This is a genomic window from Tenacibaculum piscium (genome assembly GCF_021390755.1).
GTDB classification, from domain to species: Bacteria; Bacteroidota; Bacteroidia; order Flavobacteriales; family Flavobacteriaceae; genus Polaribacter; species Polaribacter piscius.
Window position 1 is genome coordinate 1 of sequence record NZ_JAJGWR010000003.1, and the last position, 115,343, is coordinate 115,343.

Genomic DNA, 115,343 nt, shown 5'->3' on the forward strand with positions numbered 1-115,343 from the left:
TAGTATTTCCTTTTGATTTTTCATCAGAAATTGTTAAAGCTACCGACGTTTGAACTGCTTGCCTTGAACTTGATGATTGTTGATGTAATAACATCGCTGGCGTAAAATTAACAACACCATTTGTCGTTGCCATTTGCACAAAAAATCCTTGTCCTGGTTTTAATCGACTTGGTGAACTTGTATTATTTACAACATCATAATTTTTTGTGGTATCATTCCAAAAATACAATGCAGCATTCGTACTTTTTAAATTTGATGAATTTTCAGATAAAATACTATTTGCTCCACTATTAGCATTAAGATATGCCGTGTATGGATTCGAAATCATTTCAAATGTATTATTTGCGTTTCCTGTTGCGCTATATTGAACATTATCAGTAGTTATTGTTCCTGTAAAATCAACTGTTCCTGCCGTAGTTTTTTTGATGGCATACGCTTTTGCAGTATCAAAATTTCCCCACGATAACGTATTTTTATAATATGTCCAAGGAGCAGCATTTGCATTTTCATAAATTCCTAATCCTTTATGATTCGGGTTTACCGTTCCGCTTACCAATGAACTATTTGTTACAAAAGATGCAACATCTTGCCCAACAACTGGCGAACCTATTAAATGCCATTTATCCGAAACATAACTTTTATAGGTTGCTTTTCCTGTTACAGAATTGGTAACTTTTAAACTTCCATAATTATTTACATCAGATTCAATGGTTAATTTATCATTTGTAATAATATTTTCAGCCGTTAAATTTGCCGATGGCGAAATTGTTAAACTTGCTGAATTTTCAATAGTAATATCTTTAGCATTCGCACTATTTGAAATTACAGGATAATTTGTTGCTCCGTTAAAAATAAATGCATCTAAAGTATTTGTTGGTGCGCCGTTATTCCAGTTAGAAGGAAGTCCCCAGTTATTATCAGTAGCACCCGTCCAAGCTGTAGAAGTTATCGCTCCTGATAAAAATTCATATGCTCCTAAATCGATAACGCCGTTATAAACACGGTCATTTCCTGCTAAATCTTTGGTTAAATTACTTGGTAATTTACTGTTTGAACCAGCATTTAAAGCACTTAACGAAGTTGCTTGTAATTTAAAATCAGCATCTAAGTTAGGATTTGTATTACTTGTATTTGTAGTTCCTATTAGGTTTGAAAAATTATCTTCATCAATTGAATTAGAAATTAAACTACCTGCGATACTAACATAAGAATTATGTGGTTTATTCCCTATTGCTTTTGAGGTTGCTCCATTACTTATATTTCCCCAAAAAATATTATTAGCAACTACGCCATTTAAAACTCCAGGGTTTCTTCTAGATATTATTAAACTAGCATACTCTCCTCCTCCTGTACCATTATTCATACTATTTACAAAAGTATTGTTAACAATAACAACACTTATTGTTCCTTGAGTCATTGACTCTATATAACCATTACTACTTCCAATAGCTTTTTTTGTAAGATAATCTACTGTTTTATTGCTATCAAATAATGAGTTTGTTATTGATAAATTAATAGTATTTGCTGTATTAATATAAGGAGAAACATGTAACGCTGAAGCTGATTGTGCTAAATTATTTTTAAAAACACATTTATCAATTGTATAAACAGCATTTTTAATAGCTTCTTGATACGCATCATATTTTAACATAAGCCCAGCCGCTGATTGTGCTACGTTATTTTCAATAATAGTATTTCTCATCGTAAAGGCTCTTACTTTAAAAGCTTTAAAAATTCCAGCACCATAAGTATTATCTCCAGATGCAGCTACGAAATCTCCCTGACCGTCAGAAATAATTAAACCATCTAACATGGTATTTTCTTTTGATACTTCAACAACATGATAACTATTTTCCGTTCTATTTGCTGCTGCAAAAGAAAGACCAGTATCATCATTATTTAAATCTCCTGATAAAATGGTCGCATTATCCGTATGAATTTTGGTCATATCTCTTTGTGATAATTGCGTTTCAGTTCCTGCAAAACCTCCGTAAACTTTTAATTTATCTTTATTGATATAAAAAGAAGTGTTTCTATTAGAGGCGTGAGGTGTATATGTTCCTTTTGCAATCCAAATTTCATCTCCATAAACCCCTGCAACATTTATTGCTTCTTGAATCGTAGCAAAAGCATTTGCCCAAGAACTACCATCGTTATTTCCGCCAGTTACATTTTTATTTACGTAAAAAGTTGTTGGGGTAAATGAAAAATTTGCCGTAATATTAGTATCCGAATTAATTGTTATATTTAATGGATTTGTAGTTCCCGTAGCATCGCCACTCCAACCTGTAAATTGATGACTTGCTGATGCTGGATTTGGAGTTAATGCAACAGCTGTAGCATAAGTATAGGTACTATCTGCTGATATGGGATTGATTGTTATACTACCATCACCAACAACATTTGTTATTAATTTTGGAAAACAAGTATCACTATAAGAAGCCGTAGCGTCTTTTAACCAAGATGCCGTTGGTGTAAAACCAGCATCAGGATTGATACAAACTAAATTAGCATTTGTTGTTGTATTTAATATTGTTAAATTAGCATTATTAGTATTCGCAACATTAAGTGTTATCACATTATTATTACTAATATTAAATAATATTAATGCTTTATTTTTACTTACATCTATATTTCCTGTAATTTGATTTGCACTACAATCAACAGTTGTTAAAGCGATATTTCTACTTAAATCTAAACTTATTAAATTATTATTTGAACAATTTAAATTTGTTACTTTTCTGAAAGCTTCAATTCCTGTTAAATCAGCAATATTTTTACCATTTACATTAATTACACCTGTATAACTTGCTGCTTCTGAAACTTGTATTTCTCCATCAAAGTTATTATCTACTAAATTTATTAATTCATTTTTAAAATTAGCATCAGGAATAGTTACTGTAGAACTATATAACGTTGTAACTTCCGCTTGTGTTAAAATACCATTATAAACAGATATATCATCAACAATATCTTCATAATTTCTACCGATATTAAAAGAAGAAGGTGTATTAAATCCATAGCCATAAGGTGGTGTAGGAGAAGCTCCTGTTACATAAAAACTTGCTGTATGATATTGTTGTGTTTCATGAACACCGTCTATATAAAAATCATATAAATAAGTTAATGTTCTGTAGTTAGATGCAATACTAGGTACATGTACTTCTAAATTCACAACAATATGATGCCAATTACCATCATCAATAGTTCTTGTTGATGCTTTTGAAATAGCTACCGTAGTTTTTGATTTTCCAGTTGCTTTATGATACCCTGAAATATGTGCTCCTATTTTACCGTCTCTTAAATAAACCATCGCAGTATGGTTGTTTACAATATGTCTAGAAGTATTATCATTCGTACTTGTTTTCATCCAAAAACTAAATGATTTTTTTCTTGCTCCTCCAACAGGTGTCGCTGTTAATTGAGAATACGAAGTAGTAGGATAGTTACTAAATTGCACGGCATCATTTGGAACTCCGTGCCTATCTGGAACTAAAGTTACTGTTGATTGTGCTCCTTGCACTAAATCAACTCCGTTTTTAGTATCTGTTAAACTTCCATTTACAAACTCATACGAACGCTCAAGATTGTTTTGAACAGGGTTCGTAATTTGTGAAAAAGTAATATTACTTATAAAGAGTAATACTAAAAATAGTTTTGTTTTCATAGTTAAATAATTTAAATTCTTACAACAAAACTACTTTAATTGCTGTTTTAAGCAGTCTCATAAAAAATTTATACATATCAAAATCAAGTAATTAAACTTCTATTTGTGTCAAAACCTTTTAATAGTGTCATCTTACAGAAATAGCAACTTTTTTTAATATTTTTAAGTTGCTATCTTTTATATTTGATTAAATATTTAAATAGCATTTTAATTTATTTTTATGAAATTATATACTAGTTTAGTAAATATTGGTGTTGAAAAAGTTAGTTCTGTCAAAGAAAAAAAGCGGGTACGCGTTCTTAATTTAGCTAGTTATATTTCTTCTATTGATGCTATTTTCTTTTTATTTTTTGATTATTTCACTAATTCTTTAAATACAGAAAAAACAATTACGTTACTTTTTGAGATAACAATTTATATCGCTATTGTTTTTTTTCAACACAAAGGATACTCTAAAATATCCAGAATCATTTTTACATTAAGTGTTTTTTCAGTACTCTTTTATCATTGTAATTATGCTTTTATAGGGTATTATGGCGAATATCAATATATTGTAATTCCATTGTTTACACTTTTCTTTTTTGATAATAAGTACATTCATTATGGATCCTTAATTCTATCTGTAATGGCTTTTTACTTGCCTAATCTTTATTGGAAGTTATATCCTGATCAATATTTTGGTTATCTAAATGCGTTGGTATTATTTTTGGGAGTTTTTTTGATTGTTCAATTTTTCAAAAAATTAAATAACAAAAACGAACGATTACTTGAAATTGAAAAAAATAAGGTTTTAGAAGATAAAGTTTTATTAGAAGAGCAACAAATAGCATTAAAAGAATTAGAGCAATTTAAATCTCATTTTTTTGTAAATCTTTCACACGAAATACGCACGCCTTTAACGCTTATAAAAGGCTATGCTTCTCACATTGTTTTTAAAAATGATGATACCGAGAATAAGCAAATGATGGAAAAAATACAACATCAAACACAATATATTCAGAATATTGTAGATAACATTTTAGATTTAAGTAAACTAGAAGAAAATAAATTAGTTTTAAATACAAAATTTGTTTCGGTATCACTTTTGATAACTAAATTATATACCGATTATCAGGTTTTGTTTCAAAAGAAAGATATTTCATTTGAAATTTCTCAAGAAATACCCCAAATAAGCATCCAAATAGATGAAGAATTATTTACCAGTTCATTAAATAATTTACTACATAATGCTTTGAAGTTTACTCCAAAAAACGGAAACGTTCGCATTAATATTATTTATGATAAAAATTTATCTATTGAAATTATAGATACTGGAATTGGTATTCCTACGGAAGATATCGCTAAAATTTTCACTCGATTTTATCAATCTAAAAATCATATTACAAAAAGTCAAGGAAGTGGTATTGGCTTATCATTTACAAAAAATCTGCTAGAAGCACACGGGTTTTTATTAGATGTAACAAGTATTCCTGAAAAAGAAACTATTTTTAAAATAACGATTCCAACTATTTTTATTCAAGAAAGTGTACCAAATGACGATATATTGTTCATCGAGCATAATAAAAATAATGAAAATTTCAAACATAATAATAATAATAGCTCTTTAAAAGTTAGTCCAAAAAGCAAAAAATCTATTTTAATTGTGGAAGATAATGAAGATATGCGCGATTATTTAAAGTTAGTTTTAAAAAAACACACTATAACCGAAGCCACCAACGGACAAGAAGCGCTAGAAATTTTAAAAACCGCCACTTTTAACACAATTATTACCGATTATATGATGCCTGTAATGGACGGTTTGGAATTTGTAAAAGCAGTAAAAAAACGAGGTTTAAAAACGCCTGTAATAGTTATAACAGCAAGAAAAGATGACACAGGAAAATTAAATATGCTCCGTTTAGGTATTGATGATTATATAACAAAACCTTTTCTAGAGGAACAATTACGTATTACCATAACACGTTCTATCGCTTTATATGACCAAATTAATGTACTTGAAGCTAAAATAGCTCCAGAAGACAAAATGTTTTTAGAAGATAATTCACTTATTTTTGATAAACAGTTAAAAAACTATATTTGGGATAATATTGAAAATAAGAATTTTGGTGTCGATGATTTGGCTAGCTTAATGAATTTATCAAGAAGTAGTGTTTTTCGAAAAACAAAGCTTATTTTGGGGCAAACTCCCAATGAAGTAATTAACGAAGCACGACTTCAAAAAGCACGGGTTCTTTTAGATGAAAATCCAAGTATCCGTAAAAAAGAACTAGCCGATGCAGTGGGTGTTTACAATGCCACTTATTTTTATAAAAAACTAGAAGAACGCTTTTTTATAGAAAATTAAGCACTGATTTATAATACTTTTTAGGCTAACAAATCATCGTAAATAAACGTATATTTTAAATGATTTTGTACTTTTTTAGAGTTGATAATTTTATATTTTAATGGTAAGGAATCATCAAAAATTGGTGATTCTTTTTGCATTGTTTTTCGTGCATTTATATAATATTCTTCGCGTGTAGGATGATGATTTGAACAGGCATTAAAAGTTTCATTCCAAGCATTTTGAACAATTATTTCGGTTATAATATTGATACAATCTTGTTGATGAATCATATTTACAAACCCTTTTGGATGCGGAATTTTCTTATTTTGAAACCAATTTCCTGCTTGTCGTTCTTGCCCGAATAATCCTGCAAAACGGAGTATTGTGGTATCAAAATGATTGTTTTCTTTAAAATAATTTTCAATTTCGACTAAAGGAGAATTTAGTGTTTGTTCTTTTTCGTCCATCGATTTATTTAAACTCGGATACACAGAAGTTGAACTAATAAAAATTACTTTTTGAATGCTTGATTTTTCAATTTGTTGGATAAAATTTTGAAATCCTGCCACATTTTTTGAAGTAATTGCGACAATAAGTATTTCAGAAGTCAAAAATTTCTGAATATTTTCATCAGAATTATTATTAAATTCTTCTTTAAGATTATTATCTAAATTATCAATATCAATTAAAAAAGGCGAAATTCCTGTATCTTTTAAAATTGGGAGTTTATCCAACGAGGTTGTTGAACCTTTCACAATAAACCCTTTATTTATCAAAGATAATGCTAAAGGTTTTCCAAGCCAACCACACCCTAAAATACTTGTATTTTTCATTTTAATACTATTAATTCCGAAATATATTTTTTCATCATGCAAATATCTACTAAAAAAACGAAATATATTTTTCTATTTATTATTTTGATAAAACAAATAGTAATTTTGCCAAATGAAAAAATCAATAGCCATTATTGGCGGAGGTGCTTCGGCACTTTTTGCCAGTGCATTTTTAGATACAACTAAATTTAACGTTACTATTTATGAGCAAAAAAAATCAGTAGGACGCAAATTTTTAGTCGCTGGTGATGGTGGTTTCAACCTTAGTCACGGCGAAAATATCAATAAGATGATTGGCAAGTATACACCCGATTTTTTTCTTAAAAACGCTTTATTACATTTTTCAAATGATGATTTACGAGATTGGTTATTAGAATTAAAAATCCCGACTTTTAAGGGAAGTAGCAACCGAATTTATCCTGAAAAAGGTATAAAACCGATTACTGTTTTATCAAAAATAAAACAATTTTCTGCGGATAAAGGCGTTCAATTTTTATGTGATTATAAGTGGAAAGGTTGGAATATTACTAATGATTTGATTTTTACGCATCAAAATAAAGAGTGTATTATTTCAGCCGATTATACTATTTTTTCGATGGGAGGCGGAAGTTGGAAAATTACAGGTTCTGATGGAAATTGGAAACCTATTTTTGAAAATAAAAATATTAAAACACATCCTTTTTTACCTGCAAATTGTGCTTATAAAATTCCATGGAAATCCGATTTTATTTTAAAAAATGAAGGAAAACCTTTAAAAAATATCGCACTTTCTTCTTCGGATAAAACCCAGAAAGGAGAACTGGTCATCACCAAATTTGGCTTGGAAGGAAATGCAATTTACGCCCTAAGCCCACAAATACAAACGCAACTTTCAAACATTTCAACTAATTTATCTAAGAAAAAAGCTAGTATTTTTATCGATTTAAAACCGATGTTTACTTTAGAAGAAATCTTCAAAAAAATAAATACATCAAATTATAGCATTACTGATATTCTTAAAAAAATCTTGAAATTAAGCTCCGTTCAAATTGATTTAGTAAAAACTATTTTATCTAAAAAAGAATATCTAAATAAACAAATTTTATCACAAAAAATAAAAGCCTTGCCACTTATTATAGAGGATTCTGCACAATTAGATGAAGCGATTTCTACAACTGGCGGAATTGCTTTAGAAGAAGTTGATGAAAATTTTGAACTTCATCAACTTAAAAATACTTTTTGCATCGGTGAAATGCTCGATTGGAACGCTCCAACTGGCGGTTATTTATTGCAAGGCTGTTTTAGTATGGGCGTTTTTGTTGCTGATTATCTAAATGATAAAAAATAATAAATTTTAGAGCCTATTTAAAAATTAAATAAACTGTCAGTTCGAGTGTTTTTTTCCTTCAAAAAAATTGCATCGAGAACTTTTTTAATCATCAAAATCACTCGAATTGACAAGAATTATCAAAAAAAGCTAAAAATACAGCAAATCTATCAACCTGAAAATAAATTCAGGTTGATAGATTCTATTTCTTATTTTCTGTCTTTTTTCAGATGAAATTTAAACAAGTTCTTAATTAAAACTTTTTAAGTTGAATTAATTTTAGTTTATCTAAAACAATCATTATCATATAAGTTACATCAACTTCATGCCATCGTACGCCACCAAAATTGGCACGTCCGCCGTGTGCATGGTGATTATTATGATAGCCCTCGCCCATCATTAAAAAATCAAAAGGCAATAAATTTTTAGACGTATCGCTTACTTTAAAATTTACATATCCGTAAATATGTGCAAACCAATTAATGATAACTCCGTGGATTGGTGCCATAAAAAAAGCCACAGGCAATAATAACCACTGCCACCAAGAAGTTGCGAAAAAAGCAAAAAATGTGATGTATAATAAAGCCCACGTTAATCGTGAAAACTTAGAACTTGCAAAAGTATCGAAGCTTTTCCATTGCGGTACATTTTTAGTGAATTTAGGAGCAATTTCTATACGTTGATTGTTAATATCTTGATAAATATTCTTGGTACGCCACATCATTTTAAAAAGATTTTCATCATATTTCGGTGAATGTGGGTCTTTTTCGGTATCGGCATACGCATGATGCATTCGGTGCATTACGCCATATCCGTAGGCACTTAAATAATTTGAACCCTGAAAAAACCACGTAAGTATAAAACATACTTTTTCACCAATTTTTGACATCGTAAAACTCTGATGTGCAGCATATCTATGTAAAAAAAAGGTTTGAAAAAATAAGCCCGAATACCATAAAAAAATTATAAAAAGTACTATTGTCATTCTTGTTAATTTAGACGACAAAGAACCAATTTTTATAGCAAAAAAAAAATGAACCCAAGTTAAGTAATTCGCCGTCTGATACGGCTTAAAGCCTGTGCAGTTACGCCAATATAAGACGCAATATATTTTAACGGAATTTCTTTGATAAGCTTCGGACGTTCATCAAATAATTTCAAATAACGTTCCTCCGCAGTTTCATTTAATAAAGATTGTTCTCGTTTGGATTTTATCAAAAATAAACGTTCCGAAGAAATTCGCCCTAAAGTATTTCCGATACTCGTTTTTTGATATACTTCCTGTAAATCAGCATACGACATACTCCACATCTCCACATCGGTAAGGGTTTCTAACTCATAAAGTGTAGGAGATTGTGTTAAAAAAGAATCATAAGCACTTACAAATTCGTTACTAAAACAAAATCCAAATGTAATTTCTTTGTCTTTATCTTCTTTAGGAATAAAAAAACGTATAATTCCTTTATCAATAAAAGAAATATACTCTTCTATTTCGCCAATTTCTAAAAGTTTAGTACGTTTTTTTACTTTTCTAAATTGCAATCGGGCTGTAAAAAAATTCCAATCAGTGTCATTAATTAATAGCGATTTCTCTAAATAAGTTCTAATATTTACAATACTCATAGTACGTTATCAGCCGTTTTAATTCAAGCTATAATTTCAGGCAAGATACTACTGTTTTTATCCAAAGGAAAATAAATTTATCCACAAAAAAACACCATAAAAATAAATTTATGGTGCCTGATTTAAAAATTATTGCGGAATTATTTAAAAATCAACTAAAAAGAATACAATGACAATGTAAACTATTCATTTAAAAGAAGTAAAAACACTTCTTCTTTTCGTTTTCGATACTCTTTAATATGTTTTGCGTATAATGATCTTGCTTTTTCGTGTTCATTTAAATAAAATAAATCACAAGCGACATCATCACATTCATTTAATTTTTCGGTTTCATTTCTAGTATGATGAAGTGTTATTAAAAGTTCTGAATTATTTTTAATAATCGATAATAATTCATCTCTTAAACTTTTATTTTTTAAGATATTAGATGCTAATTTTGCCAAACGATCACCTTCATCAGCAATATAATTTACATGAGAAATCCACATATCTAATTCCCTGAAGCTTCTACTTTGGATTATTTGTGTTTCAGCATCGTAATCGGTGTAGGTATTTGATTCCATACTCTTTTATGTTTTATATTTCTTGTTTTTTTACCTAGATATACAACCTGTTATCAGCGATTTATGGAAAAATTCCACGTTGTACATAGGCTGTTTCAATGCGTTCTATTGCCAATACATAAGCTGCTGATCGCATGTCTAATTTTCTAGTTTCACACATTTTCAGCACTCTATTGAAGACTTCTTTCATTTTTTTATCGAGCCTAGCCATAATTTCATCAAGTTCCCATAATTCGCCATTTCGATTTTGTAACCATTCGAAATAACTTCCAATAACTCCTCCAGAATTACATAAAATATCAGGAATAATAGTAACTCCTCGTTCTAATAATAATTTTTCAGCGTCAACAGTTGTAGGTCCATTCGCACCTTCGGCAATTAAAAAAGCTTTTATTTCTGATTGATTTTCTTTTGTAATTTGATTTCCTAAAGCTGCAGGAATACAGATATCACAAGCTAATCCGAAGAAATCTTCTTTATTTACTGCGGTTGTATTTGCAAAACCAACAATACTTCCTTTATTAAACTTGGTGTATTCGAATAAATCTTCTACTTTAATTCCTTCAGGATTACTGATTGTTCCAAAAGCATCTTGTACAGCGACCATTTTCGCACCTTCTTTCTCTAGGAAATGTGCTGCCCAAAAACCAACATTTCCAAAACCTTGAACGATAAACTTTTTATCTTTAAGGGGAACATTTTTTTGTGCTGCCCAGAATTTAATATTTAAAAATACGCCGTATCCTGTAGCTCTATCACGTCCTTCTAAACCTCCTGAACCGATTGGTTTCCCTGTAACAACGTGTTGATTTTTAGATCTTTCTGCAGGAGCTTTTGTCGACATATAAGTATCTGCAATCCATGCCATTGTTTGTGCATTGGTATTTACATCTGGTGCAGGAATATCGTGTTCTGGTCCTATATTATCACCTAAAGCAAAGGTAAAACGCCTTGTAATGCGTTCTAATTCTGATTTTGAATATTTTTTAGGATCCATTTGAATACCTCCTTTTGCACCTCCATACGGCAATCCTGTTAAAGAAGTTTTCCAAGTCATCCACATTGCTAATGCTTTTACGGCATCAATATCAATTGTTGGATGATATCGTAATCCTCCTTTATAAGGTCCTAAAGCATTGTTATGTTGCACGCGATATCCTTTAAAAATTTCAACATCGCCATTATCCATACGAACTGGAAAATGAATAATTAACTCATTATTTGTAATTCCTAATATTTTTTTGATATTCGGATTTAAGTTTACCAAATCGGATGCGGTATTGAATTGCTTCATTACATTTTCCAACATTCCTTGTTTTGGTGCTTCTTTTTGCTGTTTTAATTCTTTTATTACTGTCATTTTTTTTAATTAAATAAGTGCAAATTCTTTTTTACTTTTGATGTTTTCAAAACCTATATTTTCAACAGTTTTTCTGGTTCTTTTTATTTCTGATAGCTGTTTTATTTCTGATATTTGTTTTTTTTCTGATACTTGTTTTTCATCAAATTCACTACAAGACCAAATAAAAATTTTATTAGACGTTAGGCTACAAGAATCGACTTCAATACAAGTAGCACACAAACTTTTTTTATAAGTATTCATAAATAATAATATTTGATTACGTTTTGATAATTGCAACAGCTGTACCAAAAAAAATAAACGCACAAAAAAAACACTAAAAATTACTCATATCTACTGATAATCAAATTATTAGTGTTTTATAAATTGATTTTATAAAATTATCAAATTGGGTATTATTTCCCCGTATAGGTAATTTTTACTCGTTTTTAGGTATTGTTTCTTTTAATTTCTCTCGAAGTGTTTTTCTATCTATTTTCAGAATTGCAGCGGCTTTGGTTTTATTATTATTAGTTGCTACTAAAACTTGGGTAATATATTTTTTTTCAAATTCTTTTAAAGATATTAATTCATCGTTTTGCGTAAAATTTATTTGATATTTCACATAGGCTGGTAAATGCTCTATTTCAATAGATTTATCACACATAATTACGGCACGTTGCATCACATTTTCTAGTTCTCTAATATTGCCTGGCCAATGATATCTTTGTAGTATTTCAACGGCTTCTGGGCTTATTTTTATAAATTTATCTTTGTATTCGATTCCGTATTTAAAAAGGAATTTCTCTATTAATAGAGGAATATCTGTAACACGTTCTTTTAAGGTAGGAACTTCTATTTGAACAACGGTTAATCGGTAATATAAATCTTCTCTAAAGCGTCCTTTTTTTATCAATTCTTTCAAATCGATATTTGTGGCAGCAATGACACGAACATCAATTTTTTCTACTTTTTGTGAGCCAACTCTTACAATTTCTTTTTCTTGTAAAACTCTTAGTAAACGTAATTGTGTTGCTAGCGATGCGTTTCCTATTTCGTCTAGAAACAACGTTCCGTTATTGGCTGCTTGAAAAAACCCTGCTCTATTGGTGTCTGCTCCTGTAAAAGCTCCTTTTATGTATCCAAAAAGTTCCGATTCTAACAAATTTTCAGGAATTGCGCCACAATTTACGGCGATAAATGGTGCTGCGGAAAATTTCCCCATATAGTGAATAGAACGTGCGACCAACTCTTTTCCTGTACCACTTTCACCAGAAATAAATACCGTTGCTTTGTTATTTTTAAGTCGTTCAATGATATCGGTAACTTTTTTTATAGCCGATGACGTACCAATCATTTCTCCATAAGAAGTGCTATTTTTTGTGTTTTCAGTGTTTTTTGCAGTATTATTTGCGGTGTTATTTTGAGAATTATTTGTGCGACTATTTTTTTGTTTAGAACTATTTTCTAATGATTTTAAAATCGCTGTTTTTAATTCTTGCTTGGTAAATGGTTTTGTAATATAATCAACTGCGCCAGATTTCATAACCTCTAATGCACCATCAATAGAAGGAAATCCTGTTACTACTAATTTTGGAATTTTCGGAAAATGTTCAGACGCATATTTTAATAATTCGAGTCCATCTACGCCTGGCATTTGCAAATCTGTAATTAACAAATCGATAGCTTCATCTTTTAATATTTGCAATGCTTCTTTTACAGAAATAGCTTTATACGTATGATAATTTAATGATTGTAAATGACGTTGAATCAGTTCAAGAATATGAATATCATCATCAACAATTAAGATATTTTCTTGTTCTAACATATTTATTTCTTGTTTAATTTCGCTTGTTTTTTTTATGTTTTCTGTCTTGGGAAACGAAGAATAAATATCGCTCCTGTTGGTTTATTTGATTTGTATTTTATAGTTCCTCCATGACTTTTCACAATTCCATGAACAACGCTTAATCCTAATCCAGAGCCTTCTCCTGTTGGTTTTGTTGTAAAAAACGGATTGAAAATATTTTCTTTTACTGTTGCTGAAATTCCTGTTCCTTTATCAGATATTTTTAACTTTACAGTGCTTTTGGTTTGTTCAATTTCGATTTCAATTTCTCCATCAATCGGTGAAAAATAAATAGCATTAATTACCAAGTTAAAAATTACTTGTGTTAATTGTATTTTATCTACTTTTAGTGGAATATTTTTTTTGTTGAAATGTAATTGAGCAGTAATATTTTTTTTTCTGAAGTTAGGACGCAATAAACTAATGGCTTGTTTTATGATAGGCACACAATTTATCACTTCCATTTGTTGTGGCATTTCGCAGGAGAAAAACATCAATTTTTTAACGACTTCTCTGGAATAAATAGCACTATTGATTACTTTTTTTAAATCTTTAGCTCCTATTTTATCTTCTTTAAAACGTTCTTGAAGCAATTCTGTAAATCCTAAAATATTTGCCAAAGGCGTGTTTAGTTCGTGTGCTATTCCTGCGGTTATTTCGCCTAGAATAGCCAATCTATCGACACGTTCCATTTGTCTTTTTGATAAAATTTCTCGTTCTTTGAGTTGTTTTCGTTCAAAAAAATCACCTATTTCGGAAGCTACTTTATTTAACAGTAATTTTTCTTCTTCTAAAAAAGCATTTTCAGAAAATTTTGCTCTTGCGTATCCTACTTTTATAGTTCCTATTATATCGCCAAAAACTTTTATCGCATCAAGAATAAAGATTGCATCTAAATCTTCTTTTCCTGCTACTACATGATATTTTTGCGTTTCTATTGCTACAAAAGCCGATACAGGATATCGAATAGAAGCGACAACATTGGAAGCGATTCCTTTGAGTAATATTTCAATATTTGAGAAATCGGTATTTCGCACCAAAGAACTAACATTGTACAGACACGTTAGTTCTTTAATACGTTCTTTTAATTTTTCTTCTGTAGATATAAATTCCATGAAAACATCGCTATATAACTTATATAATTAAAACAAACTTAGTTATAATAAAATAATTTTCACTTAAAAAAAGTTATTTTGTAGGTCGCATTACAATCTGTTATCAATAATATTTTGCACTACTTCAGGGTTTAAGAGGGTGGAAACATCGCCTAAATTATCTAATTCGTTGTGTGCGATTTTTCGTAAAATACGACGCATAATTTTACCTGAACGTGTTTTTGGCAATCCGATGGTAAATTGAATTTTATTTAATTTTGCGATAGGTCCAATATGTTCTGTTATAATTTGATTGATTTCTTTGCGTAAATTATCGTGATCTCTGCCTTGTCCGACATCTTTTAAAATAACGTATCCGTACAATGCATTTCCTTTTATCGGATGCGGAAAACCAACAATCGCACTTTCTGCTACCGCAGGATGTTCATTGATAACATCTTCAATTGGTGCAGTTCCTAAATTATGTCCAGAAACAATAATAACATCATCAACTCGCCCTGTTATTCTGTAATAACCAACCTCATCACGCAATGCACCATCGCCTGTAAAGTATTTATTTTCAAAGGCTGAAAAATAGGTTTCTTTATATCGCTGATGATTTCCCCAAACAGTTCTTGCCATACTTGGCCACGGAAATTTGATACATAAGCGTCCATCGACTTGATTTCCTTTTAATTCGATACCATTTTCATCCATTAAAACGGGTTGAATCCCGATAAAAGGAAGTGTTGCATAGGTAGGTTTTATGGGAGTTACATACGGAATTGGTGCAATCATAATTCCTCCAGTTTCGGTTTGCCACCAAGTATCAACAATAGGACTTTTTTTCTTTCCGACATTATCATTATACCAGTGCCAAGCTTCTTCGTTAATCGGTTCACCGACACTTCCTAATACTTTTAAAGAGGATAAATCATGAGAATCTACAAATGATAATTTTTCTTTTGCCAAGGCTCTAATTGCGGTTGGAGCGGTATAAAATTGGGTAATTTTATGTTTTTCGATGATTTCCCAAAAGCGTCCAAAATCGGGATAACTTGGTACGCCTTCAAACAATACCGTTGTTGCCCCATTTGCCAACGGACCATAGACAATATAGCTGTGCCCTGTAATCCAGCCGATATCGGCAGTACACCAATACACATCATTTTCTTTATAATTAAAAATATTTTTAAACGTATATGCCGTATACACCATGTATCCTGCTGTGGTGTGCAACATTCCTTTGGGCGTACCTGTTGAACCTGACGTATATAAAATAAATAATGGATCTTCAGCATTCATAATTTCGGGTTCACAAACTTCGGATGCCTGGTCTAATAAAGGTTGTAACCAAGTATCTCGCCCTTGTATCATCTCGATATTTGCCTGTGTTCTTTTAACGACGAGTACTTTTTCAACGGTTTGACACTCTTGCAATGCTTCATCTACAATTCCTTTTAAATCGATGATTTTTTTCCCACGAAAAGAGCCATCCGAAGTAATAACCATTTTAGCTTGACAATCATTGATTCTGGTTGCTACGGCTGTTGCAGAAAATCCTGCAAAAATTACGGAATGTACTGCACCAATTCTGGCACAAGCGAGTAATGAGATGGCTAATTCAGGAATCATTGGTAAATAAATACAGACTCTATCGCCTTTTTTGATACCATTTTCTTTTAAAACATTAGCAAATTTACAAACTCGCTGATGCAATTCTTTATACGAAATATGTTGTGCTTTTTCATCAGGATTATTGGGTTCAAATAAAATAGCTGTTTTTTCACCTCGTGTTCGTAAATGTCGGTCGATACAATTTTCTGTAATATTTAATTGTCCGCCTTCAAACCATGTTACTTCGGGTTTTGAAAAATCGTATTTTAAAACGGTGTCCCATTTTTTACGCCACATAAAATGTTCTTCGGCTATTTCTTGCCAAAAATTTTCTGGCTCTCGAATTGATTTTCTGTAAACCTGATAATATTCCTCTAAGTTTTTGATATGATAATTACTCATAATGTTCGTAAATTTTTATGGATGGTTATTTCCTGTTTGCTTTGTATTTGATTGAATTATTTAATGATTTTTTAATGAAGATAGCTTTGCGTTCTAAAACGTATCTAAAAGTAGGATTTTTTATTATAAAAAGCTAACGGTTTTAAAATCTTGCTTTTACTCTTTTTTTTGATAAAATTTAAACAGGCTCTAAACAGGCTCTTAATAAAAAAACTCAATAAAAATTTTAACAAAATATTTAGAAAAAAATAATAAAAAATTTAGTATTTAAACCGATTTATTAACAATAAGGAAACCATGTTATTAAATATAATAACGAAATTAGGATATACAAAATATACCCTTCATGATTCCAATAATTAACGAACACATTAAAGCTAGAAAATTAACAACACTTATTGAAAATAGAACAAAATACGCTTCGGAATATGCCGAATTAACTATTTTTGAAACCTTTGAAACCACGAAAAATATTTTTTTTAATTTTGATACAACTGTTATTGCCAGTATGATAACAGGTAAAAAAATAATGCATTTTGATAAGACAAAACCTTTTTCATTTGTTCCAGGAGAATCTTTGGTAATTCCAAAGGCGAACAGTATGAATATTGATTTTCCTGAAGCATCTTTAACGAATCCGACTTCTTGTTTAGGATTGATTATTGATCAGCATAAAATAAATGAAGTCGTGTATGATTTCAATGAAAAAACCGTTATTGAACGAGAAAATAACGATTGGGATTTCAAAAAAAAATCATCGCATCTCAATAATAACGAGGATATTAATTTACTAATTTCCAGACTTACAAATACCTATATTAAAAATTCAAAATCGAAAGATGCCTTACTAAATTTAATGATTCCTGAATTAATTATTCGTTTATTACAAAGTAAAGCTCGAAAAATTATATTAAATGACGTGAATTATTCTTTTTGCGATACTCGGATTGGTTATGCGGTAAAATATATCAAAGAAAACATCACTAAAAACGATTTAAGTTTAGCTATTATTGCCGAAAAAGCGTGTATGAGTAAATCTCATTTTTTCAAAAAATTTAAAAATACGCTAGGAATTACGCCTGTAGATTATATCAATTATGAAAAAATTAAATTTGCCAAGCAATTGCTTAAAAATAATCCTGACCAAAATATAGCGGATATCGCTTATAAAACGGGTTTTAATAATGTTACGTATTTCAATCGATTATTTAAAAGAAATGAATGTGTTACACCTCAACAATTTAAAGTATCTTTAAAAAATATAATTTCGTATAGTAATTGATATTTTAATGTTTTTGAGTCATTTTTCCACTGTTTTTTCTTTTTTTGATATTCTTATTTTTTTTGATATTTTTTTAGCGAATTGGCATATTATTTTGCTTTTTTTCATCATTTCGATACTCTATTCTTCGGTAGGTTTTGGCGGAGGCTCTAGTTATTTGGCGGTTTTGGCGTTAACAGGATTTATATTTACTCAAATCAGAGCAACTTCATTACTTTGTAATATTGTGGTTGTTATTGGGAATGTTTTTTATTTTCATCGACAAAAAGTGTATGATTTTAAAAAAGTAATTCCGTTGGTATTTTGTAGTATTCCCTTTGCTTTTATCGGCGGATATTTAAGAATACATCAAACATTTTTTTTTATTTTACTAGGAATTACGCTTTTATTTGGTGCAATTACGATGTGGATTTCTAAAAATGGGCAAAAAAACAGAGAAAAAATCAAGAAGCAAAACAAGAATATTGACACGAATATTATAGCTAAAAAATCAAGATTTCCATTTTTAAAAGATGCGAGTTACGGAGGTTTTATAGGATTTATTTCTGGAATGGTCGGTATTGGCGGTGGTATTTTTTTAGCCCCATTATTGCATCTAACGAATTGGGATACGCCTAAAAGAATTTCAGCAACGGCGAGTTTATTTATTTTAGTAAATTCAATTTCGGGATTGGGCGGTCAGTATTTGAATCCTGAATTTTCAATTAATTGGAATATTACGCTTCTTTTATTGTGTACGGTTTTTTTGGGCGGTCAAATAGGAAGCCGATTGAGTCATCAATTTTTAAATCCGATACAATTAAAAAAGGCAACCGCTATTTTGATTGCCTTTGTTGGTATTCGTATTTTGATAAAATATTTATTTTAAGTAAGAAACTGTTTAAGATTACTCATTATTTTCATCGCTTAGTGTTTTCATAAAATCGATAACTTGTAGTACTTCTTTTTTTGATAAACTTAAACTATCAAATGGCAAGGTTTGATATTCATTATGAATCCCTAAACCAACACCGCCTCCTTTGTTATAAAAATCCATCACTTCGGCTAATGTTTGATATACGCCATTATGCATATACGGTGCAGTTTTATTGATATTTCTGATCGTTGGTGTTTTAAAAAAGTGTTTTCGTTCTTCGGTTTTATATAAATTATAGCGTCCTAAATCGGAAGATAATACAGGATTTTTTGTGTCGATTGTTTCAGGAACGCCTATAAACTCGAGTTCTGTATCGTTGTAATTTGGCGGTACCGTTCCGTTAAAAACAGGCGGAAAATGACAAGTTGCACACAAGGCTTTTCCCATAAATAGATTAAAACCTCGTTGTTCATCGGCAGTTAATGTTTTTTCTTCACCTCGGATATTTTTATCAAACTTTGAATTGAACGAATTTAAAGTTCTGATATAAGAAGCAATAGCGTGTCGTATATTGCGACCATTATTTTGATTTTTTTGATATAAAGTCGCCAATGATTTTTGATACTTTTGATTTTTCAAAACTCGTTGTATCACAGAATCCATGGTCATATTAAATTCATTATGATTTTCAACAACACCAATAATTTGTCCTTCTAAACTTCCTGCTCTAGCATCCATAAAAAAATCTCGTTGATACGATGCGTACGTTAATGTTGGCGTATTTCGTTGTTGTGCATCATTAAATTTTTTTCGACCATCGGTAAATGCTAAATCTTTAACATGACAGGTTGCACACGCCATATCGTACTTTTTAGAAAGTGATGGATCATTAAATAATTGCTTTCCAAAAATTATTTTTTCTGCTAATTGTGTCGTATCGCTTAAATGGTCTGAAAAATAATCTAAATTCAATGTTTTATCAGAAAAAAGTGTTGCCATATTGTTGGATAATGCCATTTCAAAAGGATATTTTACGTTCCAATCTTTTTGAATTTCAAGCAATAATTTTAACTGCGGATTTGTATGTTTTTGTATAAATGTGAATCGGTCAAAAGTATCGAAATCATGATTTAAATCTTTTTGAGCATTTTTAACGGTTGTTTCTAATTTGGTCAATAATTTTTTATTGCTAAATTTCTGTTGATGCACTTGCAGAATTTCTAAAATTGTTCCATAAGTATATGAACTTTCTTGCAATGATTGATTTAAAACTGGTGAATCAAATCCTGTAATTCCTGTGGTAGCGATTCGTGTAATTTGGTCTCTAATCAGCCACATCACATGGTATGATTTTAAGTTTAACGCGACATTTTTTCGGATTAATTTTAAACGATTTCTTGTAACGGTTACCGCTCTTTTCAACAATACGGTATCGATATTTTTTTGATAAATTGCTTCTTCTATCACTTGAAAACCGATAGGTTGCATAACGCGTGTATCGTTACTTGCTTCTCCTTTTACGCTTACAATATTGGGTGCGTTTAGCGATTTGTAATTATTTTTATCAGAAAAAGCTAAGATTGGTTCTAAGCGTTTAAAATATTTACGAGCGATGCCATAGTATGCTTGTTTTTTCTTTATATCAATTTCTTTTATTTCGATGCTATCTAAATTTTTGATAGTAATATTCAGATTTTCGACATATATTTTTTGAATACTATCTGAAAAATAGGTATCTGAAGAATTTGATGAATTTAAAGAATTGTTAACAGCTTGGTATTTTGTTGATTTTTGATTACAAGCGACTAATAAAAGCAAAAGACATACACGAATGTATGTCTTAGCTTTACAGAATGCTTGACTGTATAAGTCTTTCATTTTGATAGTATTCTATAATAATTTTTTATAATTTTCTATAATTTTTGATAATATTTTATCTTTCTAATCCTGTAATTAAATGTAAAACAGAACCTTCTTTTCTATTCGCTAAATCGGTATTTGCGTTTGGATCAGTAAAAGAAGTTCCATCAGCAGGTTCCCATCCGTGGTTTTGTGTGATTACTAAAAATGATGATTTTCCATTATTTACGATATCAGTAACATCAATCATTCCAGTAATTTCCCAATATTTAGACATTTTTCCATATCCTAAAGTTTCACCTCTTTCTTGGTCGCATTCTAATACTGTTTTCACAACTCCAGTTGCTAAATTGTATTGATATAATTTAGAATATCCAACAATAGCAGAATTTTCAGAGGCATATCCGTTAGGATCTTCTTGAATATACGCATAGTTTTCAGTAACTACGATATTATCAGGAGAATGGAAACCATCTGCTTTTCCTCCTTTGATATCACCATCTAATACACAGGTAATTTTGGCTTTTCCTGTTGGATCGTTTTCATTTAAAACTACTTTGTAAACACGTCCTAAAATAGATCCTTTTCCTACTAAACCTGGTTTATTACGTCCTGTTACAGCAAAATAAATTTCTCTATTATTGGCAGCAGAACCTCTTCTCCAGTCAATATCTTCTAACCTAGAGAAGCCCATAACACCTTTAGTTTTACATTCGGCATCTAAAGCGTTGATTTCTTTTTCGGCTAATTCTACAAATTCCACATCATATTGTGTTCCTTGTTTCATATCTACTTCGTAAGTTACGCCAGGAGTTGTTACTTTTAAACCGTATAATTTTCCAGTTTCTAAATCACCTCTATTTCCAACATACATTCCTAATTGTCCTGATGGCACGTTGTTATCAGCATTATCATCACCAATAAAAGCGACTGTTTTATCTGCATACGCATCTTTACCAATAACTACCGCATTTTCTGTAGACCATTGTCCCATTGCGGTTAGCATTTTTCCAGTACTTGCTGTTTTTGAATCTTTATAAGGATCGGTAGCAAAAACTCCTTTTGAAGCACCACCCCATTCACCTCCTGATAAATATAAAGGACCGAAACCGTGTTCTTGTGGTGTAATCATAGAACCAGAACATTGTGCTGTTTCTCCTGTTGCTTTTGCATTTAAAATATATTCTGCTGATACTGGTCTTAAATTTTTATTTAATTTAATTCTAGCGATTGAATAATCAGCTTCAATATTATTGATTAATGTATAAGTACCATCTGCTTCTGGTAATAAACCAGCACCATCAGCCATAGAACCGTATATAAAGTCTGGCGAATTTGGAATTACATCTTCTGATGATAAGATTGGCGTAATTTTTAAGCCGATAAATTCATTTTTAACTTTTAAAAAGTTGGGTGTTTTAGAAGCCGTTAAATAGGTTGTTGCATCATCTCCTTGATCTCCGTTAGTTCCATCTTTTCCGTCTTTTCCATTTTCACCGTTGATTCCATCAATACCATTGGTACCGTCTACTCCATCGGCACAAGAAGTAAATGTCGCAACACTTAAAGAGATCGTTAATAAAGCAATTACACTTAATTTTAAATTTTTCATTGTAGTTAGGTAGTTATATTTAAGTTTTATTTGATAATTTATGATTCGCTATCGTTTTTTTGATGTTACAAATTAAAGGCTCGTTTGTAAAACTTACGGTGATGCTAGTTTAAGAACAGGTCATTAAAATGTAAATTTTATTAAGAGAACTTAAATAATTGGATTGATTCTAAATTATAGAGCTATTAATATGTTAAGAGCTTGTTTAAATTTCATCTGAAAAAAATATAGTGGTAAAAAATGACGGCAAGGGGTTAAAATTCCTTGTTAAAAAGAGCTAAAAACTGTGGCAAATCAGGATGAGAAACTGAAATAAATTCAGTTTGACGCATTTTTATTTTTAAAACAAGGGGTTTTAACCCCTTGTCATGCCTATTTTGACGTTACAAAAATTTTTGGAATAAAATTTAAACAGGCTCATAATTTTTAAATTATTTTAGCCTTGTTTATTAATATCTTTGACGCTTTAAAAATCATCTAAAACAAACATAAACCACACTAATTAATTTAAATTATTATGCTAGGAATCCTTTTTACCTTATTAATGTTAATTTTATTACAAGCTGTTTTAGGCTTTGATAATTTATTATATATTTCTTTAGAATCTAAAAAAGCCCCGATAGCTGCTCAAAAAAAAGTACGAAAAACGGGTATTTTAATCGCTATTATTTTAAGAATCGTATTGCTTTTTGTGTTAGTTTCTATTATTGATTTTTTTCAAGAACCTTTTTCATTTTTAAGCGGCGGCATTAAAAATGTTATTCATTTTGCTTTTAACGGACACAGTATTATTGTGTTATTGGGCGGTGCATTTATTTTATATACGGCGATAAAAGAAATTTGGCACATGATTGGTAAAAATAATTTATCACATGATATCGATGGAAATTCAAGTTCAAAAAGGACAAAATCATCAAATGCGGTCATTGCGAGTATTGTTTTAATGAATTTAGTTTTTTCTTTTGATTCTATTTTAGCGGCAATCGGTCTAACGAGCGATTTAAAAAATAGCACTACCGCCTTTATTGTTATGGCAATTGCGATTGTAATTAGCGGATTATTGATGCTTATTTTAGCCGATAAAATCGCTACTTTTTTGGCAAAAAACCGAATGTATGAAGTCTTAGGATTATTTATTCTTTTTATCGTAGGAATTATGCTGATTACCGAAGGCGGACATTTGGCACATATCAAATTATTTGGCAATGAAATTGTACCGATGAGCAAAACGACCTTTTATTTTATATTGGCAATTTTAATTATTGTTGATGTTGTTCAGGGAAGTTATCAGAAGAAAATACTTGCGGAGAACACGATAAATTCAGTTCAAGAAGCTGATACTTCTCAAAAATAATTTTGAATTATTTAAAACCAAAAAAAGGCAATTTTTAATAAATTGCCTTTTTTATTTTTAATTATTTTGATTTATTTTGAAATTATAAGATTTTATAATTTCGATAAAAAACATAAGATATCTTTAAGATGATTTTAAGATAACCATGCGTTTAACATCCAAATTGTTTTTTCTTGTTCGGCGATAAAGTCACTCATCATTGAATTTGTACCTTCATCATTTGCTTGGTCGGCGATTTCCAAAATAGTTCGTTCAATTTTTAATAATTCTGATAAAGAATCAACAATTAATTGTACAGCTTCTACATCTTTATTGATGTTTTTGCCTACAGAAACAGTTGCTGTTTTGGTGTAATCTTCGAAAGTATGCAACGGCGTTGCTTGTAATGTTAAGATTCGTTCGGCAATCATATCGACTTTTACTTGTGCATCGGTATATAATTCTTCAAATTTAACGTGTAATTCAAAGAAGTTTTTTCCTTTGATATTCCAATGTAATCCTCTTGCATTTTGATAATACACTTGAAAATTAGCTAATAAAACATTTAATTCTTTGGCTAATTTTTTTGATTTTTTACTGTCTAATCCTAAAGCTGTTGTGTTCATAGTGTTGTTTTTTAAGTATTATTTTTAAAAAATTGTTATTTACATTCTTTTTTCTGATATATCAAAAGTACGTTCAAATAACTGATAAAAACTATAATTGTTATTGATAGTTTTAATATCTTTATCAAAAAAACTGATACCATGACCATTACACAATTAAAATATACGTTAGCGGTTGCTGAGCATCAAAATTTCACCATCGCTGCTGAACATTGTTTTGTTACACAACCTACTTTGAGTATGCAAATTCAAAAATTAGAAGATGAATTAGAGGCTAAAATATTTAATCGTTCTAAAAAGCCAATTCAATTAACGGAAATTGGCAAAAAAATCTTGGAACAAGCGAAAGTTATTGTTGATGAAAGCAATCGTCTTTTAGATATTGTACATCAGCAAAAAGGTTTTATTGGTGGTGAATTTAAACTTGGAATTATCCCTACGGTGATGCCCACGCTTTTACCGATGTTTTTAAAAACTTTTAACAAAAAGTATCCAAAAGTTCAATTAATTATTGAAGAATTAACCACGGAAGAAATCATCAGAAAACTAACTGATGGTCATATTGATGCAGGTTTGGCAGCGACTCCTTTAGAAAATGATTTTATAAAAGAGCGTGTTTTGTATTACGAACCTTTTGTAGGATTAATTCCTGATAAGCATCGTTTATTTCAAAAAAACAAAATTAAAGTTGATGATTTAGAGCTTGACGATATTCTATTATTGGAGGATGGTCATTGTTTTAAAAACAGTATTTTGAATTTATGTAAAACATCAAAAAAGAGTTCGACACATCGTTTTCAATTAGAAAGTGGCAGTTTTGATACGTTGATAAAATTATCAAAAGATGGTTTAGGAATGACATTATTGCCTTATTTAAACACCCTTGATTTAAATGATGCTGATAAACAAAATTTAAGAGAATTTGAAACACCTTCACCTGCTAGAGAAGTGAGTTTAATTTATCATAAATCGCAACTTAAAATGCAGTTAATAAACGCTTTAAAAACAACGATTGATAGCGTAATACGAGGTGCAATTACTTTTAATGATATTAAAGTTATCAGTCCGATACAAAAAAATAACATCTAATTTGATAAAAAAATCCCGCAATTACTTGCGGGATTTTTTAGCTTTATTTTTAGTAAACACTTAAAACTTATATTCTGATAACGGTTTTGGAAATGCTTCAGGATTTTCGGCTAAATGATAGCGAGGATCATCAACATCTTCAATGATTACATTTTTAAAGGTATCACTTGCTTTGTACATCAACACTTTACAATCTTGGCTTAGGTGTTTTAGTTTAATTATTTTTCCTGCTGTTTGATATTTTTCAACCAATAAAAACACGGCTTCTAACGCCGAATGATCTGAAATTCGAGATTCAACAAAATCAATTTCTACATTTTGAGGATCGTTTTTAATATCAAATTTATCGTTAAATTCGGTGATACTTCCAAAGAATAAAGGACCCCAAATTTCATAAACTTTCGTACCGTCTGATTTTACACGTTTTCTGGCTCTAATTTTCTTAGCGCTCGACCAAGCAAATGATAATGCAGAGATAATAACTCCAACAAATACGGCAATTGCTAAATCAAAAAACACGGTTACCGCCGATACAATAATTAAAACAAAGGCATCTGAGGCTGGAATTTTTTTCATAATTCGAAAACTCGACCATGCAAAAGTTTCGATAACCATCATAAACATAACGCCAACTAAGGCGGCAATTGGCACTTGTTCGATATATTTATCAGCAAATAAAATAAACGTTAGTAAGGTTAACGACATCATTACGCCTGATAAACGTCCACGTCCTCCTGCATTGATATTAATTACCGTTTGTCCAATCATACCGCAACCTCCAGTTCCTCCAAAAAATCCACTTAACATATTTCCAGCACCTTGTGCGATACATTCTTTATTTCCGTTTCCTCTAGTTTCTGTTAATTCATCGACTAAATTCATGGTCATTAAAGTTTCGATTAAACCAACCGAAGCCGCTAAAAACGCATACGGAGCAATGAATTTTAGGGTATCTAAATTGAATGGTAGATTACTCCAAAGTTCTAAAACGTTTAGTTTTTTTGATAATTCATCAATTCCATTTAAACCTGCACCGCCTCCATCTCGAATAAAATCACCAACATTTATTGATGAAATTCCACTAAAAATCGAAATTAAGGTAACAATCAAAATAGCGGTTAAAGCCGCAGGAATTTTGGTGGTTATTTTTGGCAATCCCCAAACGATAAGCATGGTTAATAAAACCAAACCAATCATTATATAAAGTTTTTCGCCTTGCATTGCCGATTTTACAACACCAACATCTTTTACCGAATAAAAACCGTCTTCTTTTACATTGAAAATAACTTTTTTAGTTATCGGATTAAAAACTTGCCCATCAGAAATAATAAAATCTGCTGATTTCGTTTGATGATTAATTACTGATTTTTCATTAATTGTATATAAAACAGTTCCTGATAACACATCTTTTACTTGATTATCAACAACAGTATACACCAATTCTTTGGTTTGTGTGTTTCGTTTATTTTGTCCGAAAAAATCTTTGGTATTTTCTGTAAACATTCCTAATTGTGCCATAAAAATAACAATCGCCAATCCGTTTACAAATCCCATCATTACTGGATGTGGGATTAATCGTACAAATTTTCCGAGCTTAAAAACACCCGCAAATATTTGTATAATCCCCATTAAAACCACGGCGGATAACAAATAAAAATATCCCATATTTTCCACAGGATTTTCGAACAATAATCCTTTGGCGTGTCCTTCTTGAATCATGTTTACAAAAATTACAGCAACTGCCCCTGCAGCTCCTGAAATAAGTCCTGGTCTTCCGCCAAAAATAGCCGATACAATCCCGACTACAAACGCTCCAAACAAGGCTACAATTGGGCTGATTTGAGCCACGAAAGCAAAAGCAACCACTTCGGGAATCATCGCTAAAGAAACCGTAATACCTGCTAACGTATCATCTTTAATGTTAATATTCTTATTTTTAAGGTATTTCATCATCATAAATTACATTTTGGTAAAAGTTGGCAAATGTAAAGATAATTTTATTGATATAATTTCAGGATAATCCAAGTTTAAGATTCTGATTTATTATTTAGAGTTTAATTTTGCGTACTAATTTTTTTGGTTTATTTTTGACCCTCGAATTTACCAAGCCAATTTGAGCGCAAATTATGAGCAGGAAAACACTACTTACTTCAAAGGAAATTGAAATTATTCTGCATCGTTTAGCTTGTCAGTTAATCGAGAATCATACTGATTTTTCGAATACCGTTTTAATAGGACTTCAACCAAGAGGAACGTATTTAGCCAACCGACTTGCAACACTATTAACCGATGAATATCAGATTAAAAATTTACAATTAGGTTTTTTAGACATTACTTTTTATCGAGATGATTTTCGTAGAAGAAACGAACCTTTAGAGGCAACATCAACGAATATTGATTTTTTAATTGAAGGAAAAAAAGTAGTCTTAATTGATGATGTACTTTATTCAGGAAGAAGCGTGCGAAGTGCTTTAACGGCACTTGAATCGTACGGAAGACCCGAAAATATTGAATTATTAGTTTTAATCGACCGCCGTTTTAGCCGACATTTACCAATACAACCCAATTATAGAGGACGACAAGTAGATGCTATTAATCAAGAAAAAGTAGTGGTTAATTGGTTGGAAAATTACAAAGAAGACACGATTTATATAGAAACCAAGCCCACAAAGCTTGTTTAATTATGATTATAAAAAACAACTAAAAATGAAGCAGTTAAGCGTTGAGAATTTACTAGGTATTAAATACCTTAACAAAACCGATTTAGAGCTTATTTTTGAAACTGCTTCTCATTTTAAAGAAGTTATCAATAGACCGATAAAAAAAGTTCCTTCTCTTAGAGATATTACGATTGCAAATTTATTTTTTGAAAATAGTACCCGTACTAAATTATCTTTCGAACTTGCAGAAAAACGTTTATCTGCCGATGTTATTAATTTTTCCGCTGGACAATCATCCGTAAAAAAAGGAGAAACATTAATTGACACGGTAAACAATATTTTAGCCATGAAAGTGGATATTGTAGTGATGCGTCATGCAAGTGTAGGTGCAGGAATTTTTCTATCAAGACATGTAGATGCGAAAATTATTAATGCTGGTGATGGAACACATGAACATCCAACCCAAGCATTATTAGATAGTTTTTCAATGCGTGAAGCATTAAATAGCAACTTAAAAGGCAAAAAAATCGTAATTGTTGGCGATGTTTTACACTCAAGAGTAGCCTTATCAAATATTTTTGCGTTGCAATTACAAGGCGCAGAAGTAAAAGTTTGTGGTCCAACGACACTAATTCCTCGATATATTTCAAGTTTAGGCGTTCAAGTTGAAACCGATTTGAAAAAAGCCCTTGCTTGGTGCGATGTTGCCAATGTTTTACGAGTGCAACACGAACGAATGGATATTAAATATTTTCCATCAACTAGAGAATATACACAACTTTTTGGGATTAATCGTGAAATTTTAGACAGCCTACATAAAGATATTGTAATTATGCACCCTGGCCCTATAAATCGTGGCGTAGAATTAACCAGTGATGTTGCCGATAGTAAACAAGCAATTATTTTAAATCAGGTAGAAAATGGTGTTGCCGTACGTATGGCAGTTATCTATTTATTAGCACAGCAAATAAAAAGAGCCTAAATTTCCCTCATTATTTATCATGAAAATTCAAGACAAAACAAATTATATATTCATTAGTTCTCAAGAAAATAATTGTACTGATTTTTTCTTATCTTTTGAAAAAGAATACGTTAAATATCAAAACAATCATATTATTGTTGAAACTTTAGCTGATTTTAGCCCATCTAAAGAAAATATTTTGTTATTTTTGAAATACGCTGAATTACATCAACAAAATGGTACGTCTTTTGTGATAGTAGTAAAAAATATAGCTATTGACGATTTTCCAGAAATACTCAATATTGTTCCCACTTTAGAGGAAGCACAAGATGTAATCGATATGGAAAATATGCAACGTGAATTAGGTTTTTAACCTAAAAATTTAATGCTTTTATTAACACTTTAAAAGGAACATCTATGGTAAAAAAACTACTTTTTATATTCTTATTAACAACATTTTCTAGTTTTTCTAGTTTCTCTCAAAAGAAATTTGAACAAAAATCTATTGATAAATTAATAGCCTCGCCAAATCCTTTTGTTAATAAAACAACCATTTTTATCGATGCTAAAAACAATCAAAATAGTACGTTAACCGTTCGAAATATACTCGGTAAAACAGTGTATTCCAAACAAATTAACCTGCAAAATGGACGCAATGCCATTCCTTTTGAACGTAACGATTTAAAATCAGGAATGTATATTTATGCAATTCAAAGCAATAAAGATGTGCTTTCAAAACGATTTATAATTAAATAAAATTATAAAATAACAAAATTATAAATTATCCATTATAAATGAGTTTACAAGTAACTGTTTTAGGATGTCATTCGGCAACGCCAAGAGTAAATGCACACCCGACCTCTCAATATTTAGAAATCAATAATCGACATTTTTTAATCGATTGTGGCGAAGGTACGCAAAGACAATTACGAAAATATAAAATTGGTTTTTCTAAAATCAATCATATCTTTATTTCTCATTTACATGGCGATCATTTCTTTGGATTAATCGGACTTATTGCAACTTTCGGAATTTTAAACCGAGAAAAAGAACTCCATATTTATGGACCAAAAGGAATTAAAGAAATTACCGTTCTCCAATTAAAATTAACAAAATCATGGACACGATATGCTATTGTTTTTCATGAATTAACGTCCAAAGAAAGTGAGCTTATTTTTGAAGATGATAAAGTTACCGTACATACAATTCCTTTAAATCATCGGGTTTATACCAACGGTTTCTTATTCAAAGAAAAAGAAAAACCACGAAAATTACATATCGGAAATATCGAATTATATGACGGCGAAATAAATACTGCCGATTATCATCATATAAAAGCAGGAAAAGATATTACATTATCGACAGGCGAAATTGTGCCAAATTCGGAATTGACAATTGATCCGCCAAAACCAAAAAGCTACGCTTTTTGTAGCGATACTGCGTACAAACCAGCTATCGTACCTATTATTAAAAATGTAGATTTACTGTATCATGAAGCTACATTTTTAAAAGATAGAGAAGATTTATGCGACAAAACAAAACATTCTACTGCCGAACAAGCAGGAAATATCGCCAAATTAGCAAATGTAAAAAAACTAATTATTGGACATTATTCTAGCAGATATGCAAATATTCAAGACTTTAAAGATGAAGCACAAACTGTTTTTGAAAATGTCGAATTAGCAAAAGCTGGCGAGCAATATTCCTATAAAAATTAAAATTGATTTGTAGCTAATAAAACCAAAGTACAGGCAATCTCATAGTCAATTTTATTGGCTGATAAAAGGGCGTAAAACTCCTTATTCTCTGTTCCTGGATTAAAAATAACACGCCTAGGTTTTAATGAAATTATATAAGAATAATACCCTTTTTGACGTTCGGGATTTAAATATAAAGTAACTATATCAACAGCAGTAAATGCTATTTTTTCTGTTTCAATAATCACTCCAGCTACGCTCCCACTTCTTAAACCAATAGCAACCGTTTTAATTTGAGCAGCAACCAATCTTTCAATCGCTTTATTTGAATACCTTACAGGATTTAAAGAAGCTCCTAATACTAATGTTTTTTTATTCATAATTGTTAATCTTTTGTTAAACAAGGCTCAACTCTGTAACAAAAACACCTTATTACGAGTCTAGTAAGTATCAAAAATAAATTAGAAAATAATAACAAGCAACCAAAAATTAACAAAACTTACAAAATGAAAAAATTATTTCTATTGATTTTTATGATTTTTACAGCATTTAATAACCCTTTATTTGCTCAAAAAAATCAAACTAAAATACCCAAAATAGGCGTTATTTCTGGAAAAATAATCGACCAAGCATCAAAAGAACCCTTGCCATATGTAAATATTATTATCAAAAATACTGCCAATAAAATTATAACAGGAGGCATCACCAATGACGCTGGAAATTTCCTTATCAAAAGTATTCCCGCTGGAAAAAATATCGTAGAAATTCAATTTATCGGATACAAAACAATTTCTAAATCCATTCTGATTAACAGAAAAAATAATAACATCAATTTAAAAACAATCACACTTTCTGAAGATAGTACCGCTTTAGATGAAATCGAAATTAGAGCAGAAACATCAACCGTAACTCAAAAAGTAGATAGAAAAGTAATTAACGTTGGAAAAGACCTAACCTCATCAGGAGCAACTGCTTCAGAACTTTTAAACAATGTACAATCGGTAAGTGTTGATAGCCAATCAGGAGAATTAAGCCTACGTGGAAACGCAAATGTACGTGTTTTAGTTGATGGAAAACCAACCAATATGAGCACCGCTCAATTATTAGAGCAAATTCCATCAACATCTATTAAAAGTATTGAACTAATTACCAATCCATCAGCAAAATACAACCCTGAAGGAATGAGTGGAATTATCAATATAATACTGCATAAAAGCGCAAATATCGGATTTAATGGCGCTATAAATACAGGAATTACACAAGGCGAAAATACCCGATACAACGGTTCTTTAAACATGAATTATAAAACGGGAAAAGTTAATTTCTATACCAATTTAGGATACAATAACGGAAAACGACACAATCATGGAGAAATCTCGAGAAGAGGGAATAATCCATCTTCACAAAAATTTATATCCGATAGCGAAAAAACCGCTTATTTAATAAAATTTGGTGCCGATATTTATATCAATGATAAAAATACCCTGTCTTTTTATACCACACAAAATAAAGCAGATTCTTTTAAAGATGGTATCGCAAAAGTATATGACGCTACAAATATACTCACCACAAATGCTCCAAATACTTCTGATAATGAAAATAATACAGGAAGTTATAACATGAATTATAAAATTGACTTTCAGAAAAAAGGACATAATTTAGAATTTGAAGCAACCTATTCAAACAGCAAAAACACCGATAAATTAATCAATAAAGAAACATTTATCGCCAATACAAATCCTAAATATCAATTTCTGAATTATTTTAATACGATTCAAAATGATAGAAATAATACCTTATTAAATCTTGATTATACCAATCCTATTTCAGAAAATGGAAAACTAGAACTTGGCGTTGAATACAGAAGCAACGAAACCGAAAATACAAATAAAACCAATCAAGATGGTTATAAAACAGATGCTACAGGAAATTTAGTACTCGACACAAATAATAAACCAATCATAGAAACTCTCGGCAACGGTTCTTTTAAGTATCAAAGAGATATTATTTCAGGATATGTGAACTACGGACACACTTTTAATAAAATAACCATGCAGTTAGGAGCACGTTTAGAACAGTATGACGTAACAGGAAAATTTACCAATAAAAATCAAACAAAACCATATTCTGATAACCTTTTTAATATCTATCCTTCGGCATTTTTCACGTTTAATCCATCAGAAAAAAATCAATACCAACTAAGCTACAGCCGTAGAGTTGATCGACCTTTTATAGGACAAGTAAACCCAATTAGAGAATGGAGTACTCCCCTAATTACATCTGTGGGAAATGCTACTTTAAAACCTCAATTCACCAACTCTTTTGAAGTGAATTATAGCCGAAGAATTAAAAAAGGGTCGCTTACTTTTGGTTCTTTTTATAGAAAAGTTACCGACGAAATCGCAACCGTTCTATATAAAGATCCAGCCGATAATACCGATACAAGACAAATAAAATCATACCAAAATTTTAATGGAAATAACCGTTACGGTTTTGAAATGTCGAGCAATTATAGCTTCACAAATTGGTGGAGAGCAAACGCAAGTGTAGACCTATACGCACAAACATTAAAAGGAATCGTGGCTGGAAGTGAAAAATCAGTAAAAAATAATGCCTTTAACGCTCGATTAAGTAACAGTTTTACCGCATCAAAAAAATTAAGATTCCAATTATTTGCCATGTACAGAGGTGCCAATAAAAGCTTACAATTTGATATTAAACCAATGTGGATGCTAAACACAGGCGCAAGTTATAAAGTGCTAAAAGGAAAAGGAAATATTTCACTAAAAGTAAATGATATCTTTAAAGGAATGAAATTTAGTTTCGATTCTACAGCGCCCTACAACCAAACAGGAACTTTTAACTGGGAAAGTAGAACCGCTTATATCGGTTTTAATTACAGATTTGGTGGCGGAAAAAATAAAGCCAAACGTAGAAGAAATAGAGATAATAACGAGAAAAATGGCGGAGGAGGTTTTATGTAATCCGCATTTATTTTTTTGATTTTTATCAAAAATATCATACAGAAATCAATTAATCAATTAATCAATCAATAGAGGGCAGACACATAGGTCTGCCCCTACGATTATTATTTGATAATTACCAACGAATAATAACAGAACCCCAAGTAAATCCGCTTCCAAAAGCCGCTAAAACTACGACATCATTATCTTTAATTTTGCCTTTTTCCCACGCTTCCGTTAAAGCAATAATTACAGATGCAGCCGTAGTATTTCCGTATTTCATAATATTATTATACACCTTATCATCCGATAATTGAAATTTCTGCTGGATAAATTGTGCAATACGTAAATTAGCTTGATGCGGAATTAACATATCAATATCTTCTTTTTGTAAATTATTTGCTTCCAAACCTTCTACAATCGCTTCTGAAAAACGACCAATCGCATGTTTAAATACAAACTGCCCATTCATATATGGATAATAGGAAACATCTTCAGGATTATTATTAGCGATAAGTTCAGGAACCCAACGACTTGTTGAAGGTCCTTCTAACATCAGCTCCTTAGCGTGTTTCCCCTCTGAATGTAAATGTGTCGATAAAATTCCTTTGCCCTTTTCTTCACTTCTTGATAAAACCGCTGCTCCTGCTCCATCTCCAAAAATTACCGAAACATTTCTTCCTCGGGTTGATTTGTCTAATCCGCCAGAATGATTTTCCGAACCAATGACCAAAATATTTTTGTACATACCAGTTTTAATAAACTGATCGGCAACTGACATCGCATAAATAAAACCCGAACATTGATTGCGAATATCTAACGCACCAATTGTTGGTAAATCTAACATTTCTTGCACCTGTACACCTCCACCTGGAAAATACATATCTGGGCTTAAGGTTGCAAAAACAATAAAATCAATGTCCTCTTTTTGTAAGCCCGAACGCTCAATCGCTATTTTTGATGCCTTAAAACCCATTACCGCTGTCGTATCTCCTGATTTTGGATCTATCCAACGACGTTCTTCAATTCCTGTACGCTCCTGAATCCACTCATCAGAAGTATCCATAAATTCCTTTAAATCATCATTTGTAACTACATTTTCTGGCACATAATAACCTAATCCTGTTATTTTTGAATTATACATATTAACTTTTTAGTATTTAACTGTTGTTTTGCGTACCTACAAAAATAGCCATTTTAACATAAAAAATAGTAAAAACGTCATTTTGTCATAAAATATGTTCCAAATATCTTCCAAACATCTTTTGGTATTTTTTTTGTTATATAAGATCAGTAAATAAACTGTAAATCAAACAAAATATATAATTATGAGCAAAGGAAGTATTAATGTGTCGGTAGAAAATATATTTCCACTGATTAAAAAATTCTTGTATTCTGATCACGAAATTTTTTTACGTGAGTTAATTTCTAACGGAACAGATGCAACGACTAAATTAAAACACTTAATTTCTATCGGGGAAGCAAAAACCGAATTAGGCGATGCTAAAATTGAAATTAGTATCGATAAAGAAGCAAAAACCATCACCATAAAAGACCAAGGTTTAGGAATGACTGCCGATGAAGTTGAAAAATATATCAACCAAATTGCGTTTTCTGGAGCCGAAGAATTTTTAGAAAAATATAAAGACGATAAAAATGAAACGGGTGTTATCGGACACTTTGGTTTAGGTTTTTATTCGGCTTTTATGGTGGCTCATAAAGTAGATTTAATTTCTAAATCATTTAAAGACGAACCAGCAGCACATTGGACGTGCGACGGTTCTCCTGAATATACCTTAGTTCCTCACGACAAAACTGACCGAGGAACAGAAATTATTTTGCATATCGCTGAAGATTCTTTAGAGTTTTTAGAAGAAAGTAAAATCGGTGGTTTGTTGAATAAATACAACCGTTTTAATCAAGTGCCAATTAAATTTGGAACGAAGAAAATAAACGACCCTGAATTTACACCTCAAACAACAACAGACGAAGAAGGAAAAGAAACCACTGAACCACACAAACAAATTGAAGTTGATAATATCATCAACAATACAAACCCAGCTTGGACAAAAGCACCTGCCGATTTAAATGATGAAGATTATACCAACTTTTACAGAGAATTGTATCCAATGCAATTTGAAGAATCGTTATTTCATATTCACTTAAATGTAGATTATCCGTTTAACTTAACTGGTATTTTATTCTTCCCGAAACTTACACAAAACTTAGATATGCAAAAGGATAAAATCCAATTGTATCAAAACCAAGTGTATGTTACCGATAACGTAGAAGGAATTGTTCCTGACTTTTTACAAATGCTAAAAGGTGTTATTGATTCGCCAGATATTCCTTTAAATGTTTCTCGTTCTGGATTACAAGCCGATGGCGCTGTTAAAAAAATATCAGGATATATCACCAAAAAAGTAGGTGATAAATTAGCATCATTATTCAAAAAAGATAGAGCCGATTTTGAACAAAAATGGAACGATATCAAAGTAATTATCGAATACGGAATGTTATCCGAAGATAAATTCTTTGATAAAGCCAAAAAATTTGCCCTATATCCAACGGTAAGCGATAGCTATTTTACGTTTGATGAATTAATCGAAAAAACTAAAGATAATCAAACCGATAAAGACGGAAATCATATCGTTTTATACGCCTCTAACAAAGACGCACAACACAGTTATATTCAAGAAGCAACCGCAAAAGGATACGAAGTTGTCGTTTTAGATTCGCCAATTGTATCGCATTTAATGCAAAAACTAGAAACTGCAGGTGAAACAAAAGTGCAGTTTGTTCGTGTAGATGCTGATTTTATCGATAACTTAATCAAAAAAGACGATGCGGTTATTTCTAAATTATCAGAAGAAGAAGTTGCTACTTTAAAACCTGTTATTGAAGGCGTAATTGCTTCACAAACATATACCGTACAATTAGAAGCAATGGATTCTAATTCATCGCCATTTTTAATTACTGTCCCTGAATTTATGAGACGTATGAAAGAAATGCAAGCCTCTGGTGGTGGCGGTGGAATGATGGGAATGGGGAATTTACCTGAAATGTATAATTTAGTGGTAAATACAAATTCTCCATTAGTTTCTGAAATCTTAAATGCTGATGATAACAAGAAAAAAGAACTCATTACACAAGCTTTTGATTTAGCAAAACTTTCTCAAAATCTTTTACATGGTGAAGCTTTAACAAACTTTATCAAACGTTCGTACGAACTTATTAAATAGTCGCAAATCGCTACAAATAAATACTTAAAACCTCTTTGTATAACAAAGAGGTTTTTACATCTTTAAATAACACAAATATCCCCTAATTATGAAAAAATTACTGTTACTTTTAATCAGCTCTTTAACAATCTTAATAATATTTTCTTGTAGTGAAGATACTATTATTAATAAAGCAGAGGAATCTGAAATTTCTGAAACTAATAAAGTAGAGGAATCTGAAACTTCTGAAACTGATAAAACAGACGAATCCGAAACTTCTGAAACTGATAAAACAGACGAATCTGAAACTTCTGAAACTGATAAAACCCTGAGTAATGAACAACTAGAGTTTATGCAAGAATATGAAACTATTGTTGATGATTTAAAATGGACTAAAGAAATTGCAATCTTTTTAGATGGAAATATTACCAAAGAATACAAAAAAATCGTAAATAAAGTTTTAGATACCTATAATCCATTATTTTCTGATGGAACAAAAATTAAACTCGTAAAAACAGCAAAGGAATCAAATGTACATTTATACAATGCTACGAAAAATGAATTAGCTTCTTTTTGGTCAGATATTTATAGCTATGTTGGCGGTGCTATTGGATACGGAACTACCTCTTGGTCATCAAGCTCTTATGGCGGAGAAAAAATTATTAATGAAGGTAGAATCTGGGTAGAAACAGGTAGCGATATTTCATTATTATTTCATGAATTAGGACACGTTTTAGGATTAGGACATAGTAGCCAAAAATATTGTACAACTTCTGTAATGTGCGGTGTGCCAAGCGCTAAAACATTATCCGCTTTTGATAAAGCAATGATACAAATACGTTATCATTCTGATGTAAAATCAGATACTTCATTCGATGAAATGAAACCTATTATTGAAAAATTATTACTTACAAAAGAAGTTGTAATCAAAAAATAACAATTCGTTTATAACGAAATTTAACTATTTCTCTTATCAAAAATAAAATACTTAAAAACCTCTTTGTAAAAATCAAAGAGGTTTTTTTAATTCCCATTTATATAGATTAATTTCACCAATTAATTATATCAATTATCAAAAAAAATCGTTTATTATTAGAGCCTGTTTAAATTTCATCTGAAAAAAATATAGTGGCAAAAAATAACGGCAAGGGGTTAAAACCCCTTGTTAAAAAAAGCTGAAAACTGTGGCAAATCAGGATGGGAAACTGAAATAAATTCAGTTTGACGCATTTTTATTTAAAAAAAAGGGGTTTTAACCCCTTGTCATGCCTATTTTGATGTTACAAAAAATTTTGGAATAAAATTTAAACAGGCTCTTAAATAAAAAACAATAATATCAAACTAAGAGCCTGTTTAAATTTCATCTGAAAAAAAAATAGTGGCAAAAAATAACGGCAAGGGGTTAAAACCCCTTGTTAAAAAAAGCTGAAAACTGTGGCAAATCAGGATGGGAAACTGAAATAAATTCAGTTTGACGCATTTTTATTTTTAAAACAAGGGGTTTTAACCCCTTGTCATGCCTATTTTGATGTTACAAAAAATTTTGGAATAAAATTTAAACAGGCTCTTAAATAAAAAACAATAATATCAAACTAAGAGCCTGTTTAAATTTCATCTGAAAAAAAATAGTGGCAAAAAATAACGGCAAGGGGTTAAAACCCCTTGTTAAAAAAAGCTAAAAACTGTGGCAAATCAGGATGGGAAACTGAAATAAATTCAGTTTGACGCATTTTTATTTTTAAAACAAGGGGTTTTAACCCCTTGCCATACTATTTTGATGTTACAAAAATTTTTGGAATAAAATTTAAACAAGCTCTTAATTAAGAACAATAATATCAAACTAAGAGCCTGTTTAAATTTCATCTGAAAAAAAATAGTGGCAAAAAATAACGGCAAGGGGTTAAAACCCCTTGTTAAAAAAAGCTAAAAACTGTGGCAAATCAGGATGGGAAACTGAAATAAATTCAGTTTGACGCATTTTTATTTTTAAAACAAGGGGTTTTAACCCCTTGTCATGCCTATTTTGATGTTACAAAAAATTTTGGAATAAAATTTAAACAAGCTCTTAAATTAAGAACAATAATATCAAACTAATAAAAAAGCAAAAACATGAAAATTATAACAAAAATTATACTCAAAATAGCAATCATTTTATTGATAAGTTCTTGTAATAAAGGAACTATTTTTAGTAAAATTGATGAAAATGAAATTAATCAAAATAAATTAAACCAAAAACAAAACGAACTAATAAAAGAATATCAAAAAGTCGCTATTGATACAGAAAATCTGAAATGGAAAAAAGAAATACGACTCTTCTTAGACGGAAATATCACTAAAGAATACAAAGAAAATATACAAAAAATAATCGGAAATTATAATAAACTATTCAGCGATGGAATGAATATTAAAATCGTAAACGATTTTGAAAACGCAAATGTACACCTACTTATAACCAATAAAAAAAATGTCGGAAAAACATGGAAAGATATCCCAAGATATATAACCGACCAAAATACCAAAGGATACGCTACAACTACTTGGAAACAAGAAAATCCGCAAAATGAAAAAATTATTACTAAAGGTAGAATTTGGATAGAAAATACGAATATCGAATTAACATATCATGAAATAGGACACCTTTTAGGTTTAGGACATAGTAGCCTAAAATATTGCCCTAAGTCCGTAATGTGTGCCGTAACAACTGCCAATGAATTATCCGATTTCGATAAAGCAATCATTAAAATAAAATATCATCAAAAAATAAAATCAGGCGATGATTTCAATAAAATAAAACCAATTATTTTAGAATTATTACAAAACAAAGAAATTCAACTCTAACTATAAAAAAAACCTCTTTGATTTTAACAAAGAGGTTTTTTAAAAAATTTTAGCTATAAACCCTCCACAATAGCAACCTCATCAGCCGTTAAACCATATAATTTATAAACCATTTGGTCTATCTGTTTTTCTAAAACGCTCGTATCCGATTCAGGATTTTCCTTTTTTATCGATAATATTTTATCTACTTTTTCTATAAATGGCGTTTGCTCTTTTTCTGATATTTCTTTTATTGGAAATTGTCTAAAAACTTTAACACCAATATCAACTCCGATTCCTCTTTTTTTACCATTTGAATTAAACCAATATTCTCCTAATTTTGAATTCATTAACATTAAAAGATACTTTAAATCATAATTTTTATCTTTTTGCCAAATTACAGAAAAAGAAAAACCTACATAATAATTTTCTTCATCATAAGTAAAATTAGGTTTTTTAAACATTCCTGGACAAATTAATTTGGGAGCGTCAAAAGGATTAAATTTTGAACTTCTATCTCTATGTAAACCATAAGGTAAATTTGAAGAAGTTATAAAAGGAGACATTTTATCTAAATGCTTTTTTAAATTAGGATATTTATTTTCTTTAATTTGTTCTCTAATTATTTTATCTGAAAAAATTAAATATTCATCTGAAAAATTAACGCTATATTTATTTACATTGTGAGTATTTAAATACGGTTTTAATATTTTTAATTCATCTTCATTTAACTTTAAAAGCTCTAACTCTTTTTTATTGATGACAAAAACACCATCGCCAATATTAAAAGAATTTAATAAATCATCGGTTAATTTACTTTTAGCTACTTTATCAGAAGCTTCAACAACTCCTTGTGAAACAAAATAAAACTCACCTAATTCAACACAATCTTTAAATATTGTATTTAAACTTACATCTAAATTAATAGAAGTACTTTCTATAACTTCTGTATTATCTAATTCTACTTTTTTTTCGTCATTAATATTTTTTGTGAAATTTTCTTTATCAACATTAATTAATTGAACTTTATAATTATCATCATTTAATGAATTAATATAAGAATGAATCATATGTTTTCCTGAAACTTCATCAAAAATTGGATAATCATCAAAATAAACAATTTCATATAACGTTTTTTCAGTGTTAATTCTATTAATTAAAACTTTAGCTCCATCACTTTTAACCCAATATGAATTTGTTATATAAGAAATATGAGCATCTTTTTTTGCAACATTAAATGCTTGATGTAAAAAGAAATACCATAAATCCATTTTTCCTTGAAGATAATCTTTCCATTTAGGACTTTTTCTAATTGGCGAAAAAATATCTTTAGCATCACGTTCTTTAATATACGGCGGATTCCCAATAACGGCATCAAAACCGATATAATTTCCATCTTCGGATAATACTTCAGGAAACTCAAAACGCCATTCAAAAGCGTTATGATATATTGCATTATTGGTAATTTCTTCTTTTTCTTGGAATGCTTTTTGGGCTTTTATTTGTAATTTTTTAAGTTCGTCTTTTTCGGATTTTTTAATTTTTTCGCCAAAATTGATTAAGTTTTTTTGTCTTTCTTGTTCGTTAATTAAAGTTCCTTGTATTTTCTGATATTTTTGAATAAAGCTGTTATCGAGTGTACTTTTAAAGTTATTTTTAACTTGTTCAATAATTTGTAGCACTTCTTTTTTACGATTTTTGTCGTTTGTATCTTTGTATTCGGCTACGGCATTTTTGTAATCTATAAATGAATAGTTAAGTTCTTTATTATTAAAGGCCTCTTTTAAATCATCATTTAAATTAAAACGGCTAATTAGTGAGTTTCCGCATTTAATATTAATGTCGATATTTGGTAGTGTTTGTAAGGTATTTTTTGGTGTATAATAGGCATTTTTGAGCAGTTCAATCCACAAACGTAAACGGCAAATTTTAACGGAATTTGGGTTAATATCTACGCCAAACAAGCAATTTTCAATAAGAGTTTGTTTTTGATGAAATAGGGTATGTTGTATTTTGGTACTTTCTTTACTTTTCGGATTGTATTCAAATAAGAGTCCATTATTTTGGTTTGTGATATACAATTCATCATTTACAATTTCGATATCACAATTTAATAAAATTCCTTTAGCATCGGTTAAAATACGGAGTTCATTTTTGATAACAATTAATTCATTTAAAGCACTAACCAAGAAGTGTCCTGATCCTACGGCAGGGTCGCAAATTTTGATACTATTTACGATATTATTTAATCGTTTTAAATCATCAACTTTAAAAAATTGGCTACAATATGCTTGTAAATCTTCAAAAGTTTCAATGCTATTTTTTTCTTGTTCTTTAAATTTTTGTACTACTGCCCTTCTGATGGTTTCTTTACACATATACATTGTTATATATGCTGGAGTATAGAATGAGCCTTCTTTGTATCCGTTTATTTTTTCAAAAATCAGTCCAAGTACGGATGCGTTAATTAATGTTTTGGTTTCAATTTCATCGGTAATTCCTTCATTTCCGTCAGTTGCGAAGTCGTATGCGTCAAGGAATTGGAATAAATAATCAAGAGTTGGTAATTTTCCTTGTTGTTTTTTTCCTTTGGAATTTTTTAAAACGGTGTTATTGTATATTTGAATTTCATCGTTATTTAACGCTGATATTTCAAAAGCTTCATTCTCTAGGGTATTTTTTTCAAATAGGGAACTATTTAAATAGGGAATTTCTTGATATTTGTCTTTATATTTTGGGTGTCTTTGTTCTATTGGTTTTGCTAAAGCGGAAAAGAAAAGGTCGTTTAAGTCATCAAATCCGTTTATAAATTTGGTATGTAAGAATCGATATTTTTGATTATTTTGATGATAGGTTACTAATTGCGATTCTAATAATTTAAGGAATAATATTCGATTAATCCAAGTTAAGCAAAGTTCGAGTCCTGCGTTAAATTGTTTATCGCTATTATTTGGAATACTTTTTATTTTTGATAGATAATCTCTATCTTCAATATGGAATATTGTATTTTCTAAAAGGGAGGCATAATCTCTATTTTCTTGTTTTTTTCTATTGATTATTTTTTTACCTTTTTCTTTAATTTCTTCTAATCCGATAATGTGTAATAATTCATTATAGAATGCTTTATTAAGTTGATTACTATCATTTCCGAATGTTTTTCCAAGAATATGTACATCAGAAAATATTTTATAGAGTGTATTTAAGTGTGCATCGCTTAGTTTTTGGAAATTTGTTTGAGCAAAATTCAGATATACAAAAGGCAATTTATCTTGAATTTCGCCGATATATTTTTGAGCTATTTCGTTGTAGAATAGTTCATTTTTAGAGGAATCTTTTAGTCCGTCTCTAAAGTTTTGATATTCTTTTAGTAAGGCTTTATTTTTGAAGAAATAGGTATAAAAATCTTCTGCTTTAAAGAGATACCATTCGTATCCGTTTGTAGCGATAAGGTGTTTTATACTGTTATTATTATTGTCTATTCGTTCACGCAGATAGTATAATAAAAGTTCTTGTAATGCTTTTTTATTAAGATTATCTTCTTTTAGAAATTCGTTTTTATTGCTTGGTTTTTTGGCTTCAATAAGTACGCTAACCTCCGATTTTGGGTTATTTTCAGTATAGATTGCTAAATCAATTCTATCTTTAGTATTGATGTAATTATTGGCGTAGAACGTATTTTTAAAGAACGTTGTAAAGTGATATTTTATATGTTCTTCACTTTCGTTATTTTCATCGCTTAATTTTACGGCATTGATACAGGTTTGTAATTCTGTTATAAAATTGGTTACTTCTTTTCTTAGCGGTTTGTGTTTTCTGTACGCAGGATTAAGAGCTTTTCTGGTATTGATTTTATTCATCTTCTTTTTTAGCTTTTTTAAACTTTTTTTGAAGTTTTTTTTAAGGCTAAAGATACATGAAAAATAAGAAAAATATGTCTTCTTGTTGGAGCGAACCTATGTGTTCGCCCTCTTTTTTGATGTGTATTTTTGTTATCTATTAATTTTTGATATTAATCGGCTCATTAAATCATTCATTTGTGTTGATATTGATAATTTAACGACTACAAATAAATAGATAGAAATAATTAAAATACTTTTTAGGCTGATATTAATAATTGGGTCAATTCTGATACTTTTTATTGAAAATTCAGGGATAGAAAAGTTCCAGAAATAGAAAGTTAAAAACAGGATTATAATTATCAGAATCATTTGTAATGTTTTCATTGTATATGGAAACATTTTCAATTTACGATGTACAAACCAAAGTTTAAAGGCGTTAAAAGTTACGACTGCTAATAGGGTTGCTAGTGCTAAACCTTCTGTTCCCATTCCAATATCATTATAAAAGAATACATTTAAGTAGGTAACCATAAGTGCCATTCCTATTCCGATTGGCATGGTAATTCTATAAAATTTTGAATTTTGAATAATCGCTCCGTTATTTCCTAAAGACATCATAAATAATTTTGCTCCTGAAATTAATAAAACCACTAAACCACCTCCAGCATAGTTTTTATTGGGCATTATTTTGAACAGCTCTGCAACATTACAATTCACTAAAATAAAAAATAAGCCACCAATTAATAATAAATTAATCGCACTTTTATGATACAAACTATTGGTTTCTTTATCGTTATTTTCGTTGATAGCTTTTGATGTTAATGGTTGTAAAATTTGTCCCATTGCTCGGCTTGGCGCTTCGATAAAACTTCCAATAAACAACGCTACGCCGTAATATGCGGCGGTTGCAAAACCTTCTTTTCCAGGAATCATTATTTTATCGATATCCAAAACCAATGCCCCCGCACTTCCTGCTAAAACAATATAAAATGAATAACGTAACACTTCCTTAAAGTTATAAGGCAAGGTAAAAGTTAGCTTAGGCGTGTACAATTTAAAAGCATAAATAAGCATCAAAAAAGTTCTTATAATATATGCAATGGTCATATAATATAAAAATTCTTGTTTGGTTATGATATCAAAATTTACAGCAAATAATAAGGTCATAATAGCGACTCTGTTGTAAAGTTCTTTTAAAACATTCCCAAAAACCGATTGCATTTGTACTTTTGCCCACGAATAAAAAACTTCGAAATACGCACAGCAAACGGCAATTATATAAATATAAATCGTATAATTTTCGATAATTAAATTACCTTCAATATTACTTTTTGATATGTAACTCATAATTAAATTATGAAAAACATCCCAACAAAAACCGATCGGCAAGGCTATTAATAAGGGTAAAAAAAGTATGGAACTTAAAAAGCTATCTTTTTCTTTTTTAGTTTTATAGGCGGAAAAAAATTTAACAATCGTAAATTGAATTCCTAACGCCATAACGGGCATTAATAAATTGGATGCGGCAAATACATAAGTTGCCAACCCATAATATTCATCTTTTAAAAAACGAGCATATAAAAATATGGTATTTATTCCACCAATTAAAAATCCTAAATAGATAATTATGGTGTTTTTAATTGATTGTCTTAATACGATTCCCAATTTATGAATTTATTAATTTGATGATTGATTGATATATTTTTTCGCCAACATTATTCCCGTATAATGCTTCTTTAAAGCTTTTTTTAGTCTTCAAAAACTTCTGAAATGCCTTGTTTATTTCCTTCGGATTTGTTGCCGTAATTTTAGCATATCCGTTGCTTACAAGCTCTGTCCATTCGGTTTCTTCTCTTGCAATAATGCAATATTTTTTATTAAAAAATGCTTCTTTTTGAAGTCCTCCACTATCGGTAACGACCAAATTACAATTTTTTAAAAGTTCGAGCATATCAAAATAACCAACAGGATTTATAAAGGTGATTTTCGGTTTTAATCCGTATAAATCGAGCATTTTTTTTGTCCGAGGATGCAACGGCATGACCACTTTTTTTGTTTTATTGATTTCTTCTAACCCTAAAAAAACATTGGTCAATTTTTGTTTATCATCCGTATTTTCTTGTCTGTGAATAGTTGCTAATACAAACTCATTTTTTGTCAAGTTTAAATCAGCAATAACTGTTGATTTTTCTTCGGAAAAAGCACCGTAAAACTCCACAGCATCTTTCATAATATCGCCATGTTGCTCAATTTTAATAGCTAGATTATCAAAACCTTCTTGTTTTAAATTATCGATAGCAACTTGTGTCGGACAACTTAATAAATCGGCAATTCTATCGGTTATAATTCGATTTATTTCTTCGGGCATTTGCATATTATACGAACGTAATCCCGCTTCTATATGCACTACTTTTACATGTAATTTCTTTGCTGATAAAGCCCCTGCAACCGTAGAATTTGTATCGCCATAAACCACAATTGCATCGGGTTTTTCTACTAGTAAAATTTCTTCAATTTTTTCGAGCATTTGCCCAGTCATCGCACCATGATTTAAACCATTGATGTTTAAATTATATTTTGGCTTCGGAATTTGCATTTCATCAAAAAAAACAGCGCTCATATTGGCATCAAAATGCTGCCCTGTATGCACAATTATTTCTTCAATTTCTTGATGATTTTTTATGACTCTGCTTAACACCGCACCTTTTACAAACTGAGGCCTGGCTCCTAATATGGTTACTATTTTTTTCAAGGATTTACTACTTGTTTAAGTATTACTGATAATTGTTTGGTTAACTCCTTTCGATGATATTGTTCTATATTTTTTGATGAAACTTGCAACCTATTTTCTTTGTAGCTTTTATACAAATTTAAAACCGATTTTTTAATCGCTTCTTTATTATCAAAATCAACAATAATTCCTGAATTGGTGTTTTTTAAGATTTCTGCTAAATCGCCATCTTCAGGACCGATTGCTAAGATAGGGCGTTTTGCTTGTAAATATTCAAAAATTTTACCTGTTATAATTCCTTTAGCACTAGGAACTTTATTTACAGCAAGCAATAAAACTTGTGAATTACACTGATATTTTTGTACTTCTTTGTGTGGAACGTAATTTATTTTTTCAACTTTTTTAAATTGATACTTTTCTAAATCAGCAACTACATCATCCGATAATTTACCGATTAATTTTATCTCTAAATCATTTTTAAAAGCGTTATTTTCTTCGGATAATTCAGCCAAAGCCCTCCATAAAATGGTCGGATTTCTATCTGAATTCATTAATCCGATATGTGTTATTGAAAATTTATCATCTAAAATAACCTTGTTTTTTTCATTTTCTGATGAATCGTATCCGTTGGTTATTACATGAATATTTTTTGAAAATTTTTTATAATTTTCTTTCATAGTTTCACCAACTACAAGCGTTGCATCCGCATTTTTTAAAACTTGCTGTTCTAATTGATGATGTTTTTTAATGGCTTTTTTAGTTAATGGTAACTGATGAAAATAATCAATATCCGTCCACGGGTCACGAAAATCTGCAATCCATTTTATGTTTAATTTTTGCTTTAATTTCAAGCCGATTAAATGCAAACTATGCGGAGGACCTGTGGTAATAATGGCATCAATATTATTTTCTGATAAATATTTTTCTAAATATTTTACGGATGGTTTAATCCAAAATTTACGAGCATCAGGAATAAAATAATTTGCTCTTATATATTGTAATATTTTTCCAAAAAAAGTTGGATTCGGATTTAAAAAACCCGCACTTGTTTTAGTTTCCTTCTTTTTAAATATTGCTAAAAAATCGTTCGGTTCATAAATTGATTTTTTGATAACTTCAATATTTTTTGGCACATCATTTTCGAGAGAAGCATCAATAATTGGATACTTAGCTTCATCAACAGTGTAAACAACGGGTTCAATATTAAAATCTCGTAAATATTTTACAAATTTCAACCAACGTTGTACGCCCGAACCGCCCGAAGGAACCCAATAATAAGTAATAATTAGTACTTTCAAATTATAAATTAGCGTATAAATTAATTAATTCTTCTGATGTTTTATCCCAAGTAAAACGATTGTTTACAAACTCTTTTCCGTTAATTGCTAACGTTTCTCTTAAAGAAGTATTATGGTATAATTCCAAAACTTTTGCTGTAAAATCGGCTATATTTTCGGCTTCATGTACCAAGCCAGAATTTACATGTTTTACTAAATTTTCTTGAGCTGTTGCATTGCTTACCAACAAAGGTATTCCTAAACTCATATATTGAAATAATTTATTTGCGTAGGTTGTATCGTGATGAATATTTCTGTGTAAAGGCGATAAACAAACGTCACTATTAACAATATAATTCTGAAAAGTACTTTCATTTTGCCATCCTTCAAAAATAACTACTTTATTTAAGGCTAACTTATTTACACTATTTTCAAGTTCTGAACTTACTTTTCCAACAATTACAAATCGTATATTTTTAATACTTTTTTGTAATTCTGGTAAACTTTCTATAACAGTTTTTAAACCTCTTCTTTCGCCTGTATCACCGATATATAATAAATTGAAAGTTGTATCTTTTTTAGCTGATGTTTCAATATTCTGATAAAAAGATTTTCGAACCGTATTAGGAACAACGGCAATATTTGTAGCTTTTATTTGAGTTCTGGTTAATACTTCTTTTTTAGCTTCCTCGGTTACAACAATCAGTTTTGATGCTTTATTTATTAATTCGGCTTCTTTACGTTGCCATTTTTTTACGGAGATTAAAACATTGGCAGGAAACTTTTTTAAATGCGGATAAAACTTCATTATCTGCGGACGATTTTCGTGCAAATCTAACACTACAGGAAGTTTCTTTTTATTCGCTAAAAAAACAGCTTCGGCAACTACCATATCGTGTACATGAATTACATCGATTTTATAAATAGCTAAAAAATCAGCAATTTTATTTTTCATCAAATAAGAATAAAACGGAATTGTATAGGCCAATGCCGACAATTTATACTCTATTTTATTTGATGAATATCTGACTACTTCAATGCCACTTATAAGCTCTTTTTTTTGATTTCCGTAAGTTAAGCAAAACAAAAACACTTGATGTCGTTGTTTTTGAAGCTCAATTGCTTCGTTTTCAACTCTAGGATCAGGCGGAAATGTTTTATCTAAAATCATTCCTATCCTCTTGCCTATTTTGATGTCTTTTTTCATTTTTTCACGACTGTTTTTCTGCGTAAACAGCGTAATATCTTGGCGTAAACTTTCTTAAAATGGGTCTAATTCCTATTTGATTTATAGGACTTGTCCATTTATTAGTATCTAAAATTTTCCAGCCCGATTTTTCTAATAACCAATCATATTGCCAATCTTCAAATTCATGATAATGCCTATCCCACATATCAGTTTTACTTCTGTACGCATCTACAAACCATAATTTTAAAGGTACAGTTGTTACAATTTTTGTAGTTTCTATCGCTCTTAAAACATTAAAAGGCGCTATTAAATGCTCAAAAATTTCAAAAGCCGTTACAACATCAACTTTATAATTTTTAACAATTTCTGGCAACAAATCTAAATCATCGCCTTCGGTGTTATAAACCGTATAACCATTTTCTTCCATTATTTCAGAAAAAGGATTCCGAACACCTAAATCTAAAATAACTGCAGGTGCAGGCACATTTTTCTTTAAAAATTCTAGCGTATGATGATATCTTTTTTTAGGAAGTTTTTTGTACATTTTTAATATTTAAACAACAATTTTAAGTTTAGTTTTTAGTTTTTTTCTTTCGGATAAAAAACCAACCCATCGGAATCAATAATAATAAAGCGTATGAAAATAACGTAATTTTATTTCCTGTTTGTATTATTTTCGGCTCGTATTTAAAGACAATTTCATGGTTTCCTTTTGGTATTTCCATACCTCTAAGTACATAATTAACTTGATAATGTTCAGTTTTAACGCCATCTAAATAAGCATTCCAACCATCTTTATAATAAATTTCTGAAAACACAGCAAACTGATTTTCTTGCGTATCAGTTTTATAAACTAGCGTTGTAACATCATTTTTGATTAATGATATTGTAGCTGTTGAATCTCTTTTAAATTTATTAGCTTTCGTATAATTTTTCGCATTAATTACAGCTGATGTTTTAGTATTTAAACTATCTAAAGCAACTATTTCTTCATCTGCCGATGTAACAATTTTTAAATTATTTACAAACCATGCATTTCCATTTGCGTCAGTATTTTCTTGTAATTTATCATCACCAACAATAAAGTATTTTGCATTTAGCATATTTAATACTTCAATATTATTTTTAGAAATTTGATAATCAAATAATTCTTGATATCGCTTCATTTTAGCCGCATGATATCCTCCTATCGAATTATGAAAATAAGATGTTCTTCCATCTTGCATTGGGTTTACACTAAAATTTGCTACACGATAATGGCTCTTATCTTTTAAAATTTCTTTATCAGTTTCGGTTGCCGTAAATGGTTTTAAAACTTTTCTTGCTGATGTAAAATCTTCTTTATTTACGTATTTAATATCAACAGAAACTAAATCAAAAATAATTAAAGCTCCTAAAATTATTATAACAGGTACTTGTTTTAATTTCCCTTTCAGATAAAACCACAATAATATAGCTGATGCTAAAATCAATAAAAAAGAACGAACACTATCATTAAATAACATGGCTTTTCTATCAGCAATTAAGGCATCAATTAAAGTTGGTAATTCTTGATATTGAGCATCTCTTAATCCTTCAAAAGCAAATAAACTAGATCCGAAAAGTGCAAATAATAAAGTAATTCCTCCTAAAACATAAAAAGCATTTTTTAAGGCATTTTCTTTTTCTTCGGATGTAACTTTTGATGAAAACAAATCACGTAAAGCAATAATTCCTAATAATGGAACGCATAATTCTGCAATTACTTGAATTGATGAAACTGCTCTAAATTTATTATACAACGGAACATAATCAATAAAAAAATTAGTGATTCCAGCAAAATTTTTCCCCCAACTTAATACTATTGAAAAAATAGTTGCCGATACTAACCAATATTTTAAACGTCCTTTTACTAAGAAAACACCTAAAAAGAACAAGAAAAATAAAATTGCTCCAATATATGCGGGCGCTTCTACAATTGGTTGTATTCCCCAATAAGTTAAAACTTGCTTTGAATACTCTTTAGCAACATTTCTACCTGCATTTTTTTCTAAAGTTTGATAAAAATTAGAATCTGAATTTAATTCTTCAACAGTTCCACCGCCCATAAAACGAGGAATTATCAAATTAAAAGTTTCAGCAATTCCGTAACTATATTCTGTGATATACGATTTATCTAAACCTGTTGATTTTTCTTTTGGAGAGCCATCTGGATTAATCGTTAATGCCGATTTTCCTCGAGTACTAAAATCGCTATATTCTTTCATCGATAATAATCGAGTTGAATTTACACCCAAACCAATCGCCATCGCTGCAACTAAAACAGCTGCTTGCTTTGCAAATACCGATAAATTTTTAGTTTTAAAAGCTTCAATAAATTCAACAATTGCCAAAATTAATAAGCAAAAACCTAAATAATAGGTCATTTGTGGATGATTTGTGTACACTTCTAACGCCATCGCCAAAGAAGTTAAGACAAATCCTAACAAATATTTTTTTCTAAAGATGTATAAAACACCTGCAATTACCATCGGCATATAACCGATTGCGTGGGCTTTTGCATTGTGTCCTGCTCCAAAAATAATGATTAAATACGTAGAAAACCCGAAGGATAAACTTCCTAAAATGGCTAATTTCCAATCTACTTTTAAAGCCGTTAATAAGATAAAAAATCCGAAGAAATATAAAAACAAATAATCGGCCGGGCGTGGTAAAAAACGAATTACTTTATCAATATAACGCACAAAATCGTTCGGATAATACGCACTAACCTGATATGCAGGCATTCCGCTAAACGCATTTCCTAGCCAATATGGTTCTTCATTTTTTTCAATTCGATACTCTTTTACCTGTTTAGACATTCCTATAAACTGCGTAATATCGCCTTGTTTGAGCTGTTTTCCGCTTAAAACAGGATTGAAATACAACAACGATATAATCGCAAAAACAACCAATGTTATTGCATAGGGAATCAATTTTTTATAATTCATAAGATATGAATGCTTATTTTTTTGTCGTGTTATTTTAGTGTTTTACTAATCTATTTCTTCGAAATCAACATATTCACCCACCGAATCATTACTTTTTCTGATGTTTTTTGAGGAATTTTCTGGCTTTTTATCAACCACCGTTTTTCCTATTTCAACATCGTTTTGTTGTTGATTATATGATCGGTTTTGCTGATTTTGTTGCTGATTGTTAAACTGTTGCTCCGCTTTTTTCTGAACTTTATCAACCGCCTTTTTAAGGAGATAAGGTCCAAATAATTTCATTAGAAATTTACCCGTATAATAAATTAGTACTAGTATTAATATTGTTCTTAAAAAATTCATAGGTCCAGCTTCATTTAAATGTATCATCATAAATTTTAATAAAAAATTAATCAAAAATAACAATTTGAACTAAAAGGAAGCGTTAAGACTTTACAAAACTTATATTTAATTGTAAATTGTATTTTATGTATGTTTGTAGTAATTGTATAATTTTTGTATAAATTGATTTTATAACATGATAAAAAAACTCCTTTTACTTTTTGTTTTTTGTACTTCCATAGCTGTAAACGCTCAATATACAACGGTTATAAACTCAAATCGCCCAGGATTTTCGCAAAGCCCATACAGTGTTGGTTTAGGCGTATATCAATTTGAATCTAGCATTTTTTTAAAAAAAACAAATCCAATTCCACTTTTTAGTAATCCTGAAGCCTTAGGACTAAATTTATTATTTAGAACCAGTTTTTTTACCGAAAAATTAGAATTAAATGTAAATACCTCCTTCCAAAGAGATAAAATTGCATTTAAAAATATTTTTGAATCCTCTTATAATCAAATAGGATTAAGCAAATTGACGCTAGGAGCTAAATATTTAGTATACGCTCCAAAATACGAAAATAAAAAAGAAGAAATTAGAAGCTGGAAAAAAAGATACGCCTTCGATTTTAAAAGATGGATTCCACATGTTGGAATCTATGCAGGAGCTAATTTTGGAAGTGTTTTAAACGGCTATCATCAACAAGAAAGTATTAGTCCGAAGGCTGGAATTTTACTTCAAAATGAATTTTCAGACCAATTATACGTAATCACCAATTTATATTACGATAATATTGGTACTGATTTTTCAGAATACTCCTACATTGTTACCGCTACCCGAAATTTTAACGATTATTGGTCGGGATTTGCAGAAATCCAAGGAGTTTTTAATCCAAAGAAAAATAAAACAAATGTAGGAATTGGTGCCGCCTATCTATTTAGTGAAAACTTACAATTTAATGCTTCAGTTAGAGGGATTTTAGAACAGAAAGAACTAGGATTATACACCGCTATTGGAGCATCCTATCGAATAAATAAACACAAAGATAAATTTATTGAAGTTGATGAATTTGGTAATAAAATTGAAGAACAAGAAGATATAAAATATGATGAAAATAAAGGATTCTTCGGACGTTTTATCGCCAAAATTAAAGGACTCTTTAAAAAGAAAGATACTCAAAAAGTAATCGTAAAAGATGGTGAAAATGAAGAAGAAATAACCATCGAAAAACCAAGAAGAGAACGTTCAAAATCATTAATTGATGTAATTACCAAAGAGGACAAAAAAGCAAAGAAAAAAACTAGTAAAGCACAACGAAAAGCTGATAAAAAAGCCAAAAAGAAAGCTAAAAAAGAAAGCAAAAACAAAGAAAAAGAACGCCTGAAACAAGAAAAAGAATTCATAAAAGCTCAAGAAAAACAAGCCAAAGAAAAGGAAAAAGAACGCCTGAAACTTGAAAAAGAAATCAAAGACTTAGAAGAAGATTTACTTAAAGAAGAAGAAGAAAATCAGAAACAAGAACAAGAAGATAAGCAAGACGAAAAGCAAGAAGAGAAACAAGAAGACGCAAAAAAATCAGAAGAGAAATAATTAAAAATACTACCTTTGTTTCATGATTGAAATTAAAGAAATATTTTCTAAAAAGGAAATGAAACAATTTGTAAAGTTTCCTTTTTCTCTTTATAAAGATAACAAAAACTGGGTGCCGCCTATTATTAATGATGAAGTTGATATCTTTGACAAAGATAAAAATCCCGTTTTTGAATACGCTAAAGCACATTTTTTTATCGCTTTGATAAATAATAAAATTGTCGGACGTGTCGTTGCTATTATCAATACGTATGAAATTGAAAAACAAGGCATCAAAAAAATACGCTTCGGTTGGTTTGATGCTATTGATAATCTAAAAGTTACCCAAGCATTACTTGAAAAAGTAAAAGAAATTGGACGAAAACACAATTTAAAATTTATAGAAGGTCCTGTTGGATTTAATAATTTAGATAAAACAGGCGTTTTAGTAGAAGGTTTTGACCATATTGGAACTATGATTACTTGGTATAATCATCCGTATTATGCCAAACATTTTGAACAATTAGGCTTCCTAAAAGAAAAAGAATATCTAGAAAGTAAATTCCTTTTTAAAAATGTAGATGACGTAAAATATGGAAAAGCAAGTCGCTTAATTCAAAGACGTTACGGCTTAAAACCACTCGATTTTACTTCTACAAAAAAAATAATGCCTTATGTTGATGAAATGTTTGAATTGTTTAGTAAATCTTATTCGAAATTATCAACGTATGTGCCTATTTCCGACGCACAAATTCAACATTTTAAAGAAAAATACATCAGTTTTATCAATCCTGAATATATAAAATTCGTAGTCGATAAAAATGATAAATTAGTCGCCTTTGCTATTGTAATGCCCTCTTTTTCAAAAGCATTACAAAAAGCAAATGGAAAACTTTTTCCCTTCGGAATTTTTCACCTACTCAATGCTCGTAAAAATTCTAAAGATGTTACTTTTTATCTAATAGGTGTTGCTCCTGAATATCAAAATAAAGGCGTTATTGCTATTATTTTTAAACAATATTGTGAAACTTTTGCTAAAAAAGGCATCATAAATTGTATCAGAACGCCTGAATTAGAGGATAATACCGCAATCCATCAAATTTGGAAAGACTTTGATCCGACAACACACAAAAGAAGAAGAACCTATAAACTTGATTTATAATGCAGTTATTTTTTAATCCTGATATTACCACAGCAACCAAACAAATTACTTTTGATAAAGAAGAAAGTAGACATATTGTACGCGTTTTAAGAAAAAAAGAAGGCGATATTTTACACATAACAAACGGCGCTGGTTTTTTATTTTCGGTATCAATAACAATTGCTAATGATAAAAGATGTCTTACAACTGTCGTTAACTATCAGGAAAAACCAAATAATCGTAATTATTATCTGCACGTTGCCATTGCACCAACCAAAAATAATGATCGATTGGAATGGTTTTTAGAAAAAGCAACTGAAATCGGAATTGATGAAATTACGCCGATTATTTGTGATAATTCTGAAAGAAAAATAATTAAAATTGAACGATTGAATAAAATCGTACAATCAGCAATGAAACAATCCTTACAATTTACCTTGCCAAAACTGAATAATCCTATAAAATTATCAGAATTTTTAAAACAAGATTTTACTTCAGAACAACTATTTATTGCACATTGTGAAGAAAATATTGAAAAAAAATTATTAAAAAATAGTACCGATAAAAATGCGAACTATACAATTTTAATCGGTCCTGAAGGTGATTTCTCATCAAAAGAGATAGAAAAATGTTTAAACCTTAATTTTCAACCTATTTCTTTAGGACAAAATCGATTACGTACCGAAACTGCTGGTTTAAATGTAGTGCAGACTATTGGTTTTATGCATCAGTAACTGTATATTTGAACCCAAAATTTCCTAGTGAATACGAAAGATATATTCGATTTATTCTTAATTGTTAGTGCTTTACATGGTTTTGCGTTTAATATCATTCTTCTTTGTTCTAAGAACGGAAGAGAAAAAAGCATGCTTTATTTAAATTTATTAATTTTTGTTATTTCTTTAAATAATATTCAATCATGGGGATTAGAACGAAATTTATTACAACATAAATTTACCTTAAATTATCTGCAAATTCCTTGGCACTTTTTAGCGATGCCCTTTTTATATATGTTTTTAATTCATTATTTAAAAATCGCTAAAAAATCGTACAATTTATTAAAAATAATACTTCCCATGTTTTTAGTAATTGTAATTACACAAGTTATTTTTATGTATAATTACAATGTTGATGATGCTCCTGAAAAATTAAATCGCATATACGAACAATATAGTTCTTTCGAAGAAGGAATCAGCCTATTGGTTTCTTTAATTATTTTTTCATATTCCTTTTTTGTCCTTAATAGAAAAGAAAAAATTAGGTCTAAAATACTTACTTTTGATAGTCTAAAATGGCTACATACTTTTTTTAAACTAACAGCTGTCGGTTATGTATTATGGTTATTTGCTCTTGGTATCAAAATTAAATTAAACTTTACAAGCTTTATTTTCTCCTATTATCCACTTAGAGTTTACACAACATTACTTATTTACTGGGTCGGTTATCAGGGATTAAGACAATTAAGAATTTCTAAAGAACGTAAACAAATTAGAAAATCATTATTAATAAACTTAAAGTTAGAGGAATTAAAAAAATCAGAATTAAAGGAGACATTAAAAGAAATACCTCTAATTCTCCCCATTTCTACTGTAAATCATCAACCAATAACCACCAGCACACCTGCTGAAACGGTTGCTTCAAATACTGAAAAAAATTCTTTAGCCAAACAAAAAGAACAATTCTTAGAAATTGATACTTTTATTAATAATCATAAAAAATTCTTATTAGCTAAATATACCTTACAAAATTTATCAAAAGATATTAAATTGAGTTCAAGTACACTTTCATTGATTATCAATAATGTTGCGGACAAATCTTTTACCGATTATATTAATGAAAAGAAAGTTGCACAAGCAAAAATATTTTTACTTGATGCTAATTATTCAAATTATACAATTACCTCAATTGGTTTAGAATCTGGTTTTAATTCAAAATCGACTTTTTTTACTGTTTTCAAAAAACTATCAGGATATACTCCTGTTCAATTTAAAAAGGAACAACTTTTAAAAAAATAGTTAAATTTTTAGCTAAAAATGGTTCGAAATCACCCAATCTGGATGATTTAACACTCTTTTTGTATTTATTCTAGTAAATTTGCATCAGAAACTTTGAAAGGGTTTTTTACAATTTTAAAAAAGTTATTAAGTTTTCTTAATAATGAAAAAGAGGAGTGTTATATTTTAAAAACATCAATAGTGATACTATTGATGTTTTTTTTTATTCTTTTTATAGCTTACATTTAGAAACTATAAACGTATATTCTACATGAAAAACACAAAAAACATCTTACTTTTTTTATTTTTTATACATTGCATTAGTATTTTTGGACAACAAATAGCCATTTTAAAATATAAAGGAGGCGGTGATTGGTACGCAAATCCAACAGCTTTACCTAACTTAATTGAATTTTGCAATTCGAATAGCAATACTGCTATTGATTCAAAAATTGAGACTGCAACACTTGAAGATGATACAATCCAAAATTATCCAATTATTTTTATTACAGGACACGGAAATATATTTTTTTCTGAACAAGAAGCTATCAATCTTAAAAATTATTTAATTGCTGGAGGATTTTTACATATTTCTGATAATTATGGTTTAAATCCATATATCCGAAAGGCAATGAAAAAAGTGTTTCCTTCCCTCGATTTTAAAGAAATACCGAATAAACATCCTATTTATCATCAAAATTTTTCTTTTGATAATGGACTCCCTAAAATTCATGAACATGATGCAAAACCAGCACAAGGATTTGGACTTTTTCACAAGGGACGTTTGGTTGTTTTTTACGATTATCAAAGTGATTTAAATGATGGCTGGGAAGATGAAGTAATTCATCATGATCCTGAAGAAATACGATTAAAAGCATTAAAAATGGGAGCAAATATTATAACATACGCTTTTACGCATTAATAATTTTGCAATTATTTTAAATATTCTTAAATATTTAGTCTTGCATCAAAATAGCATTCTGAATATCTTCTTGAATTTTTGTTCGGATATTACTTTTAATAAGTCCTCTATTTCTCATCGTTGGATACACTCTATTTGATAGAAAAACATACACAATATCAGTCGCAGGATCTACCCAAGTATAAGTCCCTGTAAAACCACTATGTCCAAAACTGGTATCGGAAACACAGCCACAAGTTGCCTTAATTTTAGGGTTTAATTGTGGTTTATCGAACCCTAAACCTCTACGTACTTTTCTATCTTGATAATAGCGTTTATTAAATTTATCAATCGTTTCAGAGGCTAAATATTTTTTATCGCCATAATTTCCACCTTGCAAATATAATTGCATGATTTTCCCCACATCATTGGCATTTGAAAACAAGCCTGCATGTCCTCCAACACCTCCAATCATGGCGGCTCCCATGTCATGCACATAGCCGTGGACTAATTGATTTCGGTAATACGTATCTCTTTCGGTAGGTACAATTTCAGATTTAGAGAATTTTTCGAGTGGTAAATATGTAGTTCTATCAGCTCCTAATCCACTGTAAAAAAAATCATCTACTAAAATATTTAAAGGTTCTTTATACTTTAATTCGATAATTTCTTTAAACATATAATAGCCTAAATCGCTATATTTATAGCCTCTTTTTTTACGTTGTTTGGCATCTACAATCTGTTTATAAATCGAATCTTTATAACTATCTTTCATATAAAGATGATTCGCTATTTTGATATTAAAATCTTTTGAGCGTTTATTTCGATAATATTTAGTATCATTTCTACCTGTTTTTTCATCTTTCGTACGTAAGTAGAAAGGAATCCAAGAACGCAAACGTCCATAATGCGATAGTATTTCTTTTAATAAAATAGTATCTTTATTTGAATCTTTATATCTAGGTAAAATATCGCCTAAACTAGCGTATAAACTTATTTTTTTTTCTTCCTCGGCTTTCATTATCATCGGCAGAGAAGCTAAAATTTTGGTTAGAGAAGCTAAATCATAAATATCTGATTTCTTAACAGCTTTTTTTTTTGAAAAAGTATGAAATCCGAAGCTTTTATGATAGATTACTTTTCCATTTTTAGCGACAAAAATTTGTCCTCCAGGTGCCATTTTTTTCATCAAAATAGTATCAATTCTTTTATCTATTATGGCTAATTTTTCTGATGATACGCCTGCTTCTTCAGGAATTGTATATTGAAAAACATTCATTCCTTTTATAAAAAGACCTGTTCCTTCTTTTATATTTTGATGAATTGAAACGGGTAGTTTTCCTTTTAAATCGAAGGCTCCGAACAATCCTTGTGCCGATAATTCTTGCGATAAAACACTATTTTGATATGAAACAACGACACTTTCTATATTTTCAAAAGAGTTAACCTTCAATAAACTATACGGATTTGCAAATACGTTTAAAATAACCTTATTATTTTTACTGATTTCTTGCAACCAAGTAACTTCTTTATGTGAAAATTGATATCCTTTCCACGGATTTTTATTCGATTTATGGAACCCAACAATTACTAAATTATATTGTTGAAGTTTTTGCAATAATAGGCTTAAATTATCTGCTGAAACAACATCTACTTTCGTGTAATTTTTCAACATATTCACAAATGGTTTTCCGCTATCATCACCTAAAGATACGTAAGCTATTTTTTTATTTTTCAGATTTCTGATAGGTAAAATAGTATCGTTATTTTTCACAACGGTGATGGCATTTTTTATTAATTTCCGATGTAATACTTCATCATAAGGTGAATTAATATCCGAAATTATATTTTGAGTTTCAATAGGTTTATACGTATCAAGCCCTACTAAATACTTTGCTTTTAATATTTTTTCTACGGAATGATTTAAGCGATTTTCGGTAATTTTTCCTATTAATACAGCATCTTTTAGTAAACGAATTGTTTCTGGAATATCTTGAGGAATTAATAACACATCGTTACCTGCTAAAATTGCGGCAACATTGATAGCTGCTGGCGATGAATAATTTGCAGCTCCTTTCATATTTAAGCCATCGGTAATTATTAAGCCTTTAAATCCTAATTTTTCTTGTAATAAATCAGTTACAACATTTTTTGATAATGATGAAGGTAATTTCACATTCGATTCTAATGCTGGAATGCTTAAATGTGCCGTCATAACGCTGGCTACACCTTTTTCAAACATTTTTTTAAACGGATATAATTCAATAGAATCTAAGCGTTGTTCATCAAAATGAATAGTAGGCAATGTTAGGTGCGAATCGGCAGCGGTATCGCCATGACCTGGAAAATGTTTTGCATTTGCCAATACACCAACACTTTGCATTCCTTTGGTAAAAGCGATGGCTTTTCGGGTTACATTTTCTTTATTTTCGCCAAAAGAACGGTTTCCAATAATCGGATTTTTCGGATTTGTATTAATATCGACCACTGGAGCAAAATTAATATGAATCCCTACTCTTTTACAGTGTTCACCAATTCTTTTCCCTGTTTCTATGAGTAATTTATCATCTTGAATTGCTCCCAAAGTCATGTTCCAAGGAAAACGATACGTATTTTTTAAACGCATATCCAATCCCCATTCTCCGTCAAAACCAATTAATAACGGCACTTTTGAAACTGCCTGATATTTGTTATTCAACGCAACTTGTTTGTCTGGCGTACCTTGCATAAAAATTAAATTACCAACATGATACTTTTTTATCATATTGGTAATAAAATTTTGATGTTTTTCACCCTTATTAGAATAGGCTTGTATCATAAATAACTGTCCTATTTTTTCATCAATAGACATGGAATTTAAAATAGCATCTACCCATTTTTGTTGACTCTCAACATCTTTTACAGATAATGGATCGTTAAGTATTGGCGTTTTTGAAATACCTGTTTGCTGTGCTTGTATAAACTGAATACAAGTAAAAACAAGTATTGTAAGTATCTTTTTCATAATCTTTCTGCGTACTTTTTACACTTTTTTACACTTTTTTACAAATTTTTATAAATTTTTTGTATTTTTTTGTATTTTTTTGTAAAATTAGTGTTTTCTTATTTTTTGTGAATTTTAAGTATTTATCTTATACTAAAAATCGTTGATGCCAACTTTTATCGGCAGTAACTTCCCAATTGGTTTCAAAATCTTTTTTAGTTGCCACCATATTATTGAAAACAACTGTTTCTGCGGTAACTTTTGCTGCTTTTGCTAATTCTTGAAATGTTGGTAATTTAACAACTTTAATGCTGTCTTGCTTTTTAAAAGATACATTCATTTTATTCATTAAATCGATTCTTAATTCGTCTTCTAATTCTTTGATAAAACGAACTGAAGCATCAATAGCACAACCAGAAACAGCATTAAAGCTTTCATCAACACCGAGCACAAAAAACTGATTGTATTTTAAGGTAAATGATCCTTTTAAATCTTCGCCATGACGTGTCCAACTATCAATAAAAAGAATCGCTTTTGCACAAATATATTCTACTTCTTCGATGCTAAATGCTCTATCGGCTTGGTATACCCAAACTCTTGAATCTTCTGGTAAATTACTGTATTCTGTAAACATTTTTTATTTTTTTTTATATAAACTTCCTATTTAGAAAGTATTATTTTTTAGGATATTATCTTAAATTAAATTTTTGCTGTAAGGCTTGTAATTTTTCGGTATCGCTCATTTTCTTTTTTGGCACAACCATTCTTTTTTTGATGTCACGCAATACTTTTTTGGTATAAAGTGGGAAATCGGCATTTTGAATCCAAGCATTATATCCTGGATTTTCTTTAAAAACTTCCACAACGGTACGTCCTTTATATTTACCGAATGAAAAAATTTCTTCATCGTTATCATTCATCAAAATAAAACCTGCAAAATCGGCACGTTTTCCATGACTTGAATAATCACTTAAAGCCGATACCGTATTTTCGATATCATTATATTTATCTAATTGTGCTAATAAAATTTCGTAGGTTGCATTTGTATCGGCCTCTGCTCCGTGTGCTCCTACGAGTTCTTTTCCGCAATAAAATTGATATCCAGCACTTAAAGTTCGCTGTTCTTTTTTATGATAAATTACTTGAACATCAATCGCTTTTCTATTTGTCATATCAAAATCGATGCCAGCTCTCATTAATTCTTCGGCTAATACAGGAATATCGAATCTATTAGAGTTGAATCCTGCTAAATCAGCATCAGCAATCATTTCATTAATGGTTGGCGCTAACTGTTTAAAGGTAGGCTCATTGGCTATTTTTTCATTGGTAATTCCATGGATTTCTGACGATGCTAAAGGAATTTCCATTTCAGGATTTACTAACCATGTTTTACTTTCTTTAGTTCCGTTTGGAAATACTTTTAAAATAGCAATTTCTACGACTCTATCCTTTGCAATATTGATTCCTGTGGTTTCTAAATCAAAAAATATAATTGGTTTTGTTAAGTTTAATTCCATTTTTTAAGGCAATGTTTTTAAATATTCAAATAACGTATATTGCTATTTTCCTTCGGGATAAAAATACAAAAATATCCTATTTTAGGACTGTTTTTCTTTAGAATCCTTAAAATTAAAAATCAAGAGATTATCTTTACAAAAAAGTAATAAAATGGCGTATCAAAAAACAACGTTAAAAACTAAAAATGACGTTTTATCCTTGGAAGAACTTCATTTAACCAAGAAAACAAGAAGTAAGATTGATCAATTAATAGAAGAGTTTAGTTATATTGATGCACTTCAAAAGTTTAATATTCCTGTTGATAATAAAATCATATTGCACGGACATACAGGATGTGGAAAAACAGCTACGGCGAATGCTATCGGAAAGGCATTAGATAAAAAAGTCATTACGTTAAATTTAGGCGGATTTGTATCTTCTAAATTAGGAGAAACGGCAAAAAACATTGCTGATGTTTTCAAAAATGCCTCTTACGAAAATGCTATTTTATTTATTGATGAATTTGATTTCATTGGTAAAACTCGCGATTACGACACCAAAGATTCGGGAGAAATGAAGCGTTTGGTTAATACGTTAATTCAACAAATTGATAATTTATCGGACAGCGCAATGTTGCTTGGAGCGACCAATCATATTGATATTATTGACACTGCTTTATTGCGTCGTTTTCAAATTCGATTGCACTATAAACTTCCTTCAAAACAGAAATTAAACGCGTATTATGATAGTATTTTAGCTAATTTCCCTTCGAATATTAACACTGTAAAACGTCGTTACAATATTTCGTATGCTGAAGTTAAAGATGTTATTTATCAGCAAATAAAAAGAAATATTATTCGTTTAGAAAAAGAAAAAAAGAAGCTTCAAGTTTAAGAGCCTGTTTAAAAATTAAATTAAAACTAAATTCTCGTCATGCTGAATTTATTTCAGCATCGCATCAACAGGAGAACTACGGCAAATCAGAATGTGAAACTGAAATAAATTCAGTTTGACGGATTCGATTCCTTATTTTTCTGTTATATATTTTTTTTCTGATTATTTTCGTCTATTTTTTGAAGCATAAAAAACAAGAATCCACTTAAAAAATACAATAACACATCTACGCTATCTGCTGTATATCGTGGATGTGTTTTGGGTAAAAAATATTCAAAAATAACGGCATATAAACCACTACAATACAGTATAATCCAAAGAGGAAGTTGATATTTTTTATCATTTTTACTCCAACGTAAAACATATAAACTAATCGTTAAAACGATAGGAATTATTAAAAAATCATTGACATAAAAATTAATAATTTCGGGTAATTTAACGGCTTTTTTTTGAGCAATATAAATACTACTTCCAAGAATTGCAGAAAATATTGCATATATTTCAAGTAGATTTTTCATGTTTTTTTCATAATTATCCTGCGGCGAGCATTGCGATTGCCCAAGCCAAGCCCGCTCCTATTAAACTGACGACTAAAAAAGCGGCATATAAAATCCAGCCTGCAACTCTGTATAAAAAGAATGGATGTTTTTTTAAACGTGTTGCTAAATTCGGATTTTCCAATGCTTTTTTTGCTTCTTTAACCTGATTGGCAACAAATTCTTCTTCTTTTAAAGCTCTCTTTTTTTGATAAGAAATTAAAGTATTACAATTTTCACAATACTCTTTATTTGTATTAAATACGCCACAATTAGGGCATTTAATGTTTCTTGTAATACTCATTTTTCAACTATTTTTAAATGATTTTGAATGATTTTGAATGATTTTGAATGATTTTATATCTGAAGAATAAATTTAATTAAAAGTTAAAATTTATTCTTTAAATTCGCAAATTACTTAACTAAACAACTTTATTAGCTTGATAAAAACTTCTAAGTTACTTGATTTCTTTAAAAAGAAAAAAGCTGAAAAAATAATCATTAGATGTGATATTGATTTTATTACCATAAACGAAACACTCCTTGTTTTTCCTACCAATTATACGACTTTAGTACACATTTTAGGCAAGCCTGATAGAGAAATAAAAAAGACAAATTACTATATGTTTTGGGACGTTCATGGCATTTATTGTAGCTATACGAATAGCCAATATATTTTATCTATAAACGCCTATCAATATACGAATAATAACATCAAAAATAACAGTATCTATGCTACTAAAAAATTATTTAGCGGTGAATTATATTTAAATGAAGAACGTATTACTTATAGTGAATTTGGTAAAATTTCGTTAGGAAAGGTTGCCATTCATCGATTAGGAAAAGAAACTGATTTTAGGTTGGGTTTTAATGTCGGTATTAATAAAATTTATGCTAAAAAATAATTTTAAGTCTTTTTTTAACGCTTCTTTTAAATCTATTTTAATTCTTGTTTTAGCTCTTGAATTGTTTTATTAGTTGTACTTAATTTATCGATGATAATTTCTCTTAAAACATCGATATCTTGCTCAAAATAAATTGCCCATTTATATTCTTTAAATAGGATTTGAATTTGTTTTAAACGTTGATGTGCAAATTCAGAAGTCATTAAAAAACAATTATTTGTTTCTTCTTTTTTTAAACGTTGAATTTTAGCTTGTTTTTCAGGATAATCTACTTCTAGATAAAAAACTTTATCGGTATTATTTAGCGGATAAAAATCATTCCAATTGGCAAAACCGACATAATAATCTTGGCTTTTATAGTGTTCAATTCCTTGAATTTTCCAGCGACAATTAGCGACTCTTCCCCAATGATTTGAATATCGAAATACGCCTTTATCAGTATAAAAATACAAACTTCCCGATTTACTTTGATAATGAGCCGATTTTCCTTCAAAAAAAGTGATTTCTTTCGATTCGAACTCACAATAGGTGTATCTAAAAAAATTAAATTTATGATATTTCATTCATCAAAAATACACAAAGTCATTTAATTTTAAGAACCTATAAAGTGAAAATAAAAACGAGTTGTCAAAATGACAACTCGTTTTAGTAATAGCAATTCTCCCTTCAAACAAACTAAAAATAAAAACTATTATTTTTTTTTAAAAACCTGAACCTCCTAAATCACCTCCTCCCGGAATAGGCGATTGAGCTTGTGCTTTTTGAGGATTCAAAATTAAATACGTTCCTAAAGCAGTTAATGCAGTGTATTTTCCGTATTTCCCGATTTTTTTCAAGGCTTCTTTACGGTCTATTTTTGATGTTTTATTAGACTCCTTATTAATTTCTTTCATCTTTTTTATTTTTAAAATTTTAGCTATTTTGGATTAATTTTAATTTATTGAATACTAATTTTTTTACTAATTTGAGTTGCTCCAGATTGCACTTTTACAATATAAATTCCTGTTGATAAACTTGGTAAAGAAACTGTTTTCATTGAAGTTGTTATTTTTTTCATGAATACTTGTTTTCCAATCATATTGTATAAAATAACCGTTGCTTTTTTATCTAAACCATTTATAATGAGTGAATTATTAGCTTTATAAACACTCAATTTTGATTTTAAAACAATCGTATCAGGATTTAAGTTTGATGAAGTTTTCGTGTGTACATAAAAACGCCCTGAACCTCCAGAAACTGTCGCTTTATATTCACCGCCGTTGCTTAATTCCGTTACTTTATTCGTTTCTTTATCCTCTAAATAAACGTTTAAATTTTCTGGTAAATTCATCGCTTTTGCTGAAAAAACAATTTCCCTAGCTTCCGAAGTTTTAATTCCTACTGGAATTATTGTTCCTGAAATTTTTTCTTTATTTACACATTGTAACATAAAATCGGTATCGGTATAAGTTCCGTCTGCTAATTTTGTGTAAACACCCACTTTCGATTGTCCACCATCAAAATATCCTGCATCGTAACCAACATCTAAACCATCATTTGTGTTTGATAAATATTTAATTTGAGTAGTTTTACTAGTATTTCCTTTTGATTTTTCATCAGAAATTGTTAAAGCTACCGACGTTTGAACTGCTTGCCTTGAACTTGATGATTGTTGATGTAATAACATCGCGGGCGTAAAATTAACAACACCATTTGTCGTTGCCATTTGCACAAAAAATCCTTGTCCTGGTTTTAATCGACTTGGTGAACTTGTATTATTTACAACATCATAATTTTTTGTGGTATCATTCCAAAAATACAATGCAGCATTCGTACTTTTTAAATTTGATGAATTTTCAGATAAAATACTATTTGCTCCACTATTAGCATTAAGATATGCCGTGTACGGATTCGAAATCATTTCAAATGTATTATTTGCGTTTCCTGTTGCGGTATATTGAACATTATCAGTAGTTATTGTTCCTCTAAAATCAACTGTTCCTGCCGTAGTTTTTTTGATGGCATACGCTTTTGCAGTATCAAAACTCCCCCACGATAAGGTATTTTTATAATATATCCAAGGAGCTGTATTTCCATTTTCATAAATTCCTAATCCTTTATGATTTGGATTTACTGTTCCGCTTACCAATGAACTATTTGTTACAAAAGATGCAACATCTTGCCCAACAACTGGCGAACCTACTAAGTTCCATTTGTCAGAAACATAACTTTTATAGGTTGCTTTTCCTGTTACAGAATTGGTAACTTTTAAACTTCCATAACTATTTACATCTGATTCAATAGTTAAATTATCATTTGTAATAATATTTTCAGCCGTTAAATTTGCCGATGGCGAAATTGTTAAACTTGCTGAATTTTCAATAGTAATATCTTTAGCATTCGCACTATTTGAAATTACAGGATAATTTGTTGCTCCATTAAAAACAAACGCATTTAAAGTATTTGTTGGAACGCCATTGCTCCAGTTACTTGTGGTATTCCAAGAAGTATCTGTTGCTCCTATCCAATTAGTTTGTGGTAATGGTGGTACTGAACCAAATTCATATGCTCCCATATCTACGGTTGTGTTATGTATTCTTTGGTTTCCTACTAAATCGGTGGTTGTACCTGCTGGTATTTTAGCGTTATCTCCTGCATCTATAGCTGGTGAACCTGTTTGTAAAGTAAAATCTGTGGCACTTGTAAATAACGGATTTGCATTACTTACGTTTGTTTTATTTGCAGTAGCTATTACTGAAAAACCGTCTGAATCAATACTGTTAAAAACATTTACTGTGTTCATCGTATAGTTTAACCCAGAAACTGATTTTGAAGTTATACCACCAATAGTCGTATTACCCCAAAAAATACAATTAGACATTTCAACAGATATAGGAGAGCCTGCAGATTCTTCTTTAGTTACCCCTATGGTTGCTCTATTAAAGTTATTTAATCCACTAGAAGTACCTAAATCTGAATTATTTACATAAGTGTTATTTATCAGTTTAATACTTGTTGTATTCTTACCATAAGAAAAAGCAACTCCTCTAAACATACCTGCACTACCTGCTGATCCATTATTTCCAGTTCCTATGTTTTTTGAAATATTCCCTTTAAAAAGAGAATTACTTATGATTGCAGAATATGCATATCTTCCTCTTTTACTGTAAGAAAGAGCTGCGCCTCCTTTTGCTAAATTATTTTCAAAAATACATCTATCTATAATTAATTTATCTCCAGTTCTATATGCTTCATAAAACAAACCAGCACCGTAACCTGCAACATTATTTTTTATAATAGAGTTTTTTAAAGTTAACCCTTTTGTATATCCTCCAGCAGGTAACGATATTCCAGTACCAGTACTATTTCCAGATGAGTTTCCACCAGAAATTGTAAAACCATCTATTACGGCATCATATCCATTTATTTTTACAACATTCAATGAGTTATCACTTCTTGTTGTATTACCAAAAGTTATATTAGCATCATCATTAGCCATTAAATCTCCAGATAAAATAGTTTCATTTGTTGTATTTACACCTACTAAATTTCGTTCTGATAATAAACTTTCTGTTCCTTTAAAACCTCCATAAATCGTTACATTTTTTTTACTTATTTCAAAGTTTATTAATTTATCACTAGCATCAGGAATATAAGTACCTTTTGCGACCCAAACTTCATCGGCATCTTTTACCTTCAACAATGCGTCTTGTAAATCTGTATAAGCATTAATCCATGATGAACCATCATTAGCTCCAGTAGCATCAGCCTTCACATAATAACGCCCATCTGTTCTAAATTCTTTTTCTAAAGACCAATTAGAACTTGGAGCATAAACAGAAGTACATTTAGTTCTATAATAAACATTGTAAAAACTAGAACTACTTAGGTTTAATATATTATAGCTTCCTGTTCTTACATCATTAATAATAGTATAATTAGCAAAAGGCTCATTTTTTAATCCATAAGCTATATCGTAAGTTCCAGCATCTGTCCAAGTAACATCTGCAGAATCTTCTGTAATATTCGCTATAGAAAGATTTGTAATATCTGGTGAAAAACAAAAACTATAACCTCCCAATTGAGCTAATTGGGTTACTTCTGTTTGAGTTAAAATTTTATCATAAAAAAATAAATCATCTAAATTACCTGAATACTTATTTGTAGTTGGTAAAGTATTGTATTTATTACTTGCAACCTTAAATGGTGTATTCGCATTAATTCCTCCCGAACCGTACATTCTATAATGGTTTCTACCTACGACTACTGTTTCTTTAACAGTATCAGTAAATACATCTATGTTAAAATCAAATTTTTTATTATCTGATGCTTTTACATATTTAATATTCACAACTATATGATGCCAATTATTATCTGATATAGGCTTACTAAATAATTCATCAAAATCCCAATTAATAAAAGGTGTTCCCAAATCATAATATTGATTTCTACCAGAAACGCCTATTTTACCATCTTTTAAATAAACATTAAAACCTATATTATCTTTTTGTTCAAAAATAATTCTTGAATTTGAGTCATTAGTACTTGTTTTTACCCAAAAACTTAAAGCTATCTGAGAACCAAAAGAAAATTTATTAGCTGTTAAATAGTCTCCATTTAAACTAATGGCATTATTTACGGTATTAAACCTGTCATTAATCTTTGTTAATGCAGTTCCTGTTTGCAAAAAATTGTTTCCATTTGCAGCATCTGTTAGCCCCCCTTCTGTAAACTGATACATTGCTTGTAGACTATTTATCGGTATTTGTGCAAATGTAACACTACTTATTAAAAGCAATAATAGTAATATATTTTTTTTCATGATAAATTTATTTTTAAATTTAAAACGAAAATAAAATGACTATTTAACCTCTCTACTTAAAAGTTTCCGAACGCTACAATATTGTTTCCGAACAAATTTTCAATCCTCTTAGAGAACCTAATATTATAATAATTGACACTTTTTTTTCATAGTTATTAGAGCTTGTTTTTTTACTCTTACTTACAAAGCCACCTTATCAAGTGCTAAAAAGTTTCTCGTAGCTTATGAATTGTAAAAACTAAAGGATAATAATTCATTTTCAGATTATCGTATTCGATTATGGGCATTTGCTATTCTTTTTAGTTTCCGAAAAATGATATAACAAGTATTTACATCTTTAAAAAATTGATTCTAAAATTATTAATGCATCAATTTTTCGAAATTTTCTTTATAAGTTTTACCAACAGAAATTATTTTATCAGTAAAAGTAAGAAGTTGTTTTTCTTTTTTTGAATAGCTATTTATATGATTAATATTTACCATCCAAGAACGATGTACTCTTGTAAAAAAATCTTTATCACTTAATAAATTTTCATAATAATTTAATTTTTTAGCAACCATAAATTCCTTACCATTTGTAGTATAAATTACGCTGTACATTCTATCTGCTTGAATACAAATAATGTCAATAATATTTACAATTACATAATCTGTTTTATAAGGTATCGCTATTATTGTAAGTTGTTTTTTATTTTGTTGTAATAATTCAACTCTGGTATTTAATTGCTTATTTTGAATATTTATGACTACTTTTTCAACAGCTTTTTGCAACAAATCAACCGCGATTGGTTTTAATAAATAATCTATTGCGGTTACTTGAAATGCTTTAATAGCATAAGTATCGTAAGCGGTTACAAAAATTACGTGAAAGTTGATTTCATTAAATTCTTCTAATAATTGAAAACCATTTTTTTGAGGCATTTCAATATCTAAAAACACGATTTGAGGTTGGTATTTTTGTATTATTTGTACTGCATCATCAACATTAGAAGCTTCTGAAATTACTTCTACTTGCTTACAAAAAGCACCTAGTAAATAGCGTAAATTTTCTCTTGCGTTAATCTCATCATCAACAAGTACGGCTTTTATTTTTTTCATTTTATCATATATTTTTAATCTATATACGGTATTTTTAATATGACTTTAGTTCCTTCTTCAATTTTTACATATTTAAAACCAATATCTGTTTTATAATAGTCTTTTAATAGCAATAATCTATCTTGTATTGCTTTTGTTGAAAATGATTCTTCTTTATTATTTAAGGTATTTATTTCTATAGAAGCTTTAATTCCAATGCCATTATCTACAATTTCACATTCAAAAACTTCTTTTTGAGAAAAAGAAATCGTTACTTTTTTTATTCCTGATGTTTTGTGTAACAAACCATGTTTTATAGAATTTTCAACAAAAGGCTGAATTATCATCGAAGGTATTTTAATGTCTTTAATATTTTGATATCCTATTAAAACATATTCAAAATCATCTCGAAAACGTAATTTTTCTAACTCTAAATATTTTGTTAATAAGGATAATTCTTCATCAAAATACACAAAACTTTTTTCACTCATATTTAAGTTTTCTCTAATTAGCGACGCAAATTTTGTTAGATAATTATAGGCTTCATGTTTGTTTCCTTTTAATACTAAATTTTGAATTGAATTCATCGCATTAAACATAAAATGCGGATTCATTTGTGCTTTTAACGATTTTAACTGTAAATATACTAATTCATTCTTTTTTTTCTCTTCTAATTGTTTGTAGGCTTCTTTTAACTTTACTTCATTTTTTTGATTTAATAATTGTGAATAGTTCAGTATCACATAAGATCCTATAAAAACAGCAAGTAATAGAATCGGATTTAACATATCAGAAGGATATATACTTGGTATTAATTTATAAGGAATATAATATAAGAGCCAGCACAATATCATTATTGAGATTGTTATTTGCTTTTTATCAATTAAAATAAGAGCGACTAATGGATATATAAAATAAAAATTTTCCATCATTCGAGATGGTTCTATATAATTTGCAAAAATAAAAGTTACCGTTATAAGTACTATTATAAACAATACTCTAGCATAAATATATTTTCTATTTTTTTGCAATAGATAAACTGTAATAATTGCTAAAAACGAAAAAAAATGTACTACAATGCTTTTGTTCATTTTATTTGAAAAAAACGGATCAAAAAACATAAAAGTACAGATTAAAATTCCCCATGTTAAACAAAATACATTTAACAGTTTTATTTTTTTATGTTCGTTTTCATTATTGTTGTAAACCCCAATATTTACAACGATTTTATATGCTTTTTTCAAAAAAAATAGTATCATTTTATTTCAATTATTTGTATGACATTTTAAGTATTACTTTAGTTTTAAAGTTTTCTTGGATGTATTTAAAGTGTATTTTTATATTATAAAAATCTTTTAATAAAGCGACTCTTTTTTCTATTATTGCTGTTAAAGATACCTCTAAGTTCATTTTATTATTATCTTTCATTTCAATGGATTTTGCAATCCCTATTCCGTTATCTATTATGGTACAAACTAGCATTTTATTTTCATGATGAAACGTAATTTTCAACTCTCTCAATTGATTTATTTGATGTAAAAGTCTGTATCGAATAGCTTCTTCAACAAAAGGCTGAATAATTTGCGATGGAATTTCAATATTTTTATTATTTTCTAAATTTTCGATGGTATAATAAAAGCTATCACCAAAACGCAATTTTTCAAGTTCTAAATATTTGTTTAAAATGACTAATTCAATATCTAAACTTGTAAAATTTTTATTGCTGATTTTTAAATTTTCACGCATTAAAACAGCATATCTTGTTAAATAATCATAGGCATCTTCTTTATTATTTTTGAGAATTAAATTCTGAATAGAGTTGATAGTATTAAACATAAAATGCGGATTCATTTGTGCTTTTAATGTTTGTAATCTTAAAAGAGCCAGTTCATTTTCTTTTTGTTTTTCGAGTTTAGCGTAAGCTTTTTCTAATTTTATTTTACGTTTTCGTAGTTTCTTTTCTTGTTTTTTATTTAATTGTTCGGAATAGTTTAAAATAACAAAAGTTCCTAAAAAAATACAGAATACCAATACGGGCAAAATCATATTTTTAGGATACATATTTAAAAAAAGATTCGGGATAAAATACAATCCGAAGCAAAGAAGTAAAAACAACATATTAATCCATTTTTTTTCAATGAATAAAATACCGACCAAAGGATATAGAAAATAAAAATTTTCAATCAACATTAAAGGTGTTGTAAAGTTGGCGAATATAAATGTGATGGAAATTATAGCAATTATAAAAACAATTCGAGCTATATGATAATTTTGTAAAAATTGTAAATAAAAAATACCTGTGATAATAACATACGAAATTCCATGTAAAATCAAACTTCCATATAATTCTCTTTCAAAAATCAAATCAAAAATGGTGATAATGACAATCATTACCGACCAGGTAATACAAAAAGCGTTTAAGAGTCTTATTTTTTTAGCTTCAACCGATTTTTTTTGAGGAACACCTATATTTAATAAATAAGAGTATGTGTTTAAAATTTTATTCATGAAGCTATTTTTTTTAAATATCGTTTTTTTATTTCAAAACAATTCTATTTACTTTACGAATACTACAATCTAGTTTCCGAACGTTTTATTTTGATTTTATTGAGCATTTTTTTTCATAAATATATCACAGTTAATAAGTTCTTAACTATAAAACAAAAAAAAACGCAATCAAATAAATGATTGCGTTTTAATATAAAAAGTGTCAAAATATAAAGTATAAAATATACTTAAAAGTTAAAATTACTTAACTTCTTCGAAATCTACATCTTCTACATTATCAGCTTGTGCATCAGTTTTTGGCTGTGCTTCTTGCTGAGCTCCTGCTGCACCTTTATCAGCATACATCTCTTCAGATGCCGCTTTCCAAGCTTCGTTAATTGTTGCCATAGCAGCATCAATTTGTGCTAAATCTTGTAATTGGTGTGCTGTTTGTAATTCAACTAAAGCGCTTTCAATTGGTGCTTTTTTATCATCTGATAATTTATCACCAAATTCTTTTAATTGCTTTTCAGTTTGAAAAATCATAGAATCAGCTTCGTTGATTTTTTCAGCAGTTTCTTTTGCTTTTGCATCGGAATCAGCATTTGCTTCTGCTTCTGCTTTCATTTTTTCGATTTCTTCTTCTGATAATCCTGAAGAAGCTTCGATTTTAATATCTTGTGTTTTTCCTGTTGCTTTATCTGAAGCAGATACTTTGATAATTCCGTTTGCATCAATATCGAAAGTTACTTCAATTTGAGGAACACCTCTTTGTGCTGGTGGAATATCTGTTAATTGGAAACGACCGATAGTATTGTTATCAGCAGCCATTGCTCTTTCCCCTTGTAAAACGTGAATATCTACAGATGGTTGGTTATCAGCAGCAGTAGAAAATACTTGTGATTTTTTTGTTGGAATAGTCGTATTTGCATCAATTAATTTGGTGAATACGTTCCCCATTGTTTCAATTCCTAAAGATAAAGGCGTAACATCTAATAATAATACGTCTTTTACATCTCCTGTTAAAACTCCCCCTTGAATAGCCGCTCCTAAAGAAACAACTTCATCAGGATTTACGCCTTTACTTGGTGATTTTTTAAAGAAATTTTGAACAGCTTCTTGAATTGCAGGAATACGAGTAGAACCTCCAACTAATACAACTTCGTCAATTTCGTCGATAGTTAAATCAGCATTTTTTAAAGCAGTTGCACAAGGCTCAATAGTTCTTTTGATTAAATCATCAATTAAAGCTTCAAATTTAGCTCTGGTTAATGTTCTAACTAAATGCTTAGGTCCTGAAGCAGTAGCAGTAATATAAGGTAAGTTAATTTCTGATGAAGTTGTGCTAGATAATTCAATCTTCGCTTTTTCAGCAGCTTCTTTTAAACGTTGTAAAGACATTGGATCTTTACGTAAGTCCATATCTTCCTCAGCTTTAAATTCTTCAGCTAACCAGTTGATAATTCTTTCATCAACATCATCTCCTCCTAAATGCGTATCACCATCAGTAGCTAATACTTCGAAAACACCGTCTCCTAATTCTAAGATAGAAACATCATGTGTTCCACCACCAAAATCAAAAACAACGATTTTTTTATCATCATGAGATTTATCTAAACCGTACGCTAAAGCAGCTGCAGTTGGTTCGTTGATAATTCTTCTAACTTTTAAACCAGCAATTTCACCAGCTTCTTTTGTCGCTTGACGTTGTGCATCGTTAAAGTATGCTGGTACCGTAATTACAGCTTCAGAAACATCTGTTCCTAAATAGTCTTCCGCTGTTTTTTTCATTTTCTGTAAAACCATGGCAGAAATTTCTTGAGGCGTATATAAACGACCGTCAATATCTACACGTGGAGTATCATTATCACCTTTTACAACGCTATAAGGTACTCTTGCTACTTCTTTTGAAGACTCAGAGAACTTATTTCCCATAAAACGTTTAATAGAATAAACTGTTTTTGTAGGGTTCGTTACCGCTTGTCTTTTTGCTGGATCACCAACTTTACGCTCTCCACCTTCGATAAATGCAACGATAGATGGTGTCGTTCTTTTTCCTTCTGAATTAGGGATAACAACTGGTTCATTTCCTTCCATTACAGAAACACATGAATTTGTGGTTCCTAAATCAATTCCTATAATTTTACTCATAATACTTATTTATCTTAAATTTTTAATTCAATTTTACAGGTTGTATTAGTCAAAGTGTGTGCCAACAAGCTATAACTTTTATTTTGGCAGAAAATTTATCGTATTAGCCACATTACGAACTGTAATAAATGACATTATGTCATTATTTTTAATTTATTTTCTCAACTTATTTTTGATGTAGCTTCTTATTTCTTGATTATGGTCTAATTATCTTCTGATGATTTTTTAAGATTATTGCTATAATTTTAGATGTCTCTAATTTACAGAAATGCTTTTAATTTCAACTAATTATGGATGTTAATAAATTATTATCTCTTTAAATAAGAGATTGTAAGAATGTATTTTAACAAAAATAACGGCTAATTTTTAATTTATTTTTAGTGTCGTTGTAAAAAAATTTAGTTATCATTAACAAAAAAATTATACATTTGTGTTATGGATTTGAACAAAGATACAGCAAAAAGAACAGCAGAACTTCTGCTACAAATAAAGGCGATTAAATTAAGCCCAAAAGCACCATTTACTTGGGCTTCTGGTTGGAAATCACCAATTTATTGCGATAACAGAATTACGTTATCTTACGTACCTGTTAGAAATTTTTTAAAAGAGCAAATAGCTAAATTAGTTATCGAAAAGCACGGCAAGCCAGATGTTATTGCAGGTGTTGCTACTGGTGCGATTGCCATTGGTATTTTGGTTGCTCAAGAATTAGGTGTTCCTTTTATATATGTTCGTCCTGAGCCTAAAAAACATGGACGTAAAAATCAAATTGAAGGACATTTAGAAAGTGGACAAAACGTAGTAGTTATTGAAGATTTAATCAGCACAGGAACGAGCAGTTTAAATGCTGTAAAAGCATTAAAAGAAGCCAATGCAACCGTTAAAGGTATGATTGCTATTTTTTCGTATGGATTTGCTATTGCTGATGAAAACTTCAAAAATAACAACGTATCACTTACCACATTGAGTAACTATAAATATTTACTCGAACAAGCATTGGATAGTAAATATATCACCAGTGAAGAGCGAACAATGTTGGAAGAATGGAGAGCTGCTCCTAGCGAGTGGAAACAAAATGAAAAATAAGACCAAATATAAAGAATATGACTATTGAAGGAAACAAAGTAATTGTAAAAAAATCTACTAAAGAAATTTTTGATTTTCTATTAAAATTAGAAAACTTTGAGCAACTAATGCCAGAAAACACTCAAAAATTTGAAGTTGATGGTGATAGTTTTATTTTCGGATTAAAAGGGATGCCAGAAATAAGATTGGTCATGAAAGAAAAAACCGAATATTCAAACATTACTTTAGGAGCTGCAAGTAGCAAATTACCGTTTACTTTATCTTCTGATATTTGTAAAATTTCTGAAAATGAAAGTGAGGTTGTTTTAAATTTCAATGGTGATTTCAATCCGATGATGGCAATGATGGTTAAAAAACCATTAACAAAATTTATTGATACCTTAACAGAAAATATTTCAAAATTATAAACTAATTAAGCAAATGAAACTTCTTTAATTCCAAATTCTTGAATCGTTTCGTTTTCTAATTCAATTTGAAGGTTTCCTATTTTCGAAACTCCGATAATTTTACCCATAAATAAAGTGTTCTGAGTTGTTTTAAACATACTCGGAACATTTTTTTTGTACAAAACACTCAAATAGTCATTTTCTAAAAGTTGATATTCTTTTTGATGTAAGATTTCTAACTTTTTCGCTAGACTTACTAAGATTTTATCTAATAAGAAATCAAGGTCAATATTGTTATCAATATCAGGATTAATAACTTGTTTTTTAGCTAACATTTTTTTGATAGATGACGCATTTGGTAAATCTTTAGGGAATTTATTTTGATTCACATTAACACCAATTCCTATTATAGCGGTATTAATTTTATCGGTAATTAAAGAATTTTCAATTAAAATACCTGCTATTTTTTTGTTTTCTGACAAAATGTCGTTCGGCCATTTTATTGTCAATCTCGATAGATTAAAGGTATTAATCGCCTGATAAACGGCTAAAGAAACAGCATAATTTAAATACTTATAATCGGCTACAAGAAAATCATCAAACTTAGTGTAAACACTGAAAGTAAGTGCTTTACCTGCTTGTGAATTCCAGCGAGTATTCCGTTGTCCTCTCCCTGCGGTTTGCTTTTTTGCAACAACGACCGTAAGATTATCAAGCGCTACTTTTGATGCCATATCCTTCAAAAAAGAATTGGTAGAATCAATGGCATTAAGTTTGATTATTTTCATATAAGTTTTGTGAATAAAACAAGTGCTAATATTAAGCATAATACTCGCAAAAATATAATAACTTTGCTAAAAATATAATTTTTTTGATGACTAAAAAACAAGCAAGCACAGACGATTTAATTGCTGTGATTATAAAAGGGATTGAAGAGGTAAAAGGAGAACACATCCAATTACTAGATTTAAGAGAAATAGAAAACACTGTTTGCGATTATTTTATAATCTGCTCAGGAAATTCAAACACACAAGTAAGTGCAATTTCTGGTTCTGTACAGAAAATGGTAAGTAAAGAACTTAAAGATAAACCTTGGCATATTGAAGGACAAACAAATTCTGAATGGGTTTTAATGGATTATGTACACGTTGTTGTTCATGTTTTTCAAAAACAAATACGTGATTATTATGATATTGAAAGTCTTTGGGGTGATGCTAAAATTACAGAAATTAATACATTATAGTTCTTAATAGTTTAGACCATTGTTTATGAGTGATAAGAAAAAAAATGCTCCAAAATTTACGTTTAATTCATTTTGGATATACGTTCCGATATTAGTAATCCTAATAGGATTGAGTTTTTTAAATTCGAGTAATTTAGGAACTCGTAATATTTCAAAAAACGAGTTTAATAAAATATTACAACAAAACGATATTCAAAAAATCGTTATTGAAAATAATAATGTCGCTCAAATTTTCTTAAAAGCGGAAGCTGAAAAAAAAGAAGCACATAAAAAAATAACAACGTCTCCTTTTTATAGAAAAGGAGCGCCGTTATACACCTATAATTTTGGAGATTTACAAAATTTCGAAAATGAAATCAAAAAAGAAAAAGCCGATAAAAATCTCGATTTTGATAGAAAAAATGTAGAAGCAACAAGTTTAATAACCACCTTGTTTGATTTCTTACCTTTTATTTTATTGATTGGTATTTGGATTTTCTTTATGAAAAAAATGTCTGGTGGTGGCGCTGGAGGTGCTGGTGGCGGTAGTCAAATTTTTAACATTGGTAAATCAAAAGCAAAACTTTTTGACGAAAACACCAAAGTAAAAACAAGCTTTAAAGATGTCGCTGGTTTGGAAGGTGCTAAAGAAGAAATTCAAGAAATTGTAGATTTCTTAAAAACTCCTGAAAAATACACTAAATTAGGAGGGAAAATTCCTAAAGGAGCCTTATTAGTAGGACCTCCTGGAACAGGAAAAACATTATTAGCAAAAGCCGTAGCTGGTGAAGCTGGTGTTCCTTTCTTCTCTTTATCTGGTTCTGATTTTGTTGAAATGTTCGTAGGTGTTGGAGCTTCTCGTGTAAGAGATTTATTTAAAAAAGCACAAGAAAAATCACCATCAATTATATTTATTGACGAAATTGATGCTATTGGTCGTGCTAGAGGAAAAAATAATATGACTGGCGGAAATGATGAACGTGAAAACACGTTAAATCAGCTTTTAACAGAAATGGATGGTTTTGGAACTGATACTAATGTTATTGTTTTAGCAGCCACAAACCGTGCCGATGTATTAGATAGTGCCTTAATGCGTGCAGGTCGTTTTGACCGTCAAATTTATGTAGATTTACCAGATTTACACGAACGTAGAGAGATTTTTGAAGTACATATCAAACCCTTAAAATTAGCTAAAAATGCTGATTTGGAATTATTAGCACAACAAACTCCTGGTTTTTCTGGAGCTGATATTGCAAATTTATGTAACGAAGCTGCTTTAATTGCCGCTAGAAACAATAAAGAAGCTATTGAACATCAAGATTTCTTAGATGCCGTTGATAGAATTGTTGGTGGTTTAGAAAAGAAAAATAAAGTAATCACTCCTAAAGAAAAAGAAGTTATTGCTTTTCATGAAGCAGGTCACGCTACCGTTAGCTGGATGTTAGAACATGCAGCCCCCTTAGTAAAAGTAACTATCGTTCCTCGTGGGCAATCGTTAGGTGCTGCTTGGTATCTTCCTGAAGAACGAAAAATTGTGCAAACAGATCAAATGCTAGACGAAATGTGTGCTACCATGGGTGGTAGAGCTGCTGAAAAATTAATCTTTAATAAAATTTCAACAGGAGCTTTAAGTGATTTGGAAAAAGTAACCAAACAAGCACGTGCAATGGTTACCGTGTATGGTTTAAATGAAAGAGTCGGTAATATTACCTATTATGATTCATCTGGAAATGACTCTTTTGTAAAACCTTATAGTGATGATACCGCTAAAGTTATTGATGAAGAAATCTCTAAAATGATTGAAATTCAATATCAAAGAGCCATCGATCTTTTAACGCAACACAAAGATAAACTTAGCCAATTAGCAGCACTTTTACTTGAAAAAGAAGTAATGTTTAAAGCCGATTTAGAAAAAATATTTGGCGAAAGACCTTTTGAAATTAAAGAAACTAAGGAAATAAAAGAAAATAAAGAAAGTAGAGATCTGAAAGATCTTTAATCAATTTTTAAAAATTATTTTTATTTGAATTATCTGATGAATTAGATGAATTTTTTTAAGAAAATATATAACTCATTTAAAAAACCATCTAGCGATGAATTAACCAACCAACAGGAAGTTAATTTGTCGCTAGATGATTCCTTTGTGCATAATTTTATCAATAAAGGTGGTAAATTTTTGTATTGTACTTCTATCGATGAAGTATCTATGAATTTAATTCAAATTTTACAAGAAAATAATTGGTACACAATTAGCTGTTCCGATTTTAATTTACTGAAAATAACCCAAAAAATAGGAATCAATACTCAGGAAAAAACAGCCAAAACAGTTCCCTTTTTCACAACCTGCGAACATTTAATAGCAAGTAATGGTGATATTTTATTTTCTTCAAATCAGTTAGGTAGTGAAAAATTACCTTCTCACTCAGAAGATTTTATTGTGTATGCCACCACTAGCCAATTAGCAAAAAATATGAGCGAGGGATTAACGGGTATCAAAACACAATTTAGCGGAAATATCCCTACAAATATTTGCTCAACAACAAATTATAAAATAGAAGTTGAAGACGGAAGTTTTTTAAGTTATGGTAACAGTAACTCCAAAAATTTATACCTACTTCTCTTTGAAGATTTATAAAGAACACTTATAAACTATGCGAAACATTATAGTAAGAAGTATTTCAGGACTTGTGTATGCGATAATTTTTATTGCTGCAATCCTTTTTTCAGCAGAATCTTATATCGCATTAATCGCTATTTTTTCGACCATCTGCGTTTTTGAATTCTCAAGAATACTGCAGTTAAAAAACATACTTCCTTATCTGATTTTAGCCTTATTCATATATGCGTCTGTCGTTAAAATACCTTCGGATTTCAATGGCTTTTTAATAGGATTTTCTTTTGCCAGTTTGCTAGGACTACTCTATTATTTAATCAGTACAAAAGTTATCAAAACAAATAATAGCCTCCAAAAAATATTTTTACATCTAATTTATTTAATACTGCCTTTTTATTTTTTAATAAAATTACCTTTTATCGAAAATACCTATCATCCAACTATTATTATTTATATTATTTTGATGATTTGGACTAATGATAGCTTTGCTTTTATCGTTGGTAAAAATTTCGGAAAACATAAATTATTTGAATCAGTATCGCCTAAAAAAACAATTGAAGGTTTTATTGGCGGATTATTATTTGCCGTTTTAGCAGGTTTTTTAATTGGAAAATTTGGAGAATATCCCAATTCTTTTTCAATTTTAAATTGGATACTAATCGCAATTATTGTGGCTGTTTTTGGTTCGCTCGGCGATTTAGTCGAATCAAAATTTAAACGACAAGCAAACGTAAAAGATAGCGGAAAAATCATGCCTGGACACGGTGGATTATTAGATCGACTTGATAGTTTGTTTTTTCTTGCGCCCTTCGTATATTTATACCTACATTATATTATATAATTATATACCTTATTTTTATGGTAAATGATTTAGACCGTCAATTTGAAAAAGCTTATAAAAAAGCCTCTGATTTTAAAGGTAAATTGCCTCCTGATACCATGCTTCGATTGTATAGTTACTACAAACAAGCAATAAAAGGAGATAAATTCACCTATGATTCTAATGACAATTTAAGAAATGCTTTTAAATTCAATGCTTGGATTCAACTAAAAGGAATGAACGAAAAACAAGCAAAACAAGAATATATTAATTTAGTTAATTCAATTATAAAATAATTATCATGAAAAAAATCATTTATTCTTTATTCGTATTTGTTGCAATTACTAATTTTGCTTCTTGTAAATCTGATGCTACATCAAAAAAAGAAAACTCAGTTAACGAAAACAACACTGAAAAAAAAGCTAAAAAAACTGCCTTTTCTTTACAAGATGCCGATTCCAAAATAAACTGGACAGCCTACAAAACAACCGAAAAAAAACCCGTTACTGGTGTGTTTCAAAAAGTAGATATCACCAAAAATGGTACTGGTAATACCGTGAAAGAAGCCATCAATAATGCCGAATTTTCAATTCCTGTAAGCAGTATTTTCACCAAAGAAACTAGCAGAGATTTTAAAATTAAAAAATTCTTTTTCGCAGTTATGGATAATACCAAATTACTTTCTGGAAAATTAATTCTTGAAAATGATTCGATTGGATATGCAGATATCACAATGAATACTGTAACTAAAAAACTTCCTTTTACGTATACTATCAACCAAAAAACCTTTAACTTAAAGGGAACTTTAAAAATCTCGGATTGGAATGCTCAAAAAGCATTAGCTTCTTTAAATGAAGCTTGTAAAGATTTACACAAAGGAGATGATGGCGTTTCTAAAACTTGGGACGATGTAGCAATAAACATCACTTCTACCTTTAAATAATCTTGACTAAATTTCAATAAAAAAAGAATTTAAAATAGCACACTAAAAAGCCTTGGATTTATTATCTAAGGCTTTTTTTTCATCAGAAAATATAAAATCATAAAAAATAAGTACAAAAACACCTAAATATAATAGTATTACTATTATATTTGCGAATATAATTTTCACTTATGAAGAATTTTCTATCAAATATTAAAATTGAAATCCCTGTAGGAATCTATATTAAAGATCCTGAAACATCCGATTTAGGAAAAAGAATTATAGAAAATAGTATCAAATTAATCGAAGAAATCGGTTTTGAAAGCTTCAATTTTAAAAAATTAGGCACTTTAATCGGCTCGAACGAAAGTTCTATTTATAGATATTTCGAAAGCAAACACAAATTACTCGTCTATTTAACTTCGTGGTATTGGGGATGGATACAATATCAATTAGTTATAGAAACGTATAGCATTCATAATCCTGAAGAAAAATTAATAAAAGCCATTAAAATACTCACCAAAACAACCGAGCAAGATAATAATTTTACGCACATTAATGAGGTTTTATTAAACTCAATTGTGATTAATGAAAACTCCAAATCATATTCAACAAAAGAAGTAGATGCCGAAAATAAAGAAGGTTTTTTTAAATTATATAAAGAAGTTGTAAAACGCTTAGCTGCTATAATAATCAATTATAATAGCACTTATAAACACCCGCTAACCTTAGCAAGTACAGTGATTGAAGGCGCATTGCATCAACAATTTATAAAACAACATTTTAAATCGCTGACCAATTGTAATGACACTATTTCTCCCACTTCTTTTTTTATTGATGTAACGCTTAATATCCTTTCAAATAATGGAAAATAAAACCTTAACTCCTTGGCAACGGTTTTTAGGACTCTTAACTTTAGAGAAAAAAGATATTTTACAAATATCTTACTACGCTGTTTTTGAAGGAATTGTAGCTTTATCGCTTCCTTTAGGGATACAAGCAATTATCAATTTACTACAAGCGGCTGAAATTTCGGCTTCTTGGGTAGTGCTTGTAATACTCGTTACGGGTGGTGTCGCTTTTAGTGGTGTTTTAAAATTTATGCAAATTAGAATTATTGAAACCATACAACAACGAATTTTTACAAGAGCTTCCTTAGAACTTAGTTATCGATTTCCTAAAATAAAAATGAGCGAATTACGAAATTATTATCCGCCTGAATTAGCCAATCGTTTTTTTGATACGCTAACGATTCAAAAAGGGATTTCAAAAATTTTAATTGATGTTCCATCAGCTTTTTTACAGATAATTTTTGCACTAGTATTACTCTCTTTTTATCATACCTTTTTTATTTTATTCGGATTTTTATTACTCTTATTGATTTATCTTGTATTTAAATATACTGCTAAAATTGGCTTAGAAACAAGCTTAAATGAATCTAAAAATAAGTATAAAGTAGCGCATTGGTTGCAAGAAATCGCAAGAACAATTATCAGTTTTAAAGTAGCAGGAAAAACAACACTTGCCCTAGATAAAAGCGATGATTTAGTGAGTGATTATTTAAAATCAAGAGACAGTCATTTTAAAATATTAATCGTTCAATATATTCAAATGATTAGTTTTAAAGTGATTGTTACCGCTGGTTTATTATTGATGGGCGGTTTTTTAGTCTTAAATCAAAAAATGAATATTGGACAATTTGTTGCCTCTGAAATAATTATTTTATTGATAATAAGTTCTGTGGAAAAATTAATTTTAGGCTTAGAATCCTTTTATGATGTGCTTACTTCTATTGAAAAATTAGGACAAGTTATCGATAAACCCATCGAGAATCAACAAGGAAGTACTGTCAGCGACACCAAACCTTTCAAAATTGAAATTCAAAATATTTCATACACCATTTTTGAGAAAGAAAAACCCATCTTAAAAGATATTTCATTCCATATCGAACCCAATGATAGAATCTTAATTCAAGGAGAAAGTGGCGCTGGAAAATCGAGCTTAATACAGCTTATCGCAGGAATTACAACCCCTACCGCTGGAAATATTTTCGTGAATGATTTATCCATAAAAAGCCTACAAATTAATAATTATAGAGCGTATTTAGGAATGTCATTATCCGAAGAAAATCCGTTTGAAGGAAGCATCCGAGAAAATGTAACTTTTGGAGATATTACAATTTCAGATGATGAAATTTATACTGTTTTCGACATTGTTGGATTAACCGATTTTTTAAAATATCAAGAAAATGGCTTAGAAACCCAACTAAAACCTGAAGGAAAACATATTGGCTATACCATTTCTAAAAAAATTATTCTAGCAAGAGCGATTATCAAAAAACCAAAACTTTTAATTTTAGAAGATCCTTTAGATCAATTAGAAAAAAAAGAAGCCAACAAAATTATCGATTTTATTACAAATCCTTCCCAAAAATGGAGCTTAATTATTGTAAGCAGTAACGACAAATGGGAAGAAAAATGTACTAAAAAAATTACACTGCATAAAGGTAAAATCATTAATAAATAAAGCAACAGAGATAATGTTACATATATCAAATAATACTGTTTCTAATCAAATTGATTTGAGTAATTTTAAATCAGGAAAAAAAATATTTAAAAAAGAACATCACAAATTATTTAGAAAGTTTTTACTATTCTTTTTTATAGTACTATTTATCACGCTATTTTTACCTTGGACTCAAAATGTTTCTAGTACAGGTAATGTTACGACGTTAAAACCGAATCAACGTCCGCAAACCTTGCAATCTCAAATTCCTGGAAGAATTGAACAGTGGTTTGTCCAAGAAGGTGATTTTGTAAAAAAAGGCGATACTATTTTAAGAATATCCGAAGTAAAAAGTGATTATTTCGATGCAAAACTTGCTGAAAGAACAGGAAATCAATTAAATTCTAAAAGTCTTTCTGGAAAATCATATCAAAATAAAATAAGTGCTTTAAAAAGGCAAATTTCAGCGATAAGAAACGAACAACAATTAAAATCGGAACAAGCAAAAAACAAATTACAACAAGCTTACTTAAAAGTTAAAACCGATAGTATTGACTTAGAAACCGTTATTTTAAAGCAAAAAATAGCAAAAATTCAATATGAAAGAACTTTTACCCTACAACAAGAAGGTTTAAAGGCCACTAAAGATGTGGAAGAAAAAAGTGCAAAACTTCAAGAATTTTCAGCTAAAGTTATTTCTCAAAAAAATAAACTGTTAACTTCTAAAAATAATAGTATCAATGCACAATTAGCTATTTCGGGAATAATCGCGACTTATACCGATAAATTATCCAAAGCACAAAGTAGTTTATATAGTGCTGAATCTGGCGCGTATGAAACTGAAGTACAAGTATCAAAACTACAAACAAATTTAGCTAATTATAACAAACGAAGTTCTTTATTATACATTACCGCTCCGCTTGATGGGTATATAAATAAAGCAATAAAATCGGGAATTGGAGAAACTTTTAAAGAAGGTGAACAGTTAATAAACATTATGCCTGCTGTATACGATTTGGCAGTAGAAATGTATATAAAACCAATCGATTTGCCGTTGATACATACTCACGAAAAAGTACGTGTTCAGTTTGATGGTTGGCCAGCAATTGTTTTTAGTGGCTGGCCTAATATGTCATCAGGAACTTATGAAGCTAAAATTATTACAGTCGAAAATTTTATTAGCAGTAATGGAAAATATAGAGCCTTGATTGTTCCTGATAACGATGAACAACCATGGCCAAAAGCCATTAGAGTTGGTTCGGGAGCAAAAACAATTGCACTGTTAGAAAATGTGCCTATTTGGTATGAATTATGGCGACAAATTAATAGTTTTCCACCTAATTTCTATCAGCCAAACACAAAAGAAACCGATTCTAAGAAAAAGAAATAATGAAAAATATATCCTTTTTATATCTATTTATAAGTTTCGTTTCCTTTTCTCAAAACATGCCTAACAACACTATTTCTTTAGAGGAAAGTCTAGGATATGTTAAAAAATATCATCCTATTATAAAGCAGGCAAAACTTATTGTTAATACAAATCAAGCAAAATTATTAAAAGCCAGAGGTGGTTTTGATCCTAAAATTGAAGTTGATTACAGCAATAAAAACTTTAAAAATACCGAGTATTATAAAACATTAGTTTCATCTTTTAAAATTCCTACTTGGTATGGAATTGAGCTAAAAGCTAGTTATGAAAATAATTCAGGAAAGTATTTAAATCCTCAATATAAAACACCTAAAAATGGCTTATATAATGTAGGTGTTTCTGTTTCGTTGGCTAAAAATTTATTTATCAATAAAAGAATGGCTACCTTAAAAAAAGCCAAAATTTACACCAAACAAAGTAAATTAGAACAACAATTATTAGTTAATACTATTTTGTTTGATGCTATTTCGGCATACTTAAATTGGACACAATATTATCAACAATATAGCGTGTTTCAAAATTATTATGCCAATGCAACGATAAGACACCATAATGTTATTAAAAATTTTAAAGCAGGTGATAAAGCCGCTGTAGATACTTTAGAAACAAGTATCAACTTAGAAAATAGAAAATTAGATTTAGAAAAAGCACGTATTAAACACTTAAAATCAAAAGTAGCTTTTTCGAATTATTTGTGGATTAATAATAATATTCCAATGGAATTAAAAAACAACATGATTCCTGATATCGCAACATTTTCTAAGATTGATAAATTATTAAAAATAGTCGAAAATGATTTCAATAAAATAGATGAAAATGATTTAGAACAACATCCGAAGTTAAAATTATTAGGCTTAAAAAAGAATAATTTACAGATAAATAAACGATTAAAAATAAATAACTTATTACCAAAAATAGATTTTCAGTATAATTTATTATCATCAGAAGTACATAATTTTGATTCTTTTAACGCTTCAAATTATAAAAACTCGTTGCAAGTTAGTGTGCCGTTATTTTTAAGAAAATCTAGAGGTGATTTAAAAATTGCAAAAATAAAATTACAAGATTTAGATTTTGAAATTTCATCAACAAAAATAATTTTGCAAAATAAAATTAAAGCTACCAAGCAAGAAATTGTATCGTATCAAAAACAACACAATATCTTAAAAAACTTAGTGAATAATTACAAACGAATTGTTAAAAGTGAAGAACGAAAATTTTCGTTAGGTGAAAGCTCGTTATTTTTAATAAATTATAGAGAGGTTAAACTGATTGAAACGAATTTAAAAGCCATCAAAAATGAATATGAATACGCTAAAACAAAAAGTAAGCTACTTAAATTATTAGGGAAATTAACGAATATCTAAAAGATAATTTATATAAAAATCGCTTTATTACAAGTTCATATTTCTTGTTATAAAGCGATTTTTTTTCAAGATATTATAAAATAGTTTGAAAAATTAGCCTAAAATTTTTGTAATTAAATCTTGTTTTGCTTTTTCATCATCACCAAATAACCAACGTAAGGTATTATCTTCCCAAATTTCGTTATATTGTTTTTGATTAATAATATCTCTATCCATCGCTAAATCTAATAATTTCCCTGGATACGAAGATTGCGCATCATTTTCCATTTCTCCTAACGGATACGGGTCATCCAAGCCCATAATAATTTGATTAGAACCTTGTCGGTCAATCATTAATTTTAACGAATCGGTATCATGCACGAGCGTATCAAAGAAAATATTTGGATGCCCAACCGCTTTTCTAGGATGCGTTTTTCCTTCAAATAAATCAGGACGACCATCAAAACCTTGAATTCTACGCCCTAAATTCATTTGTGCCAATTGTCCGCCGTGTGCAAAACAGGTTCTGATATTTTTAAAACGCTCCTGCATTCCGTTTAACGTATAAAAATGATACGCATCACCACATTGTGCCAACATCCAAATTAAATGAAAACGCCAATTAGTATTTTCTAATTTTATCATTTTATCGCCATCATACGGATGAATTTCAATGGCTAATTTATACTTATCGGCAAGTTCAAAAATACGGTCATTTTCTTTATCAAAAACACAACGCCACTGCCCTATCGAATCCATAAAATGCGTTGGTAAGCATAAAACTTTTAAACCTAATTCTTCCACACAACGTTCCATTTCATACAAAGCACCGTAAATAAAACCTGGATGCACCACAAAACCACAGGTGAATTTATCAGGATGATCGTGTTGTACTTTTGCGTTAAAATCATTCTGAAAACGCAAAGCTTTTTTCATTTCTTCCAAACGCAATCCGTTACCATATAATTGCGATAAATTTAAAACCACCGCATGGTCAAGCTTATTTTTTTCCATCCAACGTAATTTCTCATCTAAGAAAAAACTAGAATCTGTTACAGGTCGTTTCCAACCTTTTTGTAACATATGTTTACGCTCATCATCGACCCAAAAAATTTCTTTTTCCTTCATAAAATCAGGAATTTGTTCTGGATAAGGCAATAAATGAGAATGTCCGTTTATGCGTAGTTTACGTTTTTCCATCTTTTATTTAATATTTTTTTAAAAAAATTCTTAAATATTCTTAATTTTATTCGGAGGATTCATAATTGTTCCACAATTAGTACAGGTACATTTTTGAATATCAGAATAATAATTATCAAAAATAACAGGCATATCAGTTTCAATATTTTTCAAGGCAAATTCCTCTCGGTATAACTGATTTCCACAATTTTCACAATACCATTCTAAGGCATCTAACATTTCTTTTGAACGAGGATATTCAATCACTAAACCAACAGTATTTTCAGTGCGTTGAGGCGAATGCGGCACTTTAGCAGGCAATAAATAAATATCGCCTTCCTTAATTTCGACATCAATCATTTTTCCATTTTGGTCGATAATTTTCAAAATCATATCGCCTTCTATCTGATGAAAAAATTCAGGAGTTTCATTATAATGATAATCCTTTCTATTATTCGGACCTCCAACAACCATTACAATATATTCGCCATTATCCCACACTTGTTTATTTCCAACAGGCGGTTTTAATAAATGACGGTTTTCATCAATCCACTTTTTAAAATTTAAAGGCTGTACTAAATTCATATGTATATATTTTGGGCGTTCCCTAAAGGTCGGGCTTTCCGCTATATCTTTTTATAAAAGAAAAATTTTATAAAAAGGATGCCGCTGCAATCCCTAACGCAAATTTCGTTTTTATGTATAATTTTGAATAAACCAACAATCAGAAAAACAACTAATTATTCATTTTCAATCATTGCTTTAATTTTGATAGCTTTTTCAAAATGATTTAATTGATGCGTTTGAATCCACCAAGTTGCCACCTGCATTAACAACTTCGGATTCTCATTTTTATTTTTAAAAAACGCGTAAAAAGATAATCCTACATTTGCACCTTTTTTAGCAATTTTATCATCACAAACTTCAATAATTTTTTGTTTTATTTCGTATGTCATTTTTAGTCTGTTATTTATTTAGAAACTGTTAAATTTTATGGTAAAAATCACTCTACTACAGCTATCGCGAGTATCTTGCTCGTGACCAGACTTATACTTTACAGGTTTTAAAAAACTATCACAAACCAGCAACCTCATCTTCTTTTAAAATTTCGTTCGTTTCTTCTTGTACTTTTTTAAGAAGATTACGTAAATTATCTGTTTGTTTAAAATCAGCATCTGCTACCAAATTTAACAAGGCTTTATCTTGGGCGCGTCCTTTTTTCATGGCTACTGCATACGGAATATCGTCTTTAAAAGTAACCATCGAATATTTCGAAAAATATTCCTCAGGAAATTCCTTTTCCAACGCCATTTCCAATATTCTTTTCTCTTTAAATAACGGATTCGCTACATGATTTTTCATTTCCTGAAAATTATCAAGCGCCAAATCGGCAATAGCATCGGTATCTTGTTTTCTTGCTTTTTCGTAAGTTTTAAACACCGTTTCCCAATCGCCTAAATCTTCTTCTAAAACAGCATCAAAAATGGTAATATCTTCAAAAGAAGCATTCATTCCTTGCCCGTAAAAGGGTACAATTGCGTGTGCTGCATCTCCTAATAAAATCGTTTTATTTTGATAATGCCAAGGAGAACATTTTACCGTTCCCAATGCTCCTGTCGGATTATTTAAAAATTCTTCTTTAATATTCGGAATTAATTTTAACGCATCAGGAAATTGTGTTTCAAAAAAGGCAGTTATTTTTTCTTCGGATATTAAATTATTGAAATTATATTTTCCTTCATTATAACTTAAAAACAGCGTAACTGTAAAACTGCCATCCATATTTGGCAATGCAATTAACATATATGCCCCACGAGGCCAAATATGCAAATGCGCATTACTTATTTGATGATTTCCTTGTTTATCCGCAGGAATTTCTAACTCTTTATATCCGTGTGATAAATAATTTTGTGAATAACTAAACAGAAATTTATGCGCTAAATAATAGCTTTTACGTAAAACAGAACCCGCGCCATCAGTACCAAAAATCACCTCAGCATTTACCGAAAATTCTTCTTTTGTATGATAATCTTTAAAGTTTGCTATTGTATTTTCTATATCTACAGATGTACATTTTTTATTAAAATGAATGCTTACATTTTCGTGTTTTTCGGCTTCTGTTAATAAAATAGCGTTTAAATCGCCACGAGAAATGGAGTTGATACACTCATTATCTCTACCCGAATAATTTGATGAAAATGTATTTCCTTCAATATCATGAATCAATCTTCCGTACATAGGAATACAAATTTCACGAGCTTTTTCGGCAACACCTGCTAAACGCAAGGCTTTAAATCCACGGTCTGATAATGCTAAGTTTATAGAACGACCCGCTGAAATATCAACAGTTCTTAAATCTGGTCTACTTTCATAAACAGCAACCTTAAACCCTCTTTGTGCCAATCGTAAAGCTAATAAGCTTCCGCATAAACCTGCACCTATTATTAATATATTGTCTTTTTTATTCATTTTTATGCTTCTTTTTATTTTCCGCTTCGTCATTCTGAATTTATTTCAGAATCGCATCCATATCCAGTGTTATTTCTTCAATATTTTTTAATTATTTTGATAACAATCCTTTTAAAATACCTACCATTTTATAAACATCTTCAAAAGAATTATACATTGGCGTTGGTGCGCAACGGATAACATCAGGTTCACGCCAATCGGTAATAATATTATTTTCGGTTAGTTTTTTATGCAGACTTTTATCAGCATTTTTAACTTGAATAGATAATTGACAGCCTCTTTCTTTTGGATTTGAAGGCGTAATAATTTTAATATCCTCAGAATTTAACTCTTCAATTAAATTATTGATTAAAAACTCAAAATATCCAGTTAATTTTTCTGATTTTTCTCGTAAAGCCTCCATTCCTACCTCAGCAAACATATCTAAAGAAGCTTTAATGGCTGCCATTGATAATATTGGAGGATTCGATAATTGCCAACCCTCAGCACCAGCCATTACATCAAAAGGTTGACGCATATTAAAGCGGGTTTCTTTATTATGATTCCACCAACCTGCAAAACGAGGTAACTCTTTATTAGTGGCGTGTTTTTCGTGGACAAATAATCCGCCTAAACTTCCCGGTCCTGAATTTAAGTATTTATAAGTACACCAAGCGGCAAAATCTACGCCTGAATCGTGTAATTCAGGGGAAATATTTCCTGCGCCGTGTGCTAAATCAATTCCGACAAAACACTCTTTTGAATGTCCTATTTCAGCAATTCGCTTTAAATCTAAATATTGTCCTGTGTAATAATTTACACCGCCAATTAATAATAATGCGATTTCATCGCCTTGTTCAGCAATAATTGTTTCTAAATCTTCAATATTTAATAATTCTTCGCCTTTTCTTGGCTTCCATTCAATTAAACCATCTTCGGCATCAAAACCATGAAAATTTAATTGCGATTGTACGGCGTATCTATCCGAAGGAAAAGCGTCAGATTCTATTACAATTTTATATTTCTTTTTCGTAGGCTGATAAAAAGACACCATCAGCAAATGCAAATTAGTTGTTAAAGTATTCATAACAACAACTTCTATAGGTTTTGCACCGACTATTTTCGCCATATTTTCGGTTAAAAACTCATGATACGGCAACCAAGGAGTTTCTCCTTCAAAATGACCTTCTACGCCATATTTTGCCCAATCGTCTAATTCATTTTGAATATATTTTTGAGTTTGTTTTGGCTGTAATCCGAGGGAATTTCCTGTAAAATATAACCAATCGTTCCCGTTTTTATCTTTCGGAATATGAAATTGATTGCGTAAATGTGCTAATGTATCTTCTTTATCTTGTTGTTTTGCGTAGTCTAATGTGTTTTGATACTTCATCTAAATAGAAAAAAATGATTGTTTTCCAAAGATAAAACAATCATTTTTCATTTATTAAGTAGCATATATTTATTTTAAGTTAAAATTCCTTAAAAAGGTCTTTTTTCAGCAAAGAAAAACCAGTTAAAAAATGCACCAACTTTTTTCTCTAATGGTTTGCCATTTTTTTCTTTTGATAAATCCATACTTCCTGAAACTAAACTTTCTATATAATGATCGTAATCTAGTTCTTTCGTATCTAAAAAACCATTTAAAAATTTCAGAGAAGCTTCCATTCCCTTTACATCTTCAATGTCTTTTAGTTTTTTGTATAAAGGAATTACTTCTTCAATCGCTTTTTTGGGTGCTAACCTTCGAATTCCTTTATAACTTAACACCTCATCTTTGGCATCTTTTTTAACGGTAAAATCGGTTACGACCCAGTAATATTTTCCTGATTTCGCCATATTTTTAACTACGGCAATCATATTTTTACCTTCTTGTAAACGCTCCCACATCATCTTAAAAATAACCCTAGGCATATCAGGATGTCGAACAATATTATGTCCTGCTCCTACTAGCTCAAATTCTTCATATCCTGATGAAGTTACAAAATCTTCATTACAATATTCAATGACTCCTTTTTTATCGGTAATACTAATAAGGATTGTATCTTCATGTAATTTCACTTCTCTATCAACAGGAGTTGGTGAGGGTAATTTTGGTTTTCTTGATATTTCGCTCATTTTTCCTAATTTTTTTGGTGACAAATATAAAACTGGACAAACACAAAATTTATGATATATATCATAAATTAAAAACCTTAAGATACTGTTTTTCAATATAAAAAAATAATATATTATTCAATAATATAAATTTAAGACTAAGCAATAGTTTAACAAAATTGTGAATTCAAGTAACTTATAATAAATTCGAGTTCTTTTGACTAAAATTTAAAATAGGCATTTAATATAAAATTCGAAATTTGATAGTTCCTTTTATTTTTCGCAATTTTTCGATAACTTCTTCATCATATATTTTATTTACATCGGTAATTACATAGCCTACTTTTTCATCTGTTGATAAATATTGTCCTGTAATATTCAAATCATATTTTGCCAAAACTTTATTGATTTTCGCCATTACGCCCGACACATTTTTATGAATATGCAAAAAACGGTGCGCATTATTTTGATGTGGCAATCGTATATTAGGGAAATTTACGGCATCTACGGTATTTCCAGAATTTATATATGCCATTATTTTACTTGGTACAAAATCGGCAATATCTTTTTGAGCTTCCTCGGTGCTTCCACCAATATGAGGCGTTAAAATTACATTATTTAAGCCTTTTAATTCGGTATAAAAATCACCATTTTTTCGAGGTTCTTCAGGATAAACATCAATCGCTGTTCCTGCAATTTTCCCTGATTTCAAACCAGCGACTAACGCCTGAATATCCACGACAAAACCTCTTGATAAATTCACTAAATGAACGCCATCTTTCATTTGAGCAATTTCTGCTTCACCGATATAATTTTTATTGGCTATGTTATCATCAACATGCAAGGTTATCACATCTGAAATATTTAATAATTCTTTTAACGTACTTATTCTTTTTGCATTTCCTAAGGCTAAGGTATCTTCAACATCATAATAATACACGTCCATTCCGAGTGCTTCCGCTAAAACAGACAATTGTTTTCCGATATTTCCATAGCCTACAATTCCTAATTTCTTACCACGAACTTCTTTAGAACCTTGGGCAGTTTTATTCCATTGTCCGTTGTGAAGTTCTGTACTTCGTTGAAAAACGCTACGCATTAACATAATAATTTCACCAATTGCCAATTCAACAACCGAACGAGTATTGCTGTAAGGCGCGTTAAAAACGACTACGCCATTTTCTTTACAAGCCTCTAAATCAATTTGTTTTGTTCCGATACAAAATGCCGAAACGACCATTAATTTTTCTGCCGATTCGATTACTTTTTTAGTAACCTGCGTTTTCGAGCGGATTCCTAAAACGTGCACATCTTTTAACTTTTCAATTAATTCTTCTTCGGATAAACTTTTTGAAAGCGTTTCCACGGAAAAACCATCGGCTGTTAATTTTGTAAAAGCGTCCGAATGTACGTTTTCTAATAATAAAATTTTAATTCTGTTCTTTGGATATGATATATTTCTTGGCAAATCGTTTAGGTATAAAAATTCATCTAAATTAGGCGTAATATGATCGGCATTTTCAATTGTTTTTACTCTTGATACATTTTCAGTATAGGCAAAAAAAGTATCGGCAACGCCTGCTTTTTTGGTTACCGCATCGCTATAACCGTCACCGATTACTTGAATTTCACCAGCTAAATTTAAGTTTTTTAAGCAGTCAATTTTTCCGTTGTGTTTAGATAACGGATTTTGAGTATCAAAACCTATAATTACATCATTTTGATCAAACTCAAAAGTATTGGCAAAAACTCTTTCAGCAGGAATATTATATGGAGCAACAATCGGAATTATAAATTCTTTAAAACCTGCGGATATTACATAGATATCATCAGAAAAATCTTTAAAAAAAGCTTTATTATCAGCAATTGAACGAGAAACTTTTTGTTCTAATTCTTTTATCAATAAAGGCAAATCTGATTTTGTAGCTTTTAATAAATCAATGCGTTTTTGTAAGGATTCGGTAAAGGATATTTCGCCGTCAATTCCTTGAGTTGTTATTGCTATAATTTCAGCAATAATGGCTTCTTTCTTCGGGTTTCCTAGTAAGCTGATTTCTGCTAAAACATCTAATGCTTCTACTTTTGTGAGCGTACTATCAAAATCGAAAACAAAACTTCTTTTTGGTGTCATAGCATTTTATTTAAGGGTTGATACCCAAAAATACAAAGGATATTAAACAAGCAAGCACTATTTAAAAAAGATTTTTATTTTTTATTAAAATTCAAAGATTATCAAACTAAAAAAACAGTAAAATTAGCCACCAAATTATAGGAATTGATTCCACAAAAAATGAGGCATAATATTTCGATTGTTTTTCCGAAGAACGCATCAATAAAATTAAAATAACAGCAAAAATCAGTAAAAAAACTTTTTTAAAATCAGGATTTGGTGTTATTATAAATTCAAGAAACAAACAAAGTATCAATAAAAAATAACCTAATTTTTTGGTTTTTTTAACGCCTATTTTCTTCGGAATTGTTTGCAAAGAAATTGCATCATATTGAACATCTCGAATATCAAACGGTAAAATTAAAACGATTACCAATAAAAATCGCTGTAATCCTATTAAATAATACTTTATATGATTTGTATCTTTTATAGGATTGCTTAAAATATCAGCATCAAAAAGAGGCAAAAATACGGTTGCTCCCGTCCAAACTAAAGCAACAATTCCTATTTTTAAATAGCCAATACTTCGCAAATTTTTCTGAAATCCGCTTAAAAAAGGAACGGCATATAAAAACGTTAATATTCCCAAAGGAATCAATAACAACAACGTATTTACCCTTAATTTACTTGCATAAAAACACATCAGCAAAAAAGAACACAACGAAAAAAGTTGAATTATTTTTAAAGATATTGGTAAACCTCGATGCTGTAATTTGGCAACACCCGAATATTTTACAAAATTATACCCTGTAATTGTTGCGAAAAAAAGAAAAAAATACAAAGAGTCATTAAATAATTTATGAAAAGATAAATCAGTATAAAATACTGTTATTCGAGCAAAAGAATATACCGCTAAACTCACGTGAATACTCGAATTTATGTAAAAATCAAGCAATTTTTTTATAAAATTCATAACACAAAAATAGTTTTTATGTTCAAATAGGATACATTTAGTTAATAAAATATCAATTTTATACCAAAAATATACCGAAAAAATTAGTCTTTTTTGTTATTTTTGAGCTACTAAAAATAAACAACACAGGATGAACACAAATTCATTTCAATTAAGACATATTGGTCCTAATTCAAAAGGTCAAGAGAAAATGTTAGAAACTATCAACGCTGATAGTATAGATCAATTAATTTTTGAAACTATTCCTGATGATATTCGCCTTAAAGACGAGTTAGATTTAGATCCTGCAATGAGCGAATATGAATATTTAAATCATATTAACGAATTAGGTGCTAAAAATAGCGTTTTTAAAAGTTACATCGGTTTAGGATATAACGAAGCAATTGTGCCGAGCGTTATTCAACGTAATATTTTAGAAAACCCAAGCTGGTACACTGCCTACACGCCTTATCAAGCAGAAATTGCACAAGGACGTTTAGAGGCTTTGTTGAATTTTCAAACGATGGTTTGCGATTTAACAGGTATGGAACTTGCAAACGCTTCTTTATTAGACGAATCAACTGCTGCTGCTGAAGCAATGGCGTTATTATTTGACGTACGTGAACGTACTCAGAAAAAAGCGAACGTATGTAAATTTTTCGTTTCTGAAGATATTTTACCGCAAACATTGGCTGTTTTACAAACACGTTCAACGCCTATCGGAATTGAATTAGTTGTTGGAAACCATGAAGAATTTGATTTTTCAGAAGAATTTTTCGGAGCTATTGTTCAATATCCAGGAAAATACGGACAAGTTTGTGATTATACTGATTTCGTTGCCAACTGTACTGATAAAAATATTAAAGTAGCCGTAGCTGCCGATATTTTATCATTAGTAAAATTAAAAGCCCCTGCTGAATTTGGAGCTTCTGTAGTCGTAGGAACTACACAACGTTTTGGAATCCCGTTAGGTTATGGAGGTCCTCACGCTGGTTATTTCGCTACCAAAGAAGCCTACAAACGTAGTCTTCCTGGTCGTGTAATTGGTATCACTAAAGATGCTGATGGTGGTCGTGCCTTACGTATGGCTTTACAAACTCGTGAACAACATATTAAACGTGAAAAAGCGACTTCTAATATTTGTACTGCACAAGTTTTATTAGCGGTAATGGCAGGAATGTATGCTGTATATCATGGAAAAGATGGATTGCAATATATTGCTGACACTACACATACTTCAGCAAATACTGTAGCAACTGCTTTAGAAAAACTAGGTTTCAAACAAAAAAATAAGGCATATTTCGATACTATTTTAATAGAAGCAGAAACGGCTGTTTTACGTCCTGTCGCTGAAGCAAATAATATCAACTTTAATTATATTGATGCTAATAACGTTTCTATTTCGATAAACGAAACCGTTAGTTTAAAAGAAATCAATGCAATTATTGCTTGTTTTGCAACAGCTTTTAACATCAAAAATACCCCAGTTACAACGCTTACTTCTGTTGATGTTATCACCGAAAATACTCAAAGAAATACTTCTTTCTTAGAAAATGACGTGTTTAATACGTATCAATCAGAAACTGAAATGATGCGTTATATTAAAAAATTAGAACGTAAAGATTTAGCCTTAAATCATTCGATGATTTCTTTAGGGTCTTGTACCATGAAGTTAAATGCAGCTTCAGAAATGCTTCCTTTAAGTAATCCACAATGGGGAAATATTCATCCATTTGTGCCGTTAAACCAAGCAGAAGGATATCAAACAGTATTAAAAAACCTAGAAGAACAATTAAACGTTATTACTGGTTTTGCAGGAACTTCTTTACAACCAAATTCTGGAGCACAAGGAGAATTTACTGGATTAATGGTAATTCGTGAATATCATAAAGCAAATGATGATGCTCATAGAAATATTTGTTTAATTCCAGCATCGGCACACGGAACAAACCCAGCATCAGCAATAATGGCTGGTATGAAAGTGGTGGTTACCAAAACCGATGAAAAAGGAAATATTGACGTAGCTGATTTACGTGCAAAAGCCGAAAAACATAAAGATAATTTAGCTGCTTTAATGGTAACCTATCCATCAACACATGGAGTGTACGAGAGAGCGATTAAAGAAATTACCCAAATTATTCATGATAATGGCGGGCAAGTTTATATGGACGGTGCCAATATGAATGCGCAAGTTGGATTAACAAATCCAGCAACTATTGGAGCTGATGTTTGTCACTTAAATCTACATAAAACATTCGCTATTCCTCACGGAGGTGGTGGACCTGGTGTTGGACCAATTTGTGTAGCACCACAATTAGTACCATTTTTACCAAGTAATCCATTAATCCAAACTGGAGGAGAAAATGCCATTACCGCAGTTTCTGCAGCTCCTTGGGGTTCTGCTTTAGTCTGTTTAATTTCTTATGGATACATCACCATGTTAGGTGCTAAAGGAGTAACAGATTCTACAAAAAATGCTATATTAAACGCCAATTATATTAAAGAGCGTTTACATGGTCATTACGAAACGTTATATTCAGGAGAAATGAATAGAGCTGCACACGAAATGATTATCGATTGTAGAGATTTTAAACAAAACGGAATCGAAGTGGTTGATATCGCAAAACGTTTGATGGATTACGGTTTTCACGCACCAACAGTTTCTTTCCCTGTAGGTGGAACTATGATGATTGAACCTACAGAATCTGAAAATGTTGCTGAATTAGACCGTTTCTGTGATGCTATGATTGCTATCAGAAAAGAAATTGAAAGTGCTACCAAAGAAGAGCCTAACAATACACTGAAAAATGCACCACATACACAAGAAATGCTAACTTCAGACCAATGGACATTACCATATTCTAGAAAACAAGCAGCATTTCCATTAGCATATATTGCTGATAATAAGTTTTGGCCATCTGTTCGTAGAGTTGATGACGCTTATGGAGATAGAAATTTAATCTGTTCTTGTAATCCTATTGAAGATTATATGGACGAAGAAGCTTAAAATTTCATCAAAAAAATATCAATAAAAATAAAAAACCTCACTAAATCAGTGAGGTTTTTTTAGCTTTATTATTTTAGCAATATAATGTTATTAAAAAGTAATTAAATCAAAAATAATTAATATTCAAATAACCTATTAAAAACACATACCTCAACTCTCTGCTATAGTTTTGCTCACTCAAAATAAACCAAACCAAAAATGAAAACTAATATTAGTAAAACAGCATTGTGTGTTTTTGCTGCCATAGCAATTTCATCTTGTAATAATGATGACGCTAAAGAATATCAAATCCCTGAACTAACAAACTTAGGTGCTAAATTACCCTATAATGTTTTAAAAACAGTTGATAATGTAGAAATTAGAAATGGAGGTTTTGGTTCTGCAGCAACTGCTCATCCAAGCAATCAAGGAGAATTTTATGCTTTAACTGATAGAGGTGCAAATTTAAAAACTAAAGGCGGAAAAATATTCCCAACTCCTGATTATACACCACGAATAGGTCATTTTAAACTCAATGATAATGGTAAAGTTGAAATGATTAAAGAAATTCTATTTAAAGACCCAACAGGAACAGTTATCAGTGGACGACCAAATCCTGAAGGCTATGGAACTACAGGAGAAATTCCTTATGATTTAAAAAAGAATATTTTAAAAACCGATAGATACGGGCTAGATAGTGAAGGTTTAGTTGCTCTAAAAGATGGAACATTTTGGGTATCTGATGAATACGGACCGCATATCGTTCATTTCGATGCTACTGGTAAAGAACTAGAACGAATCAGTCCTGTAAATGTAGAAACTGGAAAACGAAAGTTACCCGCAGTTTTTGAAAGACGCTGGGCAAACCGAGGTATGGAAGGTTTAGCAATTACTCCTGATCAAAAAACATTAGTTGGTATAATGCAATCTACCTTATATAATCCATCAAAAGCAAAAGTTGCCGATTTTACAATCACCAGAATTGTAACTTTTAATTTAGAAACAGCCAAAACAAAACAATATTTATTAAAACAAGAAAAAGCAAAAAATTCAAATTCTGAAATAGTCGCATTAAATAATACCGAGTTTTTAATCGTTGAGCGTGATGGTTTATTTACAGGAAATGACGCTACTGCTCAAAAACATATTTATAGAATAGATATTAGCAATGCAACAGACGTTTCTGGAGATGATTTTAACGCTTTAGACGGTATGCTTGTAAATGGTAAAACAATAGAGGAAAATACTTGGGAAGAATTATCAAAAGCAAATATAAAACCTGTTACTAAAAGTTTAGCAGTAGATTTAGTGCAGAAATTAGGTGATTATCCTCATGAAAAATTAGAAGGAATTTGGTTAATTAATCCTACTACTATTGGTGTTTTAAATGATGATGATTTTGCAGTTACTGGAACAGATAAATTAAATCAAAAATATTTACCATCTAATAAAACAAAAAAAGATATTGATGGTAACACATTATACATTGTTAATTTCTAACAAGATAGAATAAATTTCAATTAAAAAATGCTTCAAATTAAATTAATTTGAAGCATTTTTTATTATTTCTTAGTTTTCTTACTTTTTACATTCGATAATTTGAAACTTTTTATTTTGATTAAGAATCGTAACTTCTTTAAAAAGTTTCTGTAAATGTGTCGTATAATTTAAATGTGTATTAGCAACTAACACGAAACGTCCACTTGTTTTTAAACAGTTTGCAACACCTTTAAAAAGTGATATCGCAACTTCAATATTATTTTCATATTCAAAATGAAAAGGCGGATTCGAAACAACTAAATCAAAACTTTCTTTTGCTAAATCATCTAAATTATCAGCACATAAAAAATGTGTATTTTCTGCCCTTACATTTAACTTAGAAGATTCAATTGCAACATTAAAATCATCGACTAAAGTAAGTGTTGCGTTCGGATTTTGCTCCAAAACTTCACAAGCAATAATGCCATTTCCTGATGCAACATCTAACACCTTTACCTCTGTTGATTTCACTTGTAAAGTATCTAGTAAAAATTGCGTACCAATATCAATTTTAGTCGCCGAAAATACGCCGTAATATTGTTGTATTTCTTTACTTTTCCAAGTGATTTGATGTGTCATTTTTGTTAAAGAACTATCTTTTTTAGGATTCTTTAAAATTAACAATCGTGCTTTTTTCCATGCTTTTGTTTGTGAAACATCTTCAAAATATGTTGTTGCTATTTTCAAATAAGAAGCTGTAAAATTTTTGGTCATAAACCCACAAACAACAATTGTTTGAGTATCCGAAGCCTTATAAATCTGCTGTAGAAACAAAGTAAACAATCCTAAAGATTTTGGAATTTTTAACAATACCAACGATGCTTTTTCTAAAGTATCGAAAGGTGTTTTATAAACAACATCTGTAGCTAATGAATTTAATGCTAAGTTATTATAAATTGCTTTTTGCTGACTTGCATACGTCCAAATAGTGGTAATTTTTTTATCATTTAAAAAACAATTAAAAAACCCAAATCTATCGTTATAAGTCTGAATATCAGTTGTTTTAAAATCAGAAATATGCTTTAAAATTAACAATTCTGCATTGCTCCAAGCGCGTAAAGAATGATCTTCTGTTTTCGGATAACGCACTAACTCATACGCTTTAGCATCAATTTCTACTGTTGTTTCCAATAAATTTAATATTATTTTTTGTTTGATTTTTTAAATTAACTACAGAAATTTAACAAGATATAAACGCTATACGGTTGTTAAAACTTCCTTATTTTCTTTAGCTTTAGAAATTGTATCTTCCTGAAAAATAGTGTTTTCATTATAATCTTCTAACTGATAAATATCAGCAAAAGATTTTATCGTTTCTTTATCTCTTCTAAAAATATGTGTTGCATTAACATCGGAAATTGATTCTTTTCCCATAGCACCAACCATTTCTTTAACTGCTTCAATAGTGTTTTCATGGTAGTTTTTAACACGAACATTTTTATCGCCAACAACTAAGGCTTTTACTAAATCTTTATTCTGTGTTGCCACACCAACAGGACAAGTATCTAAATTACATTCACGTGCCTGAATACAGCCTAAACTCAGCATAAAACTACGTGCCATTCCAATAACATCGGCACCTAAAGCTTTGTATTTCAAGATATCAAAAGCATCGATTGCTTTACCACTTGCTATTATTTTTACTTGCTCTTTTAGTTGATATTTTTTTAATGTTTTATTGATAAAAACCAATCCATCTAACAAAGGCGTTCCTATATAATTTGAAAATTCCAAAGGTGCAGAACCTGTACCTCCTTCACCTCCATCAACAGAAATAAAATCAGGATAATTATTAGCATCAGCAAATGCTTTTATCATATTTTCTATCTCCTGATTATCACCAACACAAAGTTTAATTCCTACAGGTTTTCCTTCGGATAAATCTCTTAATTTTTGAATAAAAACAATCATTTCATCAAAATTAGAAAAAGCAGAATGACCTGGAGGCGAATCTACACGTGTAAACGGCTCAACAGAACGAATTGCTGCAATTTCTTTGGTATTTTTTTTGGCAGGTAAAATTCCTCCATGCCCTGGTTTTGCACCTTGTGAAAATTTAATTTCAATCATTTTTACTTCTGGTAGAATAGCGTTTCTATTAAAAACAGCATCATCAAAAACACGTTTTCCGTCTACGCTTTTTCCTGCTCCAAAATAACCTGTTCCTACTTGAAAAATTAAATCACCACCTTGTAAATGATACGGTGAAATTCCTCCTTCACCAGTATTATGGGCAAAATTTGCCATTTTAGCTCCTTGATTTAACGCCATAACGGCATTTTTACTCAATGAACCAAAAGACATCGCAGAAATATTAACGATAGAAGCACTGTATTTTTGAAAACATTTATCAGAACCAATAAGTACTCTATCTCCCTGAACATCGTGGTGATTTTTTGGAAACATCGAGTGTTTTACAAATTCATATCCTTTTTTATACACATTATGTTGTGTACCAAAAGGAATCGTTTCAATTTGTTTTTTTGAACGCTGATAAACAATACTTCTTTTTTCTCTGTTTATAGGTGTTCCGTTTAAATTGTCTTCAATAAAATACTGTTGTATTTTTTCACGCTCCTCTTCAAAAACCCAACGCAAACGCGAAATAATAGGAAATGCACGCATTAAAGAATGCTTTTTTTGAATAAAAGCATCATATATTGCCAATAGAGTTACCGCCGAAGCAATGCTTAATAAAATGTAATTGCCAACATCAGGCATAAAATAAACTAAAACTCCACAAAGAATGTTTATAAAAATTACAATGGCTAAAATAGTATTTCTCATTTTCTTTTAAATTAATATGCAAAAATACGTGTTTTTTTGCACAAAAAAAGCCCTAACAAATAAATGTTAGGGCTTTAAAATATGCTATAAACTTGAAATTATTTTTTAAACTTCGAGTATTTGTTTTTAAACTTATCAATACGACCTGCAGTATCAATTAATTTAGACTTACCTGTGTAAAAAGGGTGAGAAGTTCTTGAAATTTCTAATTTGATTAATGGATACTCTGTTCCTTCTACGTCTAAAGTTTCTTTAGTATTAGCAGTTGAACGTGTTAAAAATACATCTCCGTTAGACATATCTTTAAAAGCTACCATTCTATAATTTTCTGGATGTATTCCTTTACGCATCTTAAATGACTTTTAAATATTGTTTTATTTTTTTCTCAAACATTATTAACAAGTGTAAAAATGGTAAAGTTTTACACTAAAAATATTTTAACTGTTTGAAGTGGCAAATTTAACGATATTTTTTTATTTTCAAACAAATAAATTGTTTTAATTTGTAGTATCATTCAATAAAGTACGAATAAACAACAAAAACAACCTATAAAAGATGCGTATTTACACCTATTTTGCCTTGGCTTTATCAGTAATTGCGGTTACTTCTTGTAACTCATCAGAATATAAATTTAAGTTAGATACTTCTAAAAAAACTACTTTAGGACAAAAAGCAAGTATCAAATTTGAGCAAGTCGCAGGTCAAAAAATAGATTCTGTACAATTATTCATCAATAAAAAACGGGTAAATAAAACCCAAACAAACATCGAAATTAATACCGCTGATTTTGGCGTAGGAAAACACTCCGTTACTGCACTAGCTTTTTATCCTCATAAATCAACAAAAATTACCAATAGTATTGAAGTTTTAGCCAAAAATGCGCCTAATGTATATTCCTATAAAATTGTAAATACATATCCACACGATAAAAATGCATACACGCAAGGTTTGGAATTTAAAAATGGTTTTTTATACGAAACTACAGGGCGAAGAGGTGAATCTTCTTTGCGAAAAGTTGCTTTAAAAACAGGAGAAGTTCTTCAAAAAATCGATTTAGATAAAAAATATTTTGGTGAAGGAATGACTATTTTTAATCAAAAAATTTATTGGCTGACTTGGCAAGCTCGCAAAGGTTTTATCTATGATTTGGAAACTTTTAAGCAACTTGGCGAATTTAAATATGAAAATAGCAATCAAGGTTGGGGATTAACCCACAATAATACAGAATTAATAAAATCGGACGGGACTAATAAAATTTGGTTTTTAAATACTGATAATCAGCAAGAAAAAAGAAGTATTCAAGTATATACCAACAAATATTCAGTAGATAATTTGAATGAAATTGAACTAATAAATGGGAAAATTTACGCCAATAAATGGCAACAAAACTCTATTTTAATTATCAATCCTGAAACAGGTGTTGTCGAAGGCGTAGCGAATTTAAACGGCTTAAGAGATATTGTTGCAAAAAATCAAACACTAGATCCAAACGATGATGTTTTAAACGGAATTGCTTTTGATACAGAAAATAATCGCTTGTTTGTTACTGGAAAACATTGGGACAAATTATTTGAAATCGAGCTGATTAAACAATAATATTTTGTAAATATTATTGTTTAATTATTTATGTTGCTGTTTTTATTCTGAATATTTTTATTGTAAATATGTATGAAAAATACGTTTCTTTTTTTAGTGTTAATTTCAATAATTACGATTAGTTTATCTTGTCGAAAAGATTTTAATACGGTGGCTAATTTTGGAAAATTAGAATTTTCTAGCGATACTATTTTTTTAGACACGATTTTTTCAAAAATTGGCTCGGCAACCTACAATTTAAAAGTGTATAATCGGAGTAATAAAGCCATTACAATTCCTGAAATAAAGTTAGAAAATGGAAATACGTCTAAATATCGACTAAATGTTGATGGAGAATCAGGTAAAAACTTTAGTAATATTGATATTTTAGCCAAAGATAGTCTGTTTATTTTTGTAGAAACGACAGTAGATGTTAGCACAGTTATCAATCCATTATACACCGATAAAATTTTATTTGATAACGGAAATCAGCAACAAAATGTAAATTTAGTAACCTTAATACAAGATGCTCATTTATTGTTTCCGCCTAAAAAAAATACTGCTATAATTCCTGCGGTACGAAACATTACTTTTGATAATGAAAACATCAAAATACAGGCACGTTTTTTAACGGATTCGGAGTTAAATTTCACCGCTGAAAAACCCTATGTTATTTATGGATATATGGCAGTTCCAACGGGGAAAACATTACATATTGACGCAGGTTCAAACATTTATTTTCATAAAAATTCTGGGTTACTTATTGGTGATAACGCAAGTTTGAAAATCAACGGAACACTCGATAAAAAAGTCACTTTTCAAGGCGATAGATTAGCACATATGTATAATGAAATCCCTGGACAATGGGGCTGTATTTGGCTTGGTGCTGGAAGTTTGAAAAATGAGATTCATCACGCAATTATAAAAAATGGAAGCATTGGTCTTTTAGTCGATGCCGTTGCGAATGAAAATCCTGCATTACAGCTTGAAAATACCGAAATTTATAATCATTCTAATTATGGAATTTTAGCCAGAAACACGCATCTTAAAGCAGCAAATTTAGTTATTGGTAATGCTGGAAAATCTTCATTAGCTTGTATTGCTGGCGGAAATTATAGCTTTACACATAGTACATTTGCCAATTATTGGAATAATAGTTTACGTCAAAACCCGACGGTTTTAATTAGCAATTATCAAGAAGTAATTCAAGAAAATCAGCAAGAAAATCAGAAAAAAAAGACAGATTTATATAATTTATATTCGGCTAATTTTGTCAATTGTATTATCGAAGGAAATGGCAGTCGTGAATTTATTACCGATAAAAAAGGAGACTATATTTTTAAATATGCCGTTGAAAATTCAATGCTTCGATTCTATAATTTTGATACTTCTGTAAATTCATCAAGCAATTATAAAAATATTATTTTAAACGGTACGCCTGATTTTAAAGCAATGTATTCAAATAATTTCAGTATCGGAGAATATTCTGATGCCATTCATAAAGCTAAAAAAACAGCGATTTCTAAGGATATTTTAGGCGTTTCAAGAAATACAACTCCTGATATTGGTGCGTATCAACATATCATATTTGATGAAAAATAAACTTATATATTAAAAAGTTAAAAAGCCTGTTTCATGTAAATTTATACAAACTTCATGAAAACAGGCTTTTTTAAAATACTATTTTTAGATACTTATTTTTAACTTTATAAAAAATTTAAATTTTATAAAGAAGCGGAATATTCTAATAAATCAACAATTTTAGTGGCGTATCCGAATTCATTATCATACCAAGAAATGATTTTAAAAAATTGTTCATTCAGTTCCATACTTGCCGATGCGTCAATAACTGATATTCTCGGTTCTGACACAAAATCTTGAGAAACTACGGCATCTTCGGTATATCCGATAATTCCTTTAAATTCATTTTCTGATGCTTTTTTGAAAGTTTCCATAATTTTTTTTAGCGACGTTTTTTGAGCAGTTTTAAACGTCAAATCGATTAGAGAAACATCTGCTACAGGAACTCGAATTGCCATTGCGGTTAATTTTCCTTTCATCTCTGGAATTACTTTTACCAACGCACTTCCTGCGCCTGTGGATGTTGGAATAATATTATTTATTGCCGAACGTCCTCTTCGCCATTTTTTATTAAAACCATCAACGGCATTTTGTGTAGCAGTTGCGGCGTGAACCGTGGTCATAATTCCTTCGGTTAAACCATAGGTATCATTAATGATTTTAACTACGGGCGCTAAACAGTTTGTAGTACAAGAAGCGTTTGAAAACACAAGCTCATCGGCTTTTAAATTCTGATGATTTACACCCATTACATACATATTTGCATCTTTAGAAGGTGCTGAAATAATTACTTTTTTTGCACCTCCTTTTATATGTAAACTTGCTTTATCTTTATCGGTAAATAAACCTGTTGCTTCCAAAATATAGTCTGCTCCTACTTCATCCCATTTTAAATTCTCAGGATTTTTATCCCCAGTAATTCTGATAACTTGTTCATTTACGACTAGATTTCCATCTTTTACGCTTACTTCGCCCTCAAAACGACCGTGTACAGAATCATATTTTAACAAATAAGCCAAATACTCGACATCTAACAAATCATTAATGGCAACAACTTGCACATTTTTTCTTTTCATCGCAGTTCGGAATGCTAACCTCCCTATTCTACCAAATCCGTTAATTCCTACTTTTATCATTATTTAACTATTTAATATCTATTTTTTTTATCTTTTGTCTTAAATTTTTTGCTTAAATTTTCAATTTAGATTTCTTATTATGTCGTCATAATATCAGAAACTCTTAAAAGTTCCATATTGATAGTATTATGCCCTTTTATTGCTTTTTCTAAATTGGTGGTCGCTACTTTATTATTTTGCAATCCGACCATAAAATTCGTTTTTCCATCGAGTAATAATTCTACGGCTTTTACGCCTAACCTGCTGGCTAAAACTCGATCAAAACAACTTGGCGAACCGCCTCTTTGCATGTGTCCTAAAACCGATACACGTACTTCATATTCGGGCATATTTTGCTCAACATAATCGGCTAATTCAAACACATTTTTACCTGTTTTATCTCCTTCGGATACCACAACAATACTAGAAGATTTTCCTGTTCTTCGGCTTTTCTTTAAGGATTCGAGCATTCGTTCTAATCCTAAATTTTCTTCAGGAATTAAAATTTCTTCTGCTCCTGCTCCAACACCTGCATTTAAGGCGATAAACCCTGCATCTCTTCCCATAACTTCGACAAAAAACAAGCGATTATGTGAAGAAGCGGTATCTCTAATTTTATCAATTGCTTCCACGGCGGTATTTAAGGCGGTATCATAACCGATGGTATGACTTGTTCCAAAAATATCATTATCAATTGTTCCAGGGATTCCGATAATTGGAAAATTAAATTCTTTACCAAAAAGAACCGCTCCTGTAAAAGAGCCATCACCACCGATAACAATTAGGGCATCGACTTTATTTTCTAATAATTTCTGATGCGCTTTTTTGCGTCCTTCTTTGGTTCTAAAATCATTGGAACGAGCTGTTTTTAGAATTGTTCCTCCTTTATTGATAATATTATTGACACTTCTAGCGGTAAAAGGCACTAAATCTCCTTCTATCAAACCTTGATATCCTCTATAAATTCCCATACATTCTGCACGATAATATGCACAGGTTCTTACAACTGACCTAATTGCAGCATTCATTCCTGGAGCATCTCCTCCAGAGGTCATCACGGCTATTTTTTTTATTTTTCCCATAAAGCTAGTTTCAAATTTACTCATTTTTGCGGATTTTTGATGATTTTTAGTAATTTTATTGAAATTTAACGTATCATATTATTTAACTACATTTAGCCCTTTCAAAAATGATTTTAAAAACACACAATGACATTAACCACGCTTGATTACACAATTATTATCGGATTTTTCATTATTTCATTACTGATAGGTATTTGGGCATCAAAATCCGCAGGAAAAAGCAGTGCTGATTTCTTTTTATCAGGAAGAAATATGCCTTGGTGGTTGTTGGGAGTTTCGATGGTTGCTACGACTTTCGCCGCCGATACACCTGGGTTAGTTACCGAATTAGTTCGTAAAAATGGTGTTTCAGGAAATTGGGTTTGGTGGGCAATGTTGCTCACAGGAATGTTGACCGTATTTTTTTATGCGAAGTTATGGAGAAAATCAGGAATTACTACCGATTTAGAATTTTATGAATTGCGCTATTCGGGTAAAATCGCAGGATTTTTAAGAGGATTTCGAGCCATTTATTTAGGCGTAATTTTTAATATAATTACCATGGCAGGAGTTTGTTTGGCGGGTGCAAAAATCGCCAATATTTTATTGGGAATTTCACAAACAGAAATGTTACTTTATTCGTCTATTATTGTGGTTGTTTATTCCTCTTTAGGCGGATTAAAAGGCGTTTTACTTACCGATTTTGTACAATTTATACTTGCGATGATTGGTTCAGTTTGGGCAACAGTTTATATTGTAAATATGCCTGAAATAAACGGTTTATCGAATTTATTAAGCCACCCGAATGTCAGTGGAAAATTAAATATGTTGCCTGATTTTTCAAATACAGAATCATTAATTACCTTATTTATCATTCCGTTTGCCGTGCAATGGTGGAGTACTTGGTATCCAGGCGCAGAGCCTGGTGGCGGTGGATATATCGCTCAAAGAATGCTCGCTGCTAAAGATGAAAAAAATGCAACGTGGGCAACTTTATTTTTCAATTTCGCACACTATGCCTTGCGTCCTTGGCCGTGGATTATTGTCGGATTAGCTTCATTAATAATTTTCCCAAGTTTAGAAAGTATGAATCAAGCTTTTCCAAATTTATCCGAAGAAATGCAAGGACACGACGTTGGATACGCCGCCATGATGACCTATTTACCCGCAGGTTTATTAGGAATTGTTTTAACGTCTTTAATTGCCGCTTTTATGAGTACGATTTCTACCCAATTAAATTGGGGAAGTTCCTATGTTGTCAATGATTTTTACAGCCGTTTTATCAATAAAAATGCATCCGAAAAACAAAAAGTAGTCGTTGGTCGAATTTCTACCGTCGTTTTAATGATCTGTGCCGCTTTATTTTCATTTTATTTGCAATCGGCAAAAGATGTGTTCGATTTATTATTGCAAATCGGCGCGGGAACTGGTTTGTTATTTATTTTAAGATGGTTTTGGAGCAGAATTAATCCGTATAGCGAAATTGCAGCAATGGTAATTTCATTCATAATTGCAGGTTTCTTTTTTATCAATAGAAAATTAGAAAATCCATTTTTTGAAATCGCAGGATATTGGGAATTAATTATTGGCGTTGTAATCACCACTTTTGGATGGATTTTAACCACACTTTTAACAAAACCAACCGATGCAAAAACCATCAAAAAATTTGAAGATTTAATCTTTGAAAGCGAAGATAAATTCAAAAACATTGGCGTAAAAATTGTCGGTTTTATTACAGGAACAATCGGTGTTTATAGTTTCTTATTTGCCACAGGAAATTGGATTTATGGCAAAACAATTCTAGCATCTGTATTAACAATAATAACCTTACTTTGTGTTTTTATATTACTGAAAATTTGGAAACGTATTTCGTAATAAAAACATCAAAAAAACTTAACTAAAAATAAATGAAACCAGATTTAAAGAAAATTTTCTCAGACTATTTTACCGAAATAGCAACCCTACTTCCTAACGTTATAACCGCAATTATCATTTTAATAATTGCTGTTTTTATCGCTAGAATAACCACTAAAATCATCGAAAAAACAACCGAAGAAAAATGGAAAGACAAACTATTAGCTAACTTTTTTTCTCAAGGAATAAAATGGGCTATTTATTTATTTGGAATCCTATCCGCCTTTAGCGTAATGGGATTTGCCAATATTGCAAGCACCATTTTCGCAGGAGCTGGTGTAGGGGCTATTATTTTTGGTTTTGCCTTTAAAGATATTGGCGAAAATTTTATTTCAGGAATCATTTTAGCCGTAAAACCGCCTTTTGATATTGGAGATATTATTGAAGTTCAAGGAAATAAAGGAACTGTTAAACAACTCAATTTGCGAATGACACACTTACGTAATTCTGATGGAAAAGATATTTATGTTCCTAATTCTTATCTGCTAAAAAATGCGCTAGTTAATTATACAAAAGATGGACTTTTAAGAGTTAATTTCAGCATCGGTATTGCTCCTGAATGCGATATCGAAACCACTAGAAAACTTATTTTAAACTATTTAACAAATCAAAAAGATGTTTTAAAAACACCCGAATTTAAAGTTACCGTGCAAGAATTAGCCGAATATACAACCAATATTCAAGTGCATTTTTGGATTGATTTATTAAAAAATAAAGAACTTGCAGAACATTATCTTGGAAATACCATCCGAGGAAAAATATTAACAGAAATAAAAGAAATTTTAGACCAAAATAATATCGAAATGCCTTCGCAAGTAATTGAACATAAAATGTATCAAAAAAATACCATTCAAGTTACAAAGACAAATATCTAAAAAATAAGCAATTTACCTATTAAAAGCTGTGCCTTCTGAACAAAGCACAGCTTTACAAATTATTGATTATGATATTGAAAATCCCTATTAAAATAACACTTCCAAAGGCATAACCAACGTATTTTCCTGCGGATGTTGCTCCTTTGAAATACGTAATTCCTAATTTTACCAACATATTACTCAATGTTGCCACAATTATTACTGAAGATGCCAATGATAATTTATCATTATTTAATGAAAATTTTGCCATACTAATTGTAATTGCATCGGTATCAGCTAATCCTGCAATAAATGCCGAATAATACAATCCTGCTTCCCCGAAGAATTGATTACTGTAAAAAACAGCAAAAAGAATCAGCAAATAAATAACACCAAACCCAAGGGCATTTAAAAAATTTAAAGGATTCCCCAATTTAATATTCGTATTCGGATGATGATTATCTTTTCGAATTAAAATAAAAGTTGCCACCACACACACCAACGTTAAAAGCGTAAAAGGAATGACAATATGTTTAAAAATCTGATGATTAAAAAGATACGAAACAAAGGCTAACCTTGGAAACATAATCGCTGAAGCAATGATAATACCAGCACTATATTTTTTTGATAATTCAGGTGTTTCTTTACTTCTTGATGCATAATTCCAAGCAACAGCAGTACTCGAGATAAGTCCGCCGAGAATTGCCGTTATAATAATTCCTTTTTTAGATCCTACAAATTTTACCAGAAAATAACCAATAAAATTTATAAACGATACAATAACAACAATCGCTCCTATTTCAAAAAGATTGATTAAATTATTTGGTCCAAAATTTTTATTCGGTAAAAAAGGAAGTATCAATAATGCCATTATTGAAAACTTAATAAAAGCAAAAAGTTCTTCGGAAGTAATATTGCTAATAACAGCTCTAAACTTAGTTTTTAAAGACAATAATGTAACGATAATCACCGCAGTAGAAACGGCTTCTCGATACAAGGTTACCGAAACCATTACACCTAAAATACAGGTTGCCATTAATGCTAAATTAGTGGTAAGTCCTTGCCCATATTCTTCTTTTTCTGGTGAAAAATGATACAAAGCTAAGAATAAAATAAAACATCCCAAGCCAATAATCACTAACCACGGCGAAAATTCAGAGGCTAAACTTCCTAACGAAAAACCAATAATACTAACAATCGGAAAGGTTCGAATTCCTGCAAAACCTTTTTCTTGAATTCTATCAAATTCTCTTTCCAATCCGATGATAAGTCCTAAACCTGTGGCAATTAAAATACCAAGCATATAAGGACCTAAAAACTCTATAAAACCGTATGATGTTTCCATATTTGAAGTAAAAATCAGCATAAAAAAATGCCTAAATTAAAGTTTCCAAATATAGAAATCATTTTATAAAAAACAGTGAAAAGAAGTATCCTAAAATAGCCAAAAGCCTTGAAAATTATTTCAAGGCTTTTTTATAACACGCTATGATTTCTTGTACTTTTTCACTTTGGTAAACCGTTGGATATAAAAAACTTATAAGCTGATGCGCTTCATAATCAATAGCTAACGCATTTTTTAAATGTGTTAAACCATAGGCTTGCTTATCTAAAATCATAAATAAACCACACAAACGATACTCGATTTCAGCAAAATTAGTATATGTTTTTTTGGCTTTAATAAGTATTTTTAATGCCTGATCAAACTCACCTAAAAACAATAAAACATCTGCTAAATCGGTATAAAGCACCATTTCATCATCACCCAATTCGATACAAGTATAAAATGCCGTTACCGCTTCTTCATAAAAATTTAATTTCAAATTTATGCTTGCACATTTCTTCCAATAAGAAACATTTTCTGCGTCAATTTCGATGGCTTTTTTTACGTAATACAATGCTTTTTGAAAATCTTCTGCATCAAAATAAACGTTTGTTAACAATATCCACGCTTTATCAAATGAAGCATCTTCTTTTACCGCTTTCTTATAAAAATTAATCGCCGTCATAGGATTATTTAATTGTTGATAACAACCCCCTATTTTCATGTATATAAACGCCGTAGGATCATCTAATTCTAAGGCTATCTTATAATTTTTCACGGCTTCTTCGTACCTGTTTAAATCTTCTAAAGTTTGTGCTTTTTCTAAATATCCACCAATAAATTCTTCATCGATTAATACCGAATAATCAAAAGATCTTAAGGCTTCTTTATGCATTCCAATTTCAGAATATTGTCTTCCTAATTGATGCCAAGCCACTTCACAATAGGGGTTTTTATTGATATAGTTATTCAGAAATTGTATGGCTTCAATGTGGCTTTCCTCCATATCGAAACAATACACGATATTATATAATGATGAAAAATCTTCGTAATCAACTTCTAAACATTTTTCAAAATTTAAACGGGCATTTTCATAATCATCTAAATATAAAAATTCCATTCCTAACATCGACCAAATATCAGCAGGATCTTCCACGAATTTTAACGAATCATGCAATACCACAATAGCTTGTTCATGCTTTTCTTCTTTGGATAAAATCAATGCTTTTTGAATAAAAACCTCATCATTATAAGGAACTAATGCTTCAATATCTTTTAACATTTTAGATGCCTGTACTAACTCATCTTCAAGCACTAAAATTTCAACTTTCATTAATTTTAATTGAATAGAAGATGGATGCTGTTCCAAACCTAATACAACCGCTTTTTTAGCCAAAGAATACTTCGAGATGGTTAAATAATGTTCAATAATAGTTTCAAACTCAACGGCATCAAAAAAATAGACATCGTTGGTTTTTAACATAGATTCAAATTTTGATATCGACATAAAATCTTTATTTGATTATAGTTAAATATACTATATTAGAATCAATAATCAACAATTATTTAGTTTATTTTTTAAATTTTTATAAACAAGAATCGATAACAAATCAATAAGAAATCAAGTAATTTCTTTAAAAGAAAACAAAATATTCGTTATATTTGGAAGGATGTTTTTAAACAACATTAATTATAACTAAAAAAAAAATCATGAGTAAATTTGACGAAAAAGTAGAATTGTACAAGAAATTTATGGATGATAGAAATCTTCCCGTAAATCTTGAGTTATTAACCGCTGTAACCAAAGGCTTAGGACCTTCGATTTACAAAAAAGATGCAGAAACAGTATCTGGTAGCGATCCTAAAGAATTATTAACCGTTAAAAATAATTTTTTAATCAAGAAATTAGGTTTAGCTGATTCACCAGCATTAGACAAAGCAATTGATGAAGTGATGGAAGAAATAGGACGTTCAGAACGAAGTAAATATCGTGCCGTAGTTTACTATTTATTAGCAAAGAAATTCAACAAAGAAGACGTGTACGGATTATAAACTTCACTACAAATCTTACATTTTTTATAAAAAGTGATTAACTTTTATAAAAAATCATAAATAAAAGTCTTGTATTAATTTTAATACAAGACTTTTTCTATTTTAGCCACCAACAAATAAATTAAATTTATGTCGCAGTTTATTAGTGTTTTTGATATGCTTAAAATTGGCGTAGGTCCTTCTAGCTCACACACTTTAGGTCCTTGGAGAGGCGCGCAACAATGGATTGAAAAATTAAAAGAAACTGATATTTTTGATGTTATTGATGGCATCAAAATAGATTTATACGGTTCTTTATCGCTTACAGGAATAGGACACGCTACCGATTTGGCCGTTTTATTAGGATTAAGCGGTACCGATCCAGAATACATTCCTGTAGAGGATATTGAAACTATCATCAATAAAATAAAAGAAACCAATAAATTACACTTTAACGCAGAAAAAAATATTAATTTTTCTGTTGAAAATGTTGTTTTTAATAAAGATTTTTTACCCTTTCATTCCAACGGATTTATTTTTAGAGGTTTTTGTAAAGGAAAAGAAATTTCTACAGAAACCTATTATTCTATCGGAGGTGGTTTTG

At 30.1% G+C, this 115,343-nt stretch carries 94 protein-coding genes (1 of these 94 running past the window's edge); 42 read left to right on the forward strand and 52 right to left on the reverse strand.

The window, feature by feature from the left end; all coding sequences use genetic code 11:
- Nucleotides 1-3,667, reverse strand: a 3,667-nt coding sequence (locus L0U72_RS06245) for a hypothetical protein (protein ID WP_233898684.1), incomplete at its 3' end; no start/stop codon positions are given.
- A gap of 220 nt (nt 3,668-3,887) precedes the next feature.
- On the opposite strand from L0U72_RS06245, the gene L0U72_RS06250 reads away from it, so the two are divergent.
- Nucleotides 3,888-6,011, forward strand: a complete 2,124-nt coding sequence (locus tag L0U72_RS06250; protein WP_233898685.1) for a response regulator — start codon at nt 3,888-3,890, stop codon at nt 6,009-6,011.
- A 20-nt stretch (nt 6,012-6,031) separates the two neighbouring features.
- On the opposite strand, the gene L0U72_RS06255 is transcribed toward L0U72_RS06250, so the two are convergent.
- Complete coding sequence (locus tag L0U72_RS06255) at nt 6,032-6,826, reverse strand: NAD-dependent epimerase/dehydratase family protein (RefSeq protein ID WP_233898686.1); 795 nt, start codon at nt 6,824-6,826, stop codon at nt 6,032-6,034.
- A 112-nt stretch (nt 6,827-6,938) separates the two neighbouring features.
- Here L0U72_RS06255 and L0U72_RS06260 point away from each other — a divergent pair, with 112 nt between their 5' ends.
- The gene (locus tag L0U72_RS06260) at nt 6,939-8,153 is read left to right on the forward strand and encodes a BaiN/RdsA family NAD(P)/FAD-dependent oxidoreductase (RefSeq protein WP_233898687.1); all 1,215 of its coding nucleotides are present in this window, start codon (nt 6,939-6,941) and stop codon (nt 8,151-8,153) included.
- Nucleotides 8,154-8,385: 232 nt separating this feature from the next.
- Here the strand turns inward: L0U72_RS06260 and L0U72_RS06265 are convergent, their stop codons facing one another.
- From L0U72_RS06265 to acs, 8 genes are all read right to left on the reverse strand, one after another.
- Nucleotides 8,386-9,117, reverse strand: coding sequence for an acyl-CoA desaturase (locus L0U72_RS06265; RefSeq protein WP_233861450.1), 732 nt, complete (start codon nt 9,115-9,117; stop codon nt 8,386-8,388).
- A gap of 59 nt (nt 9,118-9,176) precedes the next feature.
- Nucleotides 9,177-9,749 (reverse strand): Crp/Fnr family transcriptional regulator, encoded by a 573-nt coding sequence (locus L0U72_RS06270; protein WP_101916813.1) that lies wholly within the window; start codon nt 9,747-9,749, stop codon nt 9,177-9,179.
- Between the two features lie 188 nt (nt 9,750-9,937).
- Complete coding sequence (locus tag L0U72_RS06275) at nt 9,938-10,318, reverse strand: hypothetical protein (RefSeq protein ID WP_101916511.1); 381 nt, start codon at nt 10,316-10,318, stop codon at nt 9,938-9,940.
- A gap of 61 nt (nt 10,319-10,379) precedes the next feature.
- Nucleotides 10,380-11,678, reverse strand: coding sequence for a Glu/Leu/Phe/Val family dehydrogenase (locus L0U72_RS06280; protein ID WP_101916512.1), 1,299 nt, complete (start codon nt 11,676-11,678; stop codon nt 10,380-10,382).
- 9 nt (nt 11,679-11,687) lie between these two features.
- Nucleotides 11,688-11,921 (reverse strand): hypothetical protein, encoded by a 234-nt coding sequence (locus L0U72_RS06285; RefSeq protein WP_101916513.1) that lies wholly within the window; start codon nt 11,919-11,921, stop codon nt 11,688-11,690.
- A 175-nt stretch (nt 11,922-12,096) separates the two neighbouring features.
- Nucleotides 12,097-13,485 (reverse strand): sigma-54-dependent transcriptional regulator, encoded by a 1,389-nt coding sequence (locus L0U72_RS06290; RefSeq protein WP_233898688.1) that lies wholly within the window; start codon nt 13,483-13,485, stop codon nt 12,097-12,099.
- A gap of 32 nt (nt 13,486-13,517) precedes the next feature.
- On the reverse strand, nt 13,518-14,621 hold the full coding sequence (locus tag L0U72_RS06295) for a sensor histidine kinase (protein WP_233883415.1): 1,104 nt from the start codon (nt 14,619-14,621) through the stop codon (nt 13,518-13,520).
- A 90-nt stretch (nt 14,622-14,711) separates the two neighbouring features.
- Nucleotides 14,712-16,619, reverse strand: a complete 1,908-nt coding sequence (gene acs, locus L0U72_RS06300; RefSeq protein ID WP_233898689.1) for an acetate--CoA ligase — start codon at nt 16,617-16,619, stop codon at nt 14,712-14,714.
- Nucleotides 16,620-16,965: 346 nt separating this feature from the next.
- Between acs and L0U72_RS06305 the strand changes: the two genes are divergently transcribed.
- Both L0U72_RS06305 and L0U72_RS06310 read left to right on the forward strand, forming a co-directional pair.
- Nucleotides 16,966-17,901: a helix-turn-helix domain-containing protein gene (locus L0U72_RS06305; protein ID WP_233898690.1), complete on the forward strand. Its 936-nt coding sequence runs from the start codon at nt 16,966-16,968 to the stop codon at nt 17,899-17,901.
- Between the two features lie 94 nt (nt 17,902-17,995).
- A complete protein-coding gene (locus tag L0U72_RS06310; protein WP_233898691.1) occupies nt 17,996-18,769 on the forward strand; it encodes a sulfite exporter TauE/SafE family protein in 774 nt (257 codons plus the stop codon).
- Between the two features lie 18 nt (nt 18,770-18,787).
- Here L0U72_RS06310 and L0U72_RS06315 read toward each other — a convergent pair whose 3' ends face one another.
- Both L0U72_RS06315 and L0U72_RS06320 read right to left on the reverse strand, forming a co-directional pair.
- Nucleotides 18,788-20,635, reverse strand: a complete 1,848-nt coding sequence (locus L0U72_RS06315) for a cytochrome-c peroxidase (RefSeq protein ID WP_233898692.1) — start codon at nt 20,633-20,635, stop codon at nt 18,788-18,790.
- Nucleotides 20,636-20,690: 55 nt separating this feature from the next.
- A complete protein-coding gene (locus tag L0U72_RS06320) occupies nt 20,691-22,229 on the reverse strand; it encodes a PhoX family protein (RefSeq protein ID WP_101916520.1) in 1,539 nt (512 codons plus the stop codon).
- A gap of 517 nt (nt 22,230-22,746) precedes the next feature.
- Here L0U72_RS06320 and L0U72_RS06325 point away from each other — a divergent pair.
- Nucleotides 22,747-23,583 (forward strand): TerC family protein, encoded by an 837-nt coding sequence (locus tag L0U72_RS06325; protein WP_101916521.1) that lies wholly within the window; start codon nt 22,747-22,749, stop codon nt 23,581-23,583.
- Nucleotides 23,584-23,717: 134 nt separating this feature from the next.
- Here the strand turns inward: L0U72_RS06325 and L0U72_RS06330 are convergent, their stop codons facing one another.
- Entirely contained in the window at nt 23,718-24,188 is a 471-nt protein-coding gene (locus tag L0U72_RS06330; RefSeq protein WP_101916522.1) for a Dps family protein, read from the reverse strand.
- 141 nt (nt 24,189-24,329) lie between these two features.
- Between L0U72_RS06330 and L0U72_RS06335 the strand changes: the two genes are divergently transcribed.
- Nucleotides 24,330-25,277, forward strand: a complete 948-nt coding sequence (locus L0U72_RS06335; protein ID WP_101916523.1) for a LysR family transcriptional regulator — start codon at nt 24,330-24,332, stop codon at nt 25,275-25,277.
- 60 nt (nt 25,278-25,337) lie between these two features.
- Here the strand turns inward: L0U72_RS06335 and L0U72_RS06340 are convergent, their stop codons facing one another.
- Nucleotides 25,338-27,230 carry a SulP family inorganic anion transporter gene (locus L0U72_RS06340; protein WP_233898826.1) on the reverse strand — a complete coding sequence of 631 codons (1,893 nt, stop codon included), beginning with the start codon at nt 27,228-27,230 and terminating at the stop codon, nt 25,338-25,340.
- 173 nt (nt 27,231-27,403) lie between these two features.
- Between L0U72_RS06340 and pyrR the strand changes: the two genes are divergently transcribed.
- From pyrR to L0U72_RS06365, 5 genes are read left to right on the forward strand one after another with little or no spacing between them, the layout of a single operon-like run.
- Nucleotides 27,404-27,958, forward strand: a complete 555-nt coding sequence (gene pyrR, locus L0U72_RS06345; protein ID WP_101916525.1) for a bifunctional pyr operon transcriptional regulator/uracil phosphoribosyltransferase PyrR — start codon at nt 27,404-27,406, stop codon at nt 27,956-27,958.
- A gap of 25 nt (nt 27,959-27,983) precedes the next feature.
- Nucleotides 27,984-28,919 (forward strand): aspartate carbamoyltransferase catalytic subunit, encoded by a 936-nt coding sequence (locus L0U72_RS06350; protein WP_101916814.1) that lies wholly within the window; start codon nt 27,984-27,986, stop codon nt 28,917-28,919.
- Nucleotides 28,920-28,938: 19 nt separating this feature from the next.
- Complete coding sequence (locus tag L0U72_RS06355; RefSeq protein ID WP_101916526.1) at nt 28,939-29,271, forward strand: ribonuclease Z; 333 nt, start codon at nt 28,939-28,941, stop codon at nt 29,269-29,271.
- A gap of 44 nt (nt 29,272-29,315) precedes the next feature.
- Nucleotides 29,316-29,654 carry a T9SS type A sorting domain-containing protein gene (locus L0U72_RS06360; RefSeq protein ID WP_193699792.1) on the forward strand — a complete coding sequence of 113 codons (339 nt, stop codon included), beginning with the start codon at nt 29,316-29,318 and terminating at the stop codon, nt 29,652-29,654.
- A gap of 38 nt (nt 29,655-29,692) precedes the next feature.
- Nucleotides 29,693-30,616: a ribonuclease Z gene (locus L0U72_RS06365; protein ID WP_233883427.1), complete on the forward strand. Its 924-nt coding sequence runs from the start codon at nt 29,693-29,695 to the stop codon at nt 30,614-30,616.
- Here the strand turns inward: L0U72_RS06365 and L0U72_RS06370 are convergent.
- Complete coding sequence (locus L0U72_RS06370; RefSeq protein ID WP_233898693.1) at nt 30,613-30,975, reverse strand: CoA-binding protein; 363 nt, start codon at nt 30,973-30,975, stop codon at nt 30,613-30,615. The genes L0U72_RS06365 and L0U72_RS06370 overlap by 4 nt on opposite strands.
- 126 nt (nt 30,976-31,101) lie before the next feature.
- Here L0U72_RS06370 and L0U72_RS06375 point away from each other — a divergent pair, with 126 nt between their 5' ends.
- Nucleotides 31,102-33,579 (forward strand): TonB-dependent receptor domain-containing protein, encoded by a 2,478-nt coding sequence (locus L0U72_RS06375; RefSeq protein ID WP_233898694.1) that lies wholly within the window; start codon nt 31,102-31,104, stop codon nt 33,577-33,579.
- 115 nt (nt 33,580-33,694) lie between these two features.
- On the opposite strand, the gene L0U72_RS06380 is transcribed toward L0U72_RS06375, so the two are convergent.
- Complete coding sequence (locus L0U72_RS06380) at nt 33,695-34,702, reverse strand: 3-oxoacyl-ACP synthase III family protein (protein WP_193699791.1); 1,008 nt, start codon at nt 34,700-34,702, stop codon at nt 33,695-33,697.
- A 184-nt stretch (nt 34,703-34,886) separates the two neighbouring features.
- Here L0U72_RS06380 and htpG point away from each other — a divergent pair, with 184 nt between their 5' ends.
- The 3 genes from htpG (at nt 34,887) to L0U72_RS06395 (ending at nt 39,617) form a co-directional block, all read left to right on the forward strand.
- Nucleotides 34,887-36,800: a molecular chaperone HtpG gene (htpG, locus tag L0U72_RS06385; RefSeq protein WP_233898695.1), complete on the forward strand. Its 1,914-nt coding sequence runs from the start codon at nt 34,887-34,889 to the stop codon at nt 36,798-36,800.
- An 88-nt stretch (nt 36,801-36,888) separates the two neighbouring features.
- The gene (locus L0U72_RS06390) at nt 36,889-37,716 is read left to right on the forward strand and encodes a zinc metalloprotease (protein WP_233898696.1); all 828 of its coding nucleotides are present in this window, start codon (nt 36,889-36,891) and stop codon (nt 37,714-37,716) included.
- 1,172 nt (nt 37,717-38,888) lie between these two features.
- Entirely contained in the window at nt 38,889-39,617 is a 729-nt protein-coding gene (locus tag L0U72_RS06395) for a DUF2927 domain-containing protein (protein WP_193699788.1), read from the forward strand.
- Nucleotides 39,618-39,670: 53 nt separating this feature from the next.
- Here the strand turns inward: L0U72_RS06395 and L0U72_RS06400 are convergent, their stop codons facing one another.
- From L0U72_RS06400 to L0U72_RS06435, 8 genes are all read right to left on the reverse strand, one after another.
- Nucleotides 39,671-43,453: a type IIG restriction enzyme/methyltransferase gene (locus L0U72_RS06400; RefSeq protein WP_233898697.1), complete on the reverse strand. Its 3,783-nt coding sequence runs from the start codon at nt 43,451-43,453 to the stop codon at nt 39,671-39,673.
- Nucleotides 43,454-43,585: 132 nt separating this feature from the next.
- On the reverse strand, nt 43,586-45,100 hold the full coding sequence (locus L0U72_RS06405; protein ID WP_233898698.1) for a lipopolysaccharide biosynthesis protein: 1,515 nt from the start codon (nt 45,098-45,100) through the stop codon (nt 43,586-43,588).
- A gap of 1 nt (nt 45,101) precedes the next feature.
- Complete coding sequence (wecB, locus tag L0U72_RS06410; RefSeq protein WP_233898699.1) at nt 45,102-46,187, reverse strand: non-hydrolyzing UDP-N-acetylglucosamine 2-epimerase; 1,086 nt, start codon at nt 46,185-46,187, stop codon at nt 45,102-45,104.
- Nucleotides 46,184-47,464: a glycosyltransferase family 4 protein gene (locus tag L0U72_RS06415; protein ID WP_233898700.1), complete on the reverse strand. Its 1,281-nt coding sequence runs from the start codon at nt 47,462-47,464 to the stop codon at nt 46,184-46,186. The genes wecB and L0U72_RS06415 overlap by 4 nt, the downstream gene beginning before the upstream one ends.
- A gap of 1 nt (nt 47,465) precedes the next feature.
- Nucleotides 47,466-48,650, reverse strand: coding sequence for a glycosyltransferase family 4 protein (locus tag L0U72_RS06420; protein WP_233898701.1), 1,185 nt, complete (start codon nt 48,648-48,650; stop codon nt 47,466-47,468).
- A gap of 4 nt (nt 48,651-48,654) precedes the next feature.
- Nucleotides 48,655-49,176, reverse strand: coding sequence for a class I SAM-dependent methyltransferase (locus L0U72_RS06425; protein ID WP_233898702.1), 522 nt, complete (start codon nt 49,174-49,176; stop codon nt 48,655-48,657).
- A gap of 28 nt (nt 49,177-49,204) precedes the next feature.
- A complete protein-coding gene (locus L0U72_RS06430; protein ID WP_233898703.1) occupies nt 49,205-51,601 on the reverse strand; it encodes a YfhO family protein in 2,397 nt (798 codons plus the stop codon).
- A gap of 45 nt (nt 51,602-51,646) precedes the next feature.
- A complete protein-coding gene (locus tag L0U72_RS06435) occupies nt 51,647-51,973 on the reverse strand; it encodes a DUF4834 family protein (RefSeq protein ID WP_233861428.1) in 327 nt (108 codons plus the stop codon).
- 145 nt (nt 51,974-52,118) lie between these two features.
- Between L0U72_RS06435 and L0U72_RS06440 the strand changes: the two genes are divergently transcribed.
- The 5 genes from L0U72_RS06440 (at nt 52,119) to L0U72_RS06460 (ending at nt 57,546) form a co-directional block, all read left to right on the forward strand.
- Nucleotides 52,119-53,510, forward strand: coding sequence for a transporter (locus L0U72_RS06440; RefSeq protein WP_233898704.1), 1,392 nt, complete (start codon nt 52,119-52,121; stop codon nt 53,508-53,510).
- Between the two features lie 22 nt (nt 53,511-53,532).
- Nucleotides 53,533-54,651, forward strand: coding sequence for a GTP cyclohydrolase (locus L0U72_RS06445; RefSeq protein WP_233897459.1), 1,119 nt, complete (start codon nt 53,533-53,535; stop codon nt 54,649-54,651).
- Nucleotides 54,651-55,364, forward strand: coding sequence for a 16S rRNA (uracil(1498)-N(3))-methyltransferase (locus tag L0U72_RS06450; RefSeq protein WP_233897458.1), 714 nt, complete (start codon nt 54,651-54,653; stop codon nt 55,362-55,364). Before L0U72_RS06445 ends, L0U72_RS06450 begins: the two co-directional genes overlap by 1 nt.
- A gap of 27 nt (nt 55,365-55,391) precedes the next feature.
- On the forward strand, nt 55,392-56,645 hold the full coding sequence (locus tag L0U72_RS06455) for a helix-turn-helix domain-containing protein (protein ID WP_233898705.1): 1,254 nt from the start codon (nt 55,392-55,394) through the stop codon (nt 56,643-56,645).
- A gap of 250 nt (nt 56,646-56,895) precedes the next feature.
- Nucleotides 56,896-57,546, forward strand: coding sequence for a DUF4159 domain-containing protein (locus tag L0U72_RS06460; RefSeq protein ID WP_233898706.1), 651 nt, complete (start codon nt 56,896-56,898; stop codon nt 57,544-57,546).
- 34 nt (nt 57,547-57,580) lie between these two features.
- Here L0U72_RS06460 and L0U72_RS06465 read toward each other — a convergent pair whose 3' ends face one another.
- The 3 genes from L0U72_RS06465 to L0U72_RS06475 form a co-directional block, all read right to left on the reverse strand.
- A complete protein-coding gene (locus L0U72_RS06465) occupies nt 57,581-60,529 on the reverse strand; it encodes a glycoside hydrolase family 3 N-terminal domain-containing protein (RefSeq protein ID WP_233898707.1) in 2,949 nt (982 codons plus the stop codon).
- A gap of 127 nt (nt 60,530-60,656) precedes the next feature.
- Nucleotides 60,657-61,142, reverse strand: a complete 486-nt coding sequence (locus L0U72_RS06470; protein WP_101916548.1) for an ABC transporter ATPase — start codon at nt 61,140-61,142, stop codon at nt 60,657-60,659.
- A 55-nt stretch (nt 61,143-61,197) separates the two neighbouring features.
- Nucleotides 61,198-62,025, reverse strand: coding sequence for a 3'-5' exonuclease (locus L0U72_RS06475; protein ID WP_233883456.1), 828 nt, complete (start codon nt 62,023-62,025; stop codon nt 61,198-61,200).
- 151 nt (nt 62,026-62,176) lie between these two features.
- Between L0U72_RS06475 and L0U72_RS06480 the strand changes: the two genes are divergently transcribed.
- Nucleotides 62,177-62,899 carry an AAA family ATPase gene (locus L0U72_RS06480; protein WP_233861422.1) on the forward strand — a complete coding sequence of 241 codons (723 nt, stop codon included), beginning with the start codon at nt 62,177-62,179 and terminating at the stop codon, nt 62,897-62,899.
- A gap of 143 nt (nt 62,900-63,042) precedes the next feature.
- Here the strand turns inward: L0U72_RS06480 and L0U72_RS06485 are convergent, their stop codons facing one another.
- Nucleotides 63,043-63,417, reverse strand: coding sequence for a hypothetical protein (locus L0U72_RS06485; RefSeq protein ID WP_233898708.1), 375 nt, complete (start codon nt 63,415-63,417; stop codon nt 63,043-63,045).
- 13 nt (nt 63,418-63,430) lie between these two features.
- Complete coding sequence (locus L0U72_RS06490; protein ID WP_101916552.1) at nt 63,431-63,739, reverse strand: hypothetical protein; 309 nt, start codon at nt 63,737-63,739, stop codon at nt 63,431-63,433.
- A gap of 136 nt (nt 63,740-63,875) precedes the next feature.
- On the opposite strand from L0U72_RS06490, the gene L0U72_RS06495 reads away from it, so the two are divergent.
- The gene (locus L0U72_RS06495; protein ID WP_233898709.1) at nt 63,876-64,340 is read left to right on the forward strand and encodes a DUF7738 domain-containing protein; all 465 of its coding nucleotides are present in this window, start codon (nt 63,876-63,878) and stop codon (nt 64,338-64,340) included.
- A 32-nt stretch (nt 64,341-64,372) separates the two neighbouring features.
- Here L0U72_RS06495 and L0U72_RS06500 read toward each other — a convergent pair whose 3' ends face one another.
- The 7 genes from L0U72_RS06500 to dnaK form a co-directional block, all read right to left on the reverse strand.
- Nucleotides 64,373-64,903, reverse strand: coding sequence for a hypothetical protein (locus tag L0U72_RS06500; protein ID WP_233898710.1), 531 nt, complete (start codon nt 64,901-64,903; stop codon nt 64,373-64,375).
- 138 nt (nt 64,904-65,041) lie between these two features.
- Nucleotides 65,042-65,233 carry a hypothetical protein gene (locus tag L0U72_RS06505; protein WP_101916505.1) on the reverse strand — a complete coding sequence of 64 codons (192 nt, stop codon included), beginning with the start codon at nt 65,231-65,233 and terminating at the stop codon, nt 65,042-65,044.
- A 44-nt stretch (nt 65,234-65,277) separates the two neighbouring features.
- Nucleotides 65,278-69,141, reverse strand: coding sequence for a choice-of-anchor Q domain-containing protein (locus tag L0U72_RS06510; protein ID WP_233898711.1), 3,864 nt, complete (start codon nt 69,139-69,141; stop codon nt 65,278-65,280).
- Between the two features lie 360 nt (nt 69,142-69,501).
- Entirely contained in the window at nt 69,502-70,239 is a 738-nt protein-coding gene (locus L0U72_RS06515) for a LytR/AlgR family response regulator transcription factor (protein ID WP_233898712.1), read from the reverse strand.
- Between the two features lie 14 nt (nt 70,240-70,253).
- Complete coding sequence (locus L0U72_RS06520) at nt 70,254-71,150, reverse strand: sensor histidine kinase (protein ID WP_233898713.1); 897 nt, start codon at nt 71,148-71,150, stop codon at nt 70,254-70,256.
- Between the two features lie 337 nt (nt 71,151-71,487).
- Nucleotides 71,488-72,726: a sensor histidine kinase gene (locus tag L0U72_RS06525; protein WP_233898714.1), complete on the reverse strand. Its 1,239-nt coding sequence runs from the start codon at nt 72,724-72,726 to the stop codon at nt 71,488-71,490.
- A 240-nt stretch (nt 72,727-72,966) separates the two neighbouring features.
- Entirely contained in the window at nt 72,967-74,856 is a 1,890-nt protein-coding gene (gene dnaK, locus L0U72_RS06530; protein WP_101916561.1) for a molecular chaperone DnaK, read from the reverse strand.
- Between the two features lie 435 nt (nt 74,857-75,291).
- On the opposite strand from dnaK, the gene pyrE reads away from it, so the two are divergent.
- Complete coding sequence (gene pyrE / locus L0U72_RS06535; protein ID WP_193699774.1) at nt 75,292-75,942, forward strand: orotate phosphoribosyltransferase; 651 nt, start codon at nt 75,292-75,294, stop codon at nt 75,940-75,942.
- 17 nt (nt 75,943-75,959) lie between these two features.
- A complete protein-coding gene (locus tag L0U72_RS06540; protein WP_233898715.1) occupies nt 75,960-76,349 on the forward strand; it encodes an SRPBCC family protein in 390 nt (129 codons plus the stop codon).
- Nucleotides 76,350-76,354: 5 nt separating this feature from the next.
- On the opposite strand, the gene L0U72_RS06545 is transcribed toward L0U72_RS06540, so the two are convergent.
- Nucleotides 76,355-77,116 carry a biotin--[acetyl-CoA-carboxylase] ligase gene (locus tag L0U72_RS06545; protein WP_233898716.1) on the reverse strand — a complete coding sequence of 254 codons (762 nt, stop codon included), beginning with the start codon at nt 77,114-77,116 and terminating at the stop codon, nt 76,355-76,357.
- Nucleotides 77,117-77,202: 86 nt separating this feature from the next.
- Between L0U72_RS06545 and rsfS the strand changes: the two genes are divergently transcribed.
- From rsfS to L0U72_RS06595, 10 genes are all read left to right on the forward strand, one after another.
- Nucleotides 77,203-77,571, forward strand: a complete 369-nt coding sequence (rsfS, locus tag L0U72_RS06550) for a ribosome silencing factor (protein WP_101916565.1) — start codon at nt 77,203-77,205, stop codon at nt 77,569-77,571.
- Between the two features lie 25 nt (nt 77,572-77,596).
- Nucleotides 77,597-79,549, forward strand: a complete 1,953-nt coding sequence (gene ftsH / locus L0U72_RS06555; RefSeq protein WP_233898717.1) for an ATP-dependent zinc metalloprotease FtsH — start codon at nt 77,597-77,599, stop codon at nt 79,547-79,549.
- Nucleotides 79,550-79,594: 45 nt separating this feature from the next.
- Entirely contained in the window at nt 79,595-80,185 is a 591-nt protein-coding gene (locus tag L0U72_RS06560) for a hypothetical protein (protein WP_101916567.1), read from the forward strand.
- Nucleotides 80,186-80,201: 16 nt separating this feature from the next.
- Nucleotides 80,202-81,005, forward strand: coding sequence for a phosphatidate cytidylyltransferase (locus L0U72_RS06565; RefSeq protein WP_233897446.1), 804 nt, complete (start codon nt 80,202-80,204; stop codon nt 81,003-81,005).
- A 17-nt stretch (nt 81,006-81,022) separates the two neighbouring features.
- Nucleotides 81,023-81,280, forward strand: a complete 258-nt coding sequence (locus L0U72_RS06570) for an acyl-CoA-binding protein (RefSeq protein WP_101916569.1) — start codon at nt 81,023-81,025, stop codon at nt 81,278-81,280.
- 5 nt (nt 81,281-81,285) lie between these two features.
- The gene (locus L0U72_RS06575) at nt 81,286-81,927 is read left to right on the forward strand and encodes a YceI family protein (protein WP_233898718.1); all 642 of its coding nucleotides are present in this window, start codon (nt 81,286-81,288) and stop codon (nt 81,925-81,927) included.
- 170 nt (nt 81,928-82,097) lie between these two features.
- Complete coding sequence (locus tag L0U72_RS06580) at nt 82,098-82,781, forward strand: TetR/AcrR family transcriptional regulator (RefSeq protein WP_233883470.1); 684 nt, start codon at nt 82,098-82,100, stop codon at nt 82,779-82,781.
- Nucleotides 82,771-84,432: a peptidase domain-containing ABC transporter gene (locus L0U72_RS06585; RefSeq protein ID WP_233898719.1), complete on the forward strand. Its 1,662-nt coding sequence runs from the start codon at nt 82,771-82,773 to the stop codon at nt 84,430-84,432. Before L0U72_RS06580 ends, L0U72_RS06585 begins: the two co-directional genes overlap by 11 nt.
- A 13-nt stretch (nt 84,433-84,445) precedes the next feature.
- Nucleotides 84,446-85,801: an HlyD family secretion protein gene (locus L0U72_RS06590; protein ID WP_233898720.1), complete on the forward strand. Its 1,356-nt coding sequence runs from the start codon at nt 84,446-84,448 to the stop codon at nt 85,799-85,801.
- A gap of 56 nt (nt 85,802-85,857) precedes the next feature.
- Nucleotides 85,858-87,207, forward strand: coding sequence for a TolC family protein (locus tag L0U72_RS06595; RefSeq protein WP_233898721.1), 1,350 nt, complete (start codon nt 85,858-85,860; stop codon nt 87,205-87,207).
- A gap of 93 nt (nt 87,208-87,300) precedes the next feature.
- Here the strand turns inward: L0U72_RS06595 and L0U72_RS06600 are convergent, their stop codons facing one another.
- The 8 genes from L0U72_RS06600 to L0U72_RS06635 all read right to left on the reverse strand — a co-directional run bounded on the left by L0U72_RS06600 (nt 87,301) and on the right by L0U72_RS06635 (nt 95,993).
- The gene (locus L0U72_RS06600; protein ID WP_101916575.1) at nt 87,301-88,386 is read right to left on the reverse strand and encodes an amidohydrolase family protein; all 1,086 of its coding nucleotides are present in this window, start codon (nt 88,384-88,386) and stop codon (nt 87,301-87,303) included.
- A 30-nt stretch (nt 88,387-88,416) separates the two neighbouring features.
- Nucleotides 88,417-88,950: a 3-hydroxyanthranilate 3,4-dioxygenase gene (locus L0U72_RS06605; protein WP_233897441.1), complete on the reverse strand. Its 534-nt coding sequence runs from the start codon at nt 88,948-88,950 to the stop codon at nt 88,417-88,419.
- A gap of 155 nt (nt 88,951-89,105) precedes the next feature.
- A complete protein-coding gene (locus tag L0U72_RS06610; RefSeq protein WP_233897440.1) occupies nt 89,106-89,321 on the reverse strand; it encodes a DUF6500 family protein in 216 nt (71 codons plus the stop codon).
- A gap of 118 nt (nt 89,322-89,439) precedes the next feature.
- Nucleotides 89,440-90,834, reverse strand: a complete 1,395-nt coding sequence (locus L0U72_RS06615; protein ID WP_233897439.1) for an FAD-dependent oxidoreductase — start codon at nt 90,832-90,834, stop codon at nt 89,440-89,442.
- Between the two features lie 91 nt (nt 90,835-90,925).
- Nucleotides 90,926-92,206, reverse strand: coding sequence for a kynureninase (gene kynU / locus L0U72_RS06620; protein WP_233898722.1), 1,281 nt, complete (start codon nt 92,204-92,206; stop codon nt 90,926-90,928).
- An 89-nt stretch (nt 92,207-92,295) separates the two neighbouring features.
- Nucleotides 92,296-92,931: a PAS domain-containing protein gene (locus L0U72_RS06625; RefSeq protein ID WP_233898723.1), complete on the reverse strand. Its 636-nt coding sequence runs from the start codon at nt 92,929-92,931 to the stop codon at nt 92,296-92,298.
- Between the two features lie 220 nt (nt 92,932-93,151).
- Nucleotides 93,152-95,041, reverse strand: coding sequence for a phosphoglycerate dehydrogenase (gene serA, locus L0U72_RS06630; RefSeq protein WP_233898724.1), 1,890 nt, complete (start codon nt 95,039-95,041; stop codon nt 93,152-93,154).
- A gap of 106 nt (nt 95,042-95,147) precedes the next feature.
- Nucleotides 95,148-95,993 carry a hypothetical protein gene (locus L0U72_RS06635; RefSeq protein WP_233898725.1) on the reverse strand — a complete coding sequence of 282 codons (846 nt, stop codon included), beginning with the start codon at nt 95,991-95,993 and terminating at the stop codon, nt 95,148-95,150.
- Nucleotides 95,994-96,123: 130 nt separating this feature from the next.
- On the opposite strand from L0U72_RS06635, the gene gcvP reads away from it, so the two are divergent.
- Both gcvP and L0U72_RS06645 read left to right on the forward strand, forming a co-directional pair.
- On the forward strand, nt 96,124-98,979 hold the full coding sequence (gene gcvP, locus L0U72_RS06640; protein WP_233898726.1) for an aminomethyl-transferring glycine dehydrogenase: 2,856 nt from the start codon (nt 96,124-96,126) through the stop codon (nt 98,977-98,979).
- 198 nt (nt 98,980-99,177) lie between these two features.
- Nucleotides 99,178-100,458: an esterase-like activity of phytase family protein gene (locus L0U72_RS06645; RefSeq protein WP_233898727.1), complete on the forward strand. Its 1,281-nt coding sequence runs from the start codon at nt 99,178-99,180 to the stop codon at nt 100,456-100,458.
- Between the two features lie 78 nt (nt 100,459-100,536).
- Here the strand turns inward: L0U72_RS06645 and L0U72_RS06650 are convergent, their stop codons facing one another.
- From L0U72_RS06650 to L0U72_RS06660, 3 genes are all read right to left on the reverse strand, one after another.
- Nucleotides 100,537-101,628, reverse strand: a complete 1,092-nt coding sequence (locus L0U72_RS06650; RefSeq protein WP_101916585.1) for a class I SAM-dependent methyltransferase — start codon at nt 101,626-101,628, stop codon at nt 100,537-100,539.
- 66 nt (nt 101,629-101,694) lie between these two features.
- Nucleotides 101,695-103,284: an FMN-binding glutamate synthase family protein gene (locus L0U72_RS06655; protein ID WP_233898728.1), complete on the reverse strand. Its 1,590-nt coding sequence runs from the start codon at nt 103,282-103,284 to the stop codon at nt 101,695-101,697.
- Between the two features lie 98 nt (nt 103,285-103,382).
- Nucleotides 103,383-103,634 (reverse strand): type B 50S ribosomal protein L31, encoded by a 252-nt coding sequence (locus tag L0U72_RS06660; protein ID WP_101915121.1) that lies wholly within the window; start codon nt 103,632-103,634, stop codon nt 103,383-103,385.
- A 205-nt stretch (nt 103,635-103,839) separates the two neighbouring features.
- On the opposite strand from L0U72_RS06660, the gene L0U72_RS06665 reads away from it, so the two are divergent.
- Both L0U72_RS06665 and L0U72_RS06670 read left to right on the forward strand, forming a co-directional pair.
- Complete coding sequence (locus L0U72_RS06665; RefSeq protein WP_101916587.1) at nt 103,840-104,880, forward strand: glutaminyl-peptide cyclotransferase; 1,041 nt, start codon at nt 103,840-103,842, stop codon at nt 104,878-104,880.
- Nucleotides 104,881-104,952: 72 nt separating this feature from the next.
- Nucleotides 104,953-106,461 carry a hypothetical protein gene (locus L0U72_RS06670; protein WP_233898729.1) on the forward strand — a complete coding sequence of 503 codons (1,509 nt, stop codon included), beginning with the start codon at nt 104,953-104,955 and terminating at the stop codon, nt 106,459-106,461.
- Between the two features lie 122 nt (nt 106,462-106,583).
- On the opposite strand, the gene gap is transcribed toward L0U72_RS06670, so the two are convergent.
- Both gap and pfkA read right to left on the reverse strand, forming a co-directional pair.
- Entirely contained in the window at nt 106,584-107,576 is a 993-nt protein-coding gene (gene gap, locus L0U72_RS06675; RefSeq protein WP_233898730.1) for a type I glyceraldehyde-3-phosphate dehydrogenase, read from the reverse strand.
- 77 nt (nt 107,577-107,653) lie between these two features.
- A complete protein-coding gene (pfkA, locus tag L0U72_RS06680; RefSeq protein WP_101916590.1) occupies nt 107,654-108,637 on the reverse strand; it encodes a 6-phosphofructokinase in 984 nt (327 codons plus the stop codon).
- Nucleotides 108,638-108,763: 126 nt separating this feature from the next.
- Between pfkA and L0U72_RS06685 the strand changes: the two genes are divergently transcribed.
- Together L0U72_RS06685 and L0U72_RS06690 are read left to right on the forward strand one after the other, a co-directional pair.
- Nucleotides 108,764-110,491 carry a sodium:solute symporter family protein gene (locus tag L0U72_RS06685; protein WP_233898731.1) on the forward strand — a complete coding sequence of 576 codons (1,728 nt, stop codon included), beginning with the start codon at nt 108,764-108,766 and terminating at the stop codon, nt 110,489-110,491.
- A 32-nt stretch (nt 110,492-110,523) separates the two neighbouring features.
- Nucleotides 110,524-111,405: a mechanosensitive ion channel family protein gene (locus tag L0U72_RS06690; protein WP_101916592.1), complete on the forward strand. Its 882-nt coding sequence runs from the start codon at nt 110,524-110,526 to the stop codon at nt 111,403-111,405.
- Between the two features lie 52 nt (nt 111,406-111,457).
- Here the strand turns inward: L0U72_RS06690 and L0U72_RS06695 are convergent, their stop codons facing one another.
- Complete coding sequence (locus L0U72_RS06695) at nt 111,458-112,729, reverse strand: MgtC/SapB family protein (RefSeq protein ID WP_233898732.1); 1,272 nt, start codon at nt 112,727-112,729, stop codon at nt 111,458-111,460.
- Nucleotides 112,730-112,844: 115 nt separating this feature from the next.
- Nucleotides 112,845-114,215, reverse strand: a complete 1,371-nt coding sequence (locus tag L0U72_RS06700; protein WP_101916594.1) for a tetratricopeptide repeat protein — start codon at nt 114,213-114,215, stop codon at nt 112,845-112,847.
- A 203-nt stretch (nt 114,216-114,418) separates the two neighbouring features.
- On the opposite strand from L0U72_RS06700, the gene L0U72_RS06705 reads away from it, so the two are divergent.
- Together L0U72_RS06705 and L0U72_RS06710 are read left to right on the forward strand one after the other, a co-directional pair.
- Nucleotides 114,419-114,760 carry a DUF2853 family protein gene (locus tag L0U72_RS06705; RefSeq protein WP_101916595.1) on the forward strand — a complete coding sequence of 114 codons (342 nt, stop codon included), beginning with the start codon at nt 114,419-114,421 and terminating at the stop codon, nt 114,758-114,760.
- A 129-nt stretch (nt 114,761-114,889) separates the two neighbouring features.
- A protein-coding gene (locus tag L0U72_RS06710; RefSeq protein ID WP_233898733.1) for an L-serine ammonia-lyase crosses the window boundary here: on the forward strand, nt 114,890-115,343 show its start. It continues 971 nt past the right edge of the window; the window shows 454 of its 1,425 coding nt (coding positions 1-454); it begins with the start codon at nt 114,890-114,892; the stop codon falls past the right edge of the window.

Bases quoted from the DNA above. Each gene is read 5' to 3' on its own strand.
- L0U72_RS06470 (WP_101916548.1), bottom strand. From the start codon at position 61,142: ATGTTTACAGAATACAGTAATTTACCAGAAGATTCAAGAGTTTGGGTA.
- L0U72_RS06600 (WP_101916575.1), bottom strand. From the start codon at position 88,386: ATGGAAAAACGTAAACTACGCATAAACGGACATTCTCATTTATTGCCT.
- L0U72_RS06395 (WP_193699788.1), top strand. From the start codon at position 38,889: ATGAAAATTATAACAAAAATTATACTCAAAATAGCAATCATTTTATTG.
- L0U72_RS06325 (WP_101916521.1), top strand. From the start codon at position 22,747: ATGCTAGGAATCCTTTTTACCTTATTAATGTTAATTTTATTACAAGCT.
- L0U72_RS06375 (WP_233898694.1), top strand. From the start codon at position 31,102: ATGAAAAAATTATTTCTATTGATTTTTATGATTTTTACAGCATTTAAT.
- L0U72_RS06525 (WP_233898714.1), bottom strand. From the start codon at position 72,726: ATGAATAAAATTTTAAACACATACTCTTATTTATTAAATATAGGTGTT.
- L0U72_RS06465 (WP_233898707.1), bottom strand. From the start codon at position 60,529: ATGAAAAAGATACTTACAATACTTGTTTTTACTTGTATTCAGTTTATA.
- L0U72_RS06355 (WP_101916526.1), top strand. From the start codon at position 28,939: ATGAAAATTCAAGACAAAACAAATTATATATTCATTAGTTCTCAAGAA.
- L0U72_RS06480 (WP_233861422.1), top strand. From the start codon at position 62,177: ATGGCGTATCAAAAAACAACGTTAAAAACTAAAAATGACGTTTTATCC.
- L0U72_RS06560 (WP_101916567.1), top strand. From the start codon at position 79,595: ATGAATTTTTTTAAGAAAATATATAACTCATTTAAAAAACCATCTAGC.
- L0U72_RS06265 (WP_233861450.1), bottom strand. From the start codon at position 9,117: ATGACAATAGTACTTTTTATAATTTTTTTATGGTATTCGGGCTTATTT.
- L0U72_RS06570 (WP_101916569.1), top strand. From the start codon at position 81,023: ATGGTAAATGATTTAGACCGTCAATTTGAAAAAGCTTATAAAAAAGCC.
- htpG (WP_233898695.1), top strand. From the start codon at position 34,887: ATGAGCAAAGGAAGTATTAATGTGTCGGTAGAAAATATATTTCCACTG.
- L0U72_RS06255 (WP_233898686.1), bottom strand. From the start codon at position 6,826: ATGAAAAATACAAGTATTTTAGGGTGTGGTTGGCTTGGAAAACCTTTA.
- L0U72_RS06380 (WP_193699791.1), bottom strand. From the start codon at position 34,702: ATGTATAATTCAAAAATAACAGGATTAGGTTATTATGTGCCAGAAAAT.
- L0U72_RS06430 (WP_233898703.1), bottom strand. From the start codon at position 51,601: ATGAATTATAAAAAATTGATTCCCTATGCAATAACATTGGTTGTTTTT.
- pfkA (WP_101916590.1), bottom strand. From the start codon at position 108,637: ATGGGAAAAATAAAAAAAATAGCCGTGATGACCTCTGGAGGAGATGCT.
- acs (WP_233898689.1), bottom strand. From the start codon at position 16,619: ATGAGTAATTATCATATCAAAAACTTAGAGGAATATTATCAGGTTTAC.
- L0U72_RS06460 (WP_233898706.1), top strand. From the start codon at position 56,896: ATGAAAAACACAAAAAACATCTTACTTTTTTTATTTTTTATACATTGC.
- L0U72_RS06565 (WP_233897446.1), top strand. From the start codon at position 80,202: ATGCGAAACATTATAGTAAGAAGTATTTCAGGACTTGTGTATGCGATA.
- L0U72_RS06260 (WP_233898687.1), top strand. From the start codon at position 6,939: ATGAAAAAATCAATAGCCATTATTGGCGGAGGTGCTTCGGCACTTTTT.
- L0U72_RS06435 (WP_233861428.1), bottom strand. From the start codon at position 51,973: ATGATGATACATTTAAATGAAGCTGGACCTATGAATTTTTTAAGAACA.
- L0U72_RS06660 (WP_101915121.1), bottom strand. From the start codon at position 103,634: ATGCGTAAAGGAATACATCCAGAAAATTATAGAATGGTAGCTTTTAAA.
- L0U72_RS06545 (WP_233898716.1), bottom strand. From the start codon at position 77,116: ATGAAAATAATCAAACTTAATGCCATTGATTCTACCAATTCTTTTTTG.
- L0U72_RS06280 (WP_101916512.1), bottom strand. From the start codon at position 11,678: ATGACAGTAATAAAAGAATTAAAACAGCAAAAAGAAGCACCAAAACAA.
- L0U72_RS06295 (WP_233883415.1), bottom strand. From the start codon at position 14,621: ATGGAATTTATATCTACAGAAGAAAAATTAAAAGAACGTATTAAAGAA.
- pyrE (WP_193699774.1), top strand. From the start codon at position 75,292: ATGGATTTGAACAAAGATACAGCAAAAAGAACAGCAGAACTTCTGCTA.
- L0U72_RS06585 (WP_233898719.1), top strand. From the start codon at position 82,771: ATGGAAAATAAAACCTTAACTCCTTGGCAACGGTTTTTAGGACTCTTA.
- L0U72_RS06360 (WP_193699792.1), top strand. From the start codon at position 29,316: ATGGTAAAAAAACTACTTTTTATATTCTTATTAACAACATTTTCTAGT.
- L0U72_RS06440 (WP_233898704.1), top strand. From the start codon at position 52,119: ATGATAAAAAAACTCCTTTTACTTTTTGTTTTTTGTACTTCCATAGCT.
- kynU (WP_233898722.1), bottom strand. From the start codon at position 92,206: ATGAAGTATCAAAACACATTAGACTACGCAAAACAACAAGATAAAGAA.
- pyrR (WP_101916525.1), top strand. From the start codon at position 27,404: ATGAGCAGGAAAACACTACTTACTTCAAAGGAAATTGAAATTATTCTG.
- gcvP (WP_233898726.1), top strand. From the start codon at position 96,124: ATGAACACAAATTCATTTCAATTAAGACATATTGGTCCTAATTCAAAA.
- serA (WP_233898724.1), bottom strand. From the start codon at position 95,041: ATGACACCAAAAAGAAGTTTTGTTTTCGATTTTGATAGTACGCTCACA.
- L0U72_RS06420 (WP_233898701.1), bottom strand. From the start codon at position 48,650: ATGAAAAAAGACATCAAAATAGGCAAGAGGATAGGAATGATTTTAGAT.
- L0U72_RS06350 (WP_101916814.1), top strand. From the start codon at position 27,984: ATGAAGCAGTTAAGCGTTGAGAATTTACTAGGTATTAAATACCTTAAC.
- L0U72_RS06320 (WP_101916520.1), bottom strand. From the start codon at position 22,229: ATGAAAAATTTAAAATTAAGTGTAATTGCTTTATTAACGATCTCTTTA.
- L0U72_RS06505 (WP_101916505.1), bottom strand. From the start codon at position 65,233: ATGAAAGAAATTAATAAGGAGTCTAATAAAACATCAAAAATAGACCGT.
- L0U72_RS06390 (WP_233898696.1), top strand. From the start codon at position 36,889: ATGAAAAAATTACTGTTACTTTTAATCAGCTCTTTAACAATCTTAATA.
- L0U72_RS06425 (WP_233898702.1), bottom strand. From the start codon at position 49,176: ATGTACAAAAAACTTCCTAAAAAAAGATATCATCATACGCTAGAATTT.
- L0U72_RS06335 (WP_101916523.1), top strand. From the start codon at position 24,330: ATGACCATTACACAATTAAAATATACGTTAGCGGTTGCTGAGCATCAA.
- L0U72_RS06370 (WP_233898693.1), bottom strand. From the start codon at position 30,975: ATGAATAAAAAAACATTAGTATTAGGAGCTTCTTTAAATCCTGTAAGG.
- L0U72_RS06340 (WP_233898826.1), bottom strand. From the start codon at position 27,230: ATGATGAAATACCTTAAAAATAAGAATATTAACATTAAAGATGATACG.
- L0U72_RS06610 (WP_233897440.1), bottom strand. From the start codon at position 89,321: ATGACATACGAAATAAAACAAAAAATTATTGAAGTTTGTGATGATAAA.
- L0U72_RS06695 (WP_233898732.1), bottom strand. From the start codon at position 112,729: ATGGAAACATCATACGGTTTTATAGAGTTTTTAGGTCCTTATATGCTT.
- L0U72_RS06315 (WP_233898692.1), bottom strand. From the start codon at position 20,635: ATGAAAGACTTATACAGTCAAGCATTCTGTAAAGCTAAGACATACATT.
- L0U72_RS06540 (WP_233898715.1), top strand. From the start codon at position 75,960: ATGACTATTGAAGGAAACAAAGTAATTGTAAAAAAATCTACTAAAGAA.
- L0U72_RS06250 (WP_233898685.1), top strand. From the start codon at position 3,888: ATGAAATTATATACTAGTTTAGTAAATATTGGTGTTGAAAAAGTTAGT.
- L0U72_RS06635 (WP_233898725.1), bottom strand. From the start codon at position 95,993: ATGAATTTTATAAAAAAATTGCTTGATTTTTACATAAATTCGAGTATT.
- L0U72_RS06515 (WP_233898712.1), bottom strand. From the start codon at position 70,239: ATGAAAAAAATAAAAGCCGTACTTGTTGATGATGAGATTAACGCAAGA.
- L0U72_RS06290 (WP_233898688.1), bottom strand. From the start codon at position 13,485: ATGTTAGAACAAGAAAATATCTTAATTGTTGATGATGATATTCATATT.
- L0U72_RS06605 (WP_233897441.1), bottom strand. From the start codon at position 88,950: ATGAATTTAGTACAGCCTTTAAATTTTAAAAAGTGGATTGATGAAAAC.
- L0U72_RS06445 (WP_233897459.1), top strand. From the start codon at position 53,533: ATGATTGAAATTAAAGAAATATTTTCTAAAAAGGAAATGAAACAATTT.
- L0U72_RS06330 (WP_101916522.1), bottom strand. From the start codon at position 24,188: ATGAACACAACAGCTTTAGGATTAGACAGTAAAAAATCAAAAAAATTA.
- L0U72_RS06485 (WP_233898708.1), bottom strand. From the start codon at position 63,417: ATGAAAAATCTACTTGAAATATATGCAATATTTTCTGCAATTCTTGGA.
- dnaK (WP_101916561.1), bottom strand. From the start codon at position 74,856: ATGAGTAAAATTATAGGAATTGATTTAGGAACCACAAATTCATGTGTT.
- L0U72_RS06580 (WP_233883470.1), top strand. From the start codon at position 82,098: ATGAAGAATTTTCTATCAAATATTAAAATTGAAATCCCTGTAGGAATC.
- L0U72_RS06520 (WP_233898713.1), bottom strand. From the start codon at position 71,150: ATGATGGAAAATTTTTATTTTATATATCCATTAGTCGCTCTTATTTTA.
- L0U72_RS06450 (WP_233897458.1), top strand. From the start codon at position 54,651: ATGCAGTTATTTTTTAATCCTGATATTACCACAGCAACCAAACAAATT.
- L0U72_RS06705 (WP_101916595.1), top strand. From the start codon at position 114,419: ATGAGTAAATTTGACGAAAAAGTAGAATTGTACAAGAAATTTATGGAT.
- L0U72_RS06685 (WP_233898731.1), top strand. From the start codon at position 108,764: ATGACATTAACCACGCTTGATTACACAATTATTATCGGATTTTTCATT.
- L0U72_RS06595 (WP_233898721.1), top strand. From the start codon at position 85,858: ATGCCTAACAACACTATTTCTTTAGAGGAAAGTCTAGGATATGTTAAA.
- L0U72_RS06690 (WP_101916592.1), top strand. From the start codon at position 110,524: ATGAAACCAGATTTAAAGAAAATTTTCTCAGACTATTTTACCGAAATA.
- L0U72_RS06615 (WP_233897439.1), bottom strand. From the start codon at position 90,834: ATGAATAAAAAAGACAATATATTAATAATAGGTGCAGGTTTATGCGGA.
- L0U72_RS06365 (WP_233883427.1), top strand. From the start codon at position 29,693: ATGAGTTTACAAGTAACTGTTTTAGGATGTCATTCGGCAACGCCAAGA.
- L0U72_RS06590 (WP_233898720.1), top strand. From the start codon at position 84,446: ATGTTACATATATCAAATAATACTGTTTCTAATCAAATTGATTTGAGT.
- ftsH (WP_233898717.1), top strand. From the start codon at position 77,597: ATGAGTGATAAGAAAAAAAATGCTCCAAAATTTACGTTTAATTCATTT.
- L0U72_RS06285 (WP_101916513.1), bottom strand. From the start codon at position 11,921: ATGAATACTTATAAAAAAAGTTTGTGTGCTACTTGTATTGAAGTCGAT.
- L0U72_RS06475 (WP_233883456.1), bottom strand. From the start codon at position 62,025: ATGGAATTAAACTTAACAAAACCAATTATATTTTTTGATTTAGAAACC.
- L0U72_RS06575 (WP_233898718.1), top strand. From the start codon at position 81,286: ATGAAAAAAATCATTTATTCTTTATTCGTATTTGTTGCAATTACTAAT.
- L0U72_RS06510 (WP_233898711.1), bottom strand. From the start codon at position 69,141: ATGAAAAAAAATATATTACTATTATTGCTTTTAATAAGTAGTGTTACA.
- L0U72_RS06670 (WP_233898729.1), top strand. From the start codon at position 104,953: ATGAAAAATACGTTTCTTTTTTTAGTGTTAATTTCAATAATTACGATT.
- gap (WP_233898730.1), bottom strand. From the start codon at position 107,576: ATGATAAAAGTAGGAATTAACGGATTTGGTAGAATAGGGAGGTTAGCA.
- L0U72_RS06655 (WP_233898728.1), bottom strand. From the start codon at position 103,284: ATGAGAAATACTATTTTAGCCATTGTAATTTTTATAAACATTCTTTGT.
- L0U72_RS06400 (WP_233898697.1), bottom strand. From the start codon at position 43,453: ATGAATAAAATCAATACCAGAAAAGCTCTTAATCCTGCGTACAGAAAA.
- L0U72_RS06305 (WP_233898690.1), top strand. From the start codon at position 16,966: ATGATTCCAATAATTAACGAACACATTAAAGCTAGAAAATTAACAACA.
- L0U72_RS06500 (WP_233898710.1), bottom strand. From the start codon at position 64,903: ATGAAATATCATAAATTTAATTTTTTTAGATACACCTATTGTGAGTTC.
- L0U72_RS06625 (WP_233898723.1), bottom strand. From the start codon at position 92,931: ATGAGCGAAATATCAAGAAAACCAAAATTACCCTCACCAACTCCTGTT.
- L0U72_RS06700 (WP_101916594.1), bottom strand. From the start codon at position 114,215: ATGTCGATATCAAAATTTGAATCTATGTTAAAAACCAACGATGTCTAT.
- L0U72_RS06645 (WP_233898727.1), top strand. From the start codon at position 99,178: ATGAAAACTAATATTAGTAAAACAGCATTGTGTGTTTTTGCTGCCATA.
- L0U72_RS06275 (WP_101916511.1), bottom strand. From the start codon at position 10,318: ATGGAATCAAATACCTACACCGATTACGATGCTGAAACACAAATAATC.
- L0U72_RS06490 (WP_101916552.1), bottom strand. From the start codon at position 63,739: ATGAGTATTACAAGAAACATTAAATGCCCTAATTGTGGCGTATTTAAT.
- rsfS (WP_101916565.1), top strand. From the start codon at position 77,203: ATGACTAAAAAACAAGCAAGCACAGACGATTTAATTGCTGTGATTATA.
- L0U72_RS06665 (WP_101916587.1), top strand. From the start codon at position 103,840: ATGCGTATTTACACCTATTTTGCCTTGGCTTTATCAGTAATTGCGGTT.